Raw genomic sequence first — 92,549 nt, 5'->3', positions numbered from 1 at the left:
AGCCCGCTCCCACATTTGATGGGGTTTGCAAAACGGGTTTAGAAGTCGCCCCAAAGTTGTTGGGCTACGGCCAGCGCCACAACTGGCGCAGTTTCGGTACGCAGCACCCGTGGGCCCAACCGTGCGGCATGAAACCCCGCCCCTTGTGCCGTCTCGACTTCCCCATCAGTCAATCCACCCTCCGGCCCGATCAGGAAGGCCAGGCTCCCAGGCTTGGCGTGGCTCACCAGAGGCTCGGCCACCGGGTGCAGCACCAGCTTCAACTCCGCTTCGGCCTGTTTCAACCAATCCGCCAGCAACAGCGGTGGGTGAATCACCGGCACTCGCGAGCGACCGCACTGCTCGCACGCGCTGATCGCCACCTGGCGCCAGTGCTGCAGGCGTTTGTCGGCGCGTTCGTCCTTGAGGCGCACTTCGCAGCGGTCGCTGAAGATCGGGGTGATTTCATTCACCCCAAGCTCGGTGGCTTTCTGGATCGCCCAGTCCATCCGCTCGCCACGGGACAGGCCCTGGCCGAGGTGAATCTGCAACGGCGACTCGACCTGCCCGGCGAAGGTTTCGGTGACTTGCACCACCACGCGTTTTTTGCCGACTTCCAGCAAGCTGGCGCGAAACTCCTGTCCGGAACCGTCGAACAACTGCACGGGGTCGCCTTCGCTCATGCGCAATACGCGGCTGATGTAGTGCGCCTGGGCTTCCGGCAACTCGTGGTCGCCAAGGCTCAGGGGGGCGTCGACAAAAAAGCGGGACAGTCTCATTTCTGTTCTCTGGAAATAGTGTGCAGGGCGGACGCGGAGCGTCCATGGCTGCATTCCCACGCGGAGCGTGGGAACGATCAACTCAATCAGCCCGGATCACGAAACCCCGGGTGGAAATCCTTGGGCACCGCCACGCTGACCTTGCTGTTGGTGGCGATATCAATCCCTTCGCTGGCCACTTCAGCCAGGAAGTCGATCTGCTCCGGGGTGATCACATACGGCGGCAGGAAGTACACCACGCTGCCCAACGGCCGCAGCAACGCGCCTCGCTCCAGCGCATGCTCGAACACCTTCAGGCCACGGCGTTCCTGCCACGGGTAGGCGGTCTTGGTGGCCTTGTCCTGCACCATCTCGATGGCCAGCACCATGCCGGTCTGGCGCACTTCCGAGACGTGCGGGTGGTCCACCAGGTGCGCGGTGGCGGTGGCCATGCGCTGGGCCAGGGCCTTGTTGTTTTCGATGACGTTGTCTTCTTCGAAGATATCCAGGGTCGCCAGGGCCGCCGCACAGGCCAGCGGGTTACCGGTGTAGCTGTGGGAGTGCAGGAAGGCCCGCAGGGTCGGGTAGTCGTCGTAGAAGGCGTCGTACACATCGTCGGTGGTGACCACCGCGGCGAGCGGCAGGTAGCCGCCGGTCAGGGCCTTGGACAGGCACAGGAAGTCCGGGCGGATGCCGGCCTGTTCGCAGGCGAACATCGTACCGGTGCGGCCAAAGCCCACGGCGATTTCGTCGTGGATCAGGTGTACGCCATAGCGGTCGCAGGCTTCGCGCAGCAGCTTGAGGTACACCGGGTGGTACATGCGCATGCCGCCGGCGCCCTGGATCAGCGGCTCGACGATCACGGCGGCCACGGTGTCGTGGTTTTCGGCCAGGGTCTGCTCCATGGCCAGGAACATGTTCCGGGAATGTTCTTCCCAGCTCATGCCGTCGGGGCGCAGGTAGCAGTCGGGGCTCGGCACCTTGATGGTGTCCAGCAGCAGGGCTTTATAGGTCTCGGTGAACAGCGGCACATCGCCTACCGACATCGCGGCGATGGTCTCGCCGTGGTAGCTGTTGGTCAGGGTGACAAAGCGCTTCTTGTTCGGCAGGCCGCGGTTGAGCCAATAGTGAAAGCTCATCTTCAGCGCGACTTCGATGCACGACGAGCCGTTGTCGGCGTAGAAGCAGCGGGTCAGGCCTTCGGGGGTCATCTTCACCAGGCGCTCGGATAGCTCGATTACCGGCTGGTGACTGAAACCGGCGAGGATCACGTGTTCCAGCTGGTCGACCTGGTCCTTGATGCGCTGGTTGATGCGCGGGTTGGCGTGGCCAAACACGTTGACCCACCAGGAACTGACGGCGTCGAGGTAGCGTTTGCCTTCGAAGTCTTCCAGCCAGATGCCTTCACCGCGCTTGATCGGGATCAGCGGCAGTTGCTGGTGGTCTTTCATCTGGGTGCAGGGATGCCACAGCACCGCAAGGTCGCGTTGCATCCACTGGTTATTCAAACCCATGTTCATTCTCCTCGAAGCGGCTCGCGACGTGCGCGGGCGAAACAATCGCGCAAGCCTATGCAATGCAGGCCTGTGTCACAACCCATTGCGAGTCTGAAGCGTAAATTGGTGGTAAACGCAGGACAGTCCGTCACGTTTCTTCTGGATAGTCCTTAATCTCTTGTTAACTTACTCTGCATACGCTCTTGATCGTATTTCTCGATATTTCAAAGCGAAATTTTCCGCTTTAATTCGATAGGTAAATCGATAGTCTTGCCACAGCTCTTACGGGATTTGGGACATGCAACTACGTAATTCACCGGCCCGCTATGGCTGGGTCAGCATCGTTTTGCACTGGGGCGTGGCCCTGGTGGTGTTCGGTCTGTTCGCATTGGGCCTGTGGATGGTCGGTCTCGACTACTACAGTGCCTGGCGCAAAGACGCCCCGGACCTGCACAAGAGCATCGGCATTACGCTGTTCGCCATCATGCTCGTGCGGATCGTCTGGCGCCTGGTCAGCCCGCCACCGCCACCGCTTGCCAGCTATAGCCGCATGACGCGTCTGGGGGCTGCGTTTGGCCACGCGTTCCTGTATCTCGGGCTGTTTGCCGTGATGATTGCCGGTTACCTGATTTCCACCGCAGACGGTGTCGGGATCCCGGTGTTTGGCTTGTTTGAGATTCCTGCGCTGGTTTCCGGGCTACCGGACCAGGCAGACACTGCAGGCGTGGTGCATTTGTACCTGGCCTGGGTATTGGTGGTGTTCGCCGGCCTGCATGGCGTGGCCGCGCTGAAACACCATTTCATTGATCGTGATGTGACCCTGGTTCGTATGCTGGGGCGCAAAGCCTGATGTTCAACCTCGACTCACAAGGAATAGAAAGCATGTTGAAAAAGACTCTCGCCGCTCTGGCCATCGGTTCTGCCCTGCTGACTGCCGGTCAGGCGATGGCAGCTGACTACGTTGTCGACAAGGAAGGCCAGCACGCCTTCGTTGACTTCAAGATCAGCCACTTGGGCTACAGCTTCATCACCGGTACCTTCAAGGACCTGGACGGCAAGTTCAGCTTCGATGCTGCCAAGCCTGAAGACAGCAAGATTGAGTTCAACGTCCGCACCGCCAGCGTGTTCACCAACCACGCCGAACGTGACAAGCACATCGCCAGCAAAGACTTCCTGGACGTTGGCAAGTTTGCCGATGCCAAGTTCGTCTCCACCAGCGTCAAGACCACTGGCAAGAATGCCGCTGGCCAAGTCACTGCTGACGTGACCGGCGACCTGACCTTTCACGGCGTGACCAAGCCGATCGTCGTCAAGGCGACCTTCCTGGGTGAAGGCAAGGATCCATGGGGCGGCTACCGTGCCGGCTTTGAAGGTACTACCTCCTTCAATCGCCAGGACTTCGGCAAGCAGATGGACCTGGGTCCAGCGTCCAACAACGTTGAGCTGTACGTGACGTTTGAAGGTGTGAAAGCGAAGTAATTTTCGCCGGCCACACAAAAATGCCCCGGATCTCGCGATCCGGGGCATTTTTTATGGCGCTTTGAAAACTCAGCGGTTGCGGGTCAGCAACGCCGGTTTTTCACCACGTGGACGGCCCGGCAGTTGATCCAACTGCTCAGGTGTCAGCGTGCGATCGCTTTTCGACTCTTTGTGGATGATCTTCGGTGCCGGGCCGCCGCGCGGGTTTTGCACCGCTGGCTCCGACAGGCGAGGTTGATCATCACGGGCCGGGCGACGGTTGCGCGACTCTTCGCGACGGGCCTGGCCGTCACGCGGTGCACCGTTGCGCGGGCCGCTGCGCTTGGCAGGCGGGGTGCCGGTGGTGGCGCCGTTGCTGCTGCGCGGACCGTTCTGGCGACCTTGTGGCTGGCCGCCGGTACGCGGAGTACCGGCGCCTGCGCCCTGGGCCGGAGCGCCCGGACGACGACCACGGCCCTGGGCCGGCTTGGCCTGGGGCACGTAGTCAACGCGGTTACCGAAGTTGTCCACGTCGTCGTCCAGGAACTCGTCCGGAGCACGGTCGGCAGCAGCACGTGGCGGCTGGCTTGGCTGGCGCTGTTCGCGGGCCGGGGTGCCTTCACGGGGCTTTTGCTCACGGGCCGGGCGTTCGCCACGGCCATTGGTCGCAGCCTTGTCCTTGCCGCCCTTGTCCTTGCCCTTGTCTTTACGACCGCCACCACCGCCGCCGCCGTTCGGGCCATCGCCCTTCGGACCGCGTGGGTTGTTGCGCGGGTTGCGCACGTCCGGACGCTCGCGCACTTCAGGCTTCTCGGCCTCAACGGCGCTGGAGTCGAAGCCCATCAGGTCGCCGTCGGCGATTTTCTGCTTGGTCATGCGCTCGATGCTTTTCAGCAGCTTTTCTTCGTCCGGTGCGACCAGGGAAATGGCCTCGCCCGAACGACCGGCCCGGCCAGTACGGCCGATACGGTGCACGTAGTCTTCGTCGACGTTTGGCAGCTCGAAGTTGACCACGTGGGGCAGTTGGTCGATGTCCAGGCCGCGAGCGGCGATGTCGGTGGCGACCAGGATGCGCACTTCACCGGCCTTGAAGTCGGCCAGGGCTTTGGTGCGGGCATTCTGGCTCTTGTTGCCGTGGATCGCGACGGCGGTGAGGCCGTGCTTGTCCAGGTACTCGGCCAGGCGGTTGGCGCCGTGCTTGGTGCGGGTGAACACCAGCACCTGTTCCCACGCGCCGGCGGTGATCAGGTGGGCCAGCAGCGAACGCTTGTGGGCGGCCGGCAGGCGGAATACGCGCTGCTCGATACGCTCGACCGTGGTGTTCGGCGGCGTGACTTCAATGCGCTCGGGGTTGTGCAACAACTTGCCCGCCAACGCGGTGATGTCGTTGGAGAACGTGGCCGAGAACAGCAGGTTCTGGCGTTTGGCCGGTAGGCGCGCGAGGACCTTTTTCACGTCATGGACAAAGCCCATGTCGAGCATGCGGTCGGCTTCGTCCAGCACGAGGATTTCCACGTGGGACAAATCGACGCTGCCTTGGCCGCACAGGTCGAGTAAACGACCCGGGCACGCAACCAGTACGTCGACACCGCGGGACATGGCCTGAACCTGTGGGTTCATGCCGACGCCGCCGAAGATGCAGGCGCTGACGAACTTCAAGTCGCGGGCATACAGCTTGAAGCTGTCATGCACTTGGGCGGCGAGTTCGCGGGTAGGGGTCAGGACCAGTACGCGCGGTTGGCGCGGGCCATGACGCTGGGATTTGTCCGGGTGACCGTTGGGGAACAACCGCTCCAGGATCGGAAGGGCGAAGCCGCCGGTTTTACCAGTACCTGTCTGAGCCGCAACCATCAGGTCGCGGCCTTGCAACACGGCGGGAATGGCCCGCTGTTGCACCGGAGTAGGCTCGGTATAGCCCGCTGCCTCGATGGCGCGGACTAAAGCCTCGGAGAGACCGAGGGAAGCAAAGGACATGAGTAATCCTGTTTTAGTTAGGGCTTGGCCCAGAGGGATAGTCTTGCCTGGCGTGAATGGCGTTTAGATGAACGCAATCCCGTCCGGTCCTGCTGGGGCTGGCGGGCACTCAGACGGCTCGCGCGGGCTTGAAAGCTGCGCTGTAGCGGGGTCGGGTGCCTTTTGCAAGACCGAAGCGTCCGGGCGTAAGCCTGGCGGAAAGGCCGGAGTATAACAGAGCAATCACTCTGCGCTGCTTTCCTGCTGCTCAACGGTGCGTACGGGCAGGGCTGATGCGCTGGTTTGCGGGCTGCTGCCGGCATATTTGGCGCTCAAGGCCGCGTAGGCAGGCTCTTGCTTGAAGCGTTTGAGTTCGGCGGCGAAGCGTTGCACCAGCAAATCCATGCCGGCACCGCGGCGCACGGCCAGGAACTGTGGCTGGCTGCTGACTACCTGGGGTGCCTGGGTGACCTGGTCCTCAAGTCCAAGGGCCTTGAGTACATGCTGGCCAACCCGACGGTCCGTGATCACCAGGTCGATCCGGCCAAGGGCCAGTTTGCCGAAGTTGGCCTCATGGCTGGCGGCCGGCTCCTGCTTGAAGAGGGTGGACTCGCTGAATTCGGCGCCATAGAGGTAGCCTGGCGAGGTGCCGATGGTCAGGCCGCGCAGGTCGTCGAAGGTCTGGAACGGGTGTGGGCGCTGATTGGCGTAGAACAGCACGAACTCCACCTCGGACAGCGGCTCGCTGGGGTACAGCAGCACCGCGTCGCGTTCATGGCTATGGAAAATATCCAGTGCGCCGTCGGCCTGGCCCTGGTCGAGCATCGCCAGGCAGCGCTTCCAGGGCAGGAATTGCCAATCCACATCGATGCCCAGGCGCTGGAACACGATCACCGTGGTCTCGTAGTCGAGCCCGCGCATGGTGCCGTTGTCGTCGTAGACGTAAGGCGCCCAGGGCTCGGTGACAATGCGCAGTTTCTCGCCATGGGCACCGAGGCTCAGGCAAGCGAAAAGAACAGCAGTCAATAACCGGAAAGTGACAGGCATACCCTGAGATTACGACTGTATCGGGCTAAAGAGAAGCTCTGGCACAGTGATCTGCGGGCGCCCGCCAGGTTTACTTGCCCGGAGATTTGATCAGGTGTTCGTAGATCGCCTCGCGCCGCTCGCCGAGAATCAGCCGCACCACGGGATTGTCAAACCAGTGCTCCAGCAGATGGGCATCCACCGGTCGACCCTGGCGCTCTTCCTGGTTTTGTCGGGCCTTGTCCCACCAAACCGGGCCACACGCCTGGTCGAACTCGTTTTCATGTTCGTAGCAGCCGTAGAGGATTTCCCGGATGAACTGCTGTTGGTGCTTGGGCAGTGCCAGGGTGATCAGCTTGTACATCAAGCGTTGCAGACGAGGCGGGCGGGGCAGGTGGGCGGAAACCTGGCGCGTGTCATCGAGGGCCGTGGCGCTGGTGGGGTTTGCCCCATGCTTGGCGATCCACGCCTTGACCTTGGCCCGGAACAGCTGCTTGCGGCTCCAGTAGTGGTGGATCAGGTCCGGGCATTCGCGCACGTTGAGGGTGCGATAGGCGGCAATGGACAGGCAGAACTCTTCCAGGGTGTAGGCGCCCTGGGCATGGGGAAACAGTTCGTCCATCAACTCGATCGAGCGGTCGAGGATGTGCGCGTCCTGCTGCGTCAGGCCCATGACCCCTGAATTGAGGGTCATCATGTCATCGTCGGCCACGCCCATGTCCAGCAGGCGCTGGTACAGGGCGCTGTACAGAATGCTTTCGTGGTTGTCGCCGTACTTGGTGTAGAAGGCGTTGCACAGCAGGGTGCCCGGTTGCACGCGTTCAAACAGCGCCAGGGGCGAATGATGGAAAAACGTATCGGTGTCGATCAGCAGCGCCACTTCGGATTCTTGCAACACTTGCCGCAGCACTACGTGCTTGGTGCGAAAGTGGTAGCCGTGAGGCTCGCTCCAGCGTTTGCGCGTGGCTTCGTCCAGCGGGCGTACCCGTACCGGCAGCAGGCGGTAGGGCTCGGGGTTGTCGGTGAAGACCTGGATGTCGATGCCTGTGTCCGGCTCGTCCCGCAGGAACGACAGGGCGCTGGCGATGCTGAATACCGCTTCCTGATGGTAAGTCTCTGCGCCGAACACCAGGTAGACCAGTTGCGGGCGGGACGTCGGGGCGGTTGTATTCATGGACTGCAGAATTCCGTGGGCGTTTAGAACGGCAAAGGCCCTCATTATGAGGGCCTTTGCATTTCGGAACAGACCTTAGCGTGGCAGCTTCAGGTTGTTCCAGACAGCGAGGCTTGGCTCAGCCTGGTTCAGGGTATAGAAGTGCAACCCTGGCGCGCCACCTTGCAACAATTGTTCACACATTTCGCTGATGACCTGTTCGCCGAACGCCTGGATGCTCTTGACGTCGTCGCCGTAGGCTTCCAGTTGTTTACGAATCCAGCGTGGGATTTCCGCGCCGCAGGCGTCAGAGAAGCGCGCCAGTTTGCTGTAGTTGGTGATCGGCATGATGCCCGGCACGATCGGGATGTTCACGCCCATCGCTTGTACACGCTCAACGAAGTAGAAGTAGCTCTCTGCGTTGAAGAAGTACTGGGTGATCGCGCTGTTGGCGCCGGCGTTGGCCTTGCGCACGAAATTCTGCAGATCGTCTTCGAAATTGCGCGCCTGGGGGTGCATCTCCGGATAAGCGGCCACTTCGATGTGGAAGTGATCGCCGGTTTCTTCGCGAATGAAGCTCACCAGGTCATTGGCGTAGCGCAGCTCGCCGCTGGCCATGCCCATGCCGGACGGCAGGTCACCGCGCAGGGCGACGATGCGCTTGATGCCGGCTTGCTTGTATTGGGTCAGCAGGCTGCGCAGGTCGGCCTTGCTGTCGCCCACGCAGGACAAATGCGGAGCTGCAGGTACTTTGACTTGGCTTTCCAGCTGCAGCACGGTGTTGATCGTGCGATCGCGGGTGGAGCCACCGGCACCGTAGGTGCAGGAGAAGAAATCGGGGTGGTAGCTGGCCAACTGCTTGGCAGTTGCCATCAGTTTTTCATGCCCAGCATCGGTCTTGGTCGGGAAGAACTCGAAGCTGTAGCGACGGTCTTGGGACATGGTCATACCTATGGAAACTCATAAAGCCAGAAGGTGCACACCGTCAATGTGGGAGCGGGCTTGCTCGCGAAGGCGGTATGTCAGTAGTAGATAAGTCGACTGACACACACCGCCTTCGCGAGCAAGCCCGCTCCCACAAAAGCCTGCCCCCACATGGGGAGCAGGCAGCAGGCAAATCAGTAGCGGTAAGCGTGCGGCTTGAACGGGCCTTCGACCGTCACGCCGATGTAGTCGGCCTGGGTCTTGGTCAGTTGAGTCACTACGCCGCCGAAGCCGCGGACCATTTCCAGGGCCACTTCTTCGTCGAGTTTCTTCGGCAGTACTTCCACGGTCAGGCGCTCGGCTTTCTGGGCGGGCGACAGGTCGGCGTATTTCTGGCCGAACAGGAAGATCTGCGCCAGTACCTGGTTGGCGAACGAGCCATCCATGATGCGGCTTGGGTGGCCAGTGGCGTTGCCCAGGTTCACCAGACGGCCTTCGGCCAGCAGGATCAGGTAGTCATCGTTCTGCGGGTCGAAATCGCCAGCACCGGTACGGTGAACCTTGTGTACCTGTGGCTTCACTTCTTCCCATGCCCAGTTCTTGCGCATGAAAGCGGTGTCGATTTCGTTGTCGAAGTGACCGATGTTGCACACCACGGCGCGCTTTTTCAGGGCCTTGAGCATGTTCGAGTCGCACACGTTCACGTTGCCGGTGGTGGTCACGATCAGGTCGATCTTGCCCAGCAGGGCCTTGTCGATGCTGGCTTCGGTGCCGTCGTTCTGGCCGTTGATGAACGGCGAAACCACTTCGAAACCGTCCATGCAGGCTTGCATGGCGCAGATCGGGTCGACTTCGGAGACTTTAACGATCATGCCTTCCTGACGCAGGGACTGGGACGAACCCTTGCCCACGTCACCGTAGCCGATCACCAGCGCTTGCTTGCCGGACAACAGGTGGTCGGTGCCGCGCTTGATCGCATCGTTCAGGCTGTGACGGCAGCCGTACTTGTTGTCGTTCTTGCTCTTGGTCACCGAGTCGTTGACGTTGATGGCCGGGATTTTCAGCTCGCCCTTGGCCAGCATGTCCAGCAGGCGGTGTACGCCGGTGGTGGTTTCTTCGGTCACGCCGTGGACGCGGTCGAGGATCTGCGGGTATTTCTTGTGCAGCAGCTCGGTCAGGTCGCCGCCGTCGTCGAGGATCATGTTGGCGTCCCATGGCTTGCCATCCTTGAGGATGGTTTGCTCCAGGCACCACTCGTACTCTTCTTCGGTTTCGCCTTTCCAGGCGAACACGGCGATACCGGCAGCAGCGATAGCGGCAGCGGCCTGGTCTTGAGTCGAGAAAATGTTGCAGGACGACCAGCGTACTTCGGCACCCAGGGCAACCAGGGTTTCGATCAGCACGGCAGTCTGAATGGTCATGTGGATGCAGCCGAGAATCTTCGCGCCCTTGAGCGGCTGCTCAGCGGCGTACTTGCGACGCAGGCCCATCAGGGCTGGCATTTCGGATTCGGCGATAAAGGTTTCGCGACGGCCCCAGGCAGCGAGGGACATGTCGGCGACTTTGTAGTCGGTAAAACCTGCAGGCGTGATTACAGCGCTCATGAAGAGCCTCCATTCGTAGTGTGCGAATGGGCGCCGTTGTGCGTTTAGTATCCAGCTGGCTAACCAGGCCGGACAACGCCCCATCCGAGCCTGACAGGTCGAGCCTGCTGCAGCGCCCCTCGGACAGGTGGCGGGAGAACGGTATCAATCGAAGATGACCGTTTTGAAGCGGAGGCGATTATAGCCGCCTGCGCCTGACTTCTAAAGCCTTTCTGTCGGCGGCATGAAGATCGCTCATGGGGTTGATAGGCAATGGCTCATAGAGCTTGGGCCCGGCCTCTGCCATGATGTTGCCCATCATTTCGCAACACGCTTTGGAGTGAACATGAACTTCCACACTCGCAAATGGGTAAAACCCGAAGACCTCAACCCCAACGGCACCCTGTTCGGTGGCAGCCTGCTGCGCTGGATCGACGAAGAAGCGGCCATCTACGCGATTGTCCAGTTGGGCAACCAACGGGTGGTGACCAAGTACATCTCCGAAATCAACTTCGTCAGCGCCTCGCGCCAGGGCGACATCATCGAACTGGGCATCACCGCCACCGAGTTCGGTCGCACCTCCATCACCCTGACCTGTGAAGTGCGCAACAAGATCACCCGCAAGAGCATTCTGACGGTGGAAAAAATGGTCTTCGTGAACCTGGGTGAAGACGGGTTGCCAGCGCCCCACGGCCGTACCGAGATCAAGTACGTGAAGGATCAGTTCCAGTCGGAAGGCCTCGGCGAGTAATCCTGCGCAGGGCCAGTGAACGCTCTTGATCAACCATAGGTCGTACCTGAACATCGCCCCCCGTTCAGGTATCACCATGGCCAAGCAAGAAGACGGCAAGACCCCCAATCTGTCGCAGGAAGAGCAGCACGACGTCGACAAGAACCAGCCGCCTCGCGCGGCGGTTCTGCATGAAATCATCCGCACTCAAGGCGATCAGGAACTGGAGCGCAACGTCGCCGCGTTGTGGTGGTCGGCGCTGGCCGCCGGCCTGACCATGGGCCTGTCACTGATGGGCATGGGCTTGCTCAACTCGCGCCTGCCGGATGGCGAAGAGTTCAAGGTGATCGCCAGTTTTGGTTACTGCGCCGGCTTTCTTGCCGTGATCCTCGCCCGTCAGCAGTTATTCACCGAAAACACCCTGACCGCGGTGTTGCCGGTGATGAGCAAACCCACGCTGAAGAATTTCGCACGCCTGCTGCGTTTATGGGCCGTGGTGCTGGTGGGCAACCTGTGCGGCACCTTGCTGGTGGCGTACGTGATGCTGCACTTGCCGATCTTTGACACCAAGACCGACCTGGCCTTCCTGGAAATCGGGCGCAAGGTCATGGAAAACGACGCCTACCAGATGTTCGCCAAGGGCATCGTGTCGGGCTGGATGATCGCCACCATGGTGTGGATGATCCCATCCATGGAAAGCGCCAAAATCTGGATCATCATCCTGATCACCTACCTGATGGCACTGGGAGACTTCACTCACATCGTGGTGGGCTCGGCGGAAGTGTCGTACCTGGTATTCGCCGGCGAGCTGCCGTGGAAAGACTTCTGGCTGGTGTTCGCCGGGCCGACGCTGGCGGGCAATATCATCGGCGGCAGCTTTATCTTTGCGCTGATCAGCCATGCGCAGATTCGCAGCGAAAGCAGCCTGCCGGGCAAAGCCGCTGCGGACCCTAGGCATCCGCAGCAGATCAACAAGGGTCAGTGAGTCTCCGGCGCCGCAGCAGGCGCCGGCTCATCCTTGGTCACATGCTTGACCAGCTTGCCGATGCTCAAGCCCTGCAACAGGATCGAAGACAGCACCACGATGTAGGTGATGCTCAGCAGCAAGTCACGCTCCGGGCCCAGTGGCAGGGCCAGGGCCAGTGCCACGGAAACCCCGCCGCGCAAGCCGCCCCAGGTGAGGATGCGGATAGTGCCGCGGGGCACCGTGCGCCAGCGGCGCAGCAGCAGGATCGCCGGGGCCACCGTCAGCAGGCGTGACAACAGGATTGCCACCGCCAGCAAACTGGCGGCCAACACGTGCAGCCAGTTGAACGGCAACAGCAACAGTTCCATGCCGATCAGCGCAAACAGCAGGGCGTTGAGCATGTCATCGAGCAGTTCCCAGAAACCGTCCAGGTAGCGCCGGGTCATGTCGTTCATCGCCAGCTTGCGGCCGAGGTTGCCGATGATCAGGCCCGCCACCACCATCGCAATGGGTGCCGAGACGTGCAGTTCAGTGGCCATCGCCGAGCCGCCGATCACCAGGGCCAGGGTCAGCATCACTTCGATCTGATACTGCTCGATGCTCTTGATCATCAGGTACACGATGTAGCCGATCAGCCCGCCAAACACCACGCCGCCAATCGCCTCATGGGCAAACAGCATGGCCGTGGCGCCGACCGTAGGCGTCTCGCCCAGTTGCGCGATGCCCAGCAACACGGTGAACACCACCACCGCCGTGCCGTCGTTGAACAGCGATTCGCCGACGATGGTGGTTTTCAGTGGTTTCGACGCATTGGCGGTCCGCAGCACACCGAGCACGGCAATCGGGTCGGTGGGGGAAATCAGTGCGCCGAACAGCAGGCAGTACAGGAAACTCACGTGCCAGCCGAACAGGGCAAAGATGTAGAAGGCCAGGCTGCCGATCACCACCGTGGCAATCAATACGCCGAAGGTGGCGAGCAGGCCGATGGGCCAGCGGTAACTGCGCAGGTCGCTCAGGTTGACGTGCAAGGCGCCGGCGAACAGCAGGAACGAGAGCATCCAGTTCATCAGCAAGTCGCCGAAGTCGATCTGGCCGATCAACTGCTGGATGCGCTCTTCAAGGCCGGGGTAGCCGATAAAGCTCAAGCCTTGCAGCAGCAGGGAAAACATCAGCGCCGTCACCATCACACCAATGGTGGGCGGCAGGCCGATGAAGCGGTAGTTCACATACGTGAGCAGGGTGGTGAGGCAAATAAACGCAGCGACAAGTTCAAGCATCCGGGGTCCTTGGATGGAGGAGTGAGTAGAGATCATATGTGGGAGCTGTCGAGCCCCAGCGAGGCTGCGATGGCATCACCTGGGTGAGGCTGCAAGACCGCAGCGCCTGTATCGCAGCCTCGCTAAAGCTCGACAGCTCCCACACAGAACACATTTATCAGTTGGCTACGTTGACCGCAGCCGGGCGACGACGTTGCAGGTCGATGAACAAAAGTGCCGCCACCACCATCCCGCCGATCCAGGGCACCGGGCGGCATGCGAGGATCTCCTTCGGTAATCGCGGCGCTCTGATCAGGCATACGCAGGCCGACGCCCGGATCGGCGAAGATCGGGCAGCGGCAAAAATTTATTGGTCCAGGTCTTTGCGCAACTGAGTGCGGCGTGGTCGGCTTTAGTATAAACAGGTGCTGAAATATGACGAATCAATTCCGCTTTTTATGACTGGGGAGTCACCGTGATTGCAACAGCTCTGGTACTGGTAGCGGCGTTGTTGCATGCGACGTGGAACACCTTGATCAAATTCAGCGGCGAGCGCCTGTTGGTCATCGCGTGCATGGACACGGTGGCGTTGCTGTTTGTGGTGCTGGCGGTGGGGTTTGTATCGTTTCCGCCACTGGAAATCTGGCCGTGGATCATCGCCTCGGCGTTGTTTGAATTGCTCTACCGCTACCTGCTGATCCAGGCCTATCGCGTGGGTGACCTGGGCTTGGTGTACCCATTGATGCGCGGCTTGTCGCCTTTGGTGGTGCTGGCGCTGACGCTGGTGTTTGCCGGTGAGGTGCTCAGTACCCAGCAGATTCTCGGCATTCTGCTGATCCCGTTCGGCATGCTGTGCCTGTTGTGGCAGGGCGGCGGTGGCGACCGGTTGCCCTGGTCGATGCTGCCGGTGGTGGCGTTGATCGGCTTGTGTATCGGTTGCTACACCTTCCTCGATGGCCAGGCATTGCGCCGTTGGTCACACCCGCTGGACTACCTGGTGTGGCTGACGCTGATAAGCGCATGGCCGTTTCCGTTGCTGGCGGTGCTGCGCAAGCGGGTGGCGTTCGGGCTGTTCTGGCGCACGCAGTGGAGGCTGGGGCTGAGTGTCGGGTTGTGCGTGTTGTTGAGCTACGCTCTGGTGCTTTGGGCCATGCAGTTGGGCTCGATTGCCGAAGCCGCTGCGCTGCGGGAAGTCAGCGTGATCCTGGTGGTGCTGTTCGGCATGCGTTACCTGAAAGAACCTTTCGGCCGCCCACGGCTCATAGCCTGTGGGTTGGTGCTGATCGGCATGTTCGTGATGAAACTCTAACCGTCGGATAAAACTAAAAAAGGAATGGGTTATGACAGTCGCTTTCTGGTGTGTGTTGATCGCAATTTTTCTGCCGTACCTGTGCACGGGCGTGGCCAAGTTCAGCGGCGGCAAGTTCGGGCCCCGGCAGAACCATGACCCGCGGGCGTTCCTCGACACCCTCGAGGGGTTTGCCAAGCGCGCCCACAGTGCGCAACTCAACAGCTTCGAAGTGACCCCGGCCTTTGCGGCCGCGGTGATCATTGCCCATCTGGCTGGCGTTGCGTCGCTGGTGACGATCAACGTCCTGGCGGTGCTGTTCATCACCAGCCGGTTGCTCTACATCATCTGCTACCTGGCGGACTGGGCGATGCTGCGGTCGGTGGTGTGGGCGGTAGGGATGGCGTTGATTGCGAGCTTTTTCTTCGTCTCGATCTGAAGCCTGACACTGTTCTAGTGTGGGAGCGGGCTTGCTCGCGAATGCGGTGGATCAGTCGATACATCCGGTGACTGACACACCGTATTCGCGAGCAAGCCCGCTCCCACACAAGCCCGCTCTCACATAGACCTTGGTGTTCTTCAGGTGCCTGTCGGCACATCCGGCACTTTTGGCAACGCTGCGCCTTTGGGCCACAGCATCCAGATCTGGCCCTGCTGCTTCATGTTGCCCGCCAACTCGCCGGCGGCATCACCGGTTCCCCAGAACAGGTCGGCCCGCACTTCGCCGGTAATTGCACCACCGGTATCCTGCGCGGCCACCGGGCGGGCAATCGGCGCGCCATCCGGTCGGGTAGTCGACAGCCATAACAGGCTGCCCAGCGGAATCACCTTGCGATCCACCGCAACGCTATACCCCGCAGTCAGCGGCACGTTCAGCGAGCCACGCGGGCCTTCGTTGCTGTCGGGGCGGGCACTGAAGAACACGTAGCTGGGGTTGCTTGCCAGCAATTCAGGAATACGCTGCGGATGCGCCTTGGCCCAGGCCGCGATGGCGCCCATGGTCACGTCTTCTTTTTTCAGCTCGCCCTGCTCCACCAGCCAGCGGCCGATGGGGCGGTACGGGTAACCGTTCTGGTCACCGTAACCCACCCGCAATTGGCGGCCGTCGGCCAGTTGGATACGACCGGAACCCTGGATCTGCAGGAATTGCAGGTCCATCGGGTTGGTCAGCCAGGCGATGGGCTTGGCGGTGGAGCCTTGGTGGTTGATGGTGCTGGCGTCGTCATAGGGTTTGAGTACCCGGCCTTCCAGGCGACCGCGCAGGCGCTTGCCCTTGAGCTCCGGGTAGATGCTTTCCAGGTTGACGATGATCAGGTCATCCGGCACGCCGAACACCGGTACATGGGCGGTGGCGGTTTCGGTGAGGCTGCCGGGGTAAACCGGTTCGTAGTAGCCTGTGATCAGGCCGTTGGGGCTGTTGTCTGCCGAGCGCAGGCCGTAGACGTCGAGGTTGGCCTTGAGGAAGTCACGAATCGCCACTGCCGTCGACGGCACAGTGGCCGATGCCGCGCACGTCGTGCCCCACACCGGGTCAGCCTTGAGTCGTTGACAGGCACTGCGCCAGGATTCAAAGCCGGCTTGCAGGTCGCTGTCCGACACGGCCGGCAGGTTTTCCCAGGTGGCGCCGACGTAGGTAGCAATGGCGTGGGGCTTGGCTTTTTCGTCCTTGCCGGTGTCGCAACCGGCCAGCAGCGCGATCATTGGCAGGGCCCACACGAGGCGGCGCCAAGGCTTAAAACGGGTATTCATACACAAAATTCCTGAAGCGATTGCTCGTATCGGCTGGCGTTCGAGCAACCCTTATTATTAATAGGGGTATTGGTCTTTGCGGGCGGGGCGAGGATACTGGCCGCCGTTTCCCGTAACCTTGAGCCATCATGACTTTTAAAAGACTGACCGTTGTATTGCTGGCCTGCCTGACACTGTCCGCCTGCGGCGGGGTTGATCCGAATTCGCCCCTTGGCCAGCGCAAGGCCATTTTCAAGCAGATGCTCAAGACCGGCGAAGACCTGGGCGGCATGCTGCGTGGGCGCATTCCATTCGACGGCGGCAAATTTGCCGAAGGCGCGGTCAAGCTTGATGCGTTGTCCCACGAACCGTGGAAACATTTCCCGAGCGTGCGTGAAGAAGACCACACCAGCGCCAAGGACGACGTGTGGCAGCAGCAGGCACGTTTCCAGGAAATGGCTCGAAACCTTGAAACGGCCACCGGTGAATTGGTGATCGCCAGCCAGGTCCAGCCCTACAAGGCCAGCAACCTCGGGCCGGCGGTGCAGAAAGTCGAAGATGCCTGCACCGCGTGCCATAAACAGTTCCGCGATCACTGAGGCCGTCTTACTTGTCCAGTTCGTCCAGGGCTTCCTGCAAGTCCTTGCGTGACTGGGCCAGCTTGTCCTTGCGCTTGTTGATCTTGTCGGAGTCACCCTTCTTCATGGCCTTGTCGAGGTCAGCCTGACGGCGGCTGACTTCGTGCTTGGCGTCGAGCACCTTGTTTTCCCGCTCCTTTTTCAAGGAGGCATCGGTGCAGTTGACGGTGAGTTCACTCAAGGCTTTTTCCAGGCCGGCTTGTTGCTCACTGTTGCCGTGGGCCTTGGCTTGTTCGATCTGGGTGCTGATGGACTCGCGCTTGGCGGCGCAGCCTGTGAGTGGCGCAGCTTCCTCGGCTGCCAGCAATGGCGCGGACATAAGGGTAGCGACGGTCAACAGGGCAAAAGGTGCAAGAAATTTCATAAAGGCTCCAAGGCAAACAAGGTCGCAATCAGGTGGGCAGGATGAATTCTGCCGGCACCGGTTAATGCCGTCGGGCAGAGGTCAAAAACCATCTATCCCGGCAGCCCGTAATGTTTCACTCAAGGCCAGCACCTGCGGGTCGCGAAAAAAGGCGCTCAGTTGCGCCGCGCGACCCGGGCCTATGCCGTCTTCGGCCAGCCAGGCTTGAGTGTCTCTGGCGGCCAGGGTTTGCCAGCCGCCTTGTAGATTGTTGCGGGCCGTGGGCGGTACTCCCAGGGCCATCAGCCATTGCGCGAACGGTCGCTGCCGGGCGCTGCGCAAGCTGTCGAGTAAACGCGCACTGCTGCGTTCGCCGAAGCCATCAATGTTAGCAAGCTCTGCCTCATCCAGGGTTAACCAATCGAGCAGGCCGTCGATCAGGCCGGCCTGGATCAAGGTGTTCCAGGTTTCGCGGCCGATGTGTGGCAGGGCCAGGCCCTGGGCGCCGCTCAGCCAGGTCAGGCGCGCGAGCAGCTGTTCTTCGCAACCCGGGGCCAGTTGCCAGCAACTCAAGGGGTGGAAGTCCCTGGCCTGCGGGACCTGCAACTCGGCCCGTGGCTGGCTGCGCAGGATGACGCGGTCAAGGCGTGGGATGACGTGCCCGGCGAGGCTGATGGAGACCTGGTCGCCAGTACGGATATCCAGTTCCCGCCAGCGTTTCAGCGAACCGACACTGACCCGGCTGATCTTCCGGTCATCGAGCAGTACCGGTTCCAACTCCAGGATGGAGGTGATGCGCCCGGTGCGGCCAATCTTGAAGTGCACCTTGCGCACATGGGCCAGCGCCTTGGCCACCGGGTACTTCCAGGCAACCGCCCAGTAGGGCGCGCTGACCCGCCAGCGCTCGGCCGGGGCCCGCTGGCCTTGATGCAATACCACGCCGTCGCTGGCGAAGGGCAGCGGGTGGCTGTACCAATAGCTGCGCCAGTGCGCCGCTTCGGTCATGTCCTTGATCGGGTGGCTGTAGCGCCCGCTGTCGGTGAAGCCCCACTGCGCCAGCTGGCTCAGCCGCTCGGAAAAGTCATCGGGGCCCTGGGGCCAGGCCCAGACAAACAGACCGATATTGGCGGCCTCGGCGTCGCTCAACTGCCGGCGATTCATCAGCCCGGCCACTTTGCCGCGGGCGCCGAGGCCACCTTTGGCAGCTTGCACATGGTCATTCAGTCGCCAATAGAGTTCGCCCTGCAACAGCAGGTCAACGGGCTCGGGCAGTTGCTGCACGATCCCCGGAATCCGGCGGGCGGAGGCTGACCAATCCTGGCCCAGCCGGCCATCGCCGCGACTGATGACCCGGCTCAACCGGCCCTTGCGGTAAACCAGCGTGACGGCGACGCCATCGACCTTGGGCTGGATCCACACGTCCTGGCGAGTCCCCAGCCAGGTTTGCACGGCGTTATCGTCCAGCAGTTTTTCCAGGCCGGTGTGGGGCGTCGGGTGGGCGGTCGTGCCCCGCGAGCTGCCCAGCGGGTCGTCCGTGACTGGGGCGGAGGGAGTGAAACACCTGCGCCATTGGGCAAGGCGCTGGCTGGCCTGGTCATACAGCTCATCGCTGATCAATGACTGGCCGAGCCGGTGGTAGCTGTCATCCCACAAGCGGATTTGTTGCGCCAGGGTGCTGATCTGGGCCCGGGCGTGATCGGCCTCCCAGTCGGGGCACTCCTGCGACCACGCAGTGAGCGGCGAGAAGCTGAGTAAAAGGAAAAACAGCCAGCGCATAAGTGACGTCATCATGAGCATCCTTGCTCTGAAAAGGGCGCCCAGCCTAAGCCATCCCTGCGGGCATAAAAAAGCCCCGCAACCGCGAGGCTTTTTACCCGATGTTTCTGCTCGCTTGAACAGAACGCCGGGGCTTTGTGTACACCGTAGGACGATTACAGGCCGGCGGCAGTACGCAAGTCGTTGGCACGGTCGGTCTTTTCCCAGGTGAACGTAGTGAACGTGTCGTTGCCGACAGTCTTCTGCTCAGGGGTACGACCGAAGTGGCCGTAGGCCGCAGTTTCCTGGTACATCGGGTGCAGCAGGTCGAGCATGGTGGTGATTGCGTAAGGACGCAGGTCGAAGATCTCACGCACCAGCTTGACGATCTTGTCGTCGCTGATCTTGCCGGTACCGAAGGTGTTCAGCGAGATCGACGTAGGCTGGGCCACACCGATTGCGTAGGACACTTGAATCTCGCAACGCTCGGCCAGGCCGGCGGCCACGATGTTCTTGGCCACGTAACGACCGGCGTAGGCCGCCGAACGGTCAACCTTGGATGGATCCTTGCCGGAGAACGCGCCACCGCCGTGACGGGCCATGCCGCCGTAGCTGTCGACGATGATCTTGCGACCGGTCAGGCCGCAGTCGCCCACCGGGCCACCGATGATGAACTGGCCGGTCGGGTTGATGTGGAACTGGGTGTCCTTGGTCAGCAGTTCGGCAGGCAGCACGTGCTTGACGATCAGCTCCATGACGCCTTCGCGCAGGTCGGCGTAGGAAACGTCCGGGTTGTGCTGGGTCGACAGTACCACCGCGTCGATGGCGACGACTTTGCCGCCTTCATAACGGCAGGTCACCTGGGACTTGGCGTCCGGGCGCAGCCATGGCAATGCACCGGATTTACGGGCTTCGGCCTGGCGCTTCACCAACTGGTGGGAGAAGGTGATCGGTGCCGGCATCAGCACGTCGGTTTCGTTGCTGGCATAGCCGAACATCAGGCCCTGGTCGCCGGCGCCCTGATCCTCAGGCTTGGCACGGTCGACACCCTGGTTGATGTCAGGGGACTGCTTGCCGATGATGTTCATCACGCCGCAGGTCGCACCGTCGAAGCCGACGTCGGAGCTGTTGTAGCCGATGTCGATGATCACATCACGCACGATCTGCTCCAGGTCTACCCAGGCAGAGGTGGTGACTTCGCCGGCGATGATCGCCACGCCCGTTTTCACCAGAGTCTCGCACGCCACTCGGGCGAACTTGTCTTCAGCGATGATGGCGTCCAGCACCGCGTCAGAGATCTGGTCGGCGATTTTGTCCGGATGCCCTTCAGACACGGACTCGGAGGTGAAAAGGGAGTATTCGCTCATCTCGATGTTTTCCTGATATTTACCGATGGTGAGTGTCGCCAGCCGGCCGCTGAAAATGGCGGACCTGAATCTGGAAACCATTACGTAAACCTACATAGAGGCTTTCCCCGGGAACGAGTCCCGCAGCGGTGGCCCAACGGGCCAGATCGTCCTGTTCAAAACCCAGCCAGAGATCACCGCAGGCTTCCCTGGCCCAACTCTGGTTGTGGCTGCATAAATCCGTGACCAACAGGCTGCCGCCTGGTTGCAGCAAATTTGCCATCTGCCTGAGGGCGTCTGCCGGGGCGGCGAAATGGTGCAGGACCATGTTCAGCACCACGCAATCGGCCCGCAGGCTGGTGTCATTCAGGGCGTCCGCCAACTGCAGGTGGACATTGCCCAGCGCTTCGCGCTCACACAATTGGCGGGCCAGCTCCAGCATCGCCGGGCTGTTGTCCAGCGCCGTGACCTGATGAAAGCGCCGCGCCAGCTCCGGCAGGAAGCCGCCGTCACCCGGGCCCACTTCAACCGCCGTAGCCTCATCACTGAAGCTCAGCTTGTCCAAAAGTGCCAGCACGCTTTCGCGGTATTGCGCCAAGCCGGCGATCAGATCCTGCTGGGCGCGAAACTTCTCGGCTACCCGTGAGAAAAAGTCCTGGCTGGCGGCAGCACGTTGCCCGTGCACCTGGCTGATGCGCGACTGCACGTCAGCCGGCAGCGCCAGGCTGTCTATTTCTTCGAGCAGCGCGGCGTGCAGCTTGCCGCCCAGTTGCTCGGTGTGGGGCAGGGCGCGACGGTAAAAAATCGCATTGCCCTCGCGGCGGGTCGCCACCAGGTCGGCCTGGGCCAGTACCTTCAAGTGGTGGCTCATGCCGGATTGGCCGATGGCGAAGATCTGCGCCAGCTCCAGCACCCCGAACGAATCGTTGGTCAGCGCGCGCAACACATTCAGGCGCAACGGATCGCCACCGGCCTTGCACAGGGCCGCCAGCTCGTCGCTGTCGTCGGGTCGAATGGAAGGTGCGCTCAGGTTCATAAGGCCAGCAGTCTAGTGACGGTGGGAAAACCCCGCAAGGGCAATATCAAAAAGTTTTGATATTGGTCGATAATCGGTGGTTATAAGCAGCCGCTATAACCCATGGACGAAGCGGTAAACGGTTTCTCCAGTCAATCCGCAGGAAAAACACCCCCAAGTGACTATCTGTCATTGCCCCGAGGGCCGTGGCTGAGGGAAAATGCCGATCCTTTTTTCCGTTTCTTTTATTCAACCTCCAGGAGATCAGCGATGCCCAGCCGTCGTGAGCGTGCCAACGCCATTCGTGCCCTCAGCATGGATGCCGTGCAAAAAGCCAACAGCGGCCATCCCGGTGCCCCGATGGGCATGGCGGATATCGCCGAGGTACTTTGGCGTGACTACCTGAAACACAACCCGAGCAACCCGTCGTTCGCCGACCGTGACCGGTTCATCCTGTCCAACGGCCACGGCTCGATGCTGATCTACTCGTTGCTGCACCTGACCGGCTACGACGTCACCATCGACGACCTGAAAAACTTCCGCCAGATCCACAGCCGCACCCCGGGCCACCCGGAATACGGCTACACCCCTGGCGTTGAGACCACCACCGGTCCACTGGGCCAGGGCCTGGCCAACGCCGTGGGTTTTGCCCTCGCTGAAAAAGTCCTGAGCGCGCAGTTCAACCGCCCGAACCACAACGTTGTCGACCACCACACCTACGTGTTCCTCGGTGATGGCTGCATGATGGAAGGCATTTCCCACGAAGTCGCCTCCCTGGCCGGTACCCTGGGCCTGGGCAAGCTGATCGCCTTCTACGATGACAACGGCATCTCCATCGACGGCGAAGTCGAAGGCTGGTTCACCGACGACACACCGAAGCGTTTCGAAGCCTACAACTGGCAGGTGATCCGCAATGTCGACGGTCATGACCCGGAAGAAATCAAGATTGCGATCGAGACGGCCCGCAAGAGCGAGCAGCCGACCCTGATCTGCTGCAAGACCACCATCGGCTTCGGTTCGCCGAACAAGCAAGGCAAGGAAGACTGCCACGGCGCCCCACTGGGTGACGCGGAAATCGCCCTGACCCGCGCTGCGCTGAAGTGGAACCACGGCCCGTTCGAAATCCCGGCTGACATCTACGCCGAGTGGAACGCCAAGGAAGCCGGCCTGGCGGTCGAAGCCGAGTGGGACCAGCGTTTCGCGGCCTACTCCGCCGAATTCCCTGAGTTGGCCAACGAACTGGTTCGCCGCCTGGCCGGTGACCTGCCTGCCGACTTCGCTGAAAAGGCCTCGGCCTACATCGCCGAAGTGGCGGCCAAGGGCGAAACCATCGCCAGCCGTAAAGCCAGCCAGAACACCCTGAACGCATTCGGCCCGCTGCTGCCTGAGTTCCTCGGCGGTTCGGCTGACCTGGCCGGTTCCAACCTGACCCTGTGGAAAGGTTGCAAAGGTGTCTCGGCGGAAGACGCCAGCGGCAACTACATGTACTACGGCGTGCGCGAGTTCGGCATGAGCGCCATCATGAACGGCGTTGCCCTGCACGGCGGCCTGGTGCCTTACGGCGCGACCTTCCTGATGTTCATGGAATACGCCCGCAACGCCGTACGCATGGCGTCGTTGATGAAGAAGCGTGTGATCTTCGTCTACACCCACGACTCCATCGGCCTGGGCGAAGACGGCCCGACGCACCAGCCGGTCGAGCAGTTGACCAGCCTGCGCACCACGCCGAACCTGGACACCTGGCGCCCGTCGGACGCAGTCGAATCGGCTGTGGCCTGGAAGCACGCGATCGAGCGCAAGGCCGGCCCTTCGGCGCTGATCTTCTCCCGTCAGAACCTGCAGCACCAAACCCGCGACGCGGCGCAGATCGAAGGCATCAGCCGTGGTGGCTACGTGCTGAAAGACTGCATCGGCGAGCCGGAGCTGATCCTGATCTCCACCGGTTCCGAAGTGGGCCTGGCGGTTCAGGCGTACGACAAGCTGACGGCCGCCGGCCGTAACGTGCGTGTGGTTTCCATGCCGTGCACCAGCGTCTTCGAAGCCCAGGACGCCGACTACAAGCAATCGGTGTTGCCGTTGCAGGTCAGCGCACGTATCGCCATCGAAGCGGCTCACGCCGACTACTGGTACAAGTACGTGGGCCTGGAAGGCCGGGTGATCGGCATGACCACCTACGGTGAGTCGGCGCCGGCGCCAGCGTTGTTCGAAGAGTTCGGCTTCACCCTGGAAAACATCCTGGGTCAGGCTGAAGAGCTGCTGGAAGACTAAGGCTGTAGATTGGGGCGGCTGTACTGGCCTCTTCGCGAGCAAGCCCGCTCCCACATTAGATCGCGGTCTAAATGTGGGAGCGGGCTTGCTCGCGAAGGCGGCGGCACATTCACCCCATTACCCAATGGTAATCGAGAACCCCATGCCTCAACCGCGTCCCTACAAAGTTGCACTCAACGGCTACGGCCGGATTGGTCGTTGCGTCTTGCGTGCTCTGTTCGAGCGAGGGCCGGCGGCCGGGTTTGAAATTGTCGCGATCAACGATCTGGCGGACATGGCCAGCATCGAATACCTGACACGCTTTGACTCCACCCACGGCCGGTTCCCCGGCGAAGTGCGGGTCGAGGACGATTGTCTGCATATTAATGGCAACTGCGTGAAGGTCCTGCGCAGTGCCACCCCTGAGGGCATCGACTGGGCGGCGCTGGACGTCGACCTGGTGCTGGAATGCTCCGGTGCCTATCACACCCGTGCCGACGGCCAGCGGTTTCTCGACGCCGGCGCACCACGGGTCCTGTTTTCCCAGCCGATGGCCAGCGAGGCGGATGTTGACGCCACCATCGTCTACGGCGTGAACCAGGATTGCCTGACCGGCACCGAACTGCTGGTGTCCAACGCCTCCTGCACCACCAACTGCGGCGTGCCGCTGTTGCGCCTGCTGGACCAGGCGATTGGCCTGGAATACGTGTCGATCACCACCATTCACTCGGCAATGAACGATCAGCCGGTGATTGACGCTTACCACCATGAAGACCTGCGCCGTACGCGTTCGGCGTTTCAGTCGGTGATTCCGGTGTCCACCGGCCTGGCGCGCGGTATCGAGCGACTGTTGCCGGAACTTGCCGGGCGAATCCAGGCCAAAGCCGTACGGGTACCGACGGTGAATGTGTCTTGCCTGGACATCACCATGCAAACCGTCAGCGACACCGATGCCGGCGAAGTCAACCGGATCCTGCGCGACGCCGCCACCAGCGGCCCGCTCAAAGGCCTGTTGGCCTACACCGAGTTGCCGCACGCCAGCTGTGATTTCAACCACGACCCGCATTCGGCCATCGTCGATGCCAGCCAGACCCGCGTTTCCGGCCCACGGCTGGTGAACATCCTGGCTTGGTTCGACAACGAATGGGGTTTTGCCAACCGAATGCTGGACGTTGCAGAACACTATCTGCAAACAGCCTCTCCACAACTTTAGCTCTCAGGAATTGCCCCCCATGACCGTGTTGAAGATGACCGACCTCGATCTGCAAGGTAAGCGCGTACTGATCCGCGAAGACCTCAACGTCCCAGTCAAGGACGGTGTTGTCACCAGCGATGCGCGAATCCTGGCCTCGCTGCCGACCATCAAGCTGGCCCTGGAAAAAGGTGCGGCCGTGATGGTCTGCTCCCACTTGGGTCGTCCGACCGAAGGTGAATTCTCGGCAGAAAACAGCCTCAAGCCTGTAGCTGAATATTTGAGCAAGGCCCTGGGCCGCGACGTGCCGCTGGTTGCCGACTACCTGAACGGTGTGGACGTGAAGGCTGGCGACATCGTGCTGTTCGAAAACGTGCGCTTCAACAAGGGCGAGAAAAAGAACAGCGACGAACTGGCCCAGCAATACGCTGCCCTGTGCGACGTGTTCGTGATGGACGCCTTCGGCACCGCGCACCGTGCCGAGGGTTCGACCCACGGCGTGGCCAAGTTTGCCAAAGTTGCCGCAGCTGGCCCGTTGCTGGCGGCTGAACTGGACGCACTGGGCAAGGCCCTCGGCGCTCCGGCCCAACCGATGGCCGCCATCGTTGCCGGCTCCAAGGTGTCCACCAAGCTCGACGTGCTGAACAGCCTGAGCCAGATCTGCAACCAGCTGATCGTCGGCGGCGGCATTGCCAACACCTTCCTGGCGGCTGCCGGTCACCCGGTGGGCAAATCGCTGTACGAGCCGGACCTGCTGGACACCGCCCGCGCCATCGCCGCCAAGGTCAGCGTGCCGCTGCCGGTAGACGTGGTGGTGGCCAAGGAATTCGCTGAAAGCGCCGAAGCCACCGTCAAGCTGATCGCTGACGTTGCCGCTGACGACATGATCCTGGACATCGGCCCGCAAACTGCAGCCAACTTCGCTGAACTGCTGAAGTCGTCCAAGACCATCCTGTGGAACGGCCCGGTCGGCGTGTTCGAGTTCGACCAGTTCGGCAACGGCACCAAAGTGCTGGCCCACGCCATCGCTGAAAGCTCGGCATTTTCCATCGCTGGCGGTGGCGACACCCTGGCGGCCATCGATAAATATGGCGTTGCTGACCAGATCTCCTACATTTCTACGGGGGGTGGTGCGTTCCTCGAATTCGTTGAAGGCAAGGTACTGCCGGCTGTCGAAGTGCTGGAAAGCCGGGCCAAGGGATAAGGCACTTGCTGAGGAAAAGGAGCATTCCGATGATCAGGTCGTTGGCACTGGTGATTGCAGCGGGCCTGCTGGCCGGCTGCGGCAGCACGCCGAAAGCGGCGCCCGAGTCTGAAAAGGCCGGGGCGGCTCGGCAAAAGAGTTGCTATCAGGCTGACTGGCAAGCCGAAACCATGCCGGTGATCAACAAGCGCATCGGGCCGGACGGGTTGGAGAAATACGACTCTGCGCCCAACGGTCAGGAACAGGGTTGCCCTTGACGGGTCTGATTCACTAACCGACAGCCGCGGTGGCCGCAGGTCGCCGCTTGAGGATTGGCAATGAAAGGCGTTTTCGCCCTGGCGGCACTGGCGTTATTGGCCGGATGCACCAACCTGAACATGTTCGACAAGAAGGCAGAGCCGGCAGACAAGTGGACCACCTGGACGTGTGACAGCCAGGCGCAAGTCAACTGGCGGTTTGCCGACCAGGCCCGCACCCAGGTGGATGTGCGCCTCGGCGGCTCGGACCAGGTGTATCGCCTCAAGCAGGATGTGGCGGCCTCGGGCGTGCTGTACAGCGACGGCCAGTTGGCGTTTCACACAAAAGGTGAGGAAGGCCTGGTTTACTGGGTTGCCACCGATGATTTGATCGGGCGTGGCTGTAAAGCGCAATAACACGCCGCGATCACCTGTAGGAGCCGGCTTGCCGGCGATAGCGTCAGCCGCCATCGCCGGCAAGCCGGCTCCTACAGACAGGTTTAACGATTAAGCAGGGCAGGCTTTGAAAGCCTGACCTTCAATAACTTGAATAGCAGCCGCCGCTACGGCAGGCTTGCACGATTAACGACCCTCGACCGGGAGAGAGACTCACAATGGCACTTATCAGCATGCGCCAGATGTTGGACCACGCAGCCGAATTCGGCTATGGCGTTCCAGCCTTCAACGTCAACAACCTTGAGCAGATGCGCGCCATCATGGAAGCCGCTGACAAGACTGACTCTCCAGTGATCGTCCAGGCTTCGGCCGGCGCGCGCAAATACGCCGGTGCCCCGTTCCTGCGTCACCTGATCCTCGCCGCGATCGAAGAATTCCCGCACATCCCGGTGTGCATGCACCAGGACCACGGCACCAGCCCTGACGTGTGCCAGCGCTCCATCCAGTTGGGCTTCAGCTCGGTAATGATGGACGGTTCCCTGGGCGAAGACGGCAAGACCCCGACCGACTACGAATACAACGTACGCGTCACCCAACAAACCGTGGCCATGGCTCACGCCTGTGGCGTTTCGGTTGAAGGCGAGCTGGGCTGCCTGGGTTCCCTGGAAACCGGCATGGCCGGTGAAGAAGACGGTATCGGCGCCGAAGGCGTACTGGATCACAGCCAAATGCTGACCGATCCGGAAGAAGCCGCCGACTTCGTGAAAAAGACCCAAGTTGACGCCCTGGCCATCGCCATCGGCACCAGCCACGGCGCCTACAAATTCACCAAGCCACCTACCGGCGACGTGTTGGCCATCGACCGCATCAAGGAAATCCACAAGCGCATCCCGAACACCCACCTGGTGATGCACGGTTCTTCCTCGGTACCGCAAGAGTGGCTGGCGATCATCAACCAGTACGGCGGCGACATCAAAGAAACCTACGGCGTGCCGGTTGAAGAAATCGTCGAAGGCATCAAGTACGGCGTGCGCAAGGTCAACATCGACACCGACCTGCGCCTGGCCTCCACCGGTGCGATGCGTCGCCTGATGGCCACCAACCCGAGCGAATTTGACCCACGTAAATTCTTCGGCGCTACCGTGACGGCCATGCGTGATGTATGTATCGCACGTTACGAAGCCTTCGGTACTGCGGGCAACGCTTCGAAGATCAAGCCGATCTCCCTGGAAGCGATGTACCAGCGTTACCTGAAAGGTGAGTTGAACGCCAAGGTCAACTAAGCCTTACGCGTTAATGAAAAGCCCGCAGCGATGCGGGCTTTTTTGTGGCTGAAATTTGATCAGGCGGCTGCGGGGGTGTCGAAGCCGCGGTATTCGATGACGCGGAATACGTCGCTTACGTCCTGCACCAGGATGCGGGCGGTGTTGGCTACGTGGTTCAGGTCACGCTCCGCAAAATCGGGCAGGCTGGAGCAGGCCATCAGGTTGAGGTGTTCGAGGGCGGCGTTGAGGCGTTCACGCAGGCAGGCGTGCAGGTCCTGCAGCGGAGCTTCGCTGTCGATCAGGAGTACCGGGTATTCGGTGGCTGTTTCGGTGCAAGGGGTGAAACGGCGGGGCGGGAGTTCTGGCGTCATGGCAAATATTCCTCGTATCTAAAAAGGACTACCGCCATTCGCTGCGAAACGAATGGGTGGTAGCTGTGTGCGGGTTCGCAGACCGAGGATACGAGGAACCCGGCAGACCCGAAGGTCTCCCACACACAGCCACCATAAAATAAACGACGGACGTAGAAGCGCTAGTCGTTGCATTCATGATGCTTGGTTACACACGTATCGTTAGGGCTGCGAAACCCTGTCGCCGTTCAATGCCGGCGACGGGGCGAACTATAAGCGGCGCTCCGATTCACCGCAACGGCCCTGTAGGACACAGGACCCATGTGGGAGCCGGGCTTGCCCGCGATGGCGGTGTGCCAGTCGAAGAATAAGTTGGCTGATACACCGCCATCGCGGGCAAGTCGAATCGTCGCACCGCCAGCTCCCACAGGGATAAGTGTTGTTTAAGTGATTGTGTTAATCACCGAATGATCCTTGGGTCCATAGGACAGTGCCTACGAGATGTGAGGAGACTTAGTTCTCCACCAGCACCTTCGGATTCGAGTTACCCCACACCGTATACAGATCCGCCAGCAACGCACCGTTGATGTCTTCAACCTCCGCCTGGCTGGTCTCCACCGCGCCCTGCTTGCCGAACAACACCACCTCATCGCCGCTCTTCACGGTCGGCACGTCGGTGACATCGACCATCAGGGTGTTCATCGACACCTTGCCCACCACCGGCACCCGGTACCCGTTGATCAGCACGATGCCTTTGTTGGTAAACGCCCGGCGATAGCCGTCGGAATAACCCACGGTGATGTTCGCCAGTTTCGAATCCCGCGCCAGGGTGTAGGTGCGGTCGTAGCCTACGGTGTTGCCTTTCGGGTAGCTGTTGACCGACGCCACGTGGGATTTGAACTGCATCACCCGCTTGTATTCGGTGAACGACGGTACGGTATCGCCAAACAGCAGGCCGCCCGGACGAACCATGTCCAGCCGCGACTCGGGCACTTCCAGGGTGGCGAAGGAGTTGGCGGCGTGCAGGGTGATTTTGCTGCGGTCGAGCTGGGCGACGTTGATCAGCCAGTTGGCTTGTTCGTTGAACGCCTTGAGGCCGGTGCGCACGTCGGCGGCGTCTTCGACGGCGAAGTGGGTCATGATCGCCGTCACCTGCAGGTTTGGCACCTTGGTAATCGCTACGGCGTCGCGGCGGCCCTGGGCGGTGGTCATTTCCACACCGTTGCGGCTCATGCCGCTGGAGTTCAGGCCCAGGTGCACGACCAGTGGGCGGCCGTGGTTTTCGGCGATCAGGCTGGCGCGCACGGCGAAGTCCAGATTGCCCACCAGCTCTTCGACGTTATACGGCAACGCAGCTTCCAGCTCGCTCAGGGCGGCGGTGCGTACGCGGATCAGTTGGCCCTTGAAGCCGCTTTCACGGACCACGCGGGCTTCTTCGTTGCTGGCGATGCCGACGCAGGGCACGCCCAGTTTGATCACCGAGGGCATCAGTAAACCGATGCCGTGACCGTAGGCATCCGCCTTGAGCACGGCGCAGATTTTCGACTTGTCAGCGAGGCTGGCTTGCAGGATGCGGATATTGTTTTCGAAGGCGACCTTGTTGATTTCGACCCAGGCGTTGCTGTCCTGGATATTGACCTGGGCCACCCCGTCGGCCATCGAGAGGGGCGGGGCGGCAAAGGCCGGGTTTTGCAGCAGTGCCATGCCCATAGAGAGGGCGAGCAGGGTGCGGGAAAAGGGCATTGGGCAGTCTCCATGACTTTCTTGTAGGGGGTAGTGCGCGTGCGCGGCGCCATACTCGGATTGTCCTACAAGAAAGTCGAGACCCTGGGTCGCGGTTCTGTCCTAAAGCGTCGTGGGACCGGTCGCTGAAGCGAATCAGCTTCAGTCGTGATCAATGTCCAGCTTGGCAAACGTCACGCGGGCGCCTTCCTTGCTGTTGCCGCTGTTGTCCTGCACGTAGGCGCCGGCCTTGAAGTACAGCGGCTGTTTGCCCCACGCAGCACCGATGCGTTCGTTCCACTGCCCGTTGGCGGCGTCGACGCTCAGCAGGCCGGCCTTGTTCAGGTGGATGACGTAGGTGAAGTCGCGGTCCAGCGGTACGTTCTCGGCGACGATGATCACCCGGCCTTCCGACTCGTCAGGGCGCATGCGCACCTTGGCGACGATGTTGCCGGTCTGGGTTTTTTCCTTGTATTGGTACTCGACCTTGATCAGTGGCTTCTGGCTTTCGTAGGCGTGGATTTGACCGATCACCACCTTGCCGGAGGACGGCACCTTGTTGACCGCCAACGTGGCGCGCAGGTAGTTGTCGGCTTCGCTGTACAGCCAGTTGCGCAGGCGGCCGTCGGCGTAGGTTTCCCGCAGTTCGCTGCGAGGGTAAACGGCGTTCTCGGTACGCGTGCCGGTCACCGGGGTCCAGAATTGCACGCTGCTGCCTTCGGCCTGGAAGTATTGGTCCTTGAACCCGCTGAGCAGTTTCGGCGTGTCGATGGTCGAGGGCGGGGAGCCGACGGGGATGCTCAGGTTCCAGGTGGACAGATCAATCATTGAATACGCCTTTAACGGGGAAAGAAGGCCTTGGCACGGGAGCCGGCACTTTCTTTATAGGTGGCTCGAAATGGATTGTTAATGGCTTTGTGGCGGATTGTTGGCGCCAATGAAATGTCAAAAAGCCATGTTTCCCGTAAACCGCGGGCTGTAGACACTGACCGTTAGTCGGTTGTCTGGGCTTTGGCGCAATGATGGCACCGTCGTGGCTTCTGCTTTATGGGATCCAGGGCTAGAGTGAGCCCTTATTGTTTATCCGGTTTTGTCGCAAAAATGACCGGAATGACTCCGACGAAAGAGAAGCAGCAATGGAATGCGCTCCAATCAAGCCTCGCGATGGTTGTTCAGTGCTTTTGGTGGTCGATGACTATCCCGAAAACCTGATCAGCATGCGTGCGCTATTGCAGCGTGAAGATTGGCATGTGGTGACGGCGGCCTCCGGGGTTGAAGCCTTGGGATTGCTGCTCGAACACGACGTCGACCTGGTGTTGCTGGATGTGATGATGCCCGGCATGGACGGGTTCGAGGTGGCCCGGCTGATGCGCGGCAGCCAGCGCACGCAACTGACCCCGATCATCTTTCTCAGCGCTCACGCCCAATCGCCAGCGGCGATGCTGGAAGGCTATGCCAGCGGCGCGATCGACTACCTGCTGAAACCCTTCGACCCGAATATCCTCAAGCCCAAGGTCCAGGCCCTGCTGGAGCACCAGCGCAACCGCCGTGCCTTGCAGCGCCTGAGTCACGATCTGGAATCGGCCCGGGCCTTCAATGCCTCGGTGCTCGACAATGCCGCCGAAGGCATCCTGGTGGTGGGCGAAGACGGCGTGATCAGCTACGCCAACCCGGCGATTTCGCGGCTGATCAATGCGCCGGTCGCTGAGATCCAGGGTGCCGAGTTCCTGGGCTTCCTACAGAAGCCCCATGTGCCTGGGTGGTCCGATTCTGCCTTGTATGAAGGCTACAAACGTGGTGAAACCTGGCGCCTGCACGACGCCATCTTGCGCACCGCGCCCGGCCAGCAGTTGCCCGTGGCGATGTCGTGCGCCCCGCTGCCGGCCGAGCAGAAAGCCATGGTGGTCACGGTGCTGGACATGTCCGAGGTGCGCCATCTGCATCAGCAACTGGAGTTCCAGGCCGTCACCGACCCGCTGACGGGCCTGCTCAATCGGCGTGGGTTTCACCAGTCGGTGGAGAATGTGCTGTTGCGCAGCGAGCGTAACGAGCAGTCGCTGGTGCTGCTGTACCTGGACCTGGACGGGTTCAAGCGGGTCAACGATTCCCTCGGCCACGACGCCGGAGACCGCGTGCTGCGCTGGGTCTCGGAACAGTTGAAGGCGTGCCTGCGCTCCTACGACATTCTCGGGCGCATGGGCGGGGATGAATTCACCGCGCTGCTGGAGCTGGAATTCCCGGAGCAGGCGGCCAAGATTGCGGAAAAACTGATCGAACGGGTGTCGATCTGTCAGCAGGTCGACGGTCTGGATGTGATGCTGGGCGTCAGTATCGGCATCGCCACTTTCCCGGACTGCGGCTCGGACCTCAACGGCCTGCTGCGCGCGGCGGACGTCGCGATGTACGAGGCCAAGCGCGCCGGGCGTCAGCAATATCGCTACTACGACCAGGAAATGAACGGCCGGGCCCGCTCGCGCCTGATGCTCGAAGACAGCGTACGCAGCGCCATCGACAGCAAGGATTTCACCCTGGTGTACCAGCCGCAGGTATCGTTGCACGACGGCCATCTGCGGGGCGTCGAAGCGCTGCTGCGCTGGCAGCACCCGAGTGTCGGCGATGTGCCGCCGGGGCTGTTTCTGCCGTTGCTCGAAGAGGCGCGGCTGATCAGCCAGTTGAGCACCTGGATCTACCAGCAGGTGGCCGCCCAACGGCAGGCATGGGCAGGGGTGTTCAGCGATGAGTTGGTCCTGAGCGTGAGCTTGAGCAGCAGCCAGTTCAATATGCCGAACCTGGCCAGCCAGCTGCAGCAGGTGCTGGAGCGACATGGGTTGCAAGGCCGGCAGCTTGAGGTGGAGATCAGTGAAGAAAGCCTGATGCACAACCTGGATGAGTCCACCAAGCAGCTCAAGCTGTTGCGCCGGGCCGGCGTGCGGATTGCCCTGGATGATTTCGGCGCGGGCAACTGCTCCCTGGCCCACCTGCGGGACCTGGAATTCGACACCCTCAAGCTCGACCCGAAGCTGATCGCCCGCCTGCCGGGTTCATCCCGGGACGCGGCGATGGCGCGCAGCATTATCGAATTGTGCCGGCATTTTGATCTGCTGGTGATTGCCGAAGGCGTCGAGACCCAGGAGCAAGTTGAGTGGCTCAAGGCCAACGGCTGCCAGTTCATCCAGGGCCCGCAGGTGGCGCCGCCGTTGATCGCGGATGAAATTGCCGACTGGCGCCTGCGCGCAGCGGCCCGCTGAATTCGCTACACTGGCGCCCATTCAAATACCCGTTGTTGACCCCATGACCGCGCTGAAATACCTCCAGGCCTACCCCCCAGCATTGCAGGAGCAAGTGCGCCAGTTGATTGCCAAGGACCAACTCGGCGACTACCTGACCCAGCGCTACCCCGAACGGCATGGCGTGCAGAGCGACAAAGCGCTGTACAACTACGCCCAGGCCCTGAAGCAGGAACACCTGCGAAACGCCCCGGCCATCGACAAGGTGTTGTTCGATAACCGCCTGGACCTGACCCACCGCGCCCTCGGCCTGCACACCACCATCTCTCGGGTGCAGGGTGGCAACCTCAAGTCGAAGAAAGAAATCCGTATCGCCTCGCTGTTCAAGGAAGCCGCGCCGGAATTTCTGCGCATGATCGTGGTACACGAACTGGCGCACTTCAAGGAATCGGACCACAACAAGGCGTTCTACAAACTCTGTGAATACATGTTGCCGGGCTACCATCAGGTGGAATTCGACCTGCGGGTGTACCTGACCTGGCGGGACCTGCAGGGCAAGCCCTGACCTTCAAAGGCGATCGAGCATGGATGTGAGCAAGACCAAAAGCAGCTTCTACCGGCGCCTGTATGTGGCGTACCTGATTGATAGCCAGCTGGCCAGCAGCGTCCCGGCACTGACCGAGGTGACGGGCATGCCCCGGCGTACTGCACAGGACACGATTGCGGCGTTGGCGGACCTGGATATCGTGTGTGAGTTTGAACAGGAAGACGGCGCCCGCAACCATGCCGGGCGCTATCGGATTCGTGATTGGGGCGCGATTGATCGGCGCTGGATCGAGGCGAACCTGGCGAGCATTAAACAGGTGTTGGGTTACCCCTGAAAGCTTGGGGTGACCGGGCTGACGCCTTCGCGAGCAAGCCCGCTCCCACATTTGACCGCATTCCAAAGGTGGAACTCGGTCAAATGTGGGAGCGGGCTTGCTCGCGAAGAGGCCCTCATGCCCGGCGCATGCCTATATGTGGAATGTCATCCTCAAGGTATTCCTCACCCGCCGCCACAAACCCGTAACGCCCGTAATACCCCTGCAAATGCGCCTGGGCCGACAGATAGATCGGCACGTCGGGCCACTGTTTCTCTGCCTGCCTGAGGGCTTCGTCCATCATCTGGTGGCCCAGCCCGGTACCCCGCGCGCTCGGCGCAACGATCACCCGGCCGATCACCACATCACCACCCTGTGATTCAGGATCCAGCAGGCGCAGGTAGGCCCGCAGTTGACCATCATCCCAGGCCATCAGGTGATGGGTGTCACCGTCCAGGTCCTGGCCGTCGATGTCCTGGTACACGCATTTCTGCTCGACCACGAAGACCTCCGAGCGCAGGCGCAAAATGGCGTACAGCTGCTCCTTGCCCAGGTCACTGTGGTGTTTGCAGACCCATTCGACTGTCATGGTGTTCTCTCGGCTGATTGTCTGGTCAGGATAGTAAGCGCGCGGGAGGCGAGTGTCTAAATTGCGGTTTTTTTGTGAGTGAGATCAATTTGCCATCATTCTCTGCGTGCGACGCTGCCGTCTTTGTGTAATCTGCAGTACAGGCTCATTGATGAGCTACTGTTAAATCCTCGGGTTGCCCCAGAGGTCAGGCCATAGAATGCCCGCCAAGGACTTGAGCATGCCGCGATTTTCTCGTGCCGTTGCTTTGATCGGTTTGTTGTTGCTGGCCCAGGCGGCGGCGGCAGAACGCTTGCGACTGGTGGCGGATGCCTGGCCGCCGTTCACTGACGCCACCCTGGTCAATGGTGGTTTGGCCACCGACATCGTGACCACCGCCCTGGCCCGTGCCGGCTATGCCAGTGAGTTTGAACAGGTGCCCTGGGCGCGGGCGCTGATGGGCGTGGGCGATGGGCGTTACGACGTATTGGTGAACGCCTGGTACGACGATGCGCGTACTCAGTTGGGGCAGTTTTCCGGCGAATACCTGCTCAACCGGGTGCTGTTTCTCAAGCGCCGCGACGATCCCATCGACTACCAGAACCTGGAGCAGTTGCACGACTACCCCGTCGCGGTGGTGCGTGGCTATGCCTATTCAGCGGCGTTCGATGCCGATCCGCAATTGCAGAAAGTCCCGGTGCATAACTTCGCCATGGCCGTGCGCATGCTGGCGGCGCAGCGGGTGCGGCTGACGTTGGAGGACGAATTCGTCGCCCGCTACTACCTGGCTCGGGAGTCCGCCACCGTGCGCAACGCGGTGGAGTTTTTGCCGGTGCCGCTGAGCGAAAACAGCCTGCACATTCTGGTTAGCCTGAAAAATCCTCAGCATCAGCAGATTGTTGCCGGGTTTGATCGGGAGATTGCCAGGATGAAAGTGGATGGCAGTTATGCGCGGTTGATGAAGCAGCACGGGATGTAGTGAGGCTAATGGCCCCTTCGCGAGCAAGCCCGCTCCCACATTCGACCGCATTCCAAAGGTGGAACTCGGCTGAATGTGGGAGCGGGCTTGCTCGCGAAGAGGGTTCAGGCTTCGCTGGTATCTTTGATCAGGTGAGCCGCCAACGTGCGCAACGGCCCCAGTTGCCGGCAGATCAGCGCCAATTGCGTCTGCACCAGCCGCTGCCCTTCATCAATCTCATCCGGCATCTGCTCCAGGTCCACTGCCAAGGCTTCCTCGGCATCACTCTGAATCGCGATCGGCTGCTTGTTCGCCAGCCCCGTGGCGATCTCGTCGATGCTCGCCGCCAGCGTCTTCCCGGCGCCTTCGATCAAGTGCTCGCGCACTTCCGCCGGCAGTTGGGTTTCCCGGTGGGCGCCCAGCCCCGACAGGTAGCTGAGCAGCGTGTGGGACAGCACCAGGAACCTGAACCCCACGTCCGCTTCCTTACGGAAATGCCCCGGCTCCATCAGCATGTTCGCCAGAGTGGTGGACAGCGCGGCGTCGGCGTTGTGGGCATTGCGCCGGGCGAGGCGGTAAGCCAGGTCGTCGCTTTTGCCCGCGGCGTACTGCTGCATGATCTGGCGCAGGTAGATGCTGTTGCAGGTCAGGGTATTGGCCAGCACCTTGTTCAGGCGCCGGCCCTGCCAGTCCGGCAGGAACAGGAACACCGCCAGCCCGGCGATCAGGCTGCCGAGCAAGGTATCGAACAGCCGTGGCAGGAACAGCCCGTAGCCGTCGCCCACCTGGTTGAAGCAGAACAGCACCATCAGCGTGATCGCGGCAGTCGCCAGGGTGTAGCGCGTGGTGCGGTTGATAAAGAACACCAGGCCCGCGGCGATGGCGAACATCGACTGGATCAGCGGGTTGGGGAACAGGTCGAACAGCGCCCAGGCGATGGTCAGGCCGATGGCTGTGCCGATGATCCGCTGGCCCAGCTTGCGCCGGGTGGCGCCGTAGTTTGGCTGGCACACGAACAGCGTGGTGAGGATGATCCAATAGCCTTGGGACGGGTGAATCAAGTGCACCATCCAGTAGCCGATACTCAGCGCCAGGGGCAGGCGCAGGGCATGGCGGAACAGCAACGAAGTCGGCGTCAACTGCGTGCGCAGGCGCGTCCACATTTCCTTGAGGTTGCGCGGTGCACGGTCCAGCAGGCTGCTGTCGGTGGCATCGGCCAGGCTGTCGGGGTTAGCGGCGTCGCCCAGCAGGCGGTCCAGGGTCGACAGGTTGGCCGCCAGGGCGCGCAGGGAGCGCAGCAGGCCGCGCCAGGCCGGGTTGCTCTGGATGCGCAGGTGTTCCAGGGAGGCGTTGAGGTCGCCCAGGGCTTCGGCGAAGCTGTCGTCATAAACGAACGGCTGGCGCATCTGGATCGATTCGGCCAGGGTCTGGCAGGCCTTGCCTTGCTGGCGCAACAGGCGCTGGCAGCGGAACAGCACGTCGCTGTGGAAGAAGGCTTCGGCGAGGGCGTTGTAAGGGTAGTGCGACGAGCTGGCGCGCTCGTGGATGTCCTGGGCCAGGAAGTACAGCTTGAGGTAGCGGCTGACCTTGGAGCCCGGGCGACCATTGCCGACCCGGTGCAGGATGATCTCTTTGGCGGCGTTCAGTGCTGCCACCACCCGGCCGTTCTGCTGCGCCAGTTCCAGGCGCCGCGCTTCCACATCCAGCTGACGGATTGGTTCGAACAGCGACGACTTGAGCTTGAGGTAGCGTCCCAGCTCGCGAAACAGTCGCGCCAGGCTCTGCTGCACCGGCTGGTTGGAAAACAACACCTGCCACAACACCGACAGCGCGCCATACCACGCGGCGCCGGCCACCAGCAGCAAGGGTTCATGCCAGAAGTCAGTGACGGCGCCGCCGCGCTGGTCCACGCCGATCATGGTGTAGACCGAGAGAATCAACGTCGCCGACGCGATCGCCCCATAACGCTCGCCGAGGGCACCGAGCATGGTCAGGCCGAAGCTGGAGAGCGCCAGGAAGATCGCGAAGATCCAGGGATATGGGAAAAGCAGTTCGACGGACAGTGCCGCAGTGCTGAAGCACACCAGTGTCACGGCCAGGGCGTTGAGCCGGCCTTGCCAGTTGTCATCGGTCTCGGCCAGGGCGCTGGCGATAATCCCCAGAAACAGCGGGATCAGCAGCGCCATTTCATTCTGGTACCAGCACAGCGCCATGCTGCCGGTCAGGGCGATGAATACCCGTACGCTGTAACTGAACTTGTCCAGTGCCCAAAGGCGCCGCATGGACTGCTTGAAGGAGGTCGATGACATGAAGTCTGGGGTCTTCCGGGACGATGCCGCTAAATTGAGCCAGTAATGACGCCACGGCAAGCGTGGCGATCACATCTGAGAGCAAAATTTATTCCGGTCATTACTTCCAAGCACACCACGAACCAAATGTGGGAGCGGGCTTGCTCGCGAAGGCGGTGTATCAGTCACTGATGTATTAGCTGACACTCCGCCTTCGCGAGCAAGCCCGCCCCCACATTTTTTTACCGCGTTCCGTCAGGCAAATTGGGCAGCGGCATAACCGGAAGCCCACGCCCACTGGAAATTGAACCCGCCCAGGTGACCGGTCACATCCAACACTTCGCCGATGAAGTACAGGCCGGGGCTTTTCAGGGATTCCATGGTCTTGGACGAGACTTCCCGGGTGTCCACGCCACCCAGGGTGACCTCGGCGGTGCGATAGCCTTCAGTGCCCGCCGGCACCAGTTGCCAGCGCCCCAGTTTGCCGGCGATGTCGGCAATCTCGGCGTGGGTGTACTGCTTCATCGGCTTGGAAACGAACCAGGTTTCGGCCAGCAGGTTGGCCATCTTCTTGGTGAAGATCTCACCCAGCAGGGTTTTCAGCTCGCTGTTCGGGCGCTCCACCTGTTGCGCTTGCAGCCAGGTGTGGGCGTCGTGGTCGGGCAGCAGGTTGATTTCCACGGTGTCGCCGGGTTCCCAGTAGGAGGAAATCTGCAGGATCGCCGGCCCGCTCAGGCCGCGGTGGGTAAACAGGATGTTCTCGCGAAAGCTTTGGTCGTTGCAGCTCACCAGGCAATCCACGGATGTACCGGACAGCTCGCCGCACAATTCCTTGAGCTGGTCGGTGATGGTGAACGGCACCAGCCCGGCGCGGGTTGGCAGCAGTTCATGGCCGAATTGCTTGGCCACTTGATAACCAAAGCCGGTGGCCCCCAGGGTCGGGATCGACAGCCCGCCGGTGGCGATCACCAGTGATTCGCAGCGCAACTCACCCAGGGTGGTTTGCAACTGATAGCCGCCATCGACCTTGGCAATCTCCTGCACCGAGGTGTCCAGGTGCATGCTCACGCCGACCTGGATGCACTCATCCAGCAGCATCCCGAGGATGTCGCTGGACTTGTTGTCGCAGAACAGCTGGCCGAGTTTTTTCTCGTGGTACGGCACGCCGTGCTTGGCCACCAGCCCGATGAAATCCCACTGGGTGTAGCGGGCCAGGGCGGACTTGCAGAAGTGCGCGTTGTGGGAGAGGAAGTTGGCAGGCTCCGTGTACATATTGGTGAAGTTGCAGCGGCCACCGCCGGACATCAGGATCTTTTTGCCGGCCTTGTTCGCGTGGTCGATCAACATCACCTTGCGCCCACGCCCGGCGGCGGTCAGCGCACACATCAAGCCTGCGGCGCCGGCGCCAATGATCACAACTTCGGTCGAGCGCACAGCCATGTCCTCATACAAATTCTGAATTGGAATACAGTCAAATGTGGGAGCGGGCTTGCTCGCGAATGCGGAGTGTCAGTCACCGAATCTGTCGACTGATATACCGCATTCGCGAGCAAGCCCGCTCCCACATTTTGATCTCGGTATAGCTTGAGATCTTTACAGGATACGCACGCGCAACGAACGGCCTTTGATCTTGCCGTCATTCAAACGCTGCAATGCCTGCTTGGCGATCCCGCGTTCCACGGCCACGAACGCCTGGAAATCAAAGATCGCGATCTTGCCGACCTGGGCCCCCGGAATCCCGGCTTCACCGGTCAGTGCGCCAAGGATATCGCCCGGGCGAACCTTGTCTTTACGGCCTGCGGCAATGCACAGGGTGCTCATCACCGGCAGCAACGGGCCGCCGCTTTGCGGCTTGAGGTTGTCCAACTGGTCCCAGTTCAGCGGCGACTTCTGCAACTGCTCGATGGCCTGGGCGCGGTGGGCTTCAGACGGGGCAACCAGGCTGATAGCGATGCCAGTCTCACCCGCGCGACCGGTACGGCCCACGCGGTGGATGTGGATTTCCGAGTCGCGGGCCAGTTCGACGTTGATCACCATGTCCAGTGCATCAATGTCCAGGCCACGGGCGGCAACGTCAGTGGCGACCAGTACCGAAGTACTGCGGTTGGCGAACATCGCCAGTACCTGGTCACGGTCGCGCTGTTCCAGGTCGCCATGCAGGCCAACGGCGGAGATGCCCTTGGCGGTCAGGTGATCCACGGTTTCCTGCACTTGCTGCTTGGTAAAGCAGAAGGCTACGCAGGACGCCGGGCGGAAATGCGCCAGGACCTTGGTCACCGCGTCCATGCGCTCTTCCGGGGAGATCTCGTAGAAGCGTTGCTCGATCTGGTCGTCCGAGTGGAACGCTTCGGCCTTGACCTGTTGCGGCGCGCGCATGAATTTCGAGGCCAGCTGCTTGATGCTCACCGGGTAGGTGGCCGAGAACAGCAGGGTCTGGCGGCGGGCCGGGGTCTTGCTGATGATGTCTTCGATGGCGTCGTAGAAGCCCATGTCGAGCATGCGGTCGGCTTCATCGAGGATCAGCGTGTTCAAGCCGTCCAAAACCAGCGAACCCTTGCGCAGGTGCTGCTGGATGCGGCCCGGGGTGCCAACGATGACGTGGGCGCCGTGCTCCAGGGAAGCGATCTGCGGGCCGAGGGACACGCCGCCGCACAGGGTCAGCACCTTGATGTTGTCTTCGGCGCGGGCCAGGCGACGGATTTCCTTGGCCACCTGGTCAGCCAGCTCGCGGGTCGGGCACATGACCAGTGCCTGGCAACCGAAGTAGCGCGGGTTGATCGGGTTCAGCAGGCCGATGCCGAAGGCTGCGGTCTTGCCGCTGCCGGTCTTGGCCTGGGCAATCAGGTCCAGCCCTTTGAGGATCACCGGCAAGCTTTGCGCCTGGATCTGCGTCATCTCGACATAACCCAGCGAGTCGAGGTTAGCCAGCATGGCGGCGGACAGGGGCAAAGTATTAAAAGCGGTGGCGATGGTAGTCACGGGACTGGCTCTGCAAAACAAAATGTCGCGCAGTGTACCAGCCTCGTGGGATTTTCCCTGCAAGTTCTAGACGAGAAGCCTGTTAATGCTCAATGTCGTGCTCACGGCTGACCACGCGTTTGCCGTCTTTTGGCGACAATTGCAGGAAGATCGCCGCCGCCAGCATCGCCATGATGCCCACGGTGACGAAGGTCAACTGGAACGCCCCAAGCACCGTGTCGACCCCGTCGTTGCCCACTTCGGCGGTAAAACCACCCAGCAGCGCACCGGCGCAGGCCACCCCAAGGCTCAGGGACAACTGCGCCACCACCGACAGCAAACTGTTGCCGCTGCTGGCCTGGGCGTCGTCGAGGTCGATCAGGGTCACGGTGTTCATCGCGGTGAATTGCAGCGAGTTGATCGCCCCGAGGATCGCCAGCATGCCCAGCAGCAACGGGTAGGGCGTGTGTTCGCTGACCAGGCCCATGCTCGCCAGCATGATGCCCAGCGCCAGGGTGTTGCCGGTGAGCACCACGCGATAGCCCAGGCGCTCGATCAGCGGCCGGGCGATGGACTTGGCAAACATCGCCGCCGCCGCCAGGGGCAGCATGCTCATCCCGGCTTCGGACGGTGAGTAACCGAGCGCCACCTGCAGCAACAGCGGCACCAGGAACGGCAACGCGCCGCTGCCCAGGCGAGCGAACAGGTTGCCGAGGATGCCCACCGCAAAGGTCCGGGTCTTGAACAGCACCGGCGAGAACAGCGGGTTGTCGATATGCCCGGCGCGCAGCCAGTAAGCCGCCAGGCACGCGAGGCCGCCGAACAGCAGCAACATCACCCGCAGGTGCGGCAGGTGCAATTCGCCGAGGCCTTCCATGGCGATAGTGATCAGCACCATCGCCGCGCCGAACAGCAGGAAACCCACGCCGTCGAACCGCGTACGTTCGCTGCCGCGCAGGTCGGGGATGAATTTCCAGACGGCGTAGCAGCCGATGATGCCCACCGGCAGGTTGATCAGGAAGATCCAGTGCCAGGTCAGGTATTGCACCATCCAGCCGCCCATGGTCGGGCCGAGCAGTGGGCCGAGCAGCCCGGGAATGGTGATGAAACCCATGATCCGCACCAGCTCCGAGCGCGGGTAGGCGCGCAGCACCACCAGCCTGCCCACCGGCAACATCAACGCACCGCCCAGGCCCTGGATCACCCGGGCGCCCACCAGCATGGTCAGCGTGCTGGAGAGCGCGCAGAGCAACGAGCCAATGCTGAACAGCATGATCGCGCCGAAGAAGATCTTCTTGGTGCCGAAGCGGTCGGCCACCCAGCCCGAGGCGGGAATCAGCAGGGCCACGGTGAGCATGTAGGCAATCACTACGCCTTGCATGCGCAAGGGGTTCTCCGCCAGGTCTCGAGCCATGGCCGGCAAGGCGGTGTTGAGAATCGTCCCATCCAGCGACTGCATGAAGAAGGCAATCGCTACCACCCAGGGTAGCCAGCGGGCGGTCTTGGCATCGAGAGGGGCGCGATTCGGCATGAGTTACCTTTTTGTTAGCAGCCTATGTGTCGGCGATTATGCGCCATCGGCAGCTCCTTTTCCCACTGGCGCTTCGTCTATATCTGACAACGCCACGTGTTTGCCCACCAGGAAATCAATCAGCGCGCGGTGCACGGCCAGGGCCGCTTCGCGGGATTCCAGGTCAAGCAAATGGCCAGTGTGCTCGGCGGTGGCGAAGCTGCTGCGGCCTACGTATTTCTTGAACAGTTGGGCTTCGTCTGCCGGGGTGTACTCGTCCAGCACGCCGTTGAGGAAGTGCACCGGGGTTTCGATCCGGGTCAGTTGCGGCAGGTAGTTGCCGTCACCCAGCGCCAGCACCTGATGGATATGGAAGCGTGCCTGGCGATACTCGGTGGTGGCCATGGTCGACAGGTGCCGGTGATTGTTGCGCTTGAGCCGGGGCGACAGGTATTTGCCCACGGTTTCATTCAGCAGATGGCCGACGGCAGATTTGTCATCGGCCTCGATCAGCACGCGCACCCGCTCTACGTATTCGAGCATGGCCTGGTTGAGGTTGGGCGCCAGTGCCATCACCACCGAGCTTTCAATCGACGGCGGGTTGTGGGCGAGGGTCAGCAGCGTGGAAATCCCGCCCCATGAGGCAGACACCAGGTGGTTGACCTCAAAGCGTTCCACCAGAGCGCGCAGGATCTGCACTTCATCGTCCTTGGTCACAAGGTCGAGGTCGGTGTTGTGCGGGCGTGAATAGCCGGAGAACGGCAGGTCGAACATCAGCACATTGAAGTGCTCGGACAGGCACTTGCTGGTGCGTGCAAACGAGCGGGTGGTGGACAGCGCGCCGTTGACCAACAGCACGGTTTTCTTCTCTGGGTTGTTACCAAGCTGCTCTACGTGAACGTTGTAGTGCTTGAACAGCTTTTCAATGACAAAACTTCCATGGTTCATGTCAACGCTCCAGCTTGCCCTATCCCGGGCAAGGTCGTGCATCACTTGCGTGCAAGTGGGTTGAGGACGGCGGGGTGTTGTTTGAGTTTTTTTACCGCGCGGACGTGGCTAGGTGCCACCAACCTTTATAACGAGGTTTTTCGCGAGCGACAACTGGCCGGACGGCCAGGTGTCTGGAGTGGGGCTTTGAGGATGAACCGAATCAAAATGTGGAATGCGATCAACTGTGGGAGCGGGCTTGCTCGCGAATGCGGTGCCTCAGTCACAGATGTAGTGGCTGACACGCCGCATTCGCGAGCAAGCCCGCTCCCACATGGGTTTTGCGTTGCTTATAAGGTCAGGGTCAGGCGTTTTACCAGCGCCCCCGGCAGCAGATTGGATGACGTATTGCGCTGGCTATACGTACTCGCCGACAGCAGCAATTCCCGATCAGCGGTCAGCGCTTCCAGTTGCGAGCCCAGCAGGCTGTACACGCTGTCATCAAAACGCATGGTGCTGACCGGCGCCTTGATCTCGCCGTCTTCGACCCAGAACGTGGCGAAGCGGGTCATGCCGGTCAGGCGCGCGGCGGGCTGGTCGGAGTAGTTCAGGTACCACAGGTTGCTGATGTACAAGCCGGTGCCCAATTGCTTGAGGATATCGGACTGGGCCAGGTCGCCGGCCGCCATCTGCAGGGCGCTTGGAGATTCATCGCCGCTGGCGCCATTGGTGCTCAAGCCGTATTCGGCGGCACTGCGGGAGTTCACCAATTGGCCTTCAGCCTTGCCGGCATTGATCAGCTTCACATCACTGCGCGGATAGCCGTCACGGGAAAACGCCGAACTCAGGGAGCCGCTGACCTGTTCGTCCAGGGTCACCAGCGGGCTCAAGGACTGATCACCGCCATACAACCGTTGCAACGGGCTGCCTTTGCTGGCGATGGCCTGGGCGGAAAACCCGCCCCAGGTCAGCATGCTGATGATCTCTTCCATGGCCGCCGGTGCCAGGTAGGCGCGGTATTGCCCCGGTGCCAGCGGGTGCAGCGGGCGACCAAGGTATTCCAGTTGCTCACGGGCCTGCTTGAAACGCTGGGCGAAGGCCACGCTGTCCCAATCGTTGCCGGCGTAGCTGGCTTTCACCGCTTCACCGTTGGCGTGGAACAGGCTGAAGTCGAAGTTGAAACTGTTGGCCTGGTGCCAGCCGAAGGCGCCTGATGAACTGGCGAAACCACGGCTGATAGGGCCGGCGGCGTAGAAGCCGACCATGTCCACACCTTCAGCGGCCAGGCTGACTGCTTCCAGCACCTGGGCCAGGTCCGGCAGCGGTCGGTCCTGCTGGTCCTTGTTTTGCCAGGCGTTGTGGTTGAGCAGCAGGTACGGATCCTGGGGCAACAACGGCAAGGTCTCGCGCAGTTGTTGCAGGCCGTCGGCCAGGCGCTGGCGATCCAGTTCAGGCTCGCCCGCCAGGGTGATACCGAGGTCGGCGTGGCGCCCGTCGTTGATCAGCTTCAGGTTCAGGCTGGCCTGTTGCACCTGGCCGGCCTGGCGCACTTTGCCGTGGTTGAAACGCACAAACTCGGAGGACTCGTCGGCGTAGCCGAGGTGGAATTGTTCGTGGTCGGTGATGGCCTGCTTGAGCCAATCCACCAGGGCTTTGAAATTATTCATCAGGCGTCTCCCCCGAACACGTCCACGTTGCTGAACACACAGGCCGGCGACGCATGGCCGACGCGGATCACCTGGTTGGGTTCGCCCTTGCCGCAGTTCGGCGTGCCCAGCACCTTGAAGGTGCTGGCGTCGCCGACGGCGCTGAGGTTGCGCCAGAACTGCGCGGAAATCGCCCGGTAGTTGGGGTTCTTCACCACGCCTTTGAGTTCGCCGTTTTCAATCAACTGGCCCCACTCGCAGCCAAACTGGAATTTGTTGCGTGCATCGTCAATCGACCACGAACGGTTGGTGGACATCAGGATGCCGTTCTCGATGCCGCCAATCAGCTGCGTCATGTTCTGGTCGCCGGCCTCGATATTCAGGTTGGCCATGCGGTCGATCGGCGCGCGGTTCCAGCTGCAGGCGCGGCTGTTGGCCACGCCTTGCATGCCGGCGCGGTATTGCGACAACGCACCGCCCAACGGCTTGAGCAGCAAGCCTTCGCGGATCAGGAATTGTTTGCTGGCCTTCGTGCCGTCGTCGTCATGCCCATAGCTGGCGAGCTGCTCGGGAATGTCCGGATCGAAGGTCACGTTCAGCAGGTTGGAGCCGTATTGCAGGTGACCGAAATCGCTGGCCTTGACGAAGCTGGTGCCGGCGTAATTGCGCTCGTCGCCCAGGATGCGGTCCAGTTCCAGCGGGTGGCCGATGGATTCGTGGATCTGCAGGATCATCTGGTCGGGCGTCAGCAGCAGGTCGCGTTTGCCGTTGGGCGTGTTTGGCGCCAACAGTAATTGCAGGGCGCTGTCTGCGACTTTTGGGGCCGCGCCCACCAGGCCGAAGCGGCTGATCACGTCAAAGCCGCCTTGCTGGCCGAAGTTGGTGCCGCCCAGGGTGCGGGTCTGGCTGTCATTGCCGTCGTAGGCCGTGACGTTGACACCCGGGAACACAAACCGCTGGGCCTGGCGCAGTTCGGCGCCGGCGCTGTTGAGGTAGATCTGTTCGACGTGGGTGGTGCCCAGGCTGACTTCCCAGTTCACCAGGCGCTCGTCCTTGGGCACGGCGGCCGATTCGGCGCCGAGCAGTTGGTAGCAGTCGCTCAGGGACGGGAAGGGCTGGTCGAGGCTCGGCGACAGGTAGTCGGCAATGTCGCTGGACACTGGCTGGTCGCGCAGGTCGAGCAGGGCGTGGGGCTTGATGAGCCGGGCTTGCTGTTCGGCGCGCTCAAGGGCGGCTTGCAGGCCGGGCAGGGAAATGTCGTGAGTGGCGGCGTAGGCTTCGACGCCATTGAGGCGCACGGTGAGCATCGCGCCTTCGTCCTGGCTGAGGTGTGGCGGCTCGGCGACGTTCTTGCGTACCGACAGGTACTGGCCGGACTCGCGGACGTAGCGCAGGGAAAAGAATTCGGCGGTAGTGCGCAGGGCACTGAACTGCTTTTTGAGTGTGGCGTGGTGTTCGAACATGGGGCCTTCCTTGTGGGCGGCTCGGCGCGGGCAGGCAAACAGAGTAGGCCTGGGCTGGGAGCTGATCAAGGAAAGTGTAGGCGGGCGGGAGGTCTTGCGGTGTCAGATCGGGCCTCTTCGGGAGCAAGCCCCCTCCCACATTTGATCGGGTTCACACGATCAAAAATGTGGGAGCGGGCTTGCTCGCGAAGGGAGCACCTCGGTCCATCAGTTACTGCGCTGTAGGACCCACTTCACGCATCGGCTTGCCACGCACCGGCGCATCGCCTGCCACGTAGTAATCCGCAGTGCTGCGCGGCAGTGGCTTGCGGCCACGGATCTTGTCGGCGATTTTCTCGGCGATCATGATCGTCGGCGCGTTCAGGTTGCCGGTGGTGATGATCGGCATGATCGACGCGTCAACTACGCGCAGACCCTGCATGCCATGCACACGGCCTTCGGCGTCAACCACGGCCATCTCGTCGGTGCCCATCTTGCACGAGCAGGACGGGTGGAACGCGGTCTCGGCGTGCTCACGGATAAACTTGTCCAGTTGCTCGTCGGTCTGTACGTCGATACCCGGGCTGATTTCGCGGCCACGGTATTGGTCCAGTGCCGGCTGCTGCATGATTTCACGGGTCAGGCGGATGCCGTCGCGGAATTCCTGCCAGTCCTGTTCAGTAGACATGTAGTTGAAGAGGATGCTCGGGTATTCCCGTGGGTTCTTCGACTTCAGCTGCACGCGGCCACGGCTCGGCGAACGCATGGAACCCATGTGCGCCTGGAAACCGTGCTCTTTCACACCGTTGCTGCCGTTGTAGTTAATCGCTACCGGCAGGAAGTGATACTGGATGTTCGGCCAATCGAACTCTTCACGGGTACGGATGAAACCGCCCGCTTCGAACTGGTTGCTGGCGCCGATGCCGGTGCCGTTGAACAGCCACTCGGCACCAATGGCCGGCTGGTTGTACCAGAGCAGCGACGGGTACAGCGAGACCGGTTGGGTGCACGCGTATTGCAGGTACAGCTCAAGGTGATCCTGCAGGTTTTCGCCGACGCCAGGCAGGTCGTGGACCACCGGAATGTCGAGGCTTTCCAGCAGTTTCGCCGGGCCAACACCGGAGCGTTGCAGCAGTTGCGGCGAAGCGATTGCGCCGCTGCACACCAGGACTTCCTTGCGGGCACGGGCTTCAACACGTTCTTCGGCAGCACCGATCAGGTAGCGAACGCCAACGGCGCGCTTGCCTTCGAACAGGACTTTGTCGGTCAGGGCATGGGTGACGATGGTCAGCGTCGAGCGCTTCTTGGCCGTGTCCAGGTAACCGCGAGCGGTGCTGGCGCGACGACCGTTTGGCGTCACGGTACGGTCCATCGGGCCGAAGCCTTCCTGCTGGTAGCCGTTCAAGTCTTCGGTACGTGGGTAACCGGCCTGTACGCCGGCTTCAACCATCGCGTGGAACAGCGGGTTGTTGCCGGCCTTTGGCGTGGTCACGCTGACCGGGCCGTCGCCACCGTGGTAGTCGTTCGGGCCGATGTCGCGGGTTTCGGCTTTACGGAAATACGGCAGGCAGTCCAGGTAGGTCCAGTCTTCCAGGCCCGGCAGTTTCGACCAGTTGTCGTAGTCCATCGCGTTGCCGCGGATGTAGCACATGCCGTTGATCAGCGAGGAGCCGCCGAGGCCCTTGCCGCGACCGCACTCCATCCGGCGGCCGTCCATGTGTGGCTCTGGATCGGTTTCGTAGGCCCAGTTATAGCGGCGGCCTTGCAGCGGGAACGCCAGGGCGGCTGGCATCTGGGTACGGAAATCGAAACGATAGTCCGGGCCGCCGGCTTCCAGCAGCAGGACGGTGACGCCTTCGTCTTCGGTCAGACGGGTCGCCAGGGTGTTACCGGCAGAGCCGGCACCCACAATGATGTAGTCGTATTCTTGGGACATTAAATGCACCCTCGTGAAAGTTGGTTCAGGCTGCTTTTGTGGCGAGGGAGCTTGCTCCCGTTCGACTGCGCAGCAGTCGCAAAGTCAGCGCTCGAGTTCTGTCTGAAAGAACTGCGGTACCTGGCATGGGGCTGCTTCGCGGCCCGACGGGAGCAAGCCCCCTCGCCACATGGGCCATGCCAGGCTCAATCAGGTTTTAGAACACCGAGGCGTAGTCGCCCAGCTCAACCTGTACCGATTTGATGCGAGTGAAGTTGTTCAGCGAGCTGATCCCGTTTTCACGGCCCACGCCCGACTGCTTGTAGCCGCCCACCGGCATCTTCGCGTCGGACTCGCCCCAGGCGTTGATCCAGCAGATACCGGCTTCCAGCTGATGAATCACGCGGTGGGCGCGGTTCAGGTCCTTGGTCACCAGGCCAGCGGCCAGGCCGAAGTCGGTGTCGTTGGCGCGGCGGATCACTTCTTCTTCGGTGTCGTAGGTGAGGATGCTCATCACCGGGCCGAAGATTTCTTCACGGACGATGGTCATTTCGTCGGTGCAGTCAGTGAACACGGTCGGGGCCACGTAGGCACCCTTGGCGAATTCACCGTCGGTCAGACGGTCGCCGCCGCACAGCACGCGGGCGCCTTCTTCTTTACCTTTGGCGATGTAGCCGAGCACGCTTTCCATGTGGGCGAAGCTGACCAGCGGGCCGAAGTTGGTGTTTTCATCTTCCGGGTTGCCGATGCGGATGCGGGCAACGCGCTCGGCGATCTTGGCTTCGAACGCGCCTTTGAGGGCGGTCGGAACGAACACGCGGGTGCCGTTGGTGCAGACCTGGCCCGAGCTGTAGAAGTTGGCCATCATCGCGATGTCGGCGGCGCGGTCGAGGTCGGCGTCGTCGAAAATGATCAGCGGGGATTTGCCGCCCAGTTCCATGGTGACTTCCTTGAGCGAAGAGCTCGAAGCGCTGGCCATGACTTTCTTGCCGGTGTCGGTGCCGCCGGTGAAGGAGACTTTCTCGATGCGCGGGTGTTCGGTCAGCCAGGTGCCGACTTCACGGCCGCTGCCGGTCAGGACGTTGAACACGCCATCCGGAACGCCGGCGGCGGTGTAGATTTCAGCCAGTTTCAGGGTGGTCAGCGAGGTGACTTCGCTTGGCTTGAAGATCATCGCGTTACCGGCCGCCAGGGCAGGTGCGGATTTCCACAGGGCGATCTGGATCGGGTAGTTCCATGCGCCGATACCGGCCACGACGCCCAGCGGCTCGCGACGGGTGTAGACGAAAGAAGTGTCACGCAGCGGGATCTGCTCGCCTTCGATGGCGGGCACCAGGCCTGCGTAGTATTCCAGCACGTCAGCGCCGGTGACGATGTCGACGTATTGGGTTTCGGAATACGGCTTGCCGGTGTCCAGGGTTTCCAGGGCGGCCAGTTCGTCGTTGCGCTCACGCAGGATGTCGACGGCACGACGCAGGATGCGCGAACGCTCCATGGCAGTCATGGCGGCCCAGATTTTCTGGCCCTTTTCGGCGCTGACCACAGCGCGCTCGACGTCTTCTTTGGTGGCGCGTTGCACGTTGGCGAGAACTTCACCGTTAGCCGGGTTGATGGCTTCGAAAGTGGCATCGCTGCCAGCGTCGGAGTAGCCGCCGTTAATGTAGAGTTTTTGCAGTTCGAAACGGGCCATAAAGTCCTCGCAAGTGCATTAGTGGTTGGCGCGGTTCGGGAGTTGAGCGTTTATGTGTGCTCTAACTCACCTGCTTGGCCAATTGGAAATCCATGTATTCGTAAGCGATCCGTTGCGCCTGCTCCGTGTCGAAAGCGTCTCCCGACAGGGCGCCGCGCAACCACAAACCGTCGATCAGGGCCGCCAGGCCTCGGGCTGCGCTGCGTGCCTCGGGCAACGGCAACGCTCGGCGGAACTGGCAACACAGGTTGGAATACAGACGGTGATCGTTGATCCGCTGCAGCCTGTGCAATGACGGGTGGTGCATGCTGGTGGCCCAGAAGGCCAGCCAGGTTTTCATAGCCGGGCCGTTGACTTGGCTGGCGTCGAAGTTGCCTTCGATGATCACCTGAAGATGGGCCCGCGGGCTGTCATCTTTCAGCGCCAACCGGCGCTCGGTGACGTTCTCGATCAGCACGTTCATCAGGTACCGCATCGTGGCGGCGATCAGGCCATTCTTGTCCTGAAAATAGTGACTGATGATGCCATTCGAGACACCGGCCAGACGGGCGATCAGCGCAATGCTGGCATCCCCCATTCCGACCTGATCGACGGCCGTCAATGTGGCTTCGATCAACTGCTGGCGGCGTATGGGTTGCATACCGACCTTGGGCATCGTGCACCTCTCCTTAGGCCTGCCAACGGGCGATAAACGTCCGTCGGCTTGAGGGCCAGTCTATTTTGTTTTGATTGAACGTTCAATCAACAAAGAATAAGATCTGCGACAAATGGTCGCTGCCTACAGGTATTTCCTACGTGCATGTGGCGCCACCTGACATCGGGAAAACCCATGAAACAGCCCGGCACAGCGGTTCGCCGGGGGTTTATGGTTTTTCGGGGTGTCTTTATACACCCGTCCGTCGACTGCCGAAAAATCGATGGCTCGGGTCAAGCGTTGCCTTGTGTTTCTCTGCACTGCCCGGAGCATCTGTGCCATGAGTTCTGCCTCTCTTATAAAGACCCCGCCAGAAAAGGTGCGGGTCAACGGTTGGGTGTTCTACACCTCCACCGCGCTGATTCTGTTGTTGACCGCGATTCTGATCATCGCCCCGCAGGAAGCCGGCAGGATGCTCGGTGTGGCCCAAGCCTGGTTGTCGAAAAGCTTTGGCTGGTACTACATGGTCGTGATCGCCGCCTACCTGGTGTTTGTGGTGGGCCTGGCGTTTTCGTCCTATGGCAAATTGAAACTGGGCAGCAAGGACGACACCCCGGACTTCAGCTACGGCGCCTGGGCCGGCATGCTCTTCTCGTCGGGCATCGGCATCTCGCTGCTGTACTTCGGCGCCTCCGAGCCGCTGGACCACTACTTCAACCCGCCTGAAGGCGCGTCGGCCACCGGCGAAGCTGCACGCCAGGCGTTGCAGTTGACGTTCCTGCACTGGGGCCTGCACGGCTGGGCGATCTACGCACTGGTCGGCCTGGCCGTGGCGTACTTTGCCTACCGTCATAACCAGCCGCTGGCCCTGCGCTCGGCGCTGTACCCGCTGGTGGGCGAGCGTTGGGTCAAAGGCGCGGCCGGTCACGCGGTGGACGGCTTCGGCATGTTCGTGACCCTGCTGGGCCTGGTGACGAACCTGGGGATTGGCTCGATGCAAGTGTCGTCCGGGCTGGAAAACCTGTTCGGCATGCAGCACAGCAACACCAACCTGCTGATCGTGATCATCGTGATGAGCACCGTGGCGACCATTGCCGCCGTGTCGGGTGTGGAGAACGGCATTCGCCGCCTGTCCAACCTGAACATCGTGCTGTTCAGCGGCCTGCTGATTTTCGTGCTGCTGTTCGGCCCGACCCTGCACCTGCTCAACGGCTTCGTGCAGAACATCGGCGACTACATGAACGGCATCGTGCTGAAGACCTTCGACCTGTACGTGTACGAAGGCGACGCCGACAAGACCGAACGCTGGATGGGCCTGTGGACCCTGTTCTACTGGGCCTGGTGGATTTCCTGGGCGCCATTCGTGGGCATGTTCATCGCGCGTATTTCCCGTGGTCGCACGGTGCGTGAACTGGTGGCCGGCGTGCTGCTGATCCCACTGGGCTTCACCCTGGCGTGGCTGTCGATCTTCGGCAACTCGGCCCTGGACCTGGTGGTGAACCATGGCGCGGTGGAGTTGGGCAAGACGGCGCTGGAACAGCCGTCCATGGCGATCTACCAACTGCTTGAGCATTACCCGGCGTCGAAAATCGTCATCGGTGTGTCGATCTTCGTCGGCTTCGTATTGTTCCTGACCCCGGCGGATTCCGGCGCGGTGATGATGGCGAACCTGTCCTGCAAGGGCGGCAACGTTGACGAAGATGCGCCGCACTGGCTGCGGATTTTCTGGTCGGCGGTGATCACCCTGGTGACCATCGGCCTGCTGTTCGCCGGTAACTTCGAAGCCATGCAAACCATGGTGGTGCTGGCGGGCTTGCCGTTCTCGGTGGTGCTGGTGTTCTTCATGTTCGGCCTGCACAAGGCGATGCGCCAGGACGTGGCGATCGAGTTGGAGCAGGCGCAGTTGGCCGAGCGTGGTCGGCGTGGTTTCAGCGAGCGTTTGACTGCCCTGGACCTGCAACCGAGCCAGGGTACCGTGCAACGCTTTATGGACAAGCACGTCACGCCGGCGTTGGAAGAAGCGGCGACTGCGTTGCGTGACCAGGGGCTGGAAGTGCAGACCCTGCTGGGCAAATCCAAGCGCTGCATTGGTGTGCGCATCGAGATGCAAGAGGGCAATCCGTTTGTCTACGAGGTCAGCCTGGATGCTTATTCGTCGGCACCGAACGACTTGCCCGAGGAAGAACGCACGCGCTACTACCGCGCCGAGGTTTACCTGCACAACGGGCCTCAGGAATACGACCTGATGGGCTTCACCCAGGAGCAGATCACCCGGGACGTGCTCGATCAGTTTGAAAGCCATCGGCAGCTCCTTGGCCGTGTCTATAGCTGAGTGTTGAAAGGACAGGTGGTGTCGTTACTGACACCACCTGAGCAAAATGTGGGAGCGGGCTTGCTCGCGAATGCGCAGTGTCAGTCAGTACATCTGACACTGATACACCGCATTCGCGAGCAAGCCCGCTCTCACATTTATTTTGTGGTGTCTGTTAGCCCAGGTTCTTGCCCAAAAGGGCGTGATAGAGCTCGCTGTCACCCAGAATCCCCACCACCTTGTTGTCGTCCTGCAGCACCAGCTTGTTGCCTGTCTGGTACCGAATCTGCAACGCATCGCGCATCCCGATATTCGAATCCACCAGCGTCGGCATCCGGCCCAGGCCCTCCACCGATTGCCCCGGTGCCCAGTTCTGCAAGTTCAGCACCGAACCGTTCTGCCGCGCGCCCTTGATGGTGTTGCCTTCGGCCAGGTCCAGCCACGAGTCACCGCCCGGGTCCAGGCTGATGGAGCCGTTGACGTGGGTGCAGTTATCCACCGTGCGCATCAGGCTGCGGCCACACAGCACATTCAGCGGGTTGGTGTGGGCCACGAAGGTCCGCACATAGTCATCCGCCGGGTTCAGCACGATCTCTTCCGGCACGCTGTACTGGATGATCCGCCCGTCTTTCATGATCGCGATGCGGCTGCCGAGTTTCAGCGCCTCATCCAGGTCGTGGCTCACGAATACGATGGTCTTGCTCAGCTTGCGTTGCAGCTCCAGCAACTCATCCTGCAAGCCCTGGCGGATCAGCGGGTCGAGTGCCGAGAAGGGTTCGTCCATCAACAGGATATCGGCGTCCATCGCCAATGCGCGGGCCAGGCCGACACGCTGCTGCATGCCACCGGAAAGCTCGTCGGGCTTCTTGTTGCGCCACTGCGACAGGCCCACCAGTTCCAGCTTGTCGTCCACCAGCTTGCGTCGTTCTTTCTCCGGGCGGCCCTGCATCTCCAGGCCGAAGCTGATGTTCTCGCGCACCGTCAGCCAGGGCATCAGGGCGAACTTCTGGAACACCATGGCGATGCGCTGGGTGCGCATCATTTTCAGCTCGGCGGGGGTGCAGGATGCGATGTCGATCTGGCGACCCTCATGCTCCACAAACAGCTTGCCGCGGCTGACGGTGTTCAAGCCATTGATGCAGCGCAACAAGCTCGACTTGCCCGAACCGGACAGGCCCATCAGCACGCAGATCTCGCCTTTCTCGACATCCAGGCTGGCGTTTTCAACGCCGACAATCTGCCCGGTCTTTTTCAGGATCTCGTTGCGCGTCATGCCCTGGTCCAGCAGCTTGAGCGCCTCGCGTGGGTCTTTGGAGAAGATCACGTCGACATTTTCGAATCGGATAATGCTCATGCATCACCCCCTACTTTGGCGTCGGGTTGTTTGCAGATGCGGTCGAGCATGATGGCCAGCAGTACGATCGCCAGGCCGGCTTCAAAGCCCAGGGCGATGTCGGCGGTGTTCAGCGCGTTGACCACCGGTTTGCCGAGGCCGTCGGCGCCCACCAGGGCCGCGATCACCACCATCGACAACGACAGCATGATGCATTGGGTAATGCCGGCGGCGATGCTCGGCATGGCGTGGGGCAGTTCGATCCGCGAGAGCAACTGACGGCGCGAGCAGCCAAAGGCCTTGCCGGCGTCCATCAACTCTTGCGGTACATCACGGATACCCAGGTAAGTCAGACGGATAGGCGCGGCAATCGCAAACACCACCGTGGAAATCAGCCCGGGCACCACACCCAGCCCGAAGAGGGTCAGGGTAGGGATGAGGTAGACGAAGGTCGGTACGGTCTGCATCAGATCGAGCACCGGCCGCATCAGGGTGTAGAACATCGGTTTGTGCGCGGCAACAATGCCCAGCGGCACGCCGATCACCACGCAGACCAGGGTGGCGAACAGCACTTGCGCCAGGGTCTCCATGGTTTCCTGCCAGTACCCCAGGTTGAGGATCAGCAGGAAGGAGGCGATGACAAAAACGGTCAGGCCCCATTTGCGTTGAATGAAGTGAGCGAGCAGCGCAATCAGACCGATCAATGCCAGTGGATTGAACCAGGTCAGCGCGAACGTCACGCCGTGGATCATCGTTTCCAGGGTCGATGCGATTGCGTCGAAGTAGGCGGCCCCGTGTTGGGTCAACCACTCAACGAAGGCAGCGATGTACTGGCCTAGCGGGATTTTATGTTCAGTCAGCATGGTAGTGAATGTCCACATGCGAAGAGGAAAAACATCCCGGGCCAGCGTACCGGCCCGGGGTCAGCGGTTACTTGGCGAGGTAAGCTTTGACGGCCTCCAGTCCTGGTTTGCCATCGACCGTGGTGACACCGGCGAGCCAGGTGTCGAGCACTTGCGGGTTCTTCTTCAGCCACGCCTTGGCGGCGGCGTCAGGCTTCATTTTGTCGTCCAGGACATTACCCATCAGGGTGCTTTCCATGTTCAGGGTGAACGACAGGTTTTTCAGCAACTGGCCCACGTTGCTGCATTCCTGGGTGTAGCCCTTGCGGACGTTGGTGTAGATGGTGGCCTGGCCGTAGTTGGGGCCGAATGAATCATCACCCCCGGTCAGGTACTTCATCTTGAAGCGGGTGTTCATCGGGTGCGGTTCCCAGCCGAGGAACACGATGGCCTGGTCGCGCTTGGTGGCGCGTTCCACCTGCGAAAGCATCCCGGCTTCGCTGGATTCGACCACTTTGAAACCGGCGGTTTTCAGGCCGAAAGCGTCCTTGTCGATGAGGGTCTGGATGGTCCGGTTGCCGTCGTTGCCCGGCTCGATCCCGTAGATCTTGCCGCCCAGCTCATCCTTGAATTTGACGATGTCGGCGAAGTCTTTCAGGCCCTTGTTGTACAGCGCTTCCGGTACGGCCAGGGTGTACTTGGCGTTTTCCAGGTTGGCGCGCACGGTTTCCACGGTGCCGGCATCACGGTACTGCTTGATGTCGTTTTCCATGGTCGGCATCCAGTTGCCGAGGAAGATGTCCATGTTCTTGCCGTCGGCCAGGGACTTGTAGGTCACGGGTACTGAAATCATCGTGGTGCGGGGTTTGTAGCCGAGGCCCTTGAGGACTTCGCTGGTGGTGGCCGTGGTGACGGTGATGTCGGTCCAGCCGACATCGGAGAAGTTGACGGTCTGGCATTGCGCCGGTTCTGCAGCGTGAGCCACGACTGGCAGACTCAGCATGGCGGCCAACAACAACGACGGGGAACCTTTCATGGGGGTGGACTCCTGGTGTTTTTCTGGCGGCAATAACACCGCGCTTATAGGTGTTGCGGTTGGGCGTGCGGCACAGCTCTGCCACGCAACTGTGCAAACGAGTCGAGACTGATCATGTACCAGTGAAAATCTGACGCCTACAGGGGGCGTCGTATCCAGTACAGGGATGGTCGTATCCAGTGTCGGTGACGTCGCTTACAGATTTTTTCCACGGCAAAACTGCACTTTTTACCGATCTGCACCGCAAAAAACGGCCAAAACGTCGCCTTCCACAACAGCGGCGCTGATGAGCATGGGTACGTCGGTGTGAGACGCCGTGAGCGCCAGCAAAAGCTTGATGATGGCCGCATCTGGGCGGATTGCGACATGAGCGTAGCAGCTCCGTCACCAGGCGTTATGTGCGCCTGGCCTGTGCTCATCGAGGAGTTTCACGGCAATGGCTATCAGCGTTTTCGACCTGTTCAAGATCGGCATTGGGCCTTCGAGTTCTCACACCGTCGGCCCCATGCGCGCCGCGGCGTTGTTCGTTCAAGGATTACGTGAACGTGATGTGTTGGAACAAGTCAGGCGCGTCGAAGTTCAGCTGTATGGCTCCTTATCGGCCACGGGCATCGGTCACGGCAGCGACAACGCGGTGATCATGGGCCTGATGGGCGAGTGGCCGGACGCGATCGATCCGTCACAGATCGGCATCCGCATCGAAACCCTGCGCGAGACCAACACCCTGCTGCTGGACGCACGTTTGCCGGTGCCTTTCTTATGGGCGCGGGACATGCGCCTGATCGACGAAAACCTGCCGTTCCACCCCAATGCCATGACCCTGGTGGTGTTCGGTGATAACGGCGAGCTGCACCGCGACACCTACTACTCGGTGGGCGGCGGATTCGTGGTGGATGAAGCCCAGGCCAAAAGCGGCGTGGCGGACATGGACCGCACCGAGCTGCCCTATGATTTTTCCAGTGCGGTGGAACTGCTGCAGCTGTGCAAGACCCACAACCTGCGCGTCGCTGAGCTGATGTTGGCGAACGAAAAAACCTGGCGCTCGGAAGAAGAAATCCGCAGCGGCCTGATGAAGCTTTGGCGCGCCATGCAGGATTGCGTGGAGCAAGGCCTAAAGCACGAAGGCATCCTTCCCGGCGGCCTCAATGTAAGGCGCCGTGCAGCCAAGTTGCACCGCAGCTTGCAGGAGCTGGGCAAGCCGAACGTGATCGGCTCGACCTTGAGCGCGATGGAATGGGTCAACCTGTTCGCCCTGGCGGTGAATGAAGAAAACGCCGCCGGCGGGCGCATGGTCACGGCACCGACCAACGGCGCGGCGGGGATCATCCCGGCGGTGCTGCACTACTTCATGAAGTTCAGCGAAGAAGTGACCGAGGCCAACGTGGTCGACTATTTCCTCGGCGCGGCGGCGGTGGGCATCCTGTGTAAGAAGAACGCGTCGATCTCGGGTGCCGAAGTCGGCTGCCAGGGTGAAGTCGGCTCGGCGTGCGCCATGGCGGCGGCGGGGTTGGCGGAGATCCTCGGTGCGACGCCGGAGCAGTTATGCAACGCGGCGGAGATCGGGCTGGAGCACAACCTCGGCCTGACCTGCGACCCGGTAGGCGGGCTGGTGCAGGTGCCGTGCATCGAGCGTAATGCGATTGCCGCGGTGAAGGCGATCAACGCGGCGCAGATGGCGCTGCGGGGGGATGGCCAGCACTTCATCTCGCTGGACCGGGTGATCCGCACCATGCGCGATACCGGGGCGGATATGCATGACAAGTACAAGGAAACATCGCGGGGTGGGTTGGCGGTGAGTGCGGTGGAGTGTTGATCCGGAAAGACCGCGTCGCCTGCATTCGCGAGCAAGCCCGCTCCCACATTCGACCGAGTTCCTACTGAAAAAACGCGGTCAAGTGTGGGAGCGGGCTTGCTCGCGAATGCGGTAGACCGGGCAACACTGCTCATAAAGTGAACACCAGAACCAAAAGCGCCACCTTTTAGCGCGTCGCAATTAGATAAGTAGCTCCCGAACGATTTCCCCTCATGACCATCGGTCACCCGTGCTTGTGGTGACAGACTTTTCCCACGTCGTTTCTCTCCCTTCCCACAAGTGCTACCGATCTGCTCACACACCTTGAGCCTGCGTTCTCTCACGTCTTTTCTGGGTCATATCCCCCACTCCATGCGCGGGCTTATATAGACACGTCATGAGGTCGTTTTCAGGAGTTATTGAATACGCATTCAACTTTAGGCATGGCATTTGCTCTATCAATACAAAGCCTCTCGCCATAGGAGTTTCCTTAAGGCGATGAGCGCAATAACAAGAGCCTCGCCTGAGGCCATCACCCGCTTTGTGTGAGGAGATACCGCGATGACGTCGTTCAACTCCGGGGCTCAACCCCAGAACCGTGCGCCTCAATCCATCGGCTTTTTGCTGCTGGACAATTTCACGCTGATTTCCCTGGCCTCCGCAGTCGAACCCCTGCGCATGGCCAACCAACTCTCCGGCCGCGAGCTGTATCGCTGGACGACGTTGAGTGTGGACGGAAACCAGGTGTGGGCCAGCGACGGTCTGCAAATCACCCCCGATGCTTCCATGCACAAAGCCCCGGCCCTGGACACCGTGATCGTCTGTGGCGGCGTGGGTATCCAGCGCACCGTGACCCGTGAACATGTGTCGTGGCTGCAAAGCCAGGCGCGCCAATCCCGTCGCCTTGGCGCGGTGTGCACCGGCAGCTGGGCCCTGGCCTGCGCCGGCCTGCTGGACGGTTTTGATTGCAGCGTGCACTGGGAATGCCTGGCGTCGATGCAGGAAGCCTTTCCCCGCGTGGCCATGAGCACCCGCCTGTTCACCCTCGACCGCAACCGCTTCACCAGCTCCGGCGGCACCGCGCCGCTGGACATGATGCTGCACCTGATCAGCCGTGACCACGGCCGTGAGTTGTCGGCGGCGATCTCCGAGATGTTTGTGTACGAGCGCATCCGCAACGAACAGGATCACCAGCGTGTGCCGCTCAAGCACATGCTTGGCACCAACCAGCCGAAGTTGCAGGAAATCGTCGCGCTGATGGAGGCCAACCTGGAAGAGCCGATCGACCTCGATGAGCTGGCGGTGTACGTCGCGGTTTCCCGGCGTCAACTGGAGCGGTTGTTCCAGAAATACCTGCACTGTTCGCCGTCGCGCTACTACCTCAAGTTGCGCCTGATCCGTGCGCGGCAGTTGCTCAAGCAAACGCCGATGTCGATCATCGAAGTGGCGTCGGTGTGCGGGTTTGTCTCCACGCCGCACTTCTCCAAGTGCTACCGCGAATACTTCGGCATTCCGCCGCGGGATGAGCGTGTGGGTTCCAACACCACGCAGCAGGTAGCGATGATGCCGATTCCGCAGGCGCTGGTGTTGTCACCGTTGTCCGGGCCGTTGTCGGCGTTGAGCCAGGCCAGGAATGAGTCGACTTTCGCGAGTGTAAGGCTTTAGACCGAGTCGCCTGCATTCGCGAGCAAGCCCGCTCCCACACTTGACCGCGTTTTTTCAGTAGGAACGCGGTCGAATGTGGGAGCGGGCTTGCTCGCGAATGCGGTATATCAGGCGCCAGAGTTCTGCCGAAATTGCACCAGCGCCGGCAACAACTGCTTGTCGATCGCCTGCCTCACCGCCGGCAAGATCGTCGCGCTGCCGGTGTACATCTGCTCAACCATACCCTTGAGCGCCTTGGCCCGTGCCGCGCTCAAGCCGCGCACCGCACACTCGCAAGCCTGCTCGGCGGTAGCGCCGCTGGACACCTCGAAACCCAACGACCGCAGCTGGCCCAGCAGGTCATCCTGGTCAATCAAATCCGCGTGCATCATGACGTTAATCCTTGTTAGGGGAGCGGGGGATTGAAGTCGATTCTGGTAGGCCATCACCGAGTCGGCAAGGCCTGAATGCATGAATGTCCGGCACACCTATGAACAGGTCGTTTTCGGCTAACTCGCAAGGCAGGGGAGTGTGCACACTGGCATCAAGCAAGCAGCTTGAAGGTTTGGTCACCCTCGGGATGCGCCGCTCACACAAAGCACTCTGCCCCGATCCTGTCACGGCTGGATCGGGGCTTTTTTTGAGCTGAAATTTGAGGTGAAGCTGCTGGCCCCTTCGCGAGCAAGCCCGCTCCCACAGTTGACCGCGTTTTTTCAGGAGGAACTCGGTCAAATGTGGGAGCGGGCTTGCTCGCGAAGGGGGCGCCTCGGTCTACCGCTGCAACACCAATATCCGCGACAACAACTCATCGCGGTCGATATAGCAGCCCTGGAAATGCCGCGCGCCGGACGCCGGATCAAACGCATTGCGCGCATGCAGGGTCCGGCGATTATCAAAGCACCACAGCTCGCCCGGATTCAGACGTTTGACCAGCCGAAAACGCTCTTCCCGGGTCATCGCAATAAACCGGCGATAGGCGCGATAGAGCAACGGCATCTGCTCTGCAGGCGCCTCAAACGGCCCGCGCAGAAAGTTGGCCATGCGAATCTCGGCGACTTCACCCAAGGCATCCAGAGCGATGATCGGCGCCAGCCGGCGATAGTCGCTGTGACGGTCCTTGTTGCGAAACTCCACCGGGATCTCGCACAACGCGCGAAAGGCTTCCGGATCTTCGTCCCGCAGCGCCCGGGCAATCGCAAAACCGTCGACAAAAATACTCTCGCCCCCGTCGGCGTCGTTCACCAGGCAATGCAAGAACTGCAGCCCGGGTTGCAGCTCCCGCGTCGGCAAATCACTGTGCAGCGGCAGGTTGAATGCCGTGTAGGCGTTGCTGTCGGCATCGGCCTTGGACTGTACGTTGAACAGCACGCCGAAGTTGCTCTCGCGGATGAACGAAATGCGCTTGGCGATCAGCGCCAGCGAGCCAGGTTCGGTGGGCACACCGCGCACTTGGGTGAGGCCGCTGTCACGCAGGGCCAGCAGCCATTGCAGCAGGGCTTTCGGGTCTTCCATCAATGCCGCGTAGTCGAAGACGGGCAGCTCGAACCTGTGGTCCCACAGCCGGGATTTCGGCTTGGCCGCCCGGCGCTCCGCGCGTGATTCATCATCGTAGGCGTGCGCCCGCAACCATCCGGGATCGTATTGGCTGCGATGCCCGCCACTCCATTCCACTGTCAGCAGACCCTGGTCGATACGAGCACCGAGGGCCGTGAGGTGTTCGTCCACATCGACGATTTCCAGCACCTGTTCACGGGTCACGCTGTAGACGCAAACAGGGCACGGGCAGTTGTCCCGCAGCCACTGGTGATGAAACGGGCTGACCCGCCCATCGGCCCATCGCACACTGAGGTGATCGCCGTGCACGTGCACATCGGCCAGGTCACTGATCAGTGGGTAAGTACGGAAGTCGGCAACAGCGGCGGCGGTTTGCATGGCGATTCCTTATTTTTGGGGTGGCAGTCCAATCACGCGGCCGAGCAGGGCGGGCTTCGGCAGGTCGGTTTGTTCGGCGCTGATGCTGGCAAGCTTGCCCAGCACCGCTTCACTGAATGGCGCCGAGTGCGGCCCGGCGAGGTCGACGTGGAGCAGCATCTGTTCGTTGCCCGCCAGCTCCTTTTCGTCGCCCACCAGGTGCAGGCTGTGATAGAGGTGCAGGCGCTTGCGGTCGTGGGCGATGAGTTGGGTGTGCACCTCGACGGCGGCGCCCAGTTTCACTTCGTGCAGGTAGTTGAGGTGCAACTCCAGGGTGAACAGCGAGTGGCCGCTGGCTTCGCGGTTTTCGCTGTCCAGGCCCAGGGTGTCCATCAGCGCATCGGTGGCGTAGCTGAAAATCAGCAGGTAGAACGCATCGCGCAGGTGGCCGTTGTAGTCGACCCACTCGGGGAGGATTTTGGTGGTGTAGGTGGTCAATGCGGCCATGTCATGAATTCCGGGTATGTACTCGGTCAAATGTGGGAGCTGGCTTGCCTGCGATGGCGGCGGTGAATCCAACATCGCTATCGCAGGCAAGCCAGCTCCCACAGAAAATCAACAGCGGTTATTCGGCGAAGGTCATACCGTGTTTTTCCTTAGTGGTCTTCACCGCCTCCAGCACCGCCAGCAGGCAATCATCACGATAGCGCTCCAGCGCCGAAATGCTGTGTTTGCCCAACTGATCGCTGGTGCCGTCCACCACGTCGTCAATCAACTTGTCGGTCAGTTCCGGGGCCGGCAGATAGGTCCACGGCAGCTGCAAGGCCGGGCCGAACTGCGCCATGAAGTGCCGCATCCCGGCATCACCGCCCGCCAGCGTATAGGTCAGGAACGTGCCCATGAACGACCAGCGCAAACCGGCGCCAAAGCGAATCGCATCATCGATCTCGCCGGTGGTTGCCACACCATCGTTCACCAGGTGCAACGCCTCACGCCACAGGGCTTCCAGCAGTCGGTCAGCGATAAACCCAGGCACCTCCTTACGCACATGCAAAGGGCGCATGCCGAGGGATTCGTACACCTTGATTGCTGCCTGAATCGCTTCCGGCGCAGTGTTTTTGCCGCCTACCACTTCCACCAGCGGCAACAGGTAAACCGGGTTGAACGGATGCCCCACCACGCAACGTTCCGGGTGCGTGGAGCCTTCATAAAACTCGCTCGGCAACAGCCCCGAAGTACTCGAACCAATCAACGCATTCGGCTTGGCCGCCGCGCTGATTTTGCTGTGTAACTCCAGCTTCAATTCCAGGCGTTCCGGGGCGCTTTCCTGGATGAAGTCGGCGTCTTTCACGCACTCTTCAATCGTGGCCACAAAGCGCAGGCGGTCTTGCGAGGCGCCGGGTGCAAGGCCTTGTTTTTCCAGGGCGCCCCAAGCATTCGCGACACGTTTGCGCAGGGCGGCTTCGGCGCCAGGCGCCGGGTCCCAGGCCACCACATCCAGGCCGTGAGCCAGTGCGCGGGATACCCAGCCACTGCCGATAACGCCGCTGCCCAGCGCTGCGAAGGTTTTGATTTCAGTGATAAAGCTCATGGCAAATTCCTAAGAGAGTTCGGTGATTCTGTGTGAGAGCCAAGATCAAAATGTGGGAGCGGGCTTTCAGTTGATGCATTCGGTGGCTGATCCACCGCATTCGCGAGCAAGCCCGCTCCCACATTTGATTCGGTTCCTGCAGGGCGTCGTGCAGTGTGTTTTAGCCGCGCTTGGTCAGGCCCATCTTCACGCGGCCTTCGGCCGGGGTCATGACCCGCGCACCCAGGCGGCTGAGGATCTCGCTGGCGCGTTCCACCAACTGGCCGTTGGTCGCCAGCACGCCCTTGTCCAGCCACAGGTTGTCTTCCAGGCCGACCCGCACATTGCCGCCCAGCAGCACCGCTTGCGCCGCCATCGGCATCTGCATGCGACCAATCCCGAAGCCGGCCCACACCGCGTCTGCCGGCAGGTTGTCGACCATCGCCTTCATGGTGGTGGTGTCGGCCGGCGCGCCCCACGGGATGCCCAGGCACAGTTGGAACAACGGGTTGTCGAGCAAGCCTTCCTTGATCATCTGCTTGGCGAACCACAGGTGGCCGGTGTCGAAAATTTCCAGCTCGGCTTTTACGCCCAGCTCTTGAATACGTTTGGCGCCAGCCCGCAGCTGGGCCGGGGTGGAGACGTAAATGGTGTCGCCATCGCCGAAATTCAGGGTGCCACAGTCCAGGGTGCAGATTTCCGGCAGCAGCTCTTCCACATGGGCCAGGCGGGTCAGCGGGCCCACCAGGTCGGTGTTGGGCCCGAATTCCATGGGGTTCTCGCCGCCACCGATTTCCAGGTCGCCACCCATGCCGGCGGTGAGGTTGACGATGATGTCGACGTCCGCCTCGCGGATGCGCTCCATCACTTCGCGGTACAGCGCCACGTCGCGGCTGAACTTGCCGGTCTCGGGGTCACGTACGTGGCAATGCACCACGGTGGCACCGGCCTTGGCTGCTTCCACCGCCGCGGCAGCGATTTGTTTCGGAGTGACCGGCACGTGAGGGCTTCTGGCGGTCGTGTCGCCAGCACCGGTGAGTGCGCAGGTGATGATGACGTCGTGGTTCATGAGGCAGGTTCCTTACAGGCGTGATTTTCAGGCGTAGTCATACCGTTCGCAGCCGGGAGCGGCTGCGAAGCGGTGATTCAAGACAGGTTATTTGCTGGTCAATTGCAGGTTGGCTGCGGCGGGTTTGCCGTCGAAGGTGGTCACGCCTTCGAGCCAGCGCTGCTGGTCTTGCGGGTGATCCTTGAGCCATTGCCTGGCCGACTCGAAAGCGTCCTTGTGATCCAGCAGCGGCTGCATCATTCGGCTCTCGTCGGCGGCGGTGAAGGTCAGGTTGCTGAGCAACTTGTGCACGTTGGGGCATTGCTCGGCGTAGGTCGGCGAGGTGACGGACCACACGGTGGCCATGCCTTCGTTCGGGCCCAGCGCGTCATCACTGCCGGTGAGGTAAGTCATCGCCACGTTGACGTTCATCGGGTGCGGCGCCCAGCCGAAGAACACCACGGCCTCCTTGCGGCGCACGGCGCGGTCGACGGCGGCGAGCATGCCGGCCTCGCTGGATTCCACCAGTTGGAACTTGCCCAGGCCAAACTGATTCTTGGCGATCATCGCCTTGATCTGGGTGTTGGCGCCCGAGCCCGGTTCAATGCCGTAGATCTTGCCGCCCAGTTCTTTTTCAAACCTGGCGATGTCGGCGAAGGTCTTCAGGCCCTTGTCGGCCAGGTAAGTCGGCACCGCCAGGGTCGCGCGGGCGTCTTCCAGGGACGGCTTGTCGAGCACCTTGACCTGCTTGGCGTCGACAAACGGGGTGATGGTCTGGGTCATCAGCGGGTTCCAGTAGCCCAGGAACATGTCCAGGCGCTGGTCGCGAATACCGGCAAAGATGATTTGCTGGGACGCGCTGGTCTGTTTGGTCTTGTAGCCGAGGCCGTCGAGCAACACTTGAGTCATGGCACTGGTGGCGATTACGTCGGTCCAGTTCACCACGCCCATGCGCACGTTCTGGCAAGAAGCCGCATCGGCTGCCATGACGTTGGTGCTCAAAATGGCGCTGGCGCTGAGTGCGAGCACGCAGCGGCTGATCAGTCGGTTCATGGTGGTTCCCTCGGCAGGTTGTTATTGTGGGTTCCGGCGTCTTTGTGCACCGTGCAGCCAAGTTACGCAGCTTGGTCCCCGACAAAACGCACGGCGGCGACCAGCTCTTGCACTGCAGCGACCTGCCCCCTTGAATGACCGATTGAACTGGCGTATCACAGTGACCACGCTGTCCGTCCTACGAGAGCGCTCCATGTCCCAGGATTTCTACTTTCTGCTGATGCCGGGCTTCTCCGCCATCGGCTTTATCTCCGCGATCGAACCTTTACGTGTCGCCAATCGTTTTCGCGGCGAGCTGTACCGCTGGCACGTCTTGAGCGCCGACGGCGGCGCGGTGCTGGCGAGCAATGGCATGTCGGTCAACGCCGACGCCGCACTGGAACCGCTGAAGAAAGGCTCGACCTTACTGGTGGTGGCCGGCTTCGAACCGCTGAAGTTCGCCACGCCCGCACTGGAACACTGGCTGCGTCGCCTTGACCACGACGGCGTGACCCTCGGCGCCATCGACACTGGCGCCTGCGTACTCGCCGAAGCCGGCCTGCTCGACGGCCACCGCCTGACCCTGCACTGGGAAGCCATCGACGCCTTCAAGGAATCTTATCCACAGCTGACGGTAACCCAGGAGCTGTTCGAGATCGACCGCCGGCGCATCACCTCGGCGGGCGGCACCGCGTCCATCGACCTGATGCTCGACCTGATCAGCCAGGCCCACGGGCCAGAGTTGGCGATCCAGGTGTCCGAGCAATTCGTGCTCGGCCGCATCCGCCCGCGCAAAGACCACCAACGCATGCAGATCGCCACGCGCTACGGCATCAACAACAAGAAGTTGGTGCAGGTGATTGGGGAGATGGAACAGCACACGGAACCGCCGTTGAGCACACTGGCGCTGGCGGAGGCGATCAAGGTCACGCGGCGGCAGTTGGAGCGCTTGTTTCGGCTGCACCTGAACGACACACCGAGCAACTTCTACCTGGGTTTGCGCCTGGAAAAGGCTCGGCAGTTGTTGCGCCAGAGCGACCTGAGCGTGCTGGAGGTGAGCATCGCCTGCGGGTTTGAGTCGCCGTCGTATTTCACCCGCAGCTACCGGGCAAGGTTTGCCAAGTGCCCAAGGGAAGATCGGCGCCGGGAAGCGGTATGAACACCGCTATTGAAAACAACACAGATCAAATGTGGGAGCGGGCTTGCTCGCGAATGCGGTGGATCAGTCGTTACATGTATTGACTGACACACCGCATTCGCGAGCAAGCCCGCTCCCACAGGGGATGTGCGATGTAGCTTATTTCTTCAGCAGGGCTGAACACGCGGCTTTGAAGGCCTCATGCTGATACTTGTTCAGCGTCGCCGGCAGGGCAAAGTCATGTTTCTTGTTCTGCGCATTGATGGTCTGCGGCGACAGCAGCGTCACTTCAACGCCCTCCAGCAACTGAAACACACCTTCAATCTTGAACGTAGTCGGGCCACCGGCGAATTCGCCTTTCTTGCTGCGCTTCTTGATGGCGATGCGGCTGATGCCGTTTTCCCGCACAAACGCGCTGACCTGAGCGGCGAAGGCCTTGACGTTGGCCGCCTCATCATCGTCTTCAAGGGCGATTTTCTTGGTGGCCAGGGCTACATGGCTCAATGCCTGACCGTCGAGAGAGGCGACAGCAATAATGGCTTCGCTGCCTTTGATTTCGATGCCGCAGATTGTCATGAATAGCCTTGGTTCTGAGTAAAGAGTGGAGGGGATTGTCGCTTATTCCTGCCCAATCGACTCCAAAAACTCCGACCGTTCATCACTCATCCGCGCCAGACAATCATTCTGCTGGATCGCATATGCCTTGCTTCCCGCCACTGCCGGAAAGGTATCTACGGCGCAATCCGCATCACGTAACTTTTCCCACTTCTGCTGGGCATCCTTCAGACGAGCGGTAATGTCCGCCAGCTGCGTCTTGTTGCTGCCATAGGTCGAACCCATGCGTTCCAGCAAGCCCTGGTAGTTATCCTTGAGCAGTTGTTCGGCGGTGGTTTTGTTGTAGGTGGCGCATTCCAGGGTTTGCTTGTCGTTCTCGATGCCATCGCAGGGCGTGCTGTCGGTGTCTTCAGCGGCGTGTACGCCGGTTGCGATGAGTGCCAAAGCCAGGAAAATCGATTTCATTGCGCCGTCTCATATCAGTTGATGAGCAAATTCTGGCTCAAGCGTAAGACAAAGAACAGACACCCGTCAGAGATGTCATGTTGGCCTTTGTCGCGGATTGACGCTTTCGGCAATTCCCTTGTCGTTTTTGCACCCGGCTCCTTCTGCCCCGGGGCATATGCTGGCCCCAAAGCGCCGGCAGACGATTCGGCGCATGAATCGCCAATAAGGGGACGCCTGATGAGCCCAGCCGAATTGCACGCCGACAGCATCGTTATCGACGGGCTGATCATTGCCAAGTGGAACCGCGACCTGTTCGAAGACATGCGCAAGGGTGGCCTCACCGCTGCCAACTGCACCGTGTCGGTATGGGAAGGGTTCCAGGCCACCATTAACAACATCGTGGCCAGCCAGACCCTGATTCGCGAAAACAGCGACCTGGTGATCCCGGTGAAAACCACCGCCGATATCCGTCGCGCCAAGGAACAGGGCAAGACCGGCATCATCTTCGGATTCCAGAACGCCCACGCGTTTGAAGACCAGCTCGGCTATGTCGAGATCTTCAAGCAGCTCGGGGTTGGCGTGGTGCAGATGTGCTACAACACCCAGAACCTGGTGGGCACCGGCTGCTATGAGCGCGATGGCGGCCTGTCGGGCTTCGGTCGCGAGGTCGTCGCCGAGATGAACCGCGTCGGCATCATGTGCGACCTGTCACACGTGGGCTCCAAGACCTCCGAAGAAGTCATCCTCGAATCGAAAAAGCCGGTGTGCTACTCCCACTGCCTGCCTTCAGGCCTCAAAGAGCACCCGCGCAACAAGTCCGATGAAGAGCTGAAGTTCATCGCCGACCACGGTGGCTTTGTCGGCGTGACCATGTTCGCGCCGTTCCTGGCCAAGGGCATCGACTCGACCATCGACGACTACGCCGAAGCCATCGAATACACCATGAACATCGTGGGCGAAGACGCCATCGGCATCGGCACCGACTTCACCCAGGGCCATGGCCAGGATTTCTTCGAAATGCTGACCCACGACAAGGGCTACGCCCGCCGCCTGACCAGCTTCGGCAAGATCATCAACCCGCTGGGCATCCGCACCGTGGGCGAGTTCCCGAACCTCACCGAGACCCTGCTCAAGCGCGGCCATCCCGAGCGCGTGGTGCGCAAGATCATGGGCGAAAACTGGGTCAACGTCCTGAAGGACGTCTGGGGCGAATAAGCCACCACTCACGCCTCTTTTCCCCCAACCTTATGCGTCGGGGGCTTACCAAAGCATTTTCCGGAGTTAAGTTTCCATGGCCAAGATCGCCCCTCAATTGCCTATCGAAGTCGACAGCGAAACCGGTGTCTGGACCTCCGACGCCCTGCCGATGCTGTACGTGCCGCGCCATTTCTTCGTCAATAATCACATGGGGATCGAAGAAGTCCTGGGCAGCGAGGCCTACGCCGAAATCCTCTACAAGGCCGGCTACAAATCCGCCTGGCACTGGTGTGAAAAAGAAGCTGAATGCCATGGCCTGGAAGGCGTCGCAGTGTTCGAGCACTACATGAAGCGCCTGTCGCAGCGCGGCTGGGGCCTGTTCAAGATCCAGGACATCGACCTCGATAAAGGCACGGCCAGCGTCAAGCTCGAGCACTCGGCATTCGTCTACGTGTACGGCAAGGTCGGGCGCAAGGTCGACTACATGTTCACCGGCTGGTTTGCCGGCGCGATGGACCAGATTCTCGAAGCCCGCGGCAGCAAGATCCGCACCGTTGCGGAACAGGTCTACGGCGGCTCCGAAGAGGGCCACGACGACGGCCTGTTCACCGTCAAGCCGTTGTAAGTCGAGGACCCTGCCATGGCTTTCGAAGCAATGTTTGCGCCGATCCAGATCGGCAAACTGACCATCCGCAACCGCGTGCTCAGTACCGCCCACGCCGAGGTGTATGCCACCGACGGCGGCATGACCACCGACCGCTATGTGAAGTACTACGAAGAGAAAGCCAAGGGCGGGATCGGCCTGGCGATCTGCGGCGGTTCTTCCAGTGTCGCCATCGACAGCCCGCAAGGCTGGTGGAAGTCGGTGAACCTGGCGGATGACCGGATCATCCCGCACTTCCAGAACCTGGCCGACGCCATGCACAAGCATGGCGCCAAGATCATGATCCAGATTACCCACATGGGCCGTCGCTCGCGCTGGGACGGCGAGCATTGGCCCACGCTGCTGTCGCCCTCGGGCATCCGCGAGCCGGTGCACCGCGCCACCTGCAAGACCATCGAGCCTGAAGAAATCTGGCGGGTGATCGGCAACTACGCTACCGCTGCGGCACGGGCCAAGGCCGGTGGCCTGGACGGTGTGGAGCTGTCGGCGGTGCACCAGCACATGATCGACCAGTTCTGGAGCCCTCGGGTCAACAAACGTACTGACGAATGGGGCGGCAGCTTCGAAAACCGCATGCGTTTCGGCCTTGAGGTGTTGAAGGCGGTGCGCAAGGAAGTCGGCCCGGACTTCTGCGTCGGCATCCGTTTGTGCGGCGACGAATTCCATCCGGACGGCCTGTCCCACGAGGACATGAAACAGATCGCCAAGTACTACGACGACACCGGCATGCTCGACTTCATCGGCGTGGTCGGCTCGGGGTGCGACACCCACAACACCCTGGCCAACGTTATCCCGAACATGAGTTATCCACCGGAGCCGTTCCTGCACCTGGCGGCCGGCATCAAGGAAGTGGTCAAGGCCCCGGTGCTGCACGCGCAGAACATCAAGGACCCGAACCAGGCCACGCGCATCCTGGATGGCGGCTACGTGGACATGGTCGGCATGACCCGCGCCCACATCGCCGACCCGCACCTGATCGCCAAGATCAAGATGGGCCAGATCGACCAGATCAAACAGTGCGTCGGCGCCAACTACTGCATCGACCGCCAGTACCAGGGCCTGGATGTGCTGTGCATCCAGAACGCCGCCACTTCCCGTGAATACATGGGCGTGCCGCACATCATCGAGAAATCCACCGGGCCAAAACGCAAAGTCGTGGTGGTGGGGGCTGGCCCGGCCGGGATGGAAGCGGCGCGGGTGGCTGCCGAACGTGGCCACGACGTGACGTTGTTCGAGAAGAAAGAATTTATCGGCGGGCAAATCACCACTGCATCGAAAGCCCCGCAGCGTGACCAGATTGCCGGGATCACCCGCTGGTTCCAGTTGGAACTGGCGCGCCTGAACGTCGACCTGCGCCTGGGTGTGGCGGCGGACGCGGCGACCATCCTCGACCTGCGCCCGGACGTGGTGGTGCTGGCGGTGGGCGGTCATCCGTTCCTGGAGCAGAACGAACACTGGGGCGCGGCTGAAGGCCTGGTGGTCAGCAGCTGGGACGTGCTCGACGGCAAGGTTCTACCTGGCAAGAACGTGCTGGTGTACGACACCATCTGCGAGTTCACCGGCATGTCGGTGGCCGACTTCCTCGCGGACAAGGGCAGCCAGGTCGAGATCGTCACCGACGACATCAAGCCGGGCGTGGCCGTGGGCGGTACGTCGTTCCCGACGTACTACCGCAGCATGTACCCCAAGGAAGTGATCATGACCGGCGACATGATGCTGGAAAAGGTCTACCGCGAAGGCGACAAGCTGGTGGCGGTGTTGGAGAACGAATACACCGGGGCCAGGGAAGAGCGGGTGGTGGACCAGGTGGTGGTCGAGAACGGCGTGCGTCCGGACGAAGAGCTCTACTATGGGCTCAAGGCAGGCTCGCGCAACAAGGGCCAGATGGACATCGAAGCCCTGTTCGCGATCAAGCCGCAGCCGTGCCTGAGCGAGCCGGGCGAGGGGTACTTGCTGTTCCGCATTGGTGACTGCGTGGCCCAGCGTAATACCCACGCGGCCATCTATGACGCCCTGCGCCTGTGCAAGGATTTCTGACGAGGTGTACTCGGTCAAATGTGGGAGCGGGCTTGCTCGCGAAAGCGGTGTGTCAGCCACTGGATGCATCGACTGACACGCTGCCTTCGCGAGCAAGCCCGCTCCCACATTTCGGGCCAGTTTCACAGTAGACCTGTGTGGTCTTCGGGAGCTTCACCATGTTGAACACCCTTCTTCCCATCCTGCTCTTCGCCGCCCTGGGCCTTGCCGTCCTCGGCGCGCTGCGCCGGGTGAACATGTGGCGCCGCGGCCGGGCCTCCAAGGTCGACTTGCTCGGCGGCCTGTTGGCCATGCCCAAGCGCTACATGGTCGACCTGCACCATGTGGTCGCCCGCGACAAATACATCGCCAACACCCACGTCGCCACCGCCCTGGGCTTTGTGCTCTCGGCGCTGCTGGCGATCCTGGTGCACGGTTTCGGCCTGCATAACCGCATCCTCGGCTACGCCTTGCTGTTGGCTTCGGTGCTGATGTTTGTCGGCGCCACCTTCGTCTACCTGCGCCGTCGCAACCCGCCTGCACGCCTGTCGAAAGGTCCGTGGATGCGCCTGCCGAAAAGCCTGATGGCGTTCTCGGTGAGCTTCTTCCTGGTGACCTTGCCGGTGGCCGGGATTCTGCCGGCGGACTTCGGCGGCTGGCTGCTCGCCGCGCTGCTGAGCCTGGGCGTGCTGTGGGGCGTGTCGGAAATGTTCTTCGGCATGACCTGGGGCGGGCCGATGAAACACGCCTTCGCCGGTGCCCTGCACCTGGCCTGGCACCGCCGCGCCGAACGCTTCGGCGGCGGCCGTTCCACCGGGTTGAAACCCCTGGACCTCGCCGATAAAAGCGCGCCCCTGGGCGTGGAAAAACCGGTGGATTTCACCTGGAACCAACTGCTCGGCTTCGACGCCTGCGTGCAGTGCGGCAAGTGCGAAGCCGCGTGCCCGGCGTTCGCCGCCGGCCAGCCACTGAACCCGAAAAAACTTATCCAGGACATGGTCGTCGGCCTGGCCGGTGGCACCGACGCCAAGTTCGCCGGCAGCCCGTATCCGGGCAAAGCCATCGGCGAACACGCCGGCAACCCGCACCAGCCAATCGTAAATGGTCTGGTGGATGCGGAAACCCTGTGGTCCTGCACCACCTGCCGCGCCTGCGTGGAAGAGTGCCCGATGATGATCGAGCACGTGGACGCCATCGTCGACATGCGCCGCCACCTCACCCTGGAAAAAGGCGCGACCCCGAACAAGGGCGCCGAAGTCCTGGAAAACCTGATCGCCACCGACAACCCTGGCGGTTTTGCGCCGGGCGGGCGGATGAACTGGGCGGCGGATTTGAACCTGCCCTTGCTCAGCGACAGGAAAACCGTCGACGTGCTGTTCTGGGTCGGCGACGGTGCCTTCGACATGCGCAACCAGCGCACCCTGCGCTCGTTCGTCAAAGTGCTGAAAGCCGCCAAGGTCGACTTCGCCGTACTGGGCCTTGAAGAGCGCGACAGCGGCGACGTGGCCCGGCGCCTGGGCGATGAAGCGACTTTCCAGCTGCTGGCCGCACGCAATATCCAGACCCTGGCCAAGTACAGCTTCAAGCGCATCGTCACCTGCGACCCCCACAGTTTCCACGTGCTGAAAAACGAATACGGCGCCTTCGATGGCAACTACCTGGTGCAGCACCACAGCACCTACATGGCCGAACTGATCGACGCCGGCGCCCTGAACCTGGGCCAGCACAAAGGCAACAGCGTGACCTATCACGACCCGTGCTACCTGGGCCGCTACAACGGTGAGTACGAGGCACCGCGCCAAGTGCTGCGGGCGCTGGGGATCGAGGTCAAGGAAATGCAACGTTCCGGTTTCCGTTCCCGCTGCTGCGGCGGCGGTGGCGGGGCGCCGATCACCGATATTCCCGGCAAGCAGCGGATTCCCGACATGCGCATGGAAGACATCCGCGAGACCGGCGCCGAACTGGTGGCCGTGGGTTGTCCACAGTGCACGGCGATGCTGGAAGGCGTGGTCGAACCGCGTCCCTTGATCAAGGACATTGCCGAACTGGTAGCTGACGCGTTGCTTGAAGACGCGGCACCGGCCAAGGCGCCGAAACGCGAACCTGCGGAGGTGCATTGATGAGCGACATTATCCGCCGCGACCCACGGGCCGAATGGATCGCCCGTAACCGCCTGCACCCGCTGCACGCGGCGATGCAGCCGGTGCAACACAGCTGGATGGGGCCCAATGGGGTCATCCGCAAGAACGTGCACGGTGTCGGTTTTATCGGCCCCAACGGCATCAAGCGTATTGACCGCAGCGGCGCCCAGCAGGGCGGCGCGGCCAAGCGTACGGCAGCGGTGGAAGTGCAGTTGCCGCTGCATCAGGTACCGGCGCCCGCTTTCTACATCAACGTGGTGCCGGACATGGTCGGCGGCCGCCTGAGCAGCCACGACCGCGACTTGCTGGGCCTGGCCCGGCAACTGGCCGGCGACGACGGTGCGGTATTGGCCGTGGTGTTCGGCGAACACAAGGAAAACGCCTTCGCCACTGCCGGTGTGGATCGGCTGCTGGTGTTGGACGGGCATGAATTCGACGGTTATTCACCGGAGCAACGGGTTCACGGCCTGCGGGCTGTGGATAACCAGTTCAACCCGCGCCACTGGTTGCTGCCGGACAGCCGCAGCGGTGGCGGGGAATTGGGCCGGCGCTTTGCCGCAAGCCTCAAGGAGCGCCCGGCCACGCGGGTCTGGCAGATCAAGGGCCAGGAATGTATTGGCCGTGCGGGTGCCGGTCAGCAAGACCTGGCCCGGCCACTGCCACGCATGATCCTGGCGGCGGCGGAATGCGCCGAGCCTGTCAGCGATACCCGTCACGAAGTGTTGCCGGTGGAGTTATCCACAAGCCTGGCCCGCAGCTTGCCGCGCATTGAGGATTTGGGCGCGGTGGCCGTGGACCCGGGGGCAATTCCCATGGCCGAAGCCGAGTTCATCTTCTCGGGCGGCAACGGGGTCAAGGACTGGGCACTGTTCCACCAGACTGCTGCCGCGTTGGGCGCCACCGAAGGTGCTTCGCGGGTGGCGGTGGACGACGGCTTCATGGCGCGCGATCGCCAGGTGGGCGCCAGCGGCACATGGGTCACTGCACGGGTTTACGTGGCGGTGGGGATTTCCGGGGCGATCCAGCACCTTCAAGGCATTGGTGCCTGCGACAAGGTGGTGGCGATCAACCTCGACCCGGGCTGCGACATGATCAAGCGTGCCGACCTGTCGGTGATCGGCGAAAGCGCCGCGATACTGCAAGCCTTGATCGTTGCGGTCGAGGCCTACCGCCACGGCGCCAAGCGCGATGCGGCTTAAGGAAATGGCCATGACGACGAATGTAATCAGCCTGGTGTCCATCGGCGCCCACCCGACTTCAGGCCGCCCACGCCGCGCCGAGCAAGACGCGCGCGCTGTGGAACTGGGCCTGCAACTGGCTGGGGATAACCTGCAAGTGCTGCACGCCGGCGACATCGGCGAACCCACCCTGCGCGCTTACCTGGGCATGGGCTTGCCGCAGTTGCACGTGCTTGAACAACCGGCCGGGGCAGACGCCTTGCCGGTGCTCGGCGACTATCTGCGGGACGCGGGCGCCCAAGTGGTGCTCACCGGCAGCCAGGCGGAAACCGGCGAAGGCTCGGGCATGTTGCCGTTCCTGCTGGCCGAGCAACTGGGTTGGCCGTTGATTGTCGGCCTGGCCCAGGTGGAATCCATCGAAGGCGGCGTGGCCCATGTGCTGCAGGCCTTGCCTCGCGGCCAACGGCGGCGGCTGAAGGTGCGCCTGCCGTTTATGGCCACGGTGGATAACGCGGCGACCAAGCCACGGCAAAGCGCCTACGGCCCGGCGCAACGCGGTGAGCTGACGGCCCATGACGTCGAGGTGTTGGAGGATGAGTTATTCACAGGCGCTGTATTGCAGCCGGCCAAGCCTCGGCCCAAGCGCCTCAAGGTGATCAAGGCCAAAAGCGGTGCCGACCGGATGAAGGCTGCAACGGCCAAGGCCAGCGGCGGCGGTGGGCAGGTGCTCAAAGGCGTGAGCCCGGAGGCGGGCGCTGAAGCCATTTTTAAATTGCTTATAGAAGAAGGTGTAGTGCGCTAATCCACTGTGGGAGCGGGCTTGCTCGCGAAGGCGGTGTGTCAGGTAACTCATGTACCGACTGATCCGCCGCTTTCGCGAGCAAGCCCGCTCCCACACTGTTTTGCGGCGATTGTGGCTTTACCCACAATCCCTGTTAACCCACCTGTGGATAACCTGTTCGCGGCTGTCCACACCCCATGCAAATCAAGCCCTCCAGCTCGCTGTACGAAAAACAACCAACCTAACTGACGGTTTTTCCTTGGGTTTTTCTGTGGATAAGGAAAATACCCGGCGCAGACTTGCCCCCAAAGTCTGTTGGTGCTTCTGTGGATAAGATGTTCGCTATCCGCTGTAGGCCATATAAAACGTGGCTTACAGTGTGCTGGTTAAAATATAACCAATATCGCCGTTCCAACTGAGTTTTGCTCTCAAAGCCGCGATTTTGCTCGGTTTAAGCCGGTTTTCCACAGATGGTCCAAAGTTGCCCCCAAAGTCTGTTGGCGCTTCTGTGGATAAGGTGTTTGCGTTCCTCTGTAGCCCATGCAGGACGTGGCTTTCAGGCTTTAGGTCAAAAAATGATCAATGTGGGATAAAACCGGTAACTTTGAATAAGTCACGGATTTTCTTGATTTTATTTCGACGGGAAAGCGCAGTTGCCCACAATTGCTGTGGGTGGCTTTGTGGATAAGTTGTTGGGCAATGGCTGGAAGGCAGGAAAGCAGGGGTCTGTCAGAGACCTGGCTGTTTTTTGTACAGTTCAGGTCCCTGTCACTGTATGGCTTAATCGTGGACCGCGACGCCTTTCAGATACGGCGCTGGCGCCGCCCCCAGGTTGCTCAGCATCCGCTCGCTGTACCAGTCCACAAAGTTCACCACGCCAAACTCATAGGTCTTGGAGTACGGACCTGGCTGATACGCGGTGGAGTTGATGCCGCGCTGGTTCTCTTCGGCCAAGCGACGGTCCTGGTCATTGGTGGCGTCCCACACTTTGCGCATGCGCTCGACGTCGTAGTCCACACCCTCCACGGCGTCCTTGTGCACGATCCACTTGGTGGTGACCATGGTTTCCTGGGCACTGATCGGCCACACGGTGAACACGATGATGTGGTCGCCCATGCAGTGGTTCCACGAGTGAGGCAGGTGCAGGATGCGCATCGAGCCCAGGTCCGGGTTCTTGATGCGGCCCATCAGCTTGTTGCAGCCTTGCTTGCCGTCGAGGGTCATCGACACGGTGCCCTTGAGCAGCGGCATGCGCACGATGCGGTTACGCAGGCCGAAGCTGGCGTGGGCGTAAGGGATCTTTTCGGCATCCCAGGCGGCGGCGGAGGCGGCCACGTGGTCCTTGAAGGCCTGGTCGGCCCGCGGGTCGGTAACGTCGTCCCATTCCAGCAGGGTTTTCAACAGTTCCGGGTGCGACGCGTTGCAGTGGTAGCACTCGCGGTTGTTTTCCAGCACCAGCTTCCAGTTGGCTTTTTCAAACAAGGTGGTCTGGATCGCCACCTTGGTGTTCTCCATGTCGTAGGGTTCCATGTAGTGGCTCAAGGTCGACAGGAAGTCGTCGATGGCCGGCGGGTTCTCCGACAGGCTGATAAAGATGTAGCCACCGGCGGTCTTCACATTCACCGGCTTGAGGCCGTATTGCTTCATGTCGAAGTCGGCGCCCATTTCGGTACCGGCGAACAGCAGGCGGCCGTCCAGTTCATAGGTCCACTGGTGGTAATGGCACACCAGCTTGGCAACCTTGCCCTTGTCGCTGGTGCACAAGCGCGAACCGCGGTGGCGACACACGTTATGGAATGCGTGCACCACGCCGTCGGCGCCACGGATCACGATGATCGGGTTCTTGCCCACTTGCAGGGTGATGTAGTTGCCCTTGGCGGGGATCTCGCAGGTCATGCCGGCGATCAACCACTCTTTCTGGAAAATTTCCTGCATGTCGATATCGAACAGCCGTTCATCAGAGTAAAACGGCTGCGGCAGCGAAAAGGTCCGCTCGCGTTCTTGCAGCATTTGCGCAGTGGCCTTGCGTGCGGGTTCCAGCGGATCGCCCAAGCTTAAGGTTGCGGTGACGTCCATCGTGTGTGTCCTCATGGCCATTCTGTGTGGCCGGCGAATAGTGGCTAGGTTTTGCAGCAAGGCGTAAAGAAAGCGTCTTTGTTGGGAGCGAGTGTGGGCCCCACAACGGCCAGAACCTTATCCATGAACGACATGGCCCACTCTGTTCCCGACGCGCAACCCCCGTGGTATGGGGGCTGGTCGCGATAAGTATGTGAATGTCGCAGATAGGTAAATGGGTGGTTCTCGCGTTACGCAGAATCGCCACCATAAGGCCGATCACACGGCTATGGAGAACAGCATGTCCAACAGCTTCCTGAACCCGGTAACAACCCAGACCTGGGCCAATGGTCGGCACATCGTCCGTTGCGTCAAAGTCATCCAGGAAACCTGGGACGTGCGCACCTTCTGTTTTATGGCCGACCAGCCGATCCTGTTCTTTTTCAAGCCCGGGCAGTTCGTCACCCTGGAGCTGGAAATCGACGGCCAGCCGATCATGCGTTCGTACACTATTTCCAGTTCGCCGTCGGTGCCTTACAGCTTTTCGGTGACCATCAAGCGCGTGCCGGGCGGCAAGGTGTCCAACTGGTTGCATGACACGCTGCATGAAGGCCAGGAGCTGGCGGTGCACGGGCCGGTGGGGCTGTTCAATGCCATCGACTTCCCGAGCCCGAAAGTGCTGTACCTCAGTGGTGGTGTCGGTATTACCCCGGTGATGTCCATGGCGCGCTGGTTCTACGACACCAACGCCAACGTCGACATGACGTTTATCCACAGCGCCCGCTCGCCAAAGGACATCATTTACCACCGCGAGCTGGAGCATATGGCGTCGCGGATTGATAACTTCAGCCTGCACCTGATTTGCGAGAAACACGGCCTGGGTGAACCCTGGGCCGGTTATCGCGGTTACCTGAACCACAAGATGCTCGAACTGATGGTGCCGGACTTCCTGGAGCGGGAAGTCTTCTGCTGCGGCCCGACGCCTTACATGAACGCGGTAAAGCGCCTGCTGGAAGCCGCCGGCTTCGACATGAGCCGCTACCACGAGGAATCCTTCGGCGCGACGCCACCGGAAGCCCGGGCCGACGCGGTGGAGCAAGCCGAACAAGCGGCGGATGCGCCGGAAATCGACCTGGCGGACCTGCATCAGGTGGAATTCATTGCCTCTGGCAAGAGCATCCGCGTGGCACCGGGCGAGACCGTGCACGCAGCGGCGGCCAAGCTTGGCCTGCTGATTCCGAAAGCTTGCGGCATGGGGATCTGTGGGACGTGCAAGGTGCTGAAGCTGGGCGGGGAGGTCGAGATGGACCACAACGGCGGGATCACCGAGGAAGACGAAGCCGAGGGTTACATCCTGTCGTGCTGCAGCGTGCCGAAGGGTGATGTGCGCATCGAGTTCTAATGATCGTTCCCACGCTCCGCGTGGGAATGCCTCCTTGGACGCTCCGCGTCCCGTCCCGCTGTGTGACGCGGAGCGTCACGGGCTGCATTCCCACGCAGAGCGTGGGAACGATCAGTTAGAGGTTATTGGGCATAGATATGCACGACGAAGTGCTGGCCGGATGCTGTCAGTTCATAGACCTTGTCAGTGATCCGCAATGTCCTCGTCGGTTCGCTGATGGTGTCACCGATTTTCGCGGATTTTCTGAATTCGTCCCAGTCGATGACGGTGGTGCTGATAGTGCCTTCGCCTAGCAAGTTGTTTCCGTAGCGTTGCGCTTCCATGGTATTGCCCTCTGCTGGATTTCCGTTTCCGGCCGATTATTCGGCTGGCGGTTAGTCCCGAAAGGCGGCCTTTTCCTTCCGGGTTCCAAGAGGCTAGTCAATGAAAACGGAGTTTGTTGCTGTCAGAAATATCAAAAAACAGTCTCGGCCTTTCGCCATTATCTGAGGGGCTGATGCCTACCTCAGGCGCTCATTACTTCCCGAATATCTGCGGCTAATTCTCTTACGCGCTCTTCCTCGGTATCCCACGCGCACATGAACCGCGCGCCGCCTTTACCGATGAAGGTGTAGAAGCGCCAGCCCTTGGCCGTCAGCGCGGCAATTGCCGGTTCCGACAGTTGCAGGAACACGCCGTTGGCCTGCACCGGGAACATCAACTCCACACCCGGAATATCCGCCACCAGGCTGCTGAGCAATTGCGCACAGTGGTTGGCGTGGCGGGCGTGTTTGAGCCAGGCGTCGTTTTCCAGCAGGCCCACCCACGGGGCGGAGAGGAAGCGCATCTTTGAGGCAAGCTGCCCGGCCTGCTTGCAGCGGTAGTCGAAGTCTTCGGCCAGCTTGTGGTTGAAGAACAGGATCGCTTCACCCACGGCCATGCCGTTCTTGGTGCCGCCAAAGCACAGCACGTCGACACCGGCTTTCCAGGTCAGGTCGGCCGGCGAGCAGCCGAGGAATGCGCAGGCGTTGGAGAAGCGTGCGCCGTCCATGTGCAGGTTCAGCCCCAGTTCCTTGCAGGTGACGCTGATGGCGCGGATTTCTTCCGGGGTGTAGACGCTGCCGACTTCGGTGGCCTGGGTCAGGGTCACGACGCGGGGTTTCGGGTAGTGAATGTCCTGGCGCTTGAGGGCGATCTCGCGGATCGACTCCGGGGTCAGCTTGCCGTTTTCGGTGCGGGCGGTGAGCAGCTTGGAACCGTTGGAGAAAAACTCCGGCGCGCCGCATTCGTCGGTTTCGACGTGGGCGGTTTCCGAGCAGATCACGCTATGGTAGCTCTGGCACAAGGAGGACAGCGCCAGGGAGTTGGCTGCGGTACCGTTGAAGGCGAAGAACACTTCGCAGTCGGTTTCGAACAGTCTGCGGAAACCGTCGGCGGCGCGGTGGGTCCATTCATCATCGCCATAGGCGCGTTGATGGCCCTGGTTGGCGAGTTCCATGGCGGCCCAGGCTTCCGGGCAGATGCCGGAATAGTTGTCGCTGGCGAATTGTTGGCTCTTGTCGGTCATGGCCCAGTCCTGTGGTCGATGTTGGTGCGCACTTTACCCAAGATTGTCGGGCGGGCGCACGCACTGTTAATGCAAAGTCATTGGGGAATTATGCACGGTTCTGAAAGCGTTCCTGTAAGCCGCGTCCGCGATGGCGCCCTGGACCTGCTCAAGTGGCTGGCGCTGCTGAGTATGGTGCTGGACCACCTGCGGTATGTCGGTTTGAGCCTGGACGGGCTGTATGTGCCGGGCCGCCTGGCGTTCCCGTGGTTTTGCCTGGCGGTTGCGGCGAATTTGCATCGGGTCAAGGACGCGCCGGTGACGGGGCAGTGGCGCTATCTGGGCTGGTTGCTGCTGTTCAGTGTGATCAGTGAGGTGCCGTACCGGATGTTCATCGACGACGCCGACACGCTGAACGTACTGCCGACCCTGGCGCTGGGTTTGCTGGTTGCCCGGGGATGGCAGCAGAAGACGGTTATTGATCGAGGATTGGCGTTGATCGCGCTGGTTTTGGCGGGATTTTTCTCGGCGCAGCTGATGTTCGGTTTCTTTGGCGTACTACTGCCGTTGGCGATGCTGCTGGTGTTTCGCCGGCCGTGGTACTTCAGCGTGCTGCCGGGTGTGGTGTGCCTGGCTGCCAATCAATGGCAGATCCTGCTCAATAGCGGGAGCCTCGTGGCGATGCTGGGATTGGCGACATGCCTGATTGCGCCGCTGGCCGGATTGGTCTTGTTGCGACATGCCGGGCAGGTATCGCCACCGGCCATGCGGCGCTGGGCGTATGCGCTTTATCCGGCGCATTTCCTGCTGCTGCTACTGGTCCGCAAGATCATCGCCTAACCCCTGTGGGAGCGGGCTTGCTCGCGAAAGCGGTGTGTCAGGCTGCACCTATATTGGCTGGCCCACCGCATTCGCGAGCAAGCCCGCTCCCACATTTGTTCTGTGTTGTTCCGGCCATGTCGTAAACGCACCTTTGCGTGGCGTCCATAGGCATTTGACCTCTCTGCGCCAGCCCTACCATCGCATCAAAGGGCCCCTCCGTCGTGCGGCGGCCCCAACAATACGATTGGCGCACCGCCGCCGCTGGGAGAGACGCGATGTTCAGCAAGCAAGACCAGATCCAGGGTTATGACGATGCACTGCTGGCGGCCATGAATGCCGAGGAGCAGCGCCAGGAAGAGCATATCGAGCTGATCGCGTCAGAGAACTACACCAGCAAGCGTGTCATGGAAGCCCAGGGCAGCGGCCTCACCAACAAGTACGCCGAAGGTTACCCGGGCAAGCGTTACTACGGCGGCTGCGAGCACGTGGACAAGGTCGAAGTGCTCGCCATCGAGCGTGCCAAGCAGCTGTTCGGCGCCGACTATGCCAACGTGCAGCCGCACTCCGGTTCGTCCGCCAACAGTGCGGTGTACCTGGCGCTGTTGAACGCCGGCGACACCATCCTCGGCATGAGCCTGGCCCACGGCGGCCACCTGACCCACGGCGCCAAAGTGTCGTCCTCGGGCAAGCTGTACAACGCGGTGCAATACGGCATCGACACCAACACCGGGCTGATCGACTACGACGAGGTCGAGCGCCTGGCCGTGGAGCACAAGCCGAAGATGATCGTGGCGGGTTTTTCCGCCTACTCCAAGACCCTGGATTTCCCGCGCTTTCGCCAGATCGCCGACAAGGTCGGTGCGCTGCTGTTCGTCGACATGGCCCACGTCGCCGGCCTGGTGGCCGCCGGTCTGTACCCGAACCCGCTGCCCTACGCCGATGTGGTCACCACCACCACCCACAAGACCCTGCGCGGTCCACGTGGCGGGTTGATCCTGGCCAAGTCCAACGAAGAAATTGAAAAGAAACTCAACTCTGCGGTATTCCCGGGCGCCCAGGGCGGCCCGCTGATGCACGTGATCGCCGGCAAGGCGGTGTGCTTCAAGGAAGCCCAGGAACCAGGTTTCAAGGCCTATCAACAGCAAGTGATCGACAACGCCCAGGCCATGGCCGGCGTGTTTATCAAACGCGGCTACGATGTAGTGTCCGGTGGCACCGATAACCACCTGTTCCTGGTCAGCCTGATCCGTCAGGGCCTCACCGGCAAAGATGCGGACGCCGCCCTCGGTCGCGCTCACATCACCGTCAACAAGAACGCCGTGCCCAACGACCCGCAGTCGCCGTTCGTGACCTCGGGCCTGCGTATCGGCACGCCGGCGGTGACCACACGCGGCTTCAAAGTGACCCAATGCCTGGAGTTGGCCGGCTGGATCTGCGACATCCTCGACAACCTCGGCGACGCCGATGTGGAGGCCAACGTCGCCAAGCATGTGGCCGCCCTGTGCGCTGATTTCCCGGTTTATCGCTGAGCGCGGTTTTGGAGTAATGACTATGCAACGCTACTCGGGCTTCGGCCTCTTCAAGCACTCACTCAGCCACCACGAAAACTGGCAGAAGATGTGGCGCACGCCCACCCCGAAAAAGGTCTACGACGTGGTCATCGTCGGCGGCGGCGGGCATGGTCTGGCGACGGCTTACTACCTGGCCAAGGAGCACGGCATCACCAACGTGGCGGTGGTCGAGAAAGGCTGGCTGGGCGGCGGTAACACCGCGCGCAACACCACCATCGTGCGGTCCAACTACCTGTGGGACGAGTCGGCGCACCTGTACGAACACGCGATGAAACTCTGGGAAGGTTTGTCCCAGGATTTGAACTACAACGTGATGTTCTCCCAGCGTGGCGTCTACAACCTGTGCCACACCCTGCAGGACATCCGTGACTCCGAGCGTCGCGTCAGCGCCAACCGCCTCAACGGCGTGGACGGCGAGCTGCTTAACGCCAAACAAGTGGCCGACGAGATCCCTTACCTCGACTGCTCGAAAAACACCCGCTACCCGGTCATGGGCGCCACCGTGCAACGGCGCGGCGGCGTTGCCCGTCACGATGCCGTGGCCTGGGGCTTTGCCCGCGCCGCTGACGCACTGGGCGTGGACCTGATCCAGCAGACCGAAGTCATCGGTTTCCGCAAGGAAAACGGTGTGTGCATCGGCGTGGAAACCAACAAAGGCTTCATCGGCGCCAAGCGCGTCGGCGTGGTGACGGCGGGTAACTCCGGCCACATGGCTTCGCTCGCGGGCTTCCGCCTGCCGATCGAATCCCACCCGCTGCAAGCACTGGTGTCGGAGCCGATCAAACCGATTATCGACAGCGTGATCATGTCCAACGCCGTGCACGGTTACATCAGCCAGTCCGACAAGGGCGACCTGGTGATCGGCGCCGGTATCGACGGCTACAACGGCTATGGCCAGCGCGGCTCGTACCCGGTGATCGAGCACACCATCCAGGCCATCGTCGAGATGTTCCCGGTGCTGTCCCGCGTGCGCATGAACCGCCAGTGGGGCGGCATCGTCGACACCACGCCGGATGCCTGCCCGATCATCTCCAAGACCCCGGTCCCGAACATGTTCTTCAACTGCGGTTGGGGCACCGGTGGTTTTAAAGCGACTCCAGGCTCAGGCAACGTATTTGCCGCCAGCCTCGCCAAGGGTGAAATGCACCCGTTGGCCGCTCCTTTCTCCATCGACCGTTTCCACAACGGCGCGCTGATCGACGAACACGGCGCCGCGGCCGTCGCCCACTAACAGGAGAAATTCCCTATGTTGCATATCTTCTGTCCTCACTGTGGCGAACTGCGCTCCGAAGAGGAATTCCACGCCTCCGGCCAAGCGCACATCCCGCGCCCACTGGACCCGAACACCTGCACCGACGAGGAGTGGGGCGACTACATGTTCTTCCGCGACAACCCGCGCGGCCTGCACCACGAACTGTGGATTCACGCCGCCGGTTGCCGCCAGTATTTCAACGCGACCCGCGACACCGTGACCTACGAAATTCTTGAAACCTACAAGATTGGCACCAAGCCGCAATTCACCGCCAAGGCTTCTGGAGAGAAGGTATGAGCCAGATCAATCGCCTGTCCAACGGTGGCCGCATCGACCGCAACAAAGCCCTGAGCTTTACCTTCAACGGCCAGAGCTACAAAGGCTTTGAGGGCGACACATTGGCCGCTGCATTGCTGGCCAACGGCGTCGACATTATCGGTCGCAGCTTCAAGTATTCCCGCCCGCGCGGCATCTTCGCCGCCGGTGCCGAAGAGCCGAACGCGGTGCTGCAGATCGGCGCCACCGAAGCCACGCAAATCCCTAACGTGCGCGCCACGCAACAGGCGCTGTACCAGGGTTTGGTCGCCACCAGCACCAACGGCTGGCCGAGCGTGAACAACGACATGATGGGCATTCTCGGCAAGGTCGGCGGCAAGCTGATGCCGCCGGGTTTCTACTACAAAACCTTCATGTACCCGCAATCGTTCTGGATGACTTACGAGAAGTACATTCGTAAGGCAGCCGGTCTTGGCCGCTCGCCGACCGAGAACGATCCGGACACCTACGACTACATGAACCGTCATTGCGACGTGCTGATTGTGGGCGCGGGCCCTGCCGGCCTGGCGGCTGCGTTGGCCGCTGCCCGCAGTGGCGCCCGGGTGATCATCGCGGACGAGCAGGAAGAGTTCGGCGGCTCCTTGCTGGACTCCCGCGAAAGCCTCGATGGCAAGCCTGCGGCCGAGTGGGTTGCCAGTGTGATTGCTGAACTCAAGGCCCTGCCGGACGTGGTGCTGCTGCCTCGCGCCACCGTCAACGGTTACCACGACCATAACTTCCTGACCATTCACGAACGCCTCACCGACCACCTCGGTGACCGTGCGCCGATCGGCCAGGTGCGTCAGCGTATCCACCGGGTTCGCGCCAAGCGCGTGGTGCTGGCCACCGGTGCGTGCGAGCGTCCGCTGGTGTACGGCAACAACGACGTACCGGGCAACATGCTGGCGGGAGCGGTCTCCACTTACGTGCGTCGCTACGGCGTGGCACCGGGCAAGAAGCTGGTGCTGTCCACCAACAACGATCACGCCTACCGCGTGGCGCTGGACTGGTTCGACGCCGGCCTCAGCGTTGTCGCCGTAGCCGATGCCCGCCACAACCCACGGGGCGCGCTGGTTGAAGAGGCGCGTGCCAAAGGCATTCGCATCCTCACCGGCAGCGCCGTGATCGAGGCCCGTGGCAGCAAGCACGTCACTGGCGCCCGTGTTGCGGCCATCGATGTCAAAGCTCATAAAGTCACCAGCCCCGGCGAGTGGCTGGAGTGCGACCTGGTCGCCAGCTCCGGCGGCTACAGCCCGGTGGTCCACCTGGCCTCGCACCTGGGCGGCAAGCCGACCTGGCGTGAAGACATCCTCGGTTTTGTACCGGGCGAAGCACCGCAGAAACGCGTGTGCGTCGGTGGCATCAATGGCGTCTACGGCCTCGGCGATTCCCTGGCCGACGGTTTTGAAGGTGGCGTGCGCGCTGCCAGCGAAGCCGGGTTTGCGCCGGTGGAAGGTACGCTGCCCAAAGCCTTGAGCCGTCTGGAAGAACCGACCCTGGCGCTGTTCCAGGTACCTCACGAGAAAGCTACCGCACGGGCGCCGAAGCAATTTGTCGACCTGCAGAACGACGTCACCGCGGCCGCCATCGAACTCGCCACCCGCGAGGGTTTCGAGTCGGTGGAGCACGTCAAGCGCTACACCGCACTGGGCTTCGGCACTGACCAGGGCAAGCTCGGCAACGTCAACGGCCTGGCCATCGCGGCCCGTTCGCTGAATGTGACCATCCCGCAGATGGGCACTACCATGTTCCGTCCCAACTACACGCCGGTAACCTTCGGCGCGGTAGCAGGCCGCCACTGTGGGCACATCTTCGAGCCGGTGCGCTACACCGCGCTGCAAGCCTGGCACGTGAAAAACGGCGCCGAGTTTGAGGACGTCGGCCAGTGGAAACGCCCATGGTATTTCCCGCGCAACGGTGAAGACCTGCACGCCGCAGTGAAGCGCGAATGCCTGGCCGTGCGTGACAGCGTCGGCCTGCTGGACGCGTCCACCCTCGGCAAGATCGACATCCAGGGCCCGGATGCCCGCGAGTTCCTCAACCGCATCTACAGCAACGCCTGGACCAAGCTCGACGTGGGCAAGGCCCGCTACGGCCTGATGTGCAAGGAAGACGGCATGGTCTTCGACGACGGCGTGACTGCCTGCCTCGCCGACAACCACTTCCTGATGACCACCACCACCGGCGGCGCAGCACGCGTACTCCAGTGGCTGGAAATCTACCAGCAGACCGAATGGCCGGACCTCAAGGTGTACTTCACCTCGGTCACCGACCACTGGGCAACCATGACCTTGTCCGGCCCCAACAGCCGCAAACTGCTGAGCGAAGTCACCGACATCGACCTGGACAAGGACGGTTTCCCGTTCATGACCTGGAAAGAAGGCCTGGTAGGCGGCGTGCCGGCACGGGTGTTCCGGATTTCGTTTACCGGTGAGCTGTCGTACGAAGTCAACGTGCAGGCCGACTACGCCATGGGCGTGCTCGAGAAAATCGTCGAGGCCGGCAAGCAGTACAACCTGACCCCGTACGGCACCGAAACCATGCACGTGCTGCGGGCCGAGAAGGGTTTCATCATCGTTGGCCAGGATACCGACGGCTCGATGACCCCGGACGACCTGAACATGGGCTGGTGTGTAGGCCGCACCAAACCGTTCTCGTGGCTCGGCTGGCGCGGGATGAATCGCGAGGATTGCGTGCGTGAAGACCGCAAGCAGCTTGTCGGACTCAAGCCGATCGACCCGAACGTGTGGCTGCCGGAAGGCGCGCAGTTAGTGTTCGACGCCAAGCAGACGATCCCGATGAAGATGGTCGGCCACGTCACCTCCAGTTATGCCCACAACTCCCTCGGTTATTCGTTTGCCATGGGCGTGGTGAAGGGCGGCTTGAAGCGCATCGGCGAGCGGGTGTTTGCACCGCTGGCGGATGGCAGCGTGATCGAGGCGGAGATTGTTTCTTCGGTGTTCTTCGACCCTAAAGGCGATCGCCAGAACATCTGACACCTGATCGTTCCCACGCTCCGCGTGGGAATGCATCCCGGGGCGCTCTGCGCCCCAAGAGCGGACGCAGAGCGTCCATGGCGGCATTCCCACGCAGAGCGTGGGAACGATCAAATTCAACACAGGTGCTTTATGACAGCAGCCAATGTTTACCAGCAACGCCCCACCTCCGGAGCCAAGGCCGAGTCGTCGCTGCACCATGCCGACCTCGCCAGCCTGGTAGGCAAGGGTCGCAAGAACGCCGGCGTGACCGTGCGTGAAAAGAAACTCCTCGGCCACCTGACCATTCGTGGCGATGGCCATGACGCAGCCTTCGCCGCCGGTGTGCACAAAGCCTTGGGTATCGAATTGCCCGGTGCCCTGCAAGTCATCGTCAAGGGTGAGACCAGCCTGCAATGGCTCGGTCCGGATGAGTGGTTGCTGGTAGTGCCAGGCGGTGAGGAATTCGCCGCCGAGCAAAGTTTGCGTGAGGCGCTGGGTGATTTGCATATCCAGGTCGTCAACGTCAGCGGCGGCCAGCAGATTCTCGAACTCAGCGGCCCGAACGTGCGCGATGTGCTGATGAAATCCACCAGCTACGACGTGCACCCCAACAGCTTCCCGGTGGGCAAGGCAGTGGGCACGGTGTTCGCCAAGTCGCAATTGGTGATTCGCCATACTGCTGAAGACACCTGGGAGCTGGTGATTCGTCGCAGCTTCTCGGATTACTGGTGGCTGTGGTTGCAGGATGCGGCGGCTGAGTATGGTTTAAGCGTCCAGGCCTGATCGTTCCCACGCTCCGCGTGGGAATGCATCCCGGGACGCTCCGCGTCCCAAGAGCGGACGCAGAGCGTCCATTGCGGCGTTCCCACGCAGAGCGTGGGAACGATCAAGGAGTTACGAATAATGAGCCGCGTACCCGATACATGGATTTTGACCGCCGACTGCCCCAGCGTGCTCGGCACGGTGGACGCGGTCACTCGCTACCTGTTCGAGCAGGGCTGCTACGTCACTGAGCACCACTCCTTCGATGACCGGCTCTCGGGGCGGTTCTTCATCCGCGTGGAGTTCCGCCAGCCCGATGGTTTCGACGAACAAGCCTTCCGCGATGGCCTGGCCACCCGTGGCGAAGCCTTCGGCATGATCTTCGAACTGACCGCGCCGAACTACCGGCCGAAAGTGGTGATCATGGTCTCCAAGGCCGATCACTGCCTCAACGATTTGCTCTACCGCCAGCGCATCGGCCAACTGTCGATGGACGTGGTCGCCGTAGTCTCCAACCACCCGGACCTCAAGCCCCTGGCCGACTGGCACCAGATTCCCTATTACCACTTTCCCCTGGACCCCAACGACAAGCCGTCGCAGGAGCGCCAGGTGTGGCAGGTGATCGAAGAGTCCGGCGCCGAGCTGGTGATCCTTGCGCGCTACATGCAAGTGCTGTCGCCGGAGCTGTGCCGCAAGCTTGACGGTAAAGCCATCAACATCCACCACTCCCTGCTGCCCGGTTTCAAGGGCGCCAAGCCGTATCACCAGGCTTACAACAAGGGGGTGAAACTGGTGGGCGCTACTGCGCATTACATCAATAACGATTTGGACGAAGGCCCGATCATCGCCCAGGGCGTGGAGGTGGTGGACCACAGTCACTATCCGGAAGATTTGATTGCCAAGGGACGGGACATCGAAGGCCTGACCCTGGCCCGGGCCGTGGGGTATCACATTGAGCGGCGGGTGTTCTTGAACGCCAATCGGACAGTGGTGCTCTGATGGACGCCTTCGCGAGCAAGCCCGCTCCCACATTCGACCGCATTTCAAAGGTAGGACTCGGTCAACTGTGGGAGCGGGCTTGCTCGCGAAGAGGCCCTTACTAACAACGCAAAAACAGCATCTGTACCCGAGCACTTAAACGCGCTGCCTGCCTGGGCAACGCGGTTCCATAAAAACAACAGCGAGGTGAAAGCATGTCTGGTAATCGTGGTGTCGTGTATCTCGGCAACGGCAAGGTCGAAGTACAGAAAATCGACTATCCCAAAATGCAGGACCCCCGTGGCAGGAAGATTGAGCACGGCGTCATCCTGCGCGTGGTCTCCACCAACATCTGCGGCTCCGACCAACACATGGTGCGCGGCCGCACCACTGCCCAGACCGGCCTAGTCCTGGGCCACGAAATCACCGGCGAAGTGATCGAGAAGGGCAGCGACGTCGAGAACCTGAAGATCGGCGACCTGGTGTCGGTGCCGTTCAACGTCGCATGCGGCCGTTGCCGTTCCTGCAAAGAGCAGCACACCGGCGTGTGCCTGACCGTCAACCCGGCCCGTGCCGGTGGCGCCTACGGCTATGTCGACATGGGCGACTGGACTGGCGGCCAGGCCGAATACGTGCTGGTGCCTTACGCCGACTTCAACCTGTTGAAACTGCCGGACCGCGACAAGGCCATGGAGAAAATCCGCGACCTGACCTGCCTCTCCGACATCCTGCCCACCGGCTACCACGGCGCAGTCACTGCGGGCGTTGGCCCGGGCAGCACGGTCTACATCGCCGGTGCCGGTCCGGTAGGCCTGGCGGCTGCCGCTTCCGCTCGCCTGCTGGGCGCTGCGGTGGTGATCATCGGTGACGTCAACCCGATCCGCCTGGCCCACGCCAAGGCCCAGGGTTTTGAAATTGCCGACCTGTCGAAAGACACCCCGCTGCACGAACAGATCGCTGCGTTGCTGGGCGAGCCGGAAGTGGATTGCGCCGTCGATGCCGTGGGTTTCGAAGCGCGTGGCCATGGTCATGAAGGGGCCAAGGCAGAGGCTCCGGCCACCGTGCTCAACTCGTTGATGGGCGTGGTGCGGGTGGCTGGCAAAATCGGTATTCCGGGCCTGTACGTGACAGAAGACCCGGGTGCCGTGGATGCCGCTGCAAAAATGGGCAGCCTGAGCATTCGTTTCGGCCTGGGCTGGGCCAAGTCCCACAGCTTCCACACCGGGCAAACCCCTGTGATGAAGTACAACCGCCAACTGATGCAGGCGATCATGTGGGACCGTATCAACATTGCCGACATCGTCGGTGTGGAAGTCATCAGCCTGGATGACGCGCCACGCGGTTACGGTGAGTTCGATGCGGGCGTGCCGAAGAAGTTTGTGATTGATCCGCACAAGTTGTTCAGCGCGGCTTAAATCGCGGGCAATTAAAAAGGCGACCTCAGGGTCGCCTTTTTTGCATCTGCGGTTGGGTGGGAGAATCAGCGGATCGCCAAAGCCCCCTGATACACCGTTGGCCCCGTCGGCTGCTTGCTCACCGAGCCACCCTTGGTTTCCGAACTGACCATCAGTGTCACCGGTTTACTGATCGACTCCTGCTGGCGAGGGTTGATGCCGATAATGCCTTTGCCGTCTTCCGGCAGCAGGCCCAGCGACACTGGCGTGCCGTCAGCCGGAACCGCCCACAGCTCCAGGCTTTGGTCCGGAGCCGGTGCCGTGGCGGCAATCGGCTGCACTTCGAGGTAATCCTTGTGGGCCACGATTTGCGTGGCCGGTTGCTGGGTGGTGTTCACCAGCAATGCGGCAGCCTTGACGCTGTCCTGGGTGTAGAGGGCGCCGCCGACGCCTGCCACTATCACCAAACAGGCGCCGACGAACAGGCGTGGGCGGTTCCAGAATGAAGGCTTGTGCTCAATCACTTGGGGGTTGATCGCAGTCATTAGGCTCTTCCTGACATGTTTTGTAGTCTTTAATGGACCCGGTTAACGGCGATCGGTTCCTCATCCGTCGTATTGAGCTTCGGCTCAGAGTGATGTCAATTGGCCCTGATACAGCACCGGCCCGGTGGGTTGTCCGGTCGGCGAGCCGCCCTGAGGCTCAAGGCTCACTGCCAGGGTCAGCGGCGCCGTCAGCAGCGCCTGGTGTTCTTTGCTCAACTGGATTCGGCCGTTACCCGACACCGGCAACAACCCCAGGGAGATGGGTTTGCCGCCCGCCGGGATTGCCCACAGTTCCAACGCGCGGGCCGGCTCCACGGCCGCCAGGGTCAGCGGTTCCACTTGCAGATGATCCGCATAGGCCTGGATCTTCAGCGCGGGCTGTTGATTGGCCGCCACCAGCGTGGCGTTGTACTCCACCCCAAGGTCGCGCTGGTACAACACGCCCACCAACACCGCGATCACCACCCCGCACGCCGCTACCAGCAAGCGCAGGTTCATCCAGAACGGTTTCTTCGCCGGCATATGCAGCACTTGCGGCTCAATGCGCGCCTTGATCCCTTCCCATACGTGGTCCGGCACCGGCCGTTCAGGCAGCGGCCCGGTGAGGCTGGCGAGGGCATCCTGCCAGTGCCCGAGTTCGACGCGCAGCGCCGCGTCATCCCGCAGCAGCGCTTCAAAGCGCCGGCGGGCGGTGGCAGGCATCAGCCCGATGGCGTAGTCAGCCGCCAGGGCGCGGCGCAGGGCGGTGGTCTGGTAGTTCATGATTCAAGGCACCTGCGCAAGCGCTCCATGCCGCGGCGAATCCAGGATTTGACCGAGCCCAGGGGCGCGGCCAGATGTTCGGCCAATTCCGAGCACGACAAGCCCTGGAAGTAAGCCACGGTGATCGATTGACGCTGCATGCCTTCGAGGCTGTCGAGGCAGCGGTTCAGGGCGAGGGCTTCACGCTCGCTGTCGAGCTGTTCATGGGCGCTGGGGCTTTCGTCGGCCGTGGCGTCCTCCTGGCCTTCGTTCAAGGGTTGTTCGCGGTGTTTGCGCAACTGGTCGATCGCCAGGTTGCGGGTGATATTGACCATCCAGGTCATGGGCGCCGACAGATGGGCCTCATAGCGTGAGGCGTTGTACCAGATGCGCACGAAGCTTTCCTGCAACACCTCCTCGGCCAGCTCCTTGCGACCCATGAAACGCAAGGCAACACCGTGCAAACGCGGGGAAACGCTGCGATAGAGCGTTTCGAACGCCTGGCGATTACCCAGTGAACACTGGGCCAGCAATTGCCGTAGCTGATCTGCATCGTGGGTCGAAATAGGGCTTCTCCAGGCGCTTGCAACAGAGCGATGGGACGGCGCACGGTAAAGAGGGCAGGCTGAGGTTAGTCCAGCTTGGGCATTCATTCCATCTACCTCCGTGCGGCTCGTGGTGGATATACGCAGCGCAAGGCGTATCGGATGCAGTGGTTTTCTGAACTAATCTGCAGGGAGGGAACAATCCTTCGGCGTACCCAGTCAAACTCCTGCTTTTTGCGCTTACTTTCAGAGGTTGTCTTGATGAAGATTTCACGCGGTTTTGCCCTGTCCTGCCTGTTGACCGTGGCGGCCAGCCCGGTATTTGCGGCAGGTTTCAGCCTCGGCGACGTGGCCAATGCCGTGTCCGGTGCACAAGGTGGCGACAAGGCAGCAGCGG

The 92,549-nt window shown here is 61.5% G+C and carries 81 protein-coding genes and 1 riboswitch (1 of these 82 running past the window's edge); of the genes, 37 read left to right on the top strand and 44 right to left on the bottom strand.

Annotation, left to right across the window (positions count from 1 at the left end; genetic code table 11):
- Positions 1-38: 38 nt before the first annotated feature.
- Together HX821_RS03240 and HX821_RS03235 are read right to left on the bottom strand one after the other, a co-directional pair.
- Entirely contained in the window at positions 39-758 is a 720-nt protein-coding gene (locus HX821_RS03240; RefSeq protein WP_177035286.1) for a 16S rRNA (uracil(1498)-N(3))-methyltransferase, read from the bottom strand.
- Positions 759-844: 86 nt separating this feature from the next.
- A complete protein-coding gene (locus tag HX821_RS03235) occupies positions 845-2,251 on the bottom strand; it encodes an adenosylmethionine--8-amino-7-oxononanoate transaminase (protein ID WP_003216840.1) in 1,407 nt (468 codons plus the stop codon).
- Between the two features lie 280 nt (positions 2,252-2,531).
- Here HX821_RS03235 and HX821_RS03230 point away from each other — a divergent pair, with 280 nt between their 5' ends.
- Complete coding sequence (locus tag HX821_RS03230; protein ID WP_003216842.1) at positions 2,532-3,083, top strand: cytochrome b; 552 nt, start codon at positions 2,532-2,534, stop codon at positions 3,081-3,083.
- A gap of 32 nt (positions 3,084-3,115) precedes the next feature.
- Complete coding sequence (locus tag HX821_RS03225; RefSeq protein ID WP_003216844.1) at positions 3,116-3,712, top strand: YceI family protein; 597 nt, start codon at positions 3,116-3,118, stop codon at positions 3,710-3,712.
- A gap of 69 nt (positions 3,713-3,781) precedes the next feature.
- Here HX821_RS03225 and HX821_RS03220 read toward each other — a convergent pair whose 3' ends face one another.
- The 5 genes from HX821_RS03220 to ahcY form a co-directional block, all read right to left on the bottom strand.
- Complete coding sequence (locus HX821_RS03220; RefSeq protein WP_003216846.1) at positions 3,782-5,665, bottom strand: DEAD/DEAH box helicase; 1,884 nt, start codon at positions 5,663-5,665, stop codon at positions 3,782-3,784.
- Positions 5,666-5,887: 222 nt separating this feature from the next.
- Positions 5,888-6,691, bottom strand: a complete 804-nt coding sequence (locus tag HX821_RS03215; RefSeq protein WP_023659310.1) for an ABC transporter substrate-binding protein — start codon at positions 6,689-6,691, stop codon at positions 5,888-5,890.
- A 70-nt stretch (positions 6,692-6,761) separates the two neighbouring features.
- Positions 6,762-7,844, bottom strand: a complete 1,083-nt coding sequence (locus tag HX821_RS03210) for a hypothetical protein (protein WP_177035285.1) — start codon at positions 7,842-7,844, stop codon at positions 6,762-6,764.
- Between the two features lie 75 nt (positions 7,845-7,919).
- A complete protein-coding gene (gene metF / locus HX821_RS03205; protein WP_008434100.1) occupies positions 7,920-8,765 on the bottom strand; it encodes a methylenetetrahydrofolate reductase [NAD(P)H] in 846 nt (281 codons plus the stop codon).
- A 176-nt stretch (positions 8,766-8,941) separates the two neighbouring features.
- Positions 8,942-10,351, bottom strand: coding sequence for an adenosylhomocysteinase (gene ahcY / locus HX821_RS03200; RefSeq protein WP_003216850.1), 1,410 nt, complete (start codon positions 10,349-10,351; stop codon positions 8,942-8,944).
- A 21-nt stretch (positions 10,352-10,372) separates the two neighbouring features.
- A riboswitch (S-adenosyl-L-homocysteine riboswitch) is annotated at positions 10,373-10,478 on the bottom strand.
- Between the two features lie 198 nt (positions 10,479-10,676).
- Here ahcY and HX821_RS03195 point away from each other — a divergent pair.
- A complete protein-coding gene (locus HX821_RS03195; protein ID WP_003216852.1) occupies positions 10,677-11,081 on the top strand; it encodes an acyl-CoA thioesterase in 405 nt (134 codons plus the stop codon).
- A 76-nt stretch (positions 11,082-11,157) separates the two neighbouring features.
- On the top strand, positions 11,158-12,045 hold the full coding sequence (locus HX821_RS03190) for a formate/nitrite transporter family protein (protein WP_177035284.1): 888 nt from the start codon (positions 11,158-11,160) through the stop codon (positions 12,043-12,045).
- On the opposite strand, the gene HX821_RS03185 is transcribed toward HX821_RS03190, so the two are convergent.
- Complete coding sequence (locus tag HX821_RS03185; protein WP_008434094.1) at positions 12,039-13,304, bottom strand: sodium:proton antiporter; 1,266 nt, start codon at positions 13,302-13,304, stop codon at positions 12,039-12,041. The two genes, HX821_RS03190 and HX821_RS03185, sit on opposite strands and share 7 nt — an antisense overlap.
- 454 nt (positions 13,305-13,758) lie before the next feature.
- Here HX821_RS03185 and HX821_RS03180 point away from each other — a divergent pair, with 454 nt between their 5' ends.
- Positions 13,759-14,592, top strand: a complete 834-nt coding sequence (locus HX821_RS03180) for an EamA family transporter (protein WP_177022315.1) — start codon at positions 13,759-13,761, stop codon at positions 14,590-14,592.
- A gap of 31 nt (positions 14,593-14,623) precedes the next feature.
- Positions 14,624-15,010 carry an MAPEG family protein gene (locus HX821_RS03175; protein ID WP_003216858.1) on the top strand — a complete coding sequence of 129 codons (387 nt, stop codon included), beginning with the start codon at positions 14,624-14,626 and terminating at the stop codon, positions 15,008-15,010.
- A gap of 140 nt (positions 15,011-15,150) precedes the next feature.
- On the opposite strand, the gene HX821_RS03170 is transcribed toward HX821_RS03175, so the two are convergent.
- The gene (locus HX821_RS03170) at positions 15,151-16,320 is read right to left on the bottom strand and encodes a murein transglycosylase A (RefSeq protein ID WP_177035283.1); all 1,170 of its coding nucleotides are present in this window, start codon (positions 16,318-16,320) and stop codon (positions 15,151-15,153) included.
- Positions 16,321-16,448: 128 nt separating this feature from the next.
- Between HX821_RS03170 and HX821_RS03165 the strand changes: the two genes are divergently transcribed.
- Positions 16,449-16,898 (top strand): cytochrome c, encoded by a 450-nt coding sequence (locus tag HX821_RS03165; RefSeq protein ID WP_008434083.1) that lies wholly within the window; start codon positions 16,449-16,451, stop codon positions 16,896-16,898.
- A 7-nt stretch (positions 16,899-16,905) separates the two neighbouring features.
- On the opposite strand, the gene HX821_RS03160 is transcribed toward HX821_RS03165, so the two are convergent.
- From HX821_RS03160 to HX821_RS03145, 4 genes are all read right to left on the bottom strand, one after another.
- Entirely contained in the window at positions 16,906-17,301 is a 396-nt protein-coding gene (locus HX821_RS03160; RefSeq protein WP_177035282.1) for a DUF1090 domain-containing protein, read from the bottom strand.
- 81 nt (positions 17,302-17,382) lie between these two features.
- Positions 17,383-19,068, bottom strand: coding sequence for an NAD-dependent DNA ligase LigB (ligB, locus tag HX821_RS03155; RefSeq protein ID WP_256344254.1), 1,686 nt, complete (start codon positions 19,066-19,068; stop codon positions 17,383-17,385).
- Positions 19,069-19,211: 143 nt separating this feature from the next.
- Positions 19,212-20,402, bottom strand: a complete 1,191-nt coding sequence (metK, locus tag HX821_RS03150) for a methionine adenosyltransferase (protein ID WP_003216863.1) — start codon at positions 20,400-20,402, stop codon at positions 19,212-19,214.
- 19 nt (positions 20,403-20,421) lie between these two features.
- Positions 20,422-21,417, bottom strand: a complete 996-nt coding sequence (locus tag HX821_RS03145) for a metalloregulator ArsR/SmtB family transcription factor (RefSeq protein ID WP_003216864.1) — start codon at positions 21,415-21,417, stop codon at positions 20,422-20,424.
- A gap of 249 nt (positions 21,418-21,666) precedes the next feature.
- On the opposite strand from HX821_RS03145, the gene tkt reads away from it, so the two are divergent.
- The 6 genes from tkt to fba all read left to right on the top strand — a co-directional run bounded on the left by tkt (position 21,667) and on the right by fba (position 27,954).
- Positions 21,667-23,664, top strand: coding sequence for a transketolase (gene tkt / locus HX821_RS03140; protein WP_177035281.1), 1,998 nt, complete (start codon positions 21,667-21,669; stop codon positions 23,662-23,664).
- A gap of 142 nt (positions 23,665-23,806) precedes the next feature.
- The gene (gene epd / locus HX821_RS03135) at positions 23,807-24,856 is read left to right on the top strand and encodes an erythrose-4-phosphate dehydrogenase (protein WP_102370079.1); all 1,050 of its coding nucleotides are present in this window, start codon (positions 23,807-23,809) and stop codon (positions 24,854-24,856) included.
- Positions 24,857-24,875: 19 nt separating this feature from the next.
- On the top strand, positions 24,876-26,039 hold the full coding sequence (locus HX821_RS03130; RefSeq protein ID WP_003216867.1) for a phosphoglycerate kinase: 1,164 nt from the start codon (positions 24,876-24,878) through the stop codon (positions 26,037-26,039).
- A gap of 29 nt (positions 26,040-26,068) precedes the next feature.
- Positions 26,069-26,296, top strand: coding sequence for a hypothetical protein (locus HX821_RS03125; RefSeq protein WP_008434073.1), 228 nt, complete (start codon positions 26,069-26,071; stop codon positions 26,294-26,296).
- 60 nt (positions 26,297-26,356) lie between these two features.
- Positions 26,357-26,692: an MliC family protein gene (locus HX821_RS03120; RefSeq protein WP_003216869.1), complete on the top strand. Its 336-nt coding sequence runs from the start codon at positions 26,357-26,359 to the stop codon at positions 26,690-26,692.
- Positions 26,693-26,889: 197 nt separating this feature from the next.
- Complete coding sequence (gene fba / locus HX821_RS03115; protein ID WP_003177554.1) at positions 26,890-27,954, top strand: class II fructose-bisphosphate aldolase; 1,065 nt, start codon at positions 26,890-26,892, stop codon at positions 27,952-27,954.
- 59 nt (positions 27,955-28,013) lie between these two features.
- On the opposite strand, the gene HX821_RS03110 is transcribed toward fba, so the two are convergent.
- The 3 genes from HX821_RS03110 to HX821_RS03095 form a co-directional block, all read right to left on the bottom strand.
- Positions 28,014-28,307 (bottom strand): fructose-bisphosphate aldolase, encoded by a 294-nt coding sequence (locus HX821_RS03110; RefSeq protein WP_087693224.1) that lies wholly within the window; start codon positions 28,305-28,307, stop codon positions 28,014-28,016.
- Positions 28,308-28,799: 492 nt separating this feature from the next.
- Positions 28,800-30,029, bottom strand: coding sequence for an alanine racemase (gene alr, locus HX821_RS03100; RefSeq protein WP_177035280.1), 1,230 nt, complete (start codon positions 30,027-30,029; stop codon positions 28,800-28,802).
- A gap of 141 nt (positions 30,030-30,170) precedes the next feature.
- Complete coding sequence (locus HX821_RS03095; RefSeq protein ID WP_177020225.1) at positions 30,171-30,836, bottom strand: polysaccharide lyase family 7 protein; 666 nt, start codon at positions 30,834-30,836, stop codon at positions 30,171-30,173.
- 308 nt (positions 30,837-31,144) lie between these two features.
- On the opposite strand from HX821_RS03095, the gene HX821_RS03090 reads away from it, so the two are divergent.
- Genes HX821_RS03090 through HX821_RS03080 form a run of 3 tightly spaced genes read left to right on the top strand, consistent with a single transcriptional unit; the run spans position 31,145 to position 34,116 of the window.
- Positions 31,145-33,256 carry a bifunctional diguanylate cyclase/phosphodiesterase gene (locus HX821_RS03090; protein WP_087693222.1) on the top strand — a complete coding sequence of 704 codons (2,112 nt, stop codon included), beginning with the start codon at positions 31,145-31,147 and terminating at the stop codon, positions 33,254-33,256.
- A 43-nt stretch (positions 33,257-33,299) separates the two neighbouring features.
- Positions 33,300-33,800 carry a M48 family metallopeptidase gene (locus tag HX821_RS03085; protein WP_087693221.1) on the top strand — a complete coding sequence of 167 codons (501 nt, stop codon included), beginning with the start codon at positions 33,300-33,302 and terminating at the stop codon, positions 33,798-33,800.
- 19 nt (positions 33,801-33,819) lie between these two features.
- Positions 33,820-34,116, top strand: coding sequence for a helix-turn-helix domain-containing protein (locus HX821_RS03080; protein WP_008434063.1), 297 nt, complete (start codon positions 33,820-33,822; stop codon positions 34,114-34,116).
- A gap of 115 nt (positions 34,117-34,231) precedes the next feature.
- Here the strand turns inward: HX821_RS03080 and HX821_RS03075 are convergent, their stop codons facing one another.
- Positions 34,232-34,684 (bottom strand): GNAT family N-acetyltransferase, encoded by a 453-nt coding sequence (locus tag HX821_RS03075; protein ID WP_008434061.1) that lies wholly within the window; start codon positions 34,682-34,684, stop codon positions 34,232-34,234.
- 220 nt (positions 34,685-34,904) lie between these two features.
- On the opposite strand from HX821_RS03075, the gene HX821_RS03070 reads away from it, so the two are divergent.
- Complete coding sequence (locus tag HX821_RS03070; RefSeq protein WP_177035279.1) at positions 34,905-35,642, top strand: ABC transporter substrate-binding protein; 738 nt, start codon at positions 34,905-34,907, stop codon at positions 35,640-35,642.
- A gap of 104 nt (positions 35,643-35,746) precedes the next feature.
- On the opposite strand, the gene yccS is transcribed toward HX821_RS03070, so the two are convergent.
- From yccS to betI, 10 genes are all read right to left on the bottom strand, one after another.
- Positions 35,747-37,930, bottom strand: coding sequence for a YccS family putative transporter (gene yccS / locus HX821_RS03065; protein ID WP_003216889.1), 2,184 nt, complete (start codon positions 37,928-37,930; stop codon positions 35,747-35,749).
- Between the two features lie 234 nt (positions 37,931-38,164).
- The gene (locus tag HX821_RS03060; protein WP_177035278.1) at positions 38,165-39,343 is read right to left on the bottom strand and encodes an NAD(P)/FAD-dependent oxidoreductase; all 1,179 of its coding nucleotides are present in this window, start codon (positions 39,341-39,343) and stop codon (positions 38,165-38,167) included.
- Between the two features lie 159 nt (positions 39,344-39,502).
- Positions 39,503-40,840, bottom strand: a complete 1,338-nt coding sequence (gene dbpA, locus HX821_RS03055) for an ATP-dependent RNA helicase DbpA (protein WP_236260841.1) — start codon at positions 40,838-40,840, stop codon at positions 39,503-39,505.
- A gap of 130 nt (positions 40,841-40,970) precedes the next feature.
- Positions 40,971-42,398, bottom strand: a complete 1,428-nt coding sequence (gene mdtD / locus HX821_RS03050; RefSeq protein WP_177035277.1) for a multidrug transporter subunit MdtD — start codon at positions 42,396-42,398, stop codon at positions 40,971-40,973.
- A gap of 36 nt (positions 42,399-42,434) precedes the next feature.
- Positions 42,435-43,325: an alpha/beta fold hydrolase gene (locus HX821_RS03045; RefSeq protein WP_177020220.1), complete on the bottom strand. Its 891-nt coding sequence runs from the start codon at positions 43,323-43,325 to the stop codon at positions 42,435-42,437.
- Between the two features lie 329 nt (positions 43,326-43,654).
- Positions 43,655-44,971 carry a TldD/PmbA family protein gene (locus HX821_RS03040; RefSeq protein WP_177035276.1) on the bottom strand — a complete coding sequence of 439 codons (1,317 nt, stop codon included), beginning with the start codon at positions 44,969-44,971 and terminating at the stop codon, positions 43,655-43,657.
- On the bottom strand, positions 44,971-46,413 hold the full coding sequence (locus HX821_RS03035; protein WP_177035275.1) for a TldD/PmbA family protein: 1,443 nt from the start codon (positions 46,411-46,413) through the stop codon (positions 44,971-44,973). The genes HX821_RS03040 and HX821_RS03035 overlap by 1 nt, the downstream gene beginning before the upstream one ends.
- A gap of 211 nt (positions 46,414-46,624) precedes the next feature.
- Positions 46,625-48,328: a choline dehydrogenase gene (betA, locus tag HX821_RS03030; protein WP_003216899.1), complete on the bottom strand. Its 1,704-nt coding sequence runs from the start codon at positions 48,326-48,328 to the stop codon at positions 46,625-46,627.
- A gap of 196 nt (positions 48,329-48,524) precedes the next feature.
- Entirely contained in the window at positions 48,525-49,997 is a 1,473-nt protein-coding gene (gene betB, locus HX821_RS03025; RefSeq protein ID WP_177035274.1) for a betaine-aldehyde dehydrogenase, read from the bottom strand.
- A 61-nt stretch (positions 49,998-50,058) separates the two neighbouring features.
- A complete protein-coding gene (gene betI, locus HX821_RS03020) occupies positions 50,059-50,652 on the bottom strand; it encodes a transcriptional regulator BetI (protein ID WP_003216902.1) in 594 nt (197 codons plus the stop codon).
- A 376-nt stretch (positions 50,653-51,028) separates the two neighbouring features.
- Between betI and HX821_RS03015 the strand changes: the two genes are divergently transcribed.
- The gene (locus HX821_RS03015; RefSeq protein WP_236260840.1) at positions 51,029-52,963 is read left to right on the top strand and encodes a BCCT family transporter; all 1,935 of its coding nucleotides are present in this window, start codon (positions 51,029-51,031) and stop codon (positions 52,961-52,963) included.
- Between the two features lie 154 nt (positions 52,964-53,117).
- Here the strand turns inward: HX821_RS03015 and choV are convergent, their stop codons facing one another.
- From choV to HX821_RS03000, 3 genes are all read right to left on the bottom strand, one after another.
- Positions 53,118-54,296, bottom strand: a complete 1,179-nt coding sequence (gene choV / locus HX821_RS03010) for a choline ABC transporter ATP-binding protein (protein ID WP_177027999.1) — start codon at positions 54,294-54,296, stop codon at positions 53,118-53,120.
- Positions 54,293-55,138, bottom strand: coding sequence for a choline ABC transporter permease subunit (gene choW, locus HX821_RS03005; RefSeq protein WP_003216909.1), 846 nt, complete (start codon positions 55,136-55,138; stop codon positions 54,293-54,295). Before choW ends, choV begins: the two co-directional genes overlap by 4 nt.
- Positions 55,139-55,205: 67 nt before the next feature.
- Positions 55,206-56,153, bottom strand: coding sequence for a choline ABC transporter substrate-binding protein (locus tag HX821_RS03000; RefSeq protein ID WP_003216912.1), 948 nt, complete (start codon positions 56,151-56,153; stop codon positions 55,206-55,208).
- A gap of 436 nt (positions 56,154-56,589) precedes the next feature.
- Between HX821_RS03000 and HX821_RS02995 the strand changes: the two genes are divergently transcribed.
- Both HX821_RS02995 and HX821_RS02990 read left to right on the top strand, forming a co-directional pair.
- On the top strand, positions 56,590-57,966 hold the full coding sequence (locus tag HX821_RS02995; protein WP_177020218.1) for an L-serine ammonia-lyase: 1,377 nt from the start codon (positions 56,590-56,592) through the stop codon (positions 57,964-57,966).
- Between the two features lie 540 nt (positions 57,967-58,506).
- On the top strand, positions 58,507-59,610 hold the full coding sequence (locus tag HX821_RS02990; RefSeq protein ID WP_003216915.1) for a GlxA family transcriptional regulator: 1,104 nt from the start codon (positions 58,507-58,509) through the stop codon (positions 59,608-59,610).
- 107 nt (positions 59,611-59,717) lie between these two features.
- Here HX821_RS02990 and HX821_RS02985 read toward each other — a convergent pair whose 3' ends face one another.
- The 6 genes from HX821_RS02985 to HX821_RS02960 all read right to left on the bottom strand — a co-directional run bounded on the left by HX821_RS02985 (position 59,718) and on the right by HX821_RS02960 (position 65,171).
- Complete coding sequence (locus tag HX821_RS02985; RefSeq protein ID WP_003216918.1) at positions 59,718-59,981, bottom strand: hypothetical protein; 264 nt, start codon at positions 59,979-59,981, stop codon at positions 59,718-59,720.
- A gap of 379 nt (positions 59,982-60,360) precedes the next feature.
- A complete protein-coding gene (locus tag HX821_RS02980; RefSeq protein ID WP_177035273.1) occupies positions 60,361-61,521 on the bottom strand; it encodes a gamma-butyrobetaine dioxygenase in 1,161 nt (386 codons plus the stop codon).
- A gap of 9 nt (positions 61,522-61,530) precedes the next feature.
- Positions 61,531-62,007, bottom strand: a complete 477-nt coding sequence (locus HX821_RS02975; RefSeq protein WP_177035272.1) for a thioesterase family protein — start codon at positions 62,005-62,007, stop codon at positions 61,531-61,533.
- 118 nt (positions 62,008-62,125) lie between these two features.
- A complete protein-coding gene (locus HX821_RS02970; RefSeq protein ID WP_017476440.1) occupies positions 62,126-63,091 on the bottom strand; it encodes an L-carnitine dehydrogenase in 966 nt (321 codons plus the stop codon).
- Between the two features lie 160 nt (positions 63,092-63,251).
- The gene (locus HX821_RS02965; RefSeq protein ID WP_003216924.1) at positions 63,252-64,139 is read right to left on the bottom strand and encodes a 3-keto-5-aminohexanoate cleavage protein; all 888 of its coding nucleotides are present in this window, start codon (positions 64,137-64,139) and stop codon (positions 63,252-63,254) included.
- Positions 64,140-64,226: 87 nt separating this feature from the next.
- The gene (locus HX821_RS02960; RefSeq protein ID WP_003216926.1) at positions 64,227-65,171 is read right to left on the bottom strand and encodes a choline ABC transporter substrate-binding protein; all 945 of its coding nucleotides are present in this window, start codon (positions 65,169-65,171) and stop codon (positions 64,227-64,229) included.
- Positions 65,172-65,364: 193 nt separating this feature from the next.
- Between HX821_RS02960 and HX821_RS02955 the strand changes: the two genes are divergently transcribed.
- The gene (locus HX821_RS02955; RefSeq protein WP_003216927.1) at positions 65,365-66,309 is read left to right on the top strand and encodes a GlxA family transcriptional regulator; all 945 of its coding nucleotides are present in this window, start codon (positions 65,365-65,367) and stop codon (positions 66,307-66,309) included.
- Between the two features lie 138 nt (positions 66,310-66,447).
- Here the strand turns inward: HX821_RS02955 and HX821_RS02950 are convergent, their stop codons facing one another.
- Together HX821_RS02950 and HX821_RS02945 are read right to left on the bottom strand one after the other, a co-directional pair.
- Complete coding sequence (locus tag HX821_RS02950) at positions 66,448-66,864, bottom strand: DUF3010 family protein (RefSeq protein ID WP_177035271.1); 417 nt, start codon at positions 66,862-66,864, stop codon at positions 66,448-66,450.
- Between the two features lie 42 nt (positions 66,865-66,906).
- Positions 66,907-67,308 carry a lysozyme inhibitor LprI family protein gene (locus HX821_RS02945; RefSeq protein ID WP_003216930.1) on the bottom strand — a complete coding sequence of 134 codons (402 nt, stop codon included), beginning with the start codon at positions 67,306-67,308 and terminating at the stop codon, positions 66,907-66,909.
- A gap of 219 nt (positions 67,309-67,527) precedes the next feature.
- Here HX821_RS02945 and HX821_RS02940 point away from each other — a divergent pair, with 219 nt between their 5' ends.
- The 6 genes from HX821_RS02940 (at position 67,528) to HX821_RS02915 (ending at position 75,288) form a co-directional block, all read left to right on the top strand.
- A complete protein-coding gene (locus HX821_RS02940) occupies positions 67,528-68,505 on the top strand; it encodes a dipeptidase (protein WP_003216932.1) in 978 nt (325 codons plus the stop codon).
- 76 nt (positions 68,506-68,581) lie between these two features.
- Positions 68,582-69,112 carry a DUF5943 domain-containing protein gene (locus HX821_RS02935; protein ID WP_008430647.1) on the top strand — a complete coding sequence of 177 codons (531 nt, stop codon included), beginning with the start codon at positions 68,582-68,584 and terminating at the stop codon, positions 69,110-69,112.
- 15 nt (positions 69,113-69,127) lie between these two features.
- Complete coding sequence (gene dgcA, locus HX821_RS02930) at positions 69,128-71,188, top strand: dimethylglycine demethylation protein DgcA (protein ID WP_177035270.1); 2,061 nt, start codon at positions 69,128-69,130, stop codon at positions 71,186-71,188.
- Positions 71,189-71,346: 158 nt separating this feature from the next.
- Positions 71,347-73,287: a dimethylglycine demethylation protein DgcB gene (dgcB, locus tag HX821_RS02925; protein WP_177035269.1), complete on the top strand. Its 1,941-nt coding sequence runs from the start codon at positions 71,347-71,349 to the stop codon at positions 73,285-73,287.
- A complete protein-coding gene (locus HX821_RS02920; RefSeq protein WP_177035268.1) occupies positions 73,287-74,507 on the top strand; it encodes an electron transfer flavoprotein subunit alpha/FixB family protein in 1,221 nt (406 codons plus the stop codon). Before dgcB ends, HX821_RS02920 begins: the two co-directional genes overlap by 1 nt.
- A gap of 10 nt (positions 74,508-74,517) precedes the next feature.
- Complete coding sequence (locus HX821_RS02915; RefSeq protein ID WP_177035267.1) at positions 74,518-75,288, top strand: electron transfer flavoprotein subunit beta; 771 nt, start codon at positions 74,518-74,520, stop codon at positions 75,286-75,288.
- Positions 75,289-76,047: 759 nt separating this feature from the next.
- Here the strand turns inward: HX821_RS02915 and gbcA are convergent.
- Positions 76,048-77,343: a glycine-betaine demethylase subunit GbcA gene (gene gbcA, locus HX821_RS02910; protein ID WP_177035266.1), complete on the bottom strand. Its 1,296-nt coding sequence runs from the start codon at positions 77,341-77,343 to the stop codon at positions 76,048-76,050.
- Between the two features lie 280 nt (positions 77,344-77,623).
- Between gbcA and gbcB the strand changes: the two genes are divergently transcribed.
- Entirely contained in the window at positions 77,624-78,724 is a 1,101-nt protein-coding gene (gene gbcB / locus HX821_RS02905; protein ID WP_008430657.1) for a glycine-betaine demethylase subunit GbcB, read from the top strand.
- Between the two features lie 122 nt (positions 78,725-78,846).
- On the opposite strand, the gene HX821_RS02900 is transcribed toward gbcB, so the two are convergent.
- Both HX821_RS02900 and HX821_RS02895 read right to left on the bottom strand, forming a co-directional pair.
- Positions 78,847-79,047 (bottom strand): hypothetical protein, encoded by a 201-nt coding sequence (locus HX821_RS02900; RefSeq protein ID WP_003209176.1) that lies wholly within the window; start codon positions 79,045-79,047, stop codon positions 78,847-78,849.
- Positions 79,048-79,229: 182 nt separating this feature from the next.
- Positions 79,230-80,270, bottom strand: a complete 1,041-nt coding sequence (locus HX821_RS02895; RefSeq protein ID WP_177035265.1) for a low specificity L-threonine aldolase — start codon at positions 80,268-80,270, stop codon at positions 79,230-79,232.
- A 90-nt stretch (positions 80,271-80,360) separates the two neighbouring features.
- On the opposite strand from HX821_RS02895, the gene HX821_RS02890 reads away from it, so the two are divergent.
- From HX821_RS02890 to fdhA, 8 genes are all read left to right on the top strand, one after another.
- A complete protein-coding gene (locus tag HX821_RS02890; RefSeq protein ID WP_177035264.1) occupies positions 80,361-81,089 on the top strand; it encodes a TraX family protein in 729 nt (242 codons plus the stop codon).
- Positions 81,090-81,346: 257 nt separating this feature from the next.
- On the top strand, positions 81,347-82,600 hold the full coding sequence (gene glyA, locus HX821_RS02885; RefSeq protein ID WP_177035263.1) for a serine hydroxymethyltransferase: 1,254 nt from the start codon (positions 81,347-81,349) through the stop codon (positions 82,598-82,600).
- Positions 82,601-82,622: 22 nt separating this feature from the next.
- The gene (locus HX821_RS02880; protein WP_003209185.1) at positions 82,623-83,873 is read left to right on the top strand and encodes a sarcosine oxidase subunit beta; all 1,251 of its coding nucleotides are present in this window, start codon (positions 82,623-82,625) and stop codon (positions 83,871-83,873) included.
- A gap of 15 nt (positions 83,874-83,888) precedes the next feature.
- Positions 83,889-84,191, top strand: coding sequence for a sarcosine oxidase subunit delta (locus HX821_RS02875; protein WP_003209187.1), 303 nt, complete (start codon positions 83,889-83,891; stop codon positions 84,189-84,191).
- Positions 84,188-87,205: a sarcosine oxidase subunit alpha gene (locus tag HX821_RS02870; protein WP_102604380.1), complete on the top strand. Its 3,018-nt coding sequence runs from the start codon at positions 84,188-84,190 to the stop codon at positions 87,203-87,205. Before HX821_RS02875 ends, HX821_RS02870 begins: the two co-directional genes overlap by 4 nt.
- Positions 87,206-87,337: 132 nt before the next feature.
- The gene (locus HX821_RS02865; RefSeq protein WP_008434339.1) at positions 87,338-87,970 is read left to right on the top strand and encodes a sarcosine oxidase subunit gamma; all 633 of its coding nucleotides are present in this window, start codon (positions 87,338-87,340) and stop codon (positions 87,968-87,970) included.
- Between the two features lie 120 nt (positions 87,971-88,090).
- A complete protein-coding gene (gene purU, locus HX821_RS02860) occupies positions 88,091-88,948 on the top strand; it encodes a formyltetrahydrofolate deformylase (RefSeq protein ID WP_003209192.1) in 858 nt (285 codons plus the stop codon).
- A gap of 194 nt (positions 88,949-89,142) precedes the next feature.
- Positions 89,143-90,342, top strand: a complete 1,200-nt coding sequence (gene fdhA, locus HX821_RS02855) for a formaldehyde dehydrogenase, glutathione-independent (RefSeq protein ID WP_003209194.1) — start codon at positions 89,143-89,145, stop codon at positions 90,340-90,342.
- A 65-nt stretch (positions 90,343-90,407) separates the two neighbouring features.
- Here the strand turns inward: fdhA and HX821_RS02850 are convergent, their stop codons facing one another.
- The 3 genes from HX821_RS02850 to HX821_RS02840 all read right to left on the bottom strand — a co-directional run bounded on the left by HX821_RS02850 (position 90,408) and on the right by HX821_RS02840 (position 92,260).
- A complete protein-coding gene (locus tag HX821_RS02850; protein WP_003209196.1) occupies positions 90,408-90,866 on the bottom strand; it encodes an anti-sigma factor domain-containing protein in 459 nt (152 codons plus the stop codon).
- An 84-nt stretch (positions 90,867-90,950) separates the two neighbouring features.
- The gene (locus tag HX821_RS02845; protein ID WP_177035262.1) at positions 90,951-91,628 is read right to left on the bottom strand and encodes an anti-sigma factor domain-containing protein; all 678 of its coding nucleotides are present in this window, start codon (positions 91,626-91,628) and stop codon (positions 90,951-90,953) included.
- A complete protein-coding gene (locus HX821_RS02840) occupies positions 91,625-92,260 on the bottom strand; it encodes a sigma-70 family RNA polymerase sigma factor (protein ID WP_177035261.1) in 636 nt (211 codons plus the stop codon). The genes HX821_RS02845 and HX821_RS02840 overlap by 4 nt, the downstream gene beginning before the upstream one ends.
- A gap of 153 nt (positions 92,261-92,413) precedes the next feature.
- Here HX821_RS02840 and HX821_RS02835 point away from each other — a divergent pair, with 153 nt between their 5' ends.
- Positions 92,414-92,549: the 5' end (the start) of a DUF2780 domain-containing protein gene (locus HX821_RS02835; RefSeq protein ID WP_003209203.1), read on the top strand. The gene runs 434 nt beyond the window's last position; 136 of the gene's 570 nt are visible here — the first part of the coding sequence; its start codon is at positions 92,414-92,416; its stop codon lies beyond the right edge, outside the window.

This window comes from Pseudomonas sp. B6001 (assembly GCF_013386015.1).
Lineage (GTDB): Bacteria > Pseudomonadota > Gammaproteobacteria > Pseudomonadales > Pseudomonadaceae > Aquipseudomonas.
Note: the sequence above shows the minus strand (reverse complement) of the source record. Positions and strands in the feature narration are given on the sequence as shown.

Excerpts from the sequence above, each read along its gene's own strand:
- HX821_RS03070 (WP_177035279.1), top strand. The coding sequence starts at position 34,905 with ATGCCGCGATTTTCTCGTGCCGTTGCTTTGATCGGTTTGTTGTTGCTG.
- betB (WP_177035274.1), bottom strand. The coding sequence starts at position 49,997 with ATGGCCCGTTTCGAACTGCAAAAACTCTACATTAACGGCGGCTACTCC.
- HX821_RS02980 (WP_177035273.1), bottom strand. The coding sequence starts at position 61,521 with ATGCAAACCGCCGCCGCTGTTGCCGACTTCCGTACTTACCCACTGATC.
- HX821_RS02960 (WP_003216926.1), bottom strand. The coding sequence starts at position 65,171 with ATGAACCGACTGATCAGCCGCTGCGTGCTCGCACTCAGCGCCAGCGCC.
- HX821_RS02970 (WP_017476440.1), bottom strand. The coding sequence starts at position 63,091 with ATGAGCTTTATCACTGAAATCAAAACCTTCGCAGCGCTGGGCAGCGGC.
- HX821_RS02920 (WP_177035268.1), top strand. The coding sequence starts at position 73,287 with ATGAGCGACATTATCCGCCGCGACCCACGGGCCGAATGGATCGCCCGT.
- fdhA (WP_003209194.1), top strand. The coding sequence starts at position 89,143 with ATGTCTGGTAATCGTGGTGTCGTGTATCTCGGCAACGGCAAGGTCGAA.
- HX821_RS02985 (WP_003216918.1), bottom strand. The coding sequence starts at position 59,981 with ATGATGCACGCGGATTTGATTGACCAGGATGACCTGCTGGGCCAGCTG.
- HX821_RS02965 (WP_003216924.1), bottom strand. The coding sequence starts at position 64,139 with ATGAACCACGACGTCATCATCACCTGCGCACTCACCGGTGCTGGCGAC.
- HX821_RS03080 (WP_008434063.1), top strand. The coding sequence starts at position 33,820 with ATGGATGTGAGCAAGACCAAAAGCAGCTTCTACCGGCGCCTGTATGTG.
- HX821_RS02865 (WP_008434339.1), top strand. The coding sequence starts at position 87,338 with ATGACAGCAGCCAATGTTTACCAGCAACGCCCCACCTCCGGAGCCAAG.
- HX821_RS03090 (WP_087693222.1), top strand. The coding sequence starts at position 31,145 with ATGGAATGCGCTCCAATCAAGCCTCGCGATGGTTGTTCAGTGCTTTTG.
- HX821_RS03185 (WP_008434094.1), bottom strand. The coding sequence starts at position 13,304 with ATGCTTGAACTTGTCGCTGCGTTTATTTGCCTCACCACCCTGCTCACG.
- HX821_RS02915 (WP_177035267.1), top strand. The coding sequence starts at position 74,518 with ATGACGACGAATGTAATCAGCCTGGTGTCCATCGGCGCCCACCCGACT.
- metF (WP_008434100.1), bottom strand. The coding sequence starts at position 8,765 with ATGTCCCAAGACCGTCGCTACAGCTTCGAGTTCTTCCCGACCAAGACC.
- glyA (WP_177035263.1), top strand. The coding sequence starts at position 81,347 with ATGTTCAGCAAGCAAGACCAGATCCAGGGTTATGACGATGCACTGCTG.
- HX821_RS02990 (WP_003216915.1), top strand. The coding sequence starts at position 58,507 with ATGACGTCGTTCAACTCCGGGGCTCAACCCCAGAACCGTGCGCCTCAA.
- ligB (WP_256344254.1), bottom strand. The coding sequence starts at position 19,068 with ATGACGTCACTTATGCGCTGGCTGTTTTTCCTTTTACTCAGCTTCTCG.
- HX821_RS02995 (WP_177020218.1), top strand. The coding sequence starts at position 56,590 with ATGGCTATCAGCGTTTTCGACCTGTTCAAGATCGGCATTGGGCCTTCG.
- HX821_RS03190 (WP_177035284.1), top strand. The coding sequence starts at position 11,158 with ATGGCCAAGCAAGAAGACGGCAAGACCCCCAATCTGTCGCAGGAAGAG.
- HX821_RS02890 (WP_177035264.1), top strand. The coding sequence starts at position 80,361 with ATGCACGGTTCTGAAAGCGTTCCTGTAAGCCGCGTCCGCGATGGCGCC.
- gbcB (WP_008430657.1), top strand. The coding sequence starts at position 77,624 with ATGTCCAACAGCTTCCTGAACCCGGTAACAACCCAGACCTGGGCCAAT.
- HX821_RS02880 (WP_003209185.1), top strand. The coding sequence starts at position 82,623 with ATGCAACGCTACTCGGGCTTCGGCCTCTTCAAGCACTCACTCAGCCAC.
- HX821_RS02895 (WP_177035265.1), bottom strand. The coding sequence starts at position 80,270 with ATGACCGACAAGAGCCAACAATTCGCCAGCGACAACTATTCCGGCATC.
- HX821_RS03235 (WP_003216840.1), bottom strand. The coding sequence starts at position 2,251 with ATGGGTTTGAATAACCAGTGGATGCAACGCGACCTTGCGGTGCTGTGG.
- HX821_RS03085 (WP_087693221.1), top strand. The coding sequence starts at position 33,300 with ATGACCGCGCTGAAATACCTCCAGGCCTACCCCCCAGCATTGCAGGAG.
- HX821_RS03110 (WP_087693224.1), bottom strand. The coding sequence starts at position 28,307 with ATGACGCCAGAACTCCCGCCCCGCCGTTTCACCCCTTGCACCGAAACA.
- HX821_RS03000 (WP_003216912.1), bottom strand. The coding sequence starts at position 56,153 with ATGAAAGGTTCCCCGTCGTTGTTGTTGGCCGCCATGCTGAGTCTGCCA.
- betI (WP_003216902.1), bottom strand. The coding sequence starts at position 50,652 with ATGCCCAAGGTCGGTATGCAACCCATACGCCGCCAGCAGTTGATCGAA.
- epd (WP_102370079.1), top strand. The coding sequence starts at position 23,807 with ATGCCTCAACCGCGTCCCTACAAAGTTGCACTCAACGGCTACGGCCGG.
- HX821_RS02935 (WP_008430647.1), top strand. The coding sequence starts at position 68,582 with ATGGCCAAGATCGCCCCTCAATTGCCTATCGAAGTCGACAGCGAAACC.
- HX821_RS03240 (WP_177035286.1), bottom strand. The coding sequence starts at position 758 with ATGAGACTGTCCCGCTTTTTTGTCGACGCCCCCCTGAGCCTTGGCGAC.
- HX821_RS03120 (WP_003216869.1), top strand. The coding sequence starts at position 26,357 with ATGAAAGGCGTTTTCGCCCTGGCGGCACTGGCGTTATTGGCCGGATGC.
- HX821_RS03230 (WP_003216842.1), top strand. The coding sequence starts at position 2,532 with ATGCAACTACGTAATTCACCGGCCCGCTATGGCTGGGTCAGCATCGTT.
- alr (WP_177035280.1), bottom strand. The coding sequence starts at position 30,029 with ATGCCCTTTTCCCGCACCCTGCTCGCCCTCTCTATGGGCATGGCACTG.
- metK (WP_003216863.1), bottom strand. The coding sequence starts at position 20,402 with ATGAGCGAATACTCCCTTTTCACCTCCGAGTCCGTGTCTGAAGGGCAT.
- dgcB (WP_177035269.1), top strand. The coding sequence starts at position 71,347 with ATGTTGAACACCCTTCTTCCCATCCTGCTCTTCGCCGCCCTGGGCCTT.
- choV (WP_177027999.1), bottom strand. The coding sequence starts at position 54,296 with ATGAGCATTATCCGATTCGAAAATGTCGACGTGATCTTCTCCAAAGAC.
- HX821_RS03225 (WP_003216844.1), top strand. The coding sequence starts at position 3,116 with ATGTTGAAAAAGACTCTCGCCGCTCTGGCCATCGGTTCTGCCCTGCTG.
- HX821_RS02950 (WP_177035271.1), bottom strand. The coding sequence starts at position 66,864 with ATGACAATCTGCGGCATCGAAATCAAAGGCAGCGAAGCCATTATTGCT.
- HX821_RS02955 (WP_003216927.1), top strand. The coding sequence starts at position 65,365 with ATGTCCCAGGATTTCTACTTTCTGCTGATGCCGGGCTTCTCCGCCATC.
- dbpA (WP_236260841.1), bottom strand. The coding sequence starts at position 40,840 with ATGCTGGCTAACCTCGACTCGCTGGGTTATGTCGAGATGACGCAGATC.
- HX821_RS02850 (WP_003209196.1), bottom strand. The coding sequence starts at position 90,866 with ATGACTGCGATCAACCCCCAAGTGATTGAGCACAAGCCTTCATTCTGG.
- tkt (WP_177035281.1), top strand. The coding sequence starts at position 21,667 with ATGCCCAGCCGTCGTGAGCGTGCCAACGCCATTCGTGCCCTCAGCATG.
- mdtD (WP_177035277.1), bottom strand. The coding sequence starts at position 42,398 with ATGCCGAATCGCGCCCCTCTCGATGCCAAGACCGCCCGCTGGCTACCC.
- HX821_RS03145 (WP_003216864.1), bottom strand. The coding sequence starts at position 21,417 with ATGAACCTGAGCGCACCTTCCATTCGACCCGACGACAGCGACGAGCTG.
- HX821_RS03045 (WP_177020220.1), bottom strand. The coding sequence starts at position 43,325 with ATGAACCATGGAAGTTTTGTCATTGAAAAGCTGTTCAAGCACTACAAC.
- HX821_RS03170 (WP_177035283.1), bottom strand. The coding sequence starts at position 16,320 with ATGAATACCCGTTTTAAGCCTTGGCGCCGCCTCGTGTGGGCCCTGCCA.
- HX821_RS03195 (WP_003216852.1), top strand. The coding sequence starts at position 10,677 with ATGAACTTCCACACTCGCAAATGGGTAAAACCCGAAGACCTCAACCCC.
- HX821_RS03210 (WP_177035285.1), bottom strand. The coding sequence starts at position 7,844 with ATGAATACAACCGCCCCGACGTCCCGCCCGCAACTGGTCTACCTGGTG.
- HX821_RS02900 (WP_003209176.1), bottom strand. The coding sequence starts at position 79,047 with ATGGAAGCGCAACGCTACGGAAACAACTTGCTAGGCGAAGGCACTATC.
- HX821_RS03075 (WP_008434061.1), bottom strand. The coding sequence starts at position 34,684 with ATGACAGTCGAATGGGTCTGCAAACACCACAGTGACCTGGGCAAGGAG.
- betA (WP_003216899.1), bottom strand. The coding sequence starts at position 48,328 with ATGTCCCAAGAATACGACTACATCATTGTGGGTGCCGGCTCTGCCGGT.
- HX821_RS03095 (WP_177020225.1), bottom strand. The coding sequence starts at position 30,836 with ATGATTGATCTGTCCACCTGGAACCTGAGCATCCCCGTCGGCTCCCCG.
- purU (WP_003209192.1), top strand. The coding sequence starts at position 88,091 with ATGAGCCGCGTACCCGATACATGGATTTTGACCGCCGACTGCCCCAGC.
- ahcY (WP_003216850.1), bottom strand. The coding sequence starts at position 10,351 with ATGAGCGCTGTAATCACGCCTGCAGGTTTTACCGACTACAAAGTCGCC.
- HX821_RS02875 (WP_003209187.1), top strand. The coding sequence starts at position 83,889 with ATGTTGCATATCTTCTGTCCTCACTGTGGCGAACTGCGCTCCGAAGAG.
- HX821_RS03130 (WP_003216867.1), top strand. The coding sequence starts at position 24,876 with ATGACCGTGTTGAAGATGACCGACCTCGATCTGCAAGGTAAGCGCGTA.
- HX821_RS02945 (WP_003216930.1), bottom strand. The coding sequence starts at position 67,308 with ATGAAATCGATTTTCCTGGCTTTGGCACTCATCGCAACCGGCGTACAC.
- HX821_RS03215 (WP_023659310.1), bottom strand. The coding sequence starts at position 6,691 with ATGCCTGTCACTTTCCGGTTATTGACTGCTGTTCTTTTCGCTTGCCTG.
- HX821_RS02940 (WP_003216932.1), top strand. The coding sequence starts at position 67,528 with ATGAGCCCAGCCGAATTGCACGCCGACAGCATCGTTATCGACGGGCTG.
- HX821_RS02845 (WP_177035262.1), bottom strand. The coding sequence starts at position 91,628 with ATGAACTACCAGACCACCGCCCTGCGCCGCGCCCTGGCGGCTGACTAC.
- HX821_RS03160 (WP_177035282.1), bottom strand. The coding sequence starts at position 17,301 with ATGAAATTTCTTGCACCTTTTGCCCTGTTGACCGTCGCTACCCTTATG.
- HX821_RS02840 (WP_177035261.1), bottom strand. The coding sequence starts at position 92,260 with ATGAATGCCCAAGCTGGACTAACCTCAGCCTGCCCTCTTTACCGTGCG.
- HX821_RS03175 (WP_003216858.1), top strand. The coding sequence starts at position 14,624 with ATGACAGTCGCTTTCTGGTGTGTGTTGATCGCAATTTTTCTGCCGTAC.
- HX821_RS03165 (WP_008434083.1), top strand. The coding sequence starts at position 16,449 with ATGACTTTTAAAAGACTGACCGTTGTATTGCTGGCCTGCCTGACACTG.
- gbcA (WP_177035266.1), bottom strand. The coding sequence starts at position 77,343 with ATGGACGTCACCGCAACCTTAAGCTTGGGCGATCCGCTGGAACCCGCA.
- HX821_RS02975 (WP_177035272.1), bottom strand. The coding sequence starts at position 62,007 with ATGGCCGCATTGACCACCTACACCACCAAAATCCTCCCCGAGTGGGTC.
- HX821_RS03035 (WP_177035275.1), bottom strand. The coding sequence starts at position 46,413 with ATGTTCGAACACCACGCCACACTCAAAAAGCAGTTCAGTGCCCTGCGC.
- dgcA (WP_177035270.1), top strand. The coding sequence starts at position 69,128 with ATGGCTTTCGAAGCAATGTTTGCGCCGATCCAGATCGGCAAACTGACC.
- HX821_RS03125 (WP_008434073.1), top strand. The coding sequence starts at position 26,069 with ATGATCAGGTCGTTGGCACTGGTGATTGCAGCGGGCCTGCTGGCCGGC.
- HX821_RS03040 (WP_177035276.1), bottom strand. The coding sequence starts at position 44,971 with ATGAATAATTTCAAAGCCCTGGTGGATTGGCTCAAGCAGGCCATCACC.
- HX821_RS02870 (WP_102604380.1), top strand. The coding sequence starts at position 84,188 with ATGAGCCAGATCAATCGCCTGTCCAACGGTGGCCGCATCGACCGCAAC.
- yccS (WP_003216889.1), bottom strand. The coding sequence starts at position 37,930 with ATGTCATCGACCTCCTTCAAGCAGTCCATGCGGCGCCTTTGGGCACTG.
- fba (WP_003177554.1), top strand. The coding sequence starts at position 26,890 with ATGGCACTTATCAGCATGCGCCAGATGTTGGACCACGCAGCCGAATTC.
- HX821_RS03220 (WP_003216846.1), bottom strand. The coding sequence starts at position 5,665 with ATGTCCTTTGCTTCCCTCGGTCTCTCCGAGGCTTTAGTCCGCGCCATC.
- choW (WP_003216909.1), bottom strand. The coding sequence starts at position 55,138 with ATGCTGACTGAACATAAAATCCCGCTAGGCCAGTACATCGCTGCCTTC.